Source organism: Sphingopyxis sp., assembly GCF_035686825.1.
GTDB lineage: Bacteria > Pseudomonadota > Alphaproteobacteria > Sphingomonadales > Sphingomonadaceae > Sphingopyxis.
On record NZ_DASRYZ010000004.1, the window covers coordinates 56538 to 168558 of the forward strand.

113 protein-coding genes (2 of these 113 only partly in view) are annotated in these 112021 nt (G+C 66.4%); 67 read left to right on the forward strand and 46 right to left on the reverse strand.

What is annotated here, in order from left to right:
• The 7 genes from ald to VFG17_RS09105 form a co-directional block, all read left to right on the forward strand.
• Positions 1 to 254, forward strand: the 3' end of a protein-coding gene (gene ald / locus VFG17_RS09075) for an alanine dehydrogenase (RefSeq protein ID WP_325029151.1). The gene continues 862 nt to the left of window position 1, outside the view; 254 of the gene's 1116 nt are visible here — the last part of the coding sequence; the start codon falls outside the window, past its left edge; its stop codon occupies positions 252 to 254.
• A 27-nt stretch (positions 255 to 281) separates the two neighbouring features.
• Complete coding sequence (locus tag VFG17_RS09080) at positions 282 to 524, forward strand: hypothetical protein (RefSeq protein ID WP_325029152.1); 243 nt, start codon at positions 282 to 284, stop codon at positions 522 to 524.
• Positions 525 to 799: 275 nt separating this feature from the next.
• Positions 800 to 1258, forward strand: a complete 459-nt coding sequence (locus tag VFG17_RS09085) for a hypothetical protein (protein ID WP_325029153.1) — start codon at positions 800 to 802, stop codon at positions 1256 to 1258.
• The gene (locus tag VFG17_RS09090) at positions 1258 to 2073 is read left to right on the forward strand and encodes a ferredoxin--NADP reductase (RefSeq protein ID WP_325029154.1); all 816 of its coding nucleotides are present in this window, start codon (positions 1258 to 1260) and stop codon (positions 2071 to 2073) included. Before VFG17_RS09085 ends, VFG17_RS09090 begins: the two co-directional genes overlap by 1 nt.
• Before the next feature lie 73 nt (positions 2074 to 2146).
• The gene (locus tag VFG17_RS09095; protein WP_325029155.1) at positions 2147 to 2779 is read left to right on the forward strand and encodes a lysophospholipid acyltransferase family protein; all 633 of its coding nucleotides are present in this window, start codon (positions 2147 to 2149) and stop codon (positions 2777 to 2779) included.
• Complete coding sequence (locus VFG17_RS09100; RefSeq protein WP_325029156.1) at positions 2776 to 3600, forward strand: DUF1295 domain-containing protein; 825 nt, start codon at positions 2776 to 2778, stop codon at positions 3598 to 3600. The genes VFG17_RS09095 and VFG17_RS09100 overlap by 4 nt, the downstream gene beginning before the upstream one ends.
• Positions 3576 to 3980: a ribose-phosphate pyrophosphokinase gene (locus VFG17_RS09105; protein ID WP_325029157.1), complete on the forward strand. Its 405-nt coding sequence runs from the start codon at positions 3576 to 3578 to the stop codon at positions 3978 to 3980. Before VFG17_RS09100 ends, VFG17_RS09105 begins: the two co-directional genes overlap by 25 nt.
• A 261-nt stretch (positions 3981 to 4241) precedes the next feature.
• Here the strand turns inward: VFG17_RS09105 and rplQ are convergent, their stop codons facing one another.
• The 17 genes from rplQ to VFG17_RS09190 all read right to left on the reverse strand — a co-directional run bounded on the left by rplQ (position 4242) and on the right by VFG17_RS09190 (position 17935).
• Complete coding sequence (gene rplQ / locus VFG17_RS09110; RefSeq protein ID WP_325029158.1) at positions 4242 to 4664, reverse strand: 50S ribosomal protein L17; 423 nt, start codon at positions 4662 to 4664, stop codon at positions 4242 to 4244.
• Between the two features lie 163 nt (positions 4665 to 4827).
• Positions 4828 to 5886: a DNA-directed RNA polymerase subunit alpha gene (locus tag VFG17_RS09115; RefSeq protein WP_058803170.1), complete on the reverse strand. Its 1059-nt coding sequence runs from the start codon at positions 5884 to 5886 to the stop codon at positions 4828 to 4830.
• A gap of 104 nt (positions 5887 to 5990) precedes the next feature.
• Complete coding sequence (gene rpsK, locus VFG17_RS09120) at positions 5991 to 6380, reverse strand: 30S ribosomal protein S11 (protein WP_003040416.1); 390 nt, start codon at positions 6378 to 6380, stop codon at positions 5991 to 5993.
• Positions 6381 to 6483: 103 nt separating this feature from the next.
• Positions 6484 to 6852, reverse strand: coding sequence for a 30S ribosomal protein S13 (gene rpsM, locus VFG17_RS09125; protein ID WP_037553668.1), 369 nt, complete (start codon positions 6850 to 6852; stop codon positions 6484 to 6486).
• 201 nt (positions 6853 to 7053) lie between these two features.
• Positions 7054 to 7845, reverse strand: a complete 792-nt coding sequence (locus VFG17_RS09130; RefSeq protein WP_325029159.1) for an inositol monophosphatase family protein — start codon at positions 7843 to 7845, stop codon at positions 7054 to 7056.
• A gap of 12 nt (positions 7846 to 7857) precedes the next feature.
• The gene (locus VFG17_RS09135) at positions 7858 to 9201 is read right to left on the reverse strand and encodes a TldD/PmbA family protein (RefSeq protein WP_325029160.1); all 1344 of its coding nucleotides are present in this window, start codon (positions 9199 to 9201) and stop codon (positions 7858 to 7860) included.
• A 134-nt stretch (positions 9202 to 9335) separates the two neighbouring features.
• Positions 9336 to 9656 (reverse strand): hypothetical protein, encoded by a 321-nt coding sequence (locus VFG17_RS09140; RefSeq protein WP_325029161.1) that lies wholly within the window; start codon positions 9654 to 9656, stop codon positions 9336 to 9338.
• A 290-nt stretch (positions 9657 to 9946) separates the two neighbouring features.
• Positions 9947 to 10555, reverse strand: a complete 609-nt coding sequence (locus VFG17_RS09145; RefSeq protein WP_325029162.1) for a hypothetical protein — start codon at positions 10553 to 10555, stop codon at positions 9947 to 9949.
• 94 nt (positions 10556 to 10649) lie between these two features.
• Complete coding sequence (locus VFG17_RS09150; RefSeq protein WP_325029163.1) at positions 10650 to 11183, reverse strand: demethoxyubiquinone hydroxylase family protein; 534 nt, start codon at positions 11181 to 11183, stop codon at positions 10650 to 10652.
• Positions 11180 to 11662 carry a disulfide bond formation protein B gene (locus VFG17_RS09155; protein ID WP_325029164.1) on the reverse strand — a complete coding sequence of 161 codons (483 nt, stop codon included), beginning with the start codon at positions 11660 to 11662 and terminating at the stop codon, positions 11180 to 11182. The genes VFG17_RS09150 and VFG17_RS09155 overlap by 4 nt, the downstream gene beginning before the upstream one ends.
• A 13-nt stretch (positions 11663 to 11675) precedes the next feature.
• Positions 11676 to 13064 (reverse strand): S41 family peptidase, encoded by a 1389-nt coding sequence (locus VFG17_RS09160; protein WP_325029165.1) that lies wholly within the window; start codon positions 13062 to 13064, stop codon positions 11676 to 11678.
• Positions 13065 to 13185: 121 nt separating this feature from the next.
• The gene (locus VFG17_RS09165) at positions 13186 to 14403 is read right to left on the reverse strand and encodes a murein hydrolase activator EnvC family protein (protein WP_325029166.1); all 1218 of its coding nucleotides are present in this window, start codon (positions 14401 to 14403) and stop codon (positions 13186 to 13188) included.
• Entirely contained in the window at positions 14400 to 14828 is a 429-nt protein-coding gene (locus tag VFG17_RS09170; RefSeq protein WP_325029167.1) for a 23S rRNA (pseudouridine(1915)-N(3))-methyltransferase RlmH, read from the reverse strand. The genes VFG17_RS09165 and VFG17_RS09170 overlap by 4 nt, the downstream gene beginning before the upstream one ends.
• A 1-nt stretch (position 14829) precedes the next feature.
• Positions 14830 to 15549 (reverse strand): DMP19 family protein, encoded by a 720-nt coding sequence (locus tag VFG17_RS09175; protein ID WP_325029168.1) that lies wholly within the window; start codon positions 15547 to 15549, stop codon positions 14830 to 14832.
• 33 nt (positions 15550 to 15582) lie between these two features.
• Positions 15583 to 16026, reverse strand: coding sequence for a ribosome silencing factor (gene rsfS / locus VFG17_RS09180; RefSeq protein ID WP_414712942.1), 444 nt, complete (start codon positions 16024 to 16026; stop codon positions 15583 to 15585).
• Positions 15990 to 16685 (reverse strand): nicotinate-nucleotide adenylyltransferase, encoded by a 696-nt coding sequence (locus VFG17_RS09185; RefSeq protein WP_325029170.1) that lies wholly within the window; start codon positions 16683 to 16685, stop codon positions 15990 to 15992. Before VFG17_RS09185 ends, rsfS begins: the two co-directional genes overlap by 37 nt.
• The gene (locus tag VFG17_RS09190; protein ID WP_325029171.1) at positions 16649 to 17935 is read right to left on the reverse strand and encodes a glutamate-5-semialdehyde dehydrogenase; all 1287 of its coding nucleotides are present in this window, start codon (positions 17933 to 17935) and stop codon (positions 16649 to 16651) included. The genes VFG17_RS09185 and VFG17_RS09190 overlap by 37 nt, the downstream gene beginning before the upstream one ends.
• 79 nt (positions 17936 to 18014) lie before the next feature.
• On the opposite strand from VFG17_RS09190, the gene VFG17_RS09195 reads away from it, so the two are divergent.
• From VFG17_RS09195 to VFG17_RS09215, 5 genes are read left to right on the forward strand one after another with little or no spacing between them, the layout of a single operon-like run.
• Complete coding sequence (locus VFG17_RS09195; protein WP_325029172.1) at positions 18015 to 19139, forward strand: DUF3667 domain-containing protein; 1125 nt, start codon at positions 18015 to 18017, stop codon at positions 19137 to 19139.
• Positions 19140 to 19194: 55 nt separating this feature from the next.
• Positions 19195 to 20823 (forward strand): alkaline phosphatase D family protein, encoded by a 1629-nt coding sequence (locus VFG17_RS09200; RefSeq protein ID WP_325029173.1) that lies wholly within the window; start codon positions 19195 to 19197, stop codon positions 20821 to 20823.
• 55 nt (positions 20824 to 20878) lie between these two features.
• On the forward strand, positions 20879 to 21202 hold the full coding sequence (locus VFG17_RS09205) for a metalloregulator ArsR/SmtB family transcription factor (protein ID WP_325029174.1): 324 nt from the start codon (positions 20879 to 20881) through the stop codon (positions 21200 to 21202).
• Positions 21199 to 21621: an SRPBCC domain-containing protein gene (locus tag VFG17_RS09210; protein ID WP_325029175.1), complete on the forward strand. Its 423-nt coding sequence runs from the start codon at positions 21199 to 21201 to the stop codon at positions 21619 to 21621. Before VFG17_RS09205 ends, VFG17_RS09210 begins: the two co-directional genes overlap by 4 nt.
• Positions 21622 to 21642: 21 nt before the next feature.
• The gene (locus VFG17_RS09215; RefSeq protein ID WP_325029176.1) at positions 21643 to 21861 is read left to right on the forward strand and encodes a hypothetical protein; all 219 of its coding nucleotides are present in this window, start codon (positions 21643 to 21645) and stop codon (positions 21859 to 21861) included.
• A 104-nt stretch (positions 21862 to 21965) separates the two neighbouring features.
• Here VFG17_RS09215 and VFG17_RS09220 read toward each other — a convergent pair whose 3' ends face one another.
• Positions 21966 to 22889, reverse strand: coding sequence for a crotonase/enoyl-CoA hydratase family protein (locus VFG17_RS09220; RefSeq protein ID WP_325029177.1), 924 nt, complete (start codon positions 22887 to 22889; stop codon positions 21966 to 21968).
• Positions 22890 to 23175: 286 nt separating this feature from the next.
• Between VFG17_RS09220 and purC the strand changes: the two genes are divergently transcribed.
• On the forward strand, positions 23176 to 23955 hold the full coding sequence (purC, locus tag VFG17_RS09225) for a phosphoribosylaminoimidazolesuccinocarboxamide synthase (RefSeq protein WP_037553641.1): 780 nt from the start codon (positions 23176 to 23178) through the stop codon (positions 23953 to 23955).
• A 148-nt stretch (positions 23956 to 24103) separates the two neighbouring features.
• Here purC and VFG17_RS09230 read toward each other — a convergent pair whose 3' ends face one another.
• On the reverse strand, positions 24104 to 26092 hold the full coding sequence (locus VFG17_RS09230) for a lipoxygenase family protein (protein ID WP_325029178.1): 1989 nt from the start codon (positions 26090 to 26092) through the stop codon (positions 24104 to 24106).
• A gap of 159 nt (positions 26093 to 26251) precedes the next feature.
• On the opposite strand from VFG17_RS09230, the gene VFG17_RS09235 reads away from it, so the two are divergent.
• The 3 genes from VFG17_RS09235 to VFG17_RS09245 all read left to right on the forward strand — a co-directional run bounded on the left by VFG17_RS09235 (position 26252) and on the right by VFG17_RS09245 (position 30854).
• Complete coding sequence (locus VFG17_RS09235; protein WP_325029179.1) at positions 26252 to 27397, forward strand: GGDEF domain-containing protein; 1146 nt, start codon at positions 26252 to 26254, stop codon at positions 27395 to 27397.
• A gap of 42 nt (positions 27398 to 27439) precedes the next feature.
• Complete coding sequence (locus tag VFG17_RS09240; RefSeq protein WP_325029180.1) at positions 27440 to 30334, forward strand: M16 family metallopeptidase; 2895 nt, start codon at positions 27440 to 27442, stop codon at positions 30332 to 30334.
• A gap of 259 nt (positions 30335 to 30593) precedes the next feature.
• On the forward strand, positions 30594 to 30854 hold the full coding sequence (locus VFG17_RS09245; RefSeq protein WP_325029181.1) for a hypothetical protein: 261 nt from the start codon (positions 30594 to 30596) through the stop codon (positions 30852 to 30854).
• Positions 30855 to 30928: 74 nt separating this feature from the next.
• On the opposite strand, the gene VFG17_RS09250 is transcribed toward VFG17_RS09245, so the two are convergent.
• Positions 30929 to 31249: a 1-deoxy-D-xylulose-5-phosphate synthase gene (locus tag VFG17_RS09250; RefSeq protein WP_325029182.1), complete on the reverse strand. Its 321-nt coding sequence runs from the start codon at positions 31247 to 31249 to the stop codon at positions 30929 to 30931.
• A 210-nt stretch (positions 31250 to 31459) separates the two neighbouring features.
• On the opposite strand from VFG17_RS09250, the gene VFG17_RS09255 reads away from it, so the two are divergent.
• Complete coding sequence (locus VFG17_RS09255; RefSeq protein WP_325029183.1) at positions 31460 to 32032, forward strand: superoxide dismutase family protein; 573 nt, start codon at positions 31460 to 31462, stop codon at positions 32030 to 32032.
• A gap of 36 nt (positions 32033 to 32068) precedes the next feature.
• Here VFG17_RS09255 and VFG17_RS09260 read toward each other — a convergent pair whose 3' ends face one another.
• Positions 32069 to 33679: an MFS transporter gene (locus tag VFG17_RS09260; protein ID WP_325029184.1), complete on the reverse strand. Its 1611-nt coding sequence runs from the start codon at positions 33677 to 33679 to the stop codon at positions 32069 to 32071.
• 110 nt (positions 33680 to 33789) lie between these two features.
• Here VFG17_RS09260 and VFG17_RS09265 point away from each other — a divergent pair, with 110 nt between their 5' ends.
• On the forward strand, positions 33790 to 34278 hold the full coding sequence (locus VFG17_RS09265; RefSeq protein WP_325029185.1) for a low molecular weight protein-tyrosine-phosphatase: 489 nt from the start codon (positions 33790 to 33792) through the stop codon (positions 34276 to 34278).
• Here the strand turns inward: VFG17_RS09265 and thpR are convergent.
• Entirely contained in the window at positions 34188 to 34802 is a 615-nt protein-coding gene (gene thpR, locus VFG17_RS09270) for an RNA 2',3'-cyclic phosphodiesterase (protein WP_325029186.1), read from the reverse strand. The genes VFG17_RS09265 and thpR overlap by 91 nt on opposite strands.
• Positions 34803 to 34967: 165 nt before the next feature.
• Here thpR and VFG17_RS09275 point away from each other — a divergent pair, with 165 nt between their 5' ends.
• The 8 genes from VFG17_RS09275 (at position 34968) to VFG17_RS09310 (ending at position 43101) form a co-directional block, all read left to right on the forward strand.
• On the forward strand, positions 34968 to 35696 hold the full coding sequence (locus tag VFG17_RS09275; RefSeq protein WP_325029187.1) for a Bax inhibitor-1/YccA family protein: 729 nt from the start codon (positions 34968 to 34970) through the stop codon (positions 35694 to 35696).
• A gap of 178 nt (positions 35697 to 35874) precedes the next feature.
• Entirely contained in the window at positions 35875 to 36249 is a 375-nt protein-coding gene (locus tag VFG17_RS09280; RefSeq protein WP_295322957.1) for a BlaI/MecI/CopY family transcriptional regulator, read from the forward strand.
• Positions 36249 to 37967 (forward strand): M56 family metallopeptidase, encoded by a 1719-nt coding sequence (locus tag VFG17_RS09285; RefSeq protein ID WP_325029188.1) that lies wholly within the window; start codon positions 36249 to 36251, stop codon positions 37965 to 37967. Before VFG17_RS09280 ends, VFG17_RS09285 begins: the two co-directional genes overlap by 1 nt.
• 114 nt (positions 37968 to 38081) lie before the next feature.
• Complete coding sequence (locus VFG17_RS09290; RefSeq protein WP_325029189.1) at positions 38082 to 38828, forward strand: hypothetical protein; 747 nt, start codon at positions 38082 to 38084, stop codon at positions 38826 to 38828.
• Positions 38825 to 40921, forward strand: coding sequence for a TonB-dependent receptor plug domain-containing protein (locus VFG17_RS09295; RefSeq protein WP_325029190.1), 2097 nt, complete (start codon positions 38825 to 38827; stop codon positions 40919 to 40921). Before VFG17_RS09290 ends, VFG17_RS09295 begins: the two co-directional genes overlap by 4 nt.
• A 17-nt stretch (positions 40922 to 40938) precedes the next feature.
• The gene (locus VFG17_RS09300; RefSeq protein ID WP_325029191.1) at positions 40939 to 41316 is read left to right on the forward strand and encodes a reverse transcriptase-like protein; all 378 of its coding nucleotides are present in this window, start codon (positions 40939 to 40941) and stop codon (positions 41314 to 41316) included.
• A gap of 84 nt (positions 41317 to 41400) precedes the next feature.
• Positions 41401 to 41889, forward strand: coding sequence for a hypothetical protein (locus VFG17_RS09305; protein ID WP_325029192.1), 489 nt, complete (start codon positions 41401 to 41403; stop codon positions 41887 to 41889).
• A gap of 171 nt (positions 41890 to 42060) precedes the next feature.
• Positions 42061 to 43101: a rod shape-determining protein gene (locus VFG17_RS09310; protein WP_325029193.1), complete on the forward strand. Its 1041-nt coding sequence runs from the start codon at positions 42061 to 42063 to the stop codon at positions 43099 to 43101.
• Positions 43102 to 43107: 6 nt separating this feature from the next.
• Here the strand turns inward: VFG17_RS09310 and VFG17_RS09315 are convergent, their stop codons facing one another.
• The 4 genes from VFG17_RS09315 to VFG17_RS09330 form a co-directional block, all read right to left on the reverse strand.
• A complete protein-coding gene (locus VFG17_RS09315) occupies positions 43108 to 44133 on the reverse strand; it encodes an adenosine deaminase (RefSeq protein ID WP_325029194.1) in 1026 nt (341 codons plus the stop codon).
• A 7-nt stretch (positions 44134 to 44140) separates the two neighbouring features.
• Positions 44141 to 44701, reverse strand: coding sequence for a phosphoribosyltransferase (locus VFG17_RS09320; protein WP_325029195.1), 561 nt, complete (start codon positions 44699 to 44701; stop codon positions 44141 to 44143).
• A 333-nt stretch (positions 44702 to 45034) separates the two neighbouring features.
• Positions 45035 to 46690 (reverse strand): M20/M25/M40 family metallo-hydrolase, encoded by a 1656-nt coding sequence (locus tag VFG17_RS09325; RefSeq protein WP_325029196.1) that lies wholly within the window; start codon positions 46688 to 46690, stop codon positions 45035 to 45037.
• A 16-nt stretch (positions 46691 to 46706) separates the two neighbouring features.
• The gene (locus VFG17_RS09330; protein WP_325029197.1) at positions 46707 to 47189 is read right to left on the reverse strand and encodes a hypothetical protein; all 483 of its coding nucleotides are present in this window, start codon (positions 47187 to 47189) and stop codon (positions 46707 to 46709) included.
• A 123-nt stretch (positions 47190 to 47312) separates the two neighbouring features.
• Here VFG17_RS09330 and VFG17_RS09335 point away from each other — a divergent pair, with 123 nt between their 5' ends.
• A complete protein-coding gene (locus tag VFG17_RS09335) occupies positions 47313 to 48026 on the forward strand; it encodes a 2OG-Fe(II) oxygenase (RefSeq protein ID WP_325029198.1) in 714 nt (237 codons plus the stop codon).
• A 246-nt stretch (positions 48027 to 48272) separates the two neighbouring features.
• On the opposite strand, the gene VFG17_RS09340 is transcribed toward VFG17_RS09335, so the two are convergent.
• From VFG17_RS09340 to VFG17_RS09350, 3 genes are all read right to left on the reverse strand, one after another.
• Positions 48273 to 50441, reverse strand: coding sequence for a S9 family peptidase (locus VFG17_RS09340; protein ID WP_325029199.1), 2169 nt, complete (start codon positions 50439 to 50441; stop codon positions 48273 to 48275).
• Between the two features lie 76 nt (positions 50442 to 50517).
• Complete coding sequence (locus VFG17_RS09345) at positions 50518 to 51834, reverse strand: L,D-transpeptidase family protein (RefSeq protein ID WP_325029200.1); 1317 nt, start codon at positions 51832 to 51834, stop codon at positions 50518 to 50520.
• Positions 51834 to 52085 carry a hypothetical protein gene (locus VFG17_RS09350; RefSeq protein ID WP_325029201.1) on the reverse strand — a complete coding sequence of 84 codons (252 nt, stop codon included), beginning with the start codon at positions 52083 to 52085 and terminating at the stop codon, positions 51834 to 51836. Before VFG17_RS09350 ends, VFG17_RS09345 begins: the two co-directional genes overlap by 1 nt.
• Before the next feature lie 229 nt (positions 52086 to 52314).
• Between VFG17_RS09350 and pip the strand changes: the two genes are divergently transcribed.
• The 7 genes from pip (at position 52315) to VFG17_RS09385 (ending at position 62589) form a co-directional block, all read left to right on the forward strand.
• A complete protein-coding gene (gene pip, locus VFG17_RS09355) occupies positions 52315 to 53406 on the forward strand; it encodes a prolyl aminopeptidase (protein WP_325029202.1) in 1092 nt (363 codons plus the stop codon).
• A 184-nt stretch (positions 53407 to 53590) separates the two neighbouring features.
• A complete protein-coding gene (locus VFG17_RS09360) occupies positions 53591 to 55867 on the forward strand; it encodes a TonB-dependent receptor (RefSeq protein WP_325029203.1) in 2277 nt (758 codons plus the stop codon).
• Positions 55868 to 55880: 13 nt separating this feature from the next.
• Positions 55881 to 57527: a carboxylesterase/lipase family protein gene (locus VFG17_RS09365; protein WP_325029204.1), complete on the forward strand. Its 1647-nt coding sequence runs from the start codon at positions 55881 to 55883 to the stop codon at positions 57525 to 57527.
• The gene (locus VFG17_RS09370) at positions 57464 to 59113 is read left to right on the forward strand and encodes an AMP-binding protein (protein ID WP_325029205.1); all 1650 of its coding nucleotides are present in this window, start codon (positions 57464 to 57466) and stop codon (positions 59111 to 59113) included. The genes VFG17_RS09365 and VFG17_RS09370 overlap by 64 nt, the downstream gene beginning before the upstream one ends.
• Before the next feature lie 57 nt (positions 59114 to 59170).
• Complete coding sequence (locus tag VFG17_RS09375) at positions 59171 to 59863, forward strand: TetR/AcrR family transcriptional regulator (protein WP_325029206.1); 693 nt, start codon at positions 59171 to 59173, stop codon at positions 59861 to 59863.
• Between the two features lie 88 nt (positions 59864 to 59951).
• Positions 59952 to 60854 carry an SDR family NAD(P)-dependent oxidoreductase gene (locus VFG17_RS09380; RefSeq protein WP_325029207.1) on the forward strand — a complete coding sequence of 301 codons (903 nt, stop codon included), beginning with the start codon at positions 59952 to 59954 and terminating at the stop codon, positions 60852 to 60854.
• 67 nt (positions 60855 to 60921) lie between these two features.
• Positions 60922 to 62589 carry an MFS transporter gene (locus tag VFG17_RS09385; RefSeq protein WP_325029208.1) on the forward strand — a complete coding sequence of 556 codons (1668 nt, stop codon included), beginning with the start codon at positions 60922 to 60924 and terminating at the stop codon, positions 62587 to 62589.
• A gap of 6 nt (positions 62590 to 62595) precedes the next feature.
• Here the strand turns inward: VFG17_RS09385 and VFG17_RS09390 are convergent, their stop codons facing one another.
• Positions 62596 to 63888, reverse strand: a complete 1293-nt coding sequence (locus VFG17_RS09390) for a hypothetical protein (RefSeq protein WP_325029209.1) — start codon at positions 63886 to 63888, stop codon at positions 62596 to 62598.
• A 110-nt stretch (positions 63889 to 63998) separates the two neighbouring features.
• Between VFG17_RS09390 and VFG17_RS09395 the strand changes: the two genes are divergently transcribed.
• Together VFG17_RS09395 and VFG17_RS09400 are read left to right on the forward strand one after the other, a co-directional pair.
• A complete protein-coding gene (locus VFG17_RS09395; protein ID WP_325029210.1) occupies positions 63999 to 65645 on the forward strand; it encodes a carboxylesterase/lipase family protein in 1647 nt (548 codons plus the stop codon).
• Between the two features lie 30 nt (positions 65646 to 65675).
• Entirely contained in the window at positions 65676 to 67946 is a 2271-nt protein-coding gene (locus VFG17_RS09400) for an FdhF/YdeP family oxidoreductase (RefSeq protein WP_325029211.1), read from the forward strand.
• Here the strand turns inward: VFG17_RS09400 and mobA are convergent.
• From mobA to VFG17_RS09420, 4 genes are all read right to left on the reverse strand, one after another.
• Entirely contained in the window at positions 67943 to 68461 is a 519-nt protein-coding gene (gene mobA, locus VFG17_RS09405) for a molybdenum cofactor guanylyltransferase (RefSeq protein ID WP_325029212.1), read from the reverse strand. The two genes, VFG17_RS09400 and mobA, sit on opposite strands and share 4 nt — an antisense overlap.
• The gene (gene fdhD / locus VFG17_RS09410) at positions 68458 to 69261 is read right to left on the reverse strand and encodes a formate dehydrogenase accessory sulfurtransferase FdhD (RefSeq protein ID WP_325029213.1); all 804 of its coding nucleotides are present in this window, start codon (positions 69259 to 69261) and stop codon (positions 68458 to 68460) included. Before fdhD ends, mobA begins: the two co-directional genes overlap by 4 nt.
• Before the next feature lie 98 nt (positions 69262 to 69359).
• The gene (locus VFG17_RS09415; protein ID WP_325029214.1) at positions 69360 to 69758 is read right to left on the reverse strand and encodes a hypothetical protein; all 399 of its coding nucleotides are present in this window, start codon (positions 69756 to 69758) and stop codon (positions 69360 to 69362) included.
• A 182-nt stretch (positions 69759 to 69940) separates the two neighbouring features.
• On the reverse strand, positions 69941 to 70855 hold the full coding sequence (locus VFG17_RS09420; RefSeq protein ID WP_325029215.1) for a LysR family transcriptional regulator: 915 nt from the start codon (positions 70853 to 70855) through the stop codon (positions 69941 to 69943).
• A gap of 86 nt (positions 70856 to 70941) precedes the next feature.
• Between VFG17_RS09420 and VFG17_RS09425 the strand changes: the two genes are divergently transcribed.
• The 3 genes from VFG17_RS09425 to VFG17_RS09435 are packed head-to-tail and all read left to right on the forward strand — an operon-like array spanning position 70942 to position 73854.
• Positions 70942 to 71976 (forward strand): aldo/keto reductase, encoded by a 1035-nt coding sequence (locus tag VFG17_RS09425; protein ID WP_325029216.1) that lies wholly within the window; start codon positions 70942 to 70944, stop codon positions 71974 to 71976.
• A gap of 14 nt (positions 71977 to 71990) precedes the next feature.
• Complete coding sequence (locus tag VFG17_RS09430; protein WP_325029217.1) at positions 71991 to 73154, forward strand: MFS transporter; 1164 nt, start codon at positions 71991 to 71993, stop codon at positions 73152 to 73154.
• Positions 73155 to 73194: 40 nt separating this feature from the next.
• A complete protein-coding gene (locus tag VFG17_RS09435) occupies positions 73195 to 73854 on the forward strand; it encodes an MOSC domain-containing protein (RefSeq protein ID WP_325029218.1) in 660 nt (219 codons plus the stop codon).
• On the opposite strand, the gene glpD is transcribed toward VFG17_RS09435, so the two are convergent.
• Complete coding sequence (gene glpD, locus VFG17_RS09440; protein WP_325029219.1) at positions 73851 to 75401, reverse strand: glycerol-3-phosphate dehydrogenase; 1551 nt, start codon at positions 75399 to 75401, stop codon at positions 73851 to 73853. The two genes, VFG17_RS09435 and glpD, sit on opposite strands and share 4 nt — an antisense overlap.
• A 184-nt stretch (positions 75402 to 75585) precedes the next feature.
• Between glpD and zwf the strand changes: the two genes are divergently transcribed.
• From zwf to VFG17_RS09495, 11 genes are all read left to right on the forward strand, one after another.
• Entirely contained in the window at positions 75586 to 76989 is a 1404-nt protein-coding gene (gene zwf, locus VFG17_RS09445) for a glucose-6-phosphate dehydrogenase (RefSeq protein WP_325029532.1), read from the forward strand.
• Between the two features lie 98 nt (positions 76990 to 77087).
• Positions 77088 to 78929 carry a phosphogluconate dehydratase gene (gene edd, locus VFG17_RS09450; RefSeq protein WP_325029220.1) on the forward strand — a complete coding sequence of 614 codons (1842 nt, stop codon included), beginning with the start codon at positions 77088 to 77090 and terminating at the stop codon, positions 78927 to 78929.
• A 100-nt stretch (positions 78930 to 79029) separates the two neighbouring features.
• Positions 79030 to 79653, forward strand: coding sequence for a bifunctional 4-hydroxy-2-oxoglutarate aldolase/2-dehydro-3-deoxy-phosphogluconate aldolase (eda, locus tag VFG17_RS09455; RefSeq protein ID WP_325029221.1), 624 nt, complete (start codon positions 79030 to 79032; stop codon positions 79651 to 79653).
• A gap of 67 nt (positions 79654 to 79720) precedes the next feature.
• Positions 79721 to 81301: an HAD-IB family hydrolase gene (locus VFG17_RS09460; protein WP_325029222.1), complete on the forward strand. Its 1581-nt coding sequence runs from the start codon at positions 79721 to 79723 to the stop codon at positions 81299 to 81301.
• A gap of 3 nt (positions 81302 to 81304) precedes the next feature.
• Complete coding sequence (locus VFG17_RS09465) at positions 81305 to 83644, forward strand: glycerol-3-phosphate 1-O-acyltransferase (protein WP_325029223.1); 2340 nt, start codon at positions 81305 to 81307, stop codon at positions 83642 to 83644.
• Position 83645: 1 nt separating this feature from the next.
• A complete protein-coding gene (locus VFG17_RS09470; RefSeq protein WP_325029224.1) occupies positions 83646 to 85202 on the forward strand; it encodes a wax ester/triacylglycerol synthase family O-acyltransferase in 1557 nt (518 codons plus the stop codon).
• Between the two features lie 23 nt (positions 85203 to 85225).
• Entirely contained in the window at positions 85226 to 86674 is a 1449-nt protein-coding gene (locus VFG17_RS09475) for a DUF3336 domain-containing protein (protein WP_325029225.1), read from the forward strand.
• Positions 86675 to 86676: 2 nt separating this feature from the next.
• Positions 86677 to 87537 (forward strand): lysophospholipase, encoded by an 861-nt coding sequence (locus tag VFG17_RS09480; RefSeq protein ID WP_325029226.1) that lies wholly within the window; start codon positions 86677 to 86679, stop codon positions 87535 to 87537.
• Positions 87534 to 88466, forward strand: a complete 933-nt coding sequence (locus VFG17_RS09485) for an alpha/beta fold hydrolase (protein WP_325029227.1) — start codon at positions 87534 to 87536, stop codon at positions 88464 to 88466. Before VFG17_RS09480 ends, VFG17_RS09485 begins: the two co-directional genes overlap by 4 nt.
• 40 nt (positions 88467 to 88506) lie before the next feature.
• Entirely contained in the window at positions 88507 to 89508 is a 1002-nt protein-coding gene (locus VFG17_RS09490; RefSeq protein WP_325029228.1) for an NAD(P)H-dependent glycerol-3-phosphate dehydrogenase, read from the forward strand.
• Between the two features lie 119 nt (positions 89509 to 89627).
• Positions 89628 to 89966, forward strand: coding sequence for a hypothetical protein (locus tag VFG17_RS09495; RefSeq protein WP_325029229.1), 339 nt, complete (start codon positions 89628 to 89630; stop codon positions 89964 to 89966).
• 121 nt (positions 89967 to 90087) lie between these two features.
• On the opposite strand, the gene VFG17_RS09500 is transcribed toward VFG17_RS09495, so the two are convergent.
• On the reverse strand, positions 90088 to 90636 hold the full coding sequence (locus VFG17_RS09500; RefSeq protein WP_325029230.1) for a TlpA disulfide reductase family protein: 549 nt from the start codon (positions 90634 to 90636) through the stop codon (positions 90088 to 90090).
• A gap of 40 nt (positions 90637 to 90676) precedes the next feature.
• On the opposite strand from VFG17_RS09500, the gene argH reads away from it, so the two are divergent.
• From argH to VFG17_RS09520, 4 genes are all read left to right on the forward strand, one after another.
• Positions 90677 to 92086 carry an argininosuccinate lyase gene (argH, locus tag VFG17_RS09505; RefSeq protein WP_325029231.1) on the forward strand — a complete coding sequence of 470 codons (1410 nt, stop codon included), beginning with the start codon at positions 90677 to 90679 and terminating at the stop codon, positions 92084 to 92086.
• Positions 92083 to 92331, forward strand: coding sequence for a hypothetical protein (locus VFG17_RS09510; protein WP_414712944.1), 249 nt, complete (start codon positions 92083 to 92085; stop codon positions 92329 to 92331). Before argH ends, VFG17_RS09510 begins: the two co-directional genes overlap by 4 nt.
• Positions 92332 to 92461: 130 nt before the next feature.
• Positions 92462 to 93727: a diaminopimelate decarboxylase gene (gene lysA, locus VFG17_RS09515; protein ID WP_325029232.1), complete on the forward strand. Its 1266-nt coding sequence runs from the start codon at positions 92462 to 92464 to the stop codon at positions 93725 to 93727.
• A 2-nt stretch (positions 93728 to 93729) separates the two neighbouring features.
• On the forward strand, positions 93730 to 94497 hold the full coding sequence (locus VFG17_RS09520) for a siroheme synthase (RefSeq protein WP_325029233.1): 768 nt from the start codon (positions 93730 to 93732) through the stop codon (positions 94495 to 94497).
• Positions 94498 to 94512: 15 nt separating this feature from the next.
• Here the strand turns inward: VFG17_RS09520 and VFG17_RS09525 are convergent, their stop codons facing one another.
• Together VFG17_RS09525 and VFG17_RS09530 are read right to left on the reverse strand one after the other, a co-directional pair.
• Entirely contained in the window at positions 94513 to 94884 is a 372-nt protein-coding gene (locus VFG17_RS09525; RefSeq protein WP_325029234.1) for an STAS/SEC14 domain-containing protein, read from the reverse strand.
• Positions 94885 to 94953: 69 nt separating this feature from the next.
• The gene (locus VFG17_RS09530) at positions 94954 to 95904 is read right to left on the reverse strand and encodes a beta-propeller fold lactonase family protein (protein ID WP_325029235.1); all 951 of its coding nucleotides are present in this window, start codon (positions 95902 to 95904) and stop codon (positions 94954 to 94956) included.
• Between the two features lie 173 nt (positions 95905 to 96077).
• Between VFG17_RS09530 and VFG17_RS09535 the strand changes: the two genes are divergently transcribed.
• From VFG17_RS09535 to VFG17_RS09570, 8 genes are all read left to right on the forward strand, one after another.
• Positions 96078 to 96224 (forward strand): hypothetical protein, encoded by a 147-nt coding sequence (locus VFG17_RS09535; RefSeq protein WP_325029236.1) that lies wholly within the window; start codon positions 96078 to 96080, stop codon positions 96222 to 96224.
• A gap of 51 nt (positions 96225 to 96275) precedes the next feature.
• Positions 96276 to 97358, forward strand: a complete 1083-nt coding sequence (locus VFG17_RS09540; RefSeq protein WP_325029237.1) for a hypothetical protein — start codon at positions 96276 to 96278, stop codon at positions 97356 to 97358.
• The gene (locus VFG17_RS09545) at positions 97346 to 98236 is read left to right on the forward strand and encodes a transposase (protein ID WP_325029238.1); all 891 of its coding nucleotides are present in this window, start codon (positions 97346 to 97348) and stop codon (positions 98234 to 98236) included. Before VFG17_RS09540 ends, VFG17_RS09545 begins: the two co-directional genes overlap by 13 nt.
• Before the next feature lie 31 nt (positions 98237 to 98267).
• A complete protein-coding gene (gene lepA / locus VFG17_RS09550; protein ID WP_325029239.1) occupies positions 98268 to 100091 on the forward strand; it encodes a translation elongation factor 4 in 1824 nt (607 codons plus the stop codon).
• 90 nt (positions 100092 to 100181) lie between these two features.
• Entirely contained in the window at positions 100182 to 100655 is a 474-nt protein-coding gene (locus VFG17_RS09555) for a hypothetical protein (RefSeq protein WP_325029240.1), read from the forward strand.
• A 26-nt stretch (positions 100656 to 100681) separates the two neighbouring features.
• Positions 100682 to 101227 (forward strand): ImmA/IrrE family metallo-endopeptidase, encoded by a 546-nt coding sequence (locus VFG17_RS09560; protein WP_325029241.1) that lies wholly within the window; start codon positions 100682 to 100684, stop codon positions 101225 to 101227.
• Positions 101228 to 101241: 14 nt separating this feature from the next.
• Positions 101242 to 102324: a beta family protein gene (locus tag VFG17_RS09565; RefSeq protein WP_325029242.1), complete on the forward strand. Its 1083-nt coding sequence runs from the start codon at positions 101242 to 101244 to the stop codon at positions 102322 to 102324.
• Positions 102325 to 102336: 12 nt separating this feature from the next.
• Entirely contained in the window at positions 102337 to 103200 is an 864-nt protein-coding gene (locus VFG17_RS09570) for an HNH endonuclease (protein WP_325029243.1), read from the forward strand.
• A gap of 27 nt (positions 103201 to 103227) precedes the next feature.
• Here VFG17_RS09570 and VFG17_RS09575 read toward each other — a convergent pair whose 3' ends face one another.
• On the reverse strand, positions 103228 to 103545 hold the full coding sequence (locus VFG17_RS09575) for a hypothetical protein (RefSeq protein ID WP_325029244.1): 318 nt from the start codon (positions 103543 to 103545) through the stop codon (positions 103228 to 103230).
• Positions 103542 to 104693 carry a hypothetical protein gene (locus VFG17_RS09580; protein WP_325029245.1) on the reverse strand — a complete coding sequence of 384 codons (1152 nt, stop codon included), beginning with the start codon at positions 104691 to 104693 and terminating at the stop codon, positions 103542 to 103544. Before VFG17_RS09580 ends, VFG17_RS09575 begins: the two co-directional genes overlap by 4 nt.
• A 201-nt stretch (positions 104694 to 104894) precedes the next feature.
• On the opposite strand from VFG17_RS09580, the gene VFG17_RS09585 reads away from it, so the two are divergent.
• Positions 104895 to 106664 (forward strand): hypothetical protein, encoded by a 1770-nt coding sequence (locus tag VFG17_RS09585; protein ID WP_325029246.1) that lies wholly within the window; start codon positions 104895 to 104897, stop codon positions 106662 to 106664.
• Positions 106665 to 106678: 14 nt separating this feature from the next.
• Here the strand turns inward: VFG17_RS09585 and VFG17_RS09590 are convergent, their stop codons facing one another.
• Complete coding sequence (locus VFG17_RS09590) at positions 106679 to 107032, reverse strand: helix-turn-helix transcriptional regulator (protein WP_325029247.1); 354 nt, start codon at positions 107030 to 107032, stop codon at positions 106679 to 106681.
• Between the two features lie 165 nt (positions 107033 to 107197).
• Here VFG17_RS09590 and VFG17_RS09595 point away from each other — a divergent pair, with 165 nt between their 5' ends.
• On the forward strand, positions 107198 to 107842 hold the full coding sequence (locus tag VFG17_RS09595) for a GNAT family N-acetyltransferase (protein WP_325029248.1): 645 nt from the start codon (positions 107198 to 107200) through the stop codon (positions 107840 to 107842).
• A 213-nt stretch (positions 107843 to 108055) separates the two neighbouring features.
• On the opposite strand, the gene VFG17_RS09600 is transcribed toward VFG17_RS09595, so the two are convergent.
• From VFG17_RS09600 to VFG17_RS09615, 4 genes are all read right to left on the reverse strand, one after another.
• Positions 108056 to 108331 carry a hypothetical protein gene (locus VFG17_RS09600; protein ID WP_167922531.1) on the reverse strand — a complete coding sequence of 92 codons (276 nt, stop codon included), beginning with the start codon at positions 108329 to 108331 and terminating at the stop codon, positions 108056 to 108058.
• A 118-nt stretch (positions 108332 to 108449) separates the two neighbouring features.
• On the reverse strand, positions 108450 to 108656 hold the full coding sequence (locus tag VFG17_RS09605) for a hypothetical protein (protein WP_325029249.1): 207 nt from the start codon (positions 108654 to 108656) through the stop codon (positions 108450 to 108452).
• A 102-nt stretch (positions 108657 to 108758) separates the two neighbouring features.
• Complete coding sequence (locus tag VFG17_RS09610) at positions 108759 to 109058, reverse strand: DUF1153 domain-containing protein (RefSeq protein ID WP_037554894.1); 300 nt, start codon at positions 109056 to 109058, stop codon at positions 108759 to 108761.
• Positions 109059 to 109060: 2 nt separating this feature from the next.
• Positions 109061 to 109441, reverse strand: coding sequence for a hypothetical protein (locus VFG17_RS09615; RefSeq protein ID WP_325029250.1), 381 nt, complete (start codon positions 109439 to 109441; stop codon positions 109061 to 109063).
• A gap of 144 nt (positions 109442 to 109585) precedes the next feature.
• On the opposite strand from VFG17_RS09615, the gene mnmA reads away from it, so the two are divergent.
• From mnmA to VFG17_RS09630, 3 genes are all read left to right on the forward strand, one after another.
• The gene (gene mnmA / locus VFG17_RS09620) at positions 109586 to 110743 is read left to right on the forward strand and encodes a tRNA 2-thiouridine(34) synthase MnmA (protein WP_325029251.1); all 1158 of its coding nucleotides are present in this window, start codon (positions 109586 to 109588) and stop codon (positions 110741 to 110743) included.
• Between the two features lie 47 nt (positions 110744 to 110790).
• Positions 110791 to 111213, forward strand: coding sequence for a hypothetical protein (locus VFG17_RS09625; RefSeq protein WP_325029252.1), 423 nt, complete (start codon positions 110791 to 110793; stop codon positions 111211 to 111213).
• A 238-nt stretch (positions 111214 to 111451) separates the two neighbouring features.
• On the forward strand, positions 111452 to 111958 hold the full coding sequence (locus VFG17_RS09630) for a hypothetical protein (RefSeq protein WP_325029253.1): 507 nt from the start codon (positions 111452 to 111454) through the stop codon (positions 111956 to 111958).
• A gap of 35 nt (positions 111959 to 111993) precedes the next feature.
• On the opposite strand, the gene VFG17_RS09635 is transcribed toward VFG17_RS09630, so the two are convergent.
• Positions 111994 to 112021 carry the end of a hypothetical protein gene (locus VFG17_RS09635; protein WP_325029254.1) on the reverse strand. Its footprint extends 692 nt past the window's final position, so the window shows 28 of its 720 coding nt (coding positions 693-720); its start codon lies off the right edge, out of view — the gene reads right to left on this strand; the stop codon is at positions 111994 to 111996.

Sequence of the window (112021 nt, forward strand, 5' to 3'; positions counted from 1 at the left end):
ATGTGGTCGACGGCATCGTCCATTATGCGGTCGCGAACATGCCCGGCGCGGTCGCGCGCACCAGCACCTATGCGCTCAACAACGTCACGCTGCCGCACGCGCTGCGCATCGCCGATCTCGGCTGGAAGGACGCTTTGAAACGCGACGTGCATCTTGCGCAGGGTTTGAACGTTTGGAACGGTAAGGTGACGTTCGAGGCCGTAGCCGAAGCGATCGGAACCGATTATGTGCCTGTCGAACAGGCGCTCGCCTGACAGGACCGTGAAGGACATAGCAAGACGATGACCGACCAAGTGCCGCCTCCCCCGCCACTGCACGACGACGAGCAGGAAGAAAATGAAGTGCTGCGCGCCGCGCGCGAGCGGCAGCAGCAAAAGGAAGCGGCCGACGCCGCCGAGGCGGCCGACCAGGAAGCGGCCAAGGGCAAGCGCGGCTGGAAGACCGCCGCCGCGGCGGGTCTCGGCATCGGCTCGGCGGCGGTGATCGCCGCGCTGCTCTATGTGAACCGCGACAAGATCAAATAGGGCCGATCTGAAGGGGCCGGTCGAGAGGGCGGTCGTGGAGCTATAACTGTCGCCCCCGCGAAGGCGGGGGCCATCCTCGGTTTGCGCAACGCCACTGAATTAGGCCGCTACCGGCCCCCGCCTTCGCGGGGGCGACGGCGGGTATCGCCCGAAACCAGCCCGACGGATCCCTGGAACCGCACAAGACACACTAACCACAAATTATAAATTGCAAATGACTCGCAATAACATATAAGCCCGCCGACGCCGCACCCTGCGCGTTGGAAAGGGAATCGATGTACGCCTTCGTCGACCGGCCGGTGGAAAGCCTCTGCAACAGTGGGCGTTTCCTGCTCTGGGCGATGCGGGGGTGGGTCTCCGCGGCCGAGCGCGGGCGATGCCCGCCGCAGATGCTGCACCGCGGATTTGCGGCCGTGAATGCGGCGGACGCGCTGCCCGATTTCCATGTCGCGATGGCGTTGCTCGGCGGCGACGCGGTCGAAACGCTCGTCCTCGCGCCGTTGCCGTGCCTCCAGATTTCAGAGGATGAAGCAATTCTGCTTGGACTCTGGCGCGATATTTCGCTTGAGAGCATCGCAAATGCCCGTGCGACGCTGGCCTTGCTGGCCGAGGGAGACAGCGTCGGCCCGATCGCAAAGGCGATGGGCGCAGCGATCGGCCGGTTGCTCGCGGCGGGTTTCGATATGCCGGCCCTCGCGGCCGGCACCATGACACATCAGGAAAGTCCAAAGTGATGAGTGACCGTATTGCCGAAGCCGCCAAGCTGGCCCCCTCCGCCTCGCTGACCGTCGAGGAAGTGCGCTCGGTGCGCCACTGGAACGAGCATCTGTTCAGCTTCACCATCACCCGTCCGCCGAGCTTCCGCTTTCGCTCGGGCGAGTTCGTGATGATCGGCCTGCCGGGCGAAGGGCGCCCGTTGCTGCGCGCCTATTCGATCGCCAGCCCCGCCTATGCCGACGAACTCGAATTCCTCTCGATCAAGGTGCCCGACGGTCCGCTGACCTCGCGGCTGCAAAAGATCCAGCCGGGCGACCCCGTCTACCTCGGCCGCAAGCCGACCGGAACGCTCGTCGCCGACGCGCTGACCCCCGGGCGGCGGCTGTTCATGCTCTCGACCGGCACCGGGCTCGCACCCTTCCTCAGCCTCGCTCGCGACCCCGACATCTACGACCGCTTCAACCAGATCGTCATCGTCCATTGCGTGCGCCAGGTCAGCGACCTCGCTTTCCGCGAGGAGCTCGAAAGCCAGCTCGCGGGCGATCCGCTGGTGCAGGATCAGGCGCTGCTCCAGTTCCATTACCTGCCGACGGTGACGCGCCAGCCCTTCCGCACCACGGGCCGCATCGACGCGCTGATCGAGGACGGGTCGCTCTTCGGTCACCCGCTGACCGGCCCGACCGCCTTCGACCCCGCGACCGACCGCGTCATGATGTGCGGCAGCATGGCGATGATCCGCGACCTTCAGGCGCGCTTCGAGGAACTGGGTTTCCAGGAAGGCTCGAACGCCGCACCCGGCGATTTCGTGATCGAGCGCGCCTTCGTCGGCTGATCCGGCGCCACCTTCCTCGCGCTTGCGCGGCGCGTGGCTTTCGCGCAATCGGTGTCGAGGAAGGGGAGCAGGCGTGACACCGATAGATGACGATCCACCGGGGCCGGTGGCGCGCACGGTGCGCCGTCTGCTGCTTTTGCTGTACCGGATGCGTGGATGGAAAGCTGCGGGCGCGGTGCCCGAGCCGCGGCGCTTCATCCTGATCGCGGCGCCCCACACCAGCAATTGGGATTTCGTCAATTTCCTCGGCCTGACCGCAGACCTCGACATTCGCCCGCATTTCATGGCGAAGCTGTCGCTGTTCCGCTGGCCGCTCGGCGGCTTCATCCGGCAGATGGGCGGCGTCCCCGTCGACCGCCGCGGCGGCAGCAATGTCGTCGAACAGATGGTCGCGGAATTTGCGCGGCGGAGCGAGTTCATGCTGACCGTCGCGCCCGAGGGCACGCGCGGCCGGGCGAAGAAATGGCGTACCGGCTTCTATCAGATCGCGCTCGCGGCCAAGGTGCCGATGGTCGTCGGGCTGATGGATTATGGCACCCGAACCGGGGGGCTCGGCCCGCTGATCTGGCCGAGCGGCGATTTTCGCGCCGATATGATGAAGGTGCTGGAAAGCTATAAAAACTGCGTTCCCAGATTCCCCGAACGTGCGGTCCGGTCGATCGATGATATAGTCGGCGTCGATGAGAAACCGGACACGCGCGCATGAGTGACGTCCTTTTGCTGCTGGGCGTCAATTTCGCGGGATTGCTTGGCGTGATCCTGCTGTTGTGGGGCGTCGCGACGCTGATCCGCGACGTCTCCTTCATCGATGCCTTCTGGGCTTTCGGCATGGTGCTGCTCGCGTGGGGGACGGCGTGGCAGACCGGTATCGCGGCGCCGCATGCGACGCATGCGAAGCTGCTCGTCGGCCTCGTGACACTGTGGGGGCTCAGGCTGGCGATCCACCTCCTGATCCGCTGGGCGCGCGACGGCGAGGATCCGCGTTACCGGAAAATGCTCACTAACCGGATCGAGAAGCGGAAGTGGAGCTGGGCGAAGACCGCGCTGCTCGCCGTCTTTCTGACGCAGGCACCCTTGCTGTTCGTCACTTGCCTGCCCGCCCAGATCGGCATCTGGGCGGGCGCGGGCGCCGCGCAGGACATCGGCCTTATCGGATGGCTTGGCGCCGCCGCGGCGCTCGCCGGCATCGCGTTCGAAAGCATCGGCGACGCCCAGCTCGACGCCTTCCGCAAGAATCCGGCGAACAAGGGCAGGGTGCTCGACACCGGCCTGTGGCGCTATACGCGTCATCCCAATTATTTCGGCGATGCGCTGACCTGGTGGGGCATCTGGCTCGTCGTGCTCGACCTCGGTTGGGGAGCCGCGCTCGCGAGCGTCATCGGGCCGGTCTTCCTGACCTTCACCCTCACCAGATGGTCGGGCAAGGCCTTGCTCGAAAAGGGGCTGCACAAGACGCGGCCCGCTTACGCCGACTATGTAAAGCGCACCTCGGGTTTCGTTCCATGGCCGCCAAAGACCAAGGGTTAGGCAGCGATGAAAGCCCCGCCGACGTCTCGGCGCTCGGCGACGCGCCGCGCATCCGCGCGATCCTGATCGAGGCGGCGCGCGCGGGGCGCAGCGTCAGCTACTCCGAACTGCTCGGTGACCTCGGCTTCCGTTTCACCCGGCCCAAGATGCGCGCGGTCTGCCGAACGCTCGAAGAGGTCGACCGGCTGAGCGCGGCGGACGGTGAACCCGACCTCGCGGTGCTGGTCGTGCGCGAATCGGACCGCTTGCCGGGACAGGGCTGGTGGGTCGGCGGCACGGCGCTGCTGCTCGGCTATGACGGGCCGTGGGAAGGCGCCGCCGCGGCGCGCTTCATCCGCGAGCAGCAGCGGGCGGTGTTCGACTATTGGGCGGAGCGATAGGCGGTTTTCGGCCGGGAAGCGGCCATTTAATCCTCCCTGTGCCGAAGGGCATGGGGAGGGGGACCGCGCCCGCAGGGCGTGGTGGTGGGGCAGCGACGGTGCGCCATTAGCCCCTCCGTCAGTGCTTCGCGCTGCCACCTCCCCATCGCTGCGCGACAGGGAGGAGCTTAGGTCCGCTCACCACCGCGAAGCCGCAGCCAGAGAAAAAGGGCGGCCGTCCTTTCGGACGCCGCCCTTGATCGTTCAACGAAGCGGTGAAGCTCAGGCTTCGGCCATATCCTCGTCATATTGTTCGACCGGACCCGAATCCTGGCCCTTCGCGTCGACGTCGCGGTCGACGAATTCGATGACCGCGATCGGCGCCGCGTCGGAGGCGCGGATGCCGGCCTTGATGACGCGGGTGTAGCCGCCGTTGCGGTCCTTGTAACGCTCGGCGAGGACGTCGAACAGCTTGGTGAGCTGCGTGTCGTCCATCAGGCGGCTCATCGCGAGGCGACGGTTGGCGAGGCCACCGCGCTTCGCCAGCGTGACGAGCTTTTCGATATAGGGACGCAGTTCCTTCGCCTTGGCGACGGTCGTCGTGATCTGCTCATGCTTGATGAGCGAGGCCGACATGTTGCGGAACAGGGCCGTGCGGTGCGCGCTGGTGCGCTGCAGCTTCCGGCCACCCGATTTATGACGCATGATTTCTTCCTTCGTTTGTCAGAGGGGCCGTGCGAGGTACCCCAAGCCAGGTCGGTTAAAGGGCCGACCCATTCCCCGCCCCGTCGCCCCCGCGAAGGCGGGGGCCGCTGGAGGCATCGCGTAAGGTTGCAAGCGGCCCCCGCCTTCGCGGGGGCGACGTGCTTTAACCCAGCAGCTCCTGTTCGAGCTTCTTGGCCATTTCCTCGATATTCTCGGGCGGCCAGCCGGGGATGTCCATGCCGAGGCGCAGGCCCATCGACGACAGCACTTCCTTGATTTCGTTCAAGGACTTGCGGCCGAAGTTCGGCGTGCGGAGCATTTCGGCTTCGGTCTTCTGAACGAGGTCACCGATATAGATGATATTGTCGTTCTTGAGGCAGTTCGCCGAACGGACCGACAGTTCGAGCTCGTCGACCTTCTTCAAAAGGAAGCGGTTGAGCTGGTTGACGTCCGACTCGTCGGCGGTGGTCGGCGAAGCCGCCATGCCGATGAGGCCGCTGTCGTTCATCGCTTCTTCGAAGTGGACGAAGACCTGGAGCTGGTCCTGAAGGATGCGCGCGGCGTAAGCGACGGCGTCCTCGGGGGTGACCGTGCCGTCGGTTTCGACGGTGAGGTTCAGCTTGTCATAGTCCAGTTCCTGGCCGATGCGGGCATTGTCGACCTTGTAGGCGACCTGGCGCACGGGCGAGTAGAGCGAGTCGACCGGGATCAGGCCGATCGGCGCGTCGACCGGACGATTGGCGGTCGCGGGGACGTAACCCTTGCCGGTGTCGGCGACGAGTTCCATGTTCAGCGTCGCGCCGTCGTCGAGGTGGCAGATGACATGGTTCGGGTTCATCACCTTGATGTCGCCCGACACCATGATGTCGCCGGCCTTGACGGTCGCGGGACCGGTCGCCGAAAGCTGGAGCCGCTTCGGGCCCTCGCCTTCCATCTTCAGCGCGATCTGCTTCACGTTGAGCACGATGTCGGTGACGTCTTCACGCACGCCGGCGAGGCTCGAGAATTCGTGGAGAACATTCTCGATCTTGATCGACGTGATCGCCGCACCCTGGAGCGACGAGAGCAGCACGCGGCGCAATGCGTTGCCGAGCGTCAGGCCAAAGCCGCGCTCGAGCGGCTCGGCAACGAAGGTCGCCTTGCGCTTGCCGTCGCTGCCAGCCTTGATTTCCAGGTTGCTGGGCTTCTTCAATTCCTGCCAGTTCCGGATATTGACAGTCATGGACTTCCCTTTGCTTTGGGCGGGACGGGCAGGGGTCGGCTTGCCTGTCCAGCGAGGATTTGGTGCGGGCGGCGCCCCGGCGGTGGGGCGCGCCCGAAAAGACGTCAGACGCGGCGGCGCTTGGCCGGGCGGACGCCATTGTGCGGGATCGGCGTCACGTCGCGGATCGACGTGATGTGGAAACCGACCGCCTGCAGGGCGCGGAGCGCCGATTCACGGCCGGCGCCGGGGCCCTTGACTTCGACTTCGAGCGTGCGGACGCCATGTTCGGCGGCCTTTTTGCCCGCGTCTTCGGCGCAGACCTGCGCCGCGTAAGGGGTCGACTTGCGGCTGCCCTTGAAGCCCATCATGCCGGCGCTCGACCAGGCAATCGCATTGCCCTGCGCGTCGGTGATGGTGATCATCGTGTTGTTGAAGGTCGCGTTGACGTGGGCCACACCCGACGAGATATTCTTGCGTTCGCGCCGGCGAAGGCGCTGCGGTTCACGAGCCATGATGAAATCCTAACCTGTATCCTGAATGGCCGGTGGCGGACGGATCGCCGCTCTCCGGCAGGGAAAGAAACAAGGAAGCGCGCCCTTCAGAGCGCGCTCGACCTTACTTCTTCTTGCCGGCGATCGGCTTCGCCTTGCCCTTGCGGGTGCGCGCATTGGTGTGCGTGCGCTGGCCGCGGACGGGAAGGCCCTTGCGATGACGCAGGCCGCGATAGCAGGCGAGGTCCATCAGGCGCTTGATGTTCATCGCCGTGTTGCGGCGCAGGTCGCCCTCGACCGTGTGGTCGGCGTCCAGCGTTTCGCGGATCTGGAGGACTTCGGCGTCCGACAGGTCCTGAACGCGGCGGCTGTGGTCGATGCCCAGCTTGTCGGCGATGTCGACGGCGGTCTTGCGACCGATGCCGTGGATGTAGGTGAGCGCGATGATCACGCGCTTGTTGGTGGGCAGATTGACGCCCGCGATACGTGCCATTGGGTACTTTCTCCTGCTCCACAGGGCGCGCTGGCAATCGGCCCCATCTCAAAGCGTCTGAATTTCCAACGCAAAAAACGGACCACGATGCGCACGAAAACGCTTCGCCGTCCGGTCAGGCTGTCGGAATGTCCGCGCAGTTAGGGTGAGTCGCCCCGAAAGTCAAGCAGACTGCGGTGAATGGCTTGTTCGAACGCGTGATCACGGATGAGATGTAAGAGCGACGGCGCGATCGTGCAAGCGACCGACGACGGCCCGGTGGATTCCCGGCGCACAGGCGATGACGCCAAACGCTTGCGCGCGCGGCGTATTGAAGCGCAAAGGCTCGCCGAACGCATCGGTGACGGTCGCGCCCGCCTCGGCCGCGATCAGCGCCGCGGCGGCGACGTCCCACTCGAAACCCCAGCGCAGCGTCGCGACGAGGTCGGCGCGGTCGTCGGCGACGAGCGCCATGCGCAGCGCTATGCTGTTCGGCTTGGTCACCATGATCAGGTCGCGGTCGACCTTGGGCAGGCTGTCGGCGGGAACGCGCGCGCCGTCGAAGATCATGCGGCGGCTGGCGCGCAGCGCCTCGCCGTTGAGCGTCGCGCCCTTGCCCTTTTGCGCGACCCACAGCTCGTCGAGCGCGGGGGCATAGAGCACGCCGAGCTCGGGGGCGCCGTCGATGACCAGCGCGACCGACACGCACCAGCCCGGACGGCCGCGGATGAAATCGCGCGTGCCGTCGATCGGATCGACGCACCACATCGCGCGGCACGACAGACGATTTTCATTGTCGGCGGTTTCCTCGGACAGCCACCCCGCCTCGGGCACCATCGCGCCGAGCACGGCCTTCAGCCGCGCATCGACCGCGAGGTCGACGTCGCTCACCGGATTGTCGTGTGACTTGTGCCACACGTCGACCGCCTTGCCCTCGCCCCGCCAGCGCGCCATCGCCATGTCGCCGACCTCGCGGGTCGCGGCGATCATCGCTTCGAGGTTGCGCGCGGGCATCGGCGGACGGTCCTAGCTGCCGGCGACGGTCATGCCGTCGATGCGCAGCGTCGGTGCGTTGGTGCCGTGGCGGAATTCGAGGTCGTTCGCGGGGATCAGCGCGGCGAACATGTCGATCAGATTGCCCGCGATCGTGAATTCGGCGATCGGCCCCGCGACCTGGCCATCGCGGATCAGGAAACCCGAAGCGCCGCGGCTGTAGTCGCCGGTCACGGGGTTGACGCCCTGGCCGATCAGTTCGGTGATATAGACGCCCTCGGCTATACCTTCCATCAGCGCCGCCGGCGTCGCGTCGCCCGCGGCGAGGTGCAGGTTGCTCGCGCCGACCCCCGACGCGCCGCCGCCGCGGCTAGCATGGCCGGTCGGCGTCAGGCCGAGCTGCTTCGCCGAGGCGGTGTCGAGCAGCCAGCCGGTGATCCGGCCCTCCGCGACGATGTCGCGCGCCGCGGTCGGCAAGCCCTCGCCGTCGAAAGCGCGGCTGCGAAGGCCGCGCGGGCGGTGCGGTTCGTCGCGGATGACGATGCCGCTGTCGAACAGCATGCGCTCTTCCTTGCCGAGCAGGAAGCTCGTGCCGCGCGCGATCGCGGGGCCGGCGATCGCGCCGAGCAGATGGCCGACGATGCTGCTGCTGATCCGCGGGTCGAGCAGCACCGGAAGCTTGCCCGTCGGCGCCTTGCCCGGATTCAGCCGCGCAACGGCGCGCGTGCCGGCGCGGGCACCGATGTCGGCGGTGCTTTCGAGGTCGGCGAGATAATGCGCGCTGTGCCAGCCGTAATCGCGCTGCATCGCCGCGCCTTCGCCGGCGATGACGCTCGCCGACAGGCTGTGGCCGCTCGATCCATAGCCGCCGGCGAAGCCGTGGCTGGTCGCGAGCGCGAAGCGCGTGCGGCTGTGGCTCGCGCTGCCGCCTTCGCTGTTGGTGACCCCGGCGACGGCGCGCGCCGCCTCCTCGACCGCCAGCGCCGCTTCGCGCAGCGCCTGCGGGTCGGCTTCGCTGCCGTCGTCGAGGTCGAGGTCGGGAACGGGGTCCTTGAACAGCATTTCTTCGGGCGCGAGGCCGGCATAGGGGTCCTCGGGCGCCTCGCGCGCCATCGCAACGCAGCGGGTGACCAGTTTCGCGAGTTCGCCCGCATCCATGTCGGCGGTCGACACGCTCGCGCTGCGCCGGCCGACGAAGACGCGCAGCGAAATATCCTGCCCCTCCGACCGCTCGACATCCTCGAGCGCGCCGAGCCGCATCGAGACCGAGGTCGCGGCATTGCAATAATAGAGGGCGTCGGCGGCGTCGGCGCCGGCTTTGGCCGCAGCGTCGCAGAGCATGCGCGCGCGATCGAGGGCTTCGGAAACGGTCAGCATTGCCGCGCCCTATACGGCGCGCGGGCGGGGGTCAAAATAAAGTCTTCAATCGTCGTCACCCCGGGCTTGATCCGGGGTCCATGACGTCGCTGTTGGAATGGATTCCGGATCAAGTCCGGGATGACGAAGTTGTATCAGCCGGTGATCGCCGCGATCGCGTCGGTCGCGGCGATCGCGCCGCTGATCCACAGGAAGGGCAGCGTCAGCGCGGCGAACCACAGGCGGCGCACGTCGCGGCGGAAGCGCGCGTGCAGGCCCCAGCTCGCGAGCGCCTGGCGGCTCAGCCGATACCAGTGGCGTTCGGTCGAGCGCGCGACCGGAAGCGCGAGCGCGAGCAGCATGACCAGCGCGACGACGATGAAGGCGGACGGCGCTCCGGCGGCGACGGCGCTCATCACGAGCCAGATCTGCAGCGCGGCGAAAGCGAGGAGGGCGGCGGCGGCATGCCACGTCATTCGGCGACCGAGGCTTCGTGCCGGCGGCACGCTGACTGCCGTGCGCCTCCACAGGCGCGGTCCGAATGCTGATGCCATGTTACAGCCCCCTAGGCTGGCGATTCCCAGAACCGCACGTTTTGCCCCAAAAATTCCCAAGTCAAGACAGCTTGCCAGCGATTCGTTAATTTTTGCACTCGATTCGGCGCGGATTCGCAACCAAACCGCGCCGGATCGAAAAAACGCTACAATATTGGCGACATGCGCCGTCGTTCGGGCGAGCAAGCTTGGGGTTTAGGAGAGGCTGCCGATCAGGGCTGCGGCGGCATCGGCAGCGGCTCGGCGTCGGCTTCGTCGGGCGCGGTCGGTGCGGCGGGGGGCTCGCCATTGGCCTGGCGCTCGAGATCCTCGGCCGCCTTCTGCCGTTCGGCGAGCGCGCGCTCTTCGGCGACGACCGCGGCTTCGACCTCCTCGGCCGCGGCGTCGATGCCCGCGAGGCGTTTGGCGCGCTCGTCGGCGATCATCGCCTGCCAGTCGGTCTTGTCGGCGGCGCGCCGTTCGGCACGCGCGCCCGCGAGCAGCGCCTGCGTACAGCCGGTAAAGCCGCCGAGGCCGGTCGGCGAGCAGCTGTCGGTGCCGAAGCGGCCGACGCGTTCGAGCGCGACGACCTTGTTCGCCCAGGCTTCGTTGCGCGGATCGAGCGGGTCGCCGCGCAGCATCTCGGGCACGCGATAACGTTCGGTTTCGGGCAGGCGGTTACACACGACGATCTCGTCGGGGCTCGACTGTTCGCACTTGTCGTCGCCGTAGACGATGACCTGATTGATCTTTTCGGCCTCGACCGTGGCTTCCTGTGCGGCGGCGGGCAGGGCGGCGGCGCTGCCAGCGAGGATCAGCGCGAACAGGGGGAGGCGGGTCATCGGATCTTCCTTTGTCAATTTGACGCGGCGTGGCACCGCGACCCTGCATCGGTCATGAACGACGCGGGACTTTATGGGTTCACGCCCTAGTCTATCAGATACGTTTCGACAGCGCGATGGCTGCACGGCAACCCGCGCGAATCGCCAGGCTGAGGATCGGGTAGCCCGGCGCGCTTTCGGCGCCCGCCTTCAGCGCGGCTTCCTTATGCTCGAGCTCCTCGGCGCGGAAATCCTCGACCGCGGCGCTGAGTTCGGGGTCGCGGTCGCCGAGTTCGTTGAGCTGATGCTGATAATGGCGGTCGATCTCGGTCTCGACCGCGGCGGTGCACGCCATCGCGGCACGCGGGCCCATCGCGGCGGTCACCGCGCCGAGCGCGAAGCCCGCGACGTTCCAGATCGGCTGGAGCGCGGTCGGGCGCACGCCGCGTTTTGCGATCATCGCGTCGAAGAACTTGCGGTGCCGCTCTTCCTGTTCGGCCATATGCGCGATCTCGCGCGCCATCGGGTGGCGGTCGCCCATCACCGCGAGCTGGCCCGCGTAGATGCGCGTCGCGCCATATTCGCCCGCCTGGTCGACGCGGATCATCGATGCGGTGCGCCGATTGCTCTTTTCCGGGGCGTCGGTCATGCCGCCGATGTGCGCCCCCTGCGCAGCAAGGTCAAGACGAGCGCGGCGGCGGCGAAGGAGAAGATCGCGTTGAACCCCGCGAGCGAGATGCCGAACAGCGACCATTGCACCGCGTCGCAGCGGATCAGCGGCGCGTTCATGATCGAATCGAGCGTGACCGGGCCCGCGGCGCCGGTCGCGCAGGTCGTGACGCCTTCCCAAAAGCCATATTCGACCCCGGCATGAAAGACGCCGATCGCGCCGCTAACCGCAATGGCGACGGCGGCGAGCAGCGTGAGCGCGCGCATCGCCTTGTCGTTCCGGCGCAGCAGCAGCGCCAGCAGCGCCAGCAGGATCGCCGCCTGATGCGGCCAGCGCTGCCAATAGCACATCTCGCATGGATGAAGGCCAAAGCCATATTGCGACACGAGGGCGCCGCCATAGAGCAGGAGCGGCGCCGCGAATGCGACGAGCGGCGCGGCAAGGCGCGATGTCAGCATGTCCGAAGCGCCCTCAGTTACGGCGCGCGGGTTTGGCGCCGGCTTTTCCGGCCTGCGCCATGCGCGCCGTTCCCGGGCCGATCCGCCCGATCGTCTGCAGCGCATAGTGGAGCTGGAAATCCTCGATGCCCTTTTCCTTGAGCTCGGCCGCGGTCGCGGTGAAGCGTGGGTCGGCCTTCTCGTCCTTTTCGAGCAGGCCGTCGTCGACCTTCTTCTCGTTGATCAGGTGACGGCGCAGGTCGCTTTCGCGGAATTTGGGCCGCGAGGCGTAATCGGGATCGCTGAGCTGCGGTACCTGGATGTCGGGGTCGATCCCGCCTTCCTGCACGCTGCGGCCCGAGGGCGTGTAATAACGCGCGGTGGTCAGGCGGAGCGCGGTGGTGTCGGTCAGCGGCAGCACCGTCTGCACCGATCCCTTGCCGAAGCTGCGTTCGCCCATCACGACCGCGCGGTGCTGGTCCTGCAGCGCGCCCGCGACGATCTCGGAAGCCGAGGCCGATCCCGAATCGATCAACACGATCACCGGCGCGCCACCCGCCGCGTCGCCCGGTTCGGCGAAATAGCGTTCGATGTCGCCCTTCTTGCGCCCGCGCTGCGAGACGATTTCGCCGCGTTCGAGGAACAGGTCGCTGATCCCGACGGCTTCGTCGAGCAGCCCGCCGGGGTTCGAGCGCAGGTCGAGGATCCAGCCGCGCGGTGCCTTGCCCAGCGATTTTTCGACCGCCGTCATCGCGGCCTTGAGGTCGGCGGTCGCGTCGGCCGAGAAGCTGGCGACGGTGAGCACGCCGACGTCGCCGCTGACTTCCCATTTCACGGGTTTCAGGTCGATGATCTCGCGCGTCAGCGTCATCTCGATCGGCTTGTCCTGGCCTTCGCGGACGATCGTGATCCCGATCGGCGTGCCGGGGCGGCCGCGCATCTGCTCGACCGCTTCGTCGAGCGTCATGCCGAAGATCAGTTCCTTGTTGATGTGGGTGATATAATCGCCCGCCTTGATCCCCGCCTTGTCGGCCGGGGTGTCGGCGGTCGGCGCGATCACCTTGACGACGCCGTCTTCCATCGTCACCGACAGGCCCAGCCCGCCATATTCGCCGTCGGTCTGGGTGCGCAGGTTCGAAAAGCCGCGCGCGTCGAGATAGCCCGAATGCGGGTCGAGGCTGGCGAGCATGCCGTTGATCGCGCCTTCGATCAGCTTCGAATCCTCGACCGGTTCGACATAATTCGACTTCACTTCGAGATAGACATCCATGAAGCGCGCGATTTCTTCCTGCGTCTTCGAATCGACGCTAGCCATCGCGCCGGTCGCGAGCGGGACGAGCGCCAGCGTCGAAAGCGCGGCGGCGCCCTGCCACAAGGCGAAGCGGCGTTTCGGAGAAGCGGCGGTCTTGGTCGAGTCGGTCATGTCAGTCTTTCACGCGGGCGAGAGCCATCCCGTCTTATAAACCCCGGCACGCCATCATCCTATGCAAATCTGCACGGGTCAAGCGGGGCATCCCCATGCGGGACGATAGTCGAACGCGCGATTAACCGATCATCGCGACGACGTCGACCGGGCGCCCGGCGCGGCGAAGTTCGACCGTGATGCGGCTGTCGTCCGATCCCGCGCGACCGACCGGCGCGCCGGCATCGATCGTGTCGCCGACCCCGACCGACAGCGCGATCATGCCGGTGAGCAGCGAGACCCAGCCGCCGCCATGGTCGATGATGACGATCTTGCCATAGCCGCGATAATCGCCGGCGAAGCCGACGCGGCCGGGCGCGGGGGCGACGACCTGTCCGCCGGGACGCGCCGCGATCGTGATGCCGCGCGATCGCACGCCGCTTTCATTGACCTCGCCCAGCCCGGCGACGATGCGCCCGACGACGGGCAGGCGATAGGCGCCGCGGGTCAGCTCGGCCTCTGCGGCGGCGGGCGGTGCGGCGCTTCGGGTCACGCTCGCTTCGGGATTGCGCGGGCGCGGGATCGGCCCCGCGAGCTCGGCGAGCTGCGCGCGCACCGCGCCGTCGGCCTCGAGCGAATCCATCAGTTCGACGATGTCGCGCGCCTTCTCGCCGAGCCCGAGCGCCCGGTCGGCCTCGAGCTGCGCGCTGCTCATCAGCTCGCGCGAGCGCAGCCGGCCCTCGTTTTCGAGCCGGGTGAGCGCATCGCGGCGATGCGCGAGCTGCGCCTTGCTCGTCGACAGCGCCTTCAGCGCGATCGCCTGTTGCCGCCGCGTCGTGTCGAGCGCGGTCAGTTCGCGGCGTACGCCGACGGTGCGGCGTTCGATCACCGGCATCGCGGCGTCGATCACCGCGCGCGCATGGACCATGTCGGAGAGCGAGCCCGGCTGCGCGAGCACGCTGACCGGCGGCTGACGGCTCAATTGCTGGAGCGACGCGGCGAGTTCGAGCAAGGGTTGCTGCTGTTCGGCGAGCCGCGCACGCTGGCCCGCGAGACGGCGGTTGACGAGCGCGACGCGCGCTTCGCCCGCGCTGATGTCGGCCTCGGCCGACTGGATGCGCGCGGCGAGCGCGGCGCTGCGCTTCTTGAGGCGGTCGGCCTCGTTGCTCGCGGCTTCCGCCTGTTTTTCGAGCAGCGCGCTCCGCGCCATCGCCGCCGCCGACTGTTGCTTCGCGTCGATCAGCTGTTCGCGCTCGTGCGCGGCGATCGCCGTGGGGTCGAAAATATCGCCCTGCGCCAGCGCGAGCGCGCCGCCCGCGAAGACGGCGGTCGTCGCAAGGGCGGCGAAGGCGCGCCTCATTGCCGGCCTTCGCGGTGATAGGGGTGACCCGCGACAATGCTCGTCGCCCGCCACAATTGCTCGGCGAGCATCGCGCGCGCCATCAAATGCGGCCAGGTCGCGCGGCCGAAGGCGATGACCTTGTCGGCGCCCTCGCGCTCTTCGGGGGTGAAGCCGTCAGCGGCACCGAGGCAGAAGCGCGCCTCGCGCACCCCGCCGTCGCGCCATTTTTCGAGGAGCCGCGCGAATTCGAGCGACGACATCTGCTCGCCCCCCTCGTCGAGCAGGATCGTGCGGCTGTTGTCGGTCGCGGCGGGCATCCGCCCGCCGGTGTCGGGAAGTTCCGAAATCTTCTGCGCCCAGGTCACGCGCTTCATATAGCGCTCGACCAGCTCGGCCTCGGGCCCGCGCCCGATGCGCCCGCGCGCGATGATGTGCAGGAGCATGTCAGCCCTCTATTCGGCACAATTGATCGCGGTGCGTGCGAATATAGGAGCCGACATAATGCTGCGATTCCTGACGCGTGCTGTCGAGGTAGAACCATGTGTCGAAAGCGTCCGCTGCCACACAGGGCGGTGGCTCATATTCTACCTGATGCTTTTCGACAGGCTGTATTTCGCCGTTCGACACCGCCATATTGTACAGGGTCTGCAAAATTGTGTCCGACAGTTGATCGAACCGGGCCCTCTCGCCCCGCCGCGCCCACGGCCGCCACCGCGTTTTGCTGCGCGCGAGGCTGTCCAGCATATGGGTTCGATTGGCTCCCGCATCGTCGTCGTCCCACTCCCATAGCTTCGCAGCAACGGACTGGGGGTTCGCCGGATCGCCAGCCTGCTCGCGGAAAGCAGGATCGAAGCGTTCGAACAGCTCCGGCCAGTCCAGTTTTGCGATGAGCCGATACGCCAGTGCCAGCGTTTTCTCATAATTGGATATGAACTGCTCGAAACCACCGTTTGCGACCTGGCCGACCATATCCGACCACATCATCAGCACACGCTGAGCCTCGGTCAGCTGTTCATTGCCGGGATGGCCGTAGAGATTCCAGCCAGGGACATTCATCACCGATGGCGTATGGATCAGGCCTTCGCCGGTCAGCCACCAGCCGGAATCGACATAGCTGGCCCGCTCCTCGAATTCTTCGGGCGTCAAGGCTGAACGCGTGTCCATGGGCGTCGCTTCACCGGCGCTCACGGATTCAGGTCAATTTGCGGCGGCGACCGGCGGTGCGTCGCCGAATGACCACATGCGTTCGAGGTTGTAGAAGCTGCGCACCTCGGGACGGAACAGGTGGACGATCACGTCGCCCGCGTCGATCAGCACCCAATCGGCATTGGGCAAGCCTTCGACGCGAACGCTGCGGCCCGCTTCCTGCTTGATCCGCTGCGCCAGCTTCTCGGCGATCGCCGAGACATGGCGCGTCGAGCGGCCGCTCGCGATCACCATATGGTCGGCGATGCTGCTCTTGCCGGCAAGCGGGATGGAGATGGTTTCCTGGGCCTGATCCTCGTCCAGCTGGTGGAGGATCAGCGCGTGGAGCGAATCCACGCTGTCGTCCGAAGACGTCGGGGCGGGTGCGGCGCCGGGCGCGGTACCCTTGTCAGCGGAGATCAAATGCGTCCTTTCTCGGTCGGTTCCACCAGCCATGAACGCGTCAGCGGGTCGCGCATTGCGCGGCCTTCATAGCGTTCGAACCAGCGGGGGTTGGCCTGCCGTATCGCAGTCGCGGATCGCACATCGGGCGAAAATCGCAAGAACACGAGGGCGGGCGGTCTCCAGTCTGTCCAACGGCTTTTCTGGTCTGCGGGCCGGACAAAGCGCCGCAGCCATCCCATCGCACGTCTTGCATGGGCCCGGTCGTTATAGCCCGGACGCGCGACGACCGCAATCGGCATCAATCGCGCGATCTCCCGCCAGTCGCGCCATTGGGGCAACTGGACCAGATTGTCGGCGCCCATGATCCAGATGAACCGCCGGTCCGGGTAAAGGCGGACGAGCTTTTTGAGCGTGTCGATCGTATAGCGCGTGCCGAGTTCGGCCTCGATCGCGGTCGCGCGGATCGGCGCGCGCCGCGCCATGCGCTGCGCCGAACCGAGCCGCGCGGGAAGCGGCGCCATACCCGCTTTGGGCTTCAAGGGATTGCCCGGCGACACCAGCCACCACAATTCATCGAGTCCCAGCGCGTCGATCGCATTGAGGCTGATCGCACGATGCCCGCCATGCGCGGGATTGAAGCTGCCGCCGAGGAGGCCGGTGGGGATTTTCCGGTTCAGGGCCGGACCTGCCCCGTGCCGCGCACCAGCCATTTATAGGTGGTGAGCCCTTCGAGCGCGACCGGGCCGCGCGCGTGCAGCCGCCCCGTCGCGATGCCGATTTCGGCGCCGAGGCCGAATTCGCCGCCATCGGCGAACTGCGTCGAGGCGTTGTGCATCACGATTGCGCTGTCGACGCCGGCCAGGAAGCGGTCGGCCGCCGCGGCGTCCTCGGTGACGATCGCGTCGGTGTGGCGGCTCGAATGCGCGTCGATATGCGCGAGCGCGCCCGCGAGGCCGTCGACCATGGCGACCGACACGATCGCGTCGAGATATTCGCAGTCCCAATCGCCTGCGCTTGCGGGTTCGACATGTGGACTCAGCGCCGCGACGCCCTTGTCGCCGCGCACCTCGCAGCCCGATGCGATCAGCGCGTCGACGATGGCGAGCGGCGCGCCATAGGCCCGGTCGATCAGGATCGTCTCGGTCGCGCCGCAGACGCCGGTGCGGCGCATCTTGGCGTTGACCGCCAGATCCACCGCTTTCGCCGGGTCGGCGGCGGCGTCGATATAGAGGTGGTTGATGCCGTCGAGATGCGCGAGCACGGGCACCCGCGCCTCATCCTGCACGCGCGCGACCAGCCCCTTGCCGCCGCGCGGGATGATGATGTCGATCAGCCCCTGCGCGCGCAGCATCGCGCCGACCGCGGCGCGGTCCTGCGTCGGGACGAGCTGCACTGCGTCGGCGGAGAAGCCCGCCTCGACCAGCCCCGCCGCAAACGCGGCATGCAGCGCGCGGTTCGAATGCACCGCCTCGCTGCCGCCGCGCAGGATCACGGCATTGCCCGACATCAGCCCGAGCGCGGCCGCGTCGGCGGTGACATTGGGCCGGCTTTCATAGATGATGCCGACGACGCCGAGCGGCACGCGCACGCGGCTCAGCACCAGCCCGTTGGGGCGCGTCACCCGGTCGATTTCGGCTCCCGCCGGGTCGGGCAGCGCCGCGACCGCGTCGATCGCGTCGGCGATGCCGCCGAGCCGCGCCTCATCGAGCCGCAACCGGTCGAGCATCGCGCCCGACAGGCCGCTTTTCCGTCCGGCCGCCATATCCTCTGCATTGGCGGCGAGGATGTCGGCCGCGCGTGCGCGGATCTCCGCCGCCGCCGCGCGCAGCGCCGCCGCCTTGTCGGCGGTCGGCGTCAGCGCCAGCCGTTTCGCCGCGACGCGCGCGCGCGCGCCCATCTCGGCGATCAGGGCGGCGGCATCGCCGGGCAGCGGCGGGGCGGTCAGGGCTTCGGCGTTCATGGCGCGGCCCCTATCATGTTTCGCCCGACTCTCGAAAGCCCCGTTGCGCGCCGCGCCCGGCATCATTAGGCAGGGCGCCATGACAGGGGATATCGAGGGTATCGGCAGCGCGGTGACCGCGGGCCTCGCGGCGCGCGCGGTCGAGCCGCGCCATGGAGGCGCGGCGCACGGCCATGCACCGCTGCGCTGCCTCAACTGCGGCACCAGCCTGACGGGCTCGCATTGCCACCATTGCGGACAGCGCGCCGACGTCCACCGCAGCTTCGGCGCGATCGGGCACGACCTCGTCCACGCGATCTTCCACTTCGAAGGCAAGATCTGGAACACGCTCCCCTTGCTGGCATGGCGTCCGGGCGACCTGACGCGCCGCTATATCCACGGCGAGCGCGCCCGCTTCATTTCACCGCTCGCGCTGTTCCTGTTCGCCGTCTTCCTGACCTATGCGGTGCTTGCGATGGTCGGCAGCGGCGGCGGCGTCGGCGAGGTGATAGCGAAGGAAGCCGCCGCGCAAACACAATCCAATGCGCTCAAGGTCAGTTTCGAGCAGGAAGTCGATCGGGTCGATGCGCGGTTGGCGCTGAAAGACTTGCCCTCGGCGGAACGAGAGCAACTGAAGCGGGAACGCGAAACGCTCCTGAAAAGCGCCGACTATCTCGGCGTCGAACGGCGCATGACGCGGGAGGAACGCGAGAAGGGGCCGCCCGTGCTGGAAGATCCCGCGGAGCAGGTGATGACCAGCGTCGATTTCGTGACGCGGACAAAGGTCGATACGGGCATTCCCGTCATAGACGAAGCCGCCGCGAAGGCGATCGCGAACCCCGGGCTGCTGCTCTACAAGATCCAGGCGAACGCCTATAAATTCGCCTGGGCGCTGATCCCGCTATCGCTGCCGTTCATGTGGCTGCTGTTTCCGTTCAGCCGGCGCTTCCACACCTATGACCATTTCGTCTTCGTCACCTACTCGATTTCGTTCATGCTGCTGCTGTTCGTCGTCGTGCGGCTTTTGAACCTGACGATCTTCGGCGATCTCGCGATCTTTTTCGCGATGCTCTATGTGCCCTTTCACATGTATCGCCAGCTGCGCGGCGCCTATCGTTCGTCGCGGTTCGGCGCGTTCGTGCGCGCGAATCTGCTGCTCTTTTTCAGCCTGTTCGCGGTGATCTGGTTCATGCTGCTGCTGCTGGCGCTCGGGATCAGCGGATAGAGGTGAAGCTGTAACAAAGACCGGCCACAAACCCGGCGATGCGGGAGGATATGCAGTGCATCCATTGTGGCACGAGATCGATCGCCGTCTGCTCATCAAGCTCGGCACCGCGGGGCTCGCGGCGCTGTCGCTGCCCGGCGCGGCGAAGGCGGCGATGGCGCAGGGCTTCACCCACGGCGTCGCGAGCGGCGAGCCGGGCGCCCATTCGGTGCTGCTGTGGACGCGCTATGCCGCGGCGAACGACACGGCGCTGACGGTCGAACTGTCCGACACCACCGATTTCGCGCGCATCGCGGCGGGCGGCAGCGTCACCGCGAAGGGCGAGAACGACCATAGCGCGAAAATCGCCATCGACGGGCTCGATCCCGGCCGCTGGTATTTCTACCGCTTCGTCGCGCCCGACGGGACGAAGTCGGTCACCGGCCGTACGCGCACGCTACCCGCCGGACCGACGCGCGCCTTCACCATCGCGCTCTTTTCCTGCGCGAACCTCCCCTTTGGCTGGTTCAACGCCTATGCCCACGCCGCGGCGCGCAGCGACGTCGACCTCGTCGCGCATGTCGGCGACTATCTCTACGAATATCGGGTCGGCGAATATCCGTCGCTGAAGGATGCGCTGCCCGGCCGCGAGATTCAGCCGACGCACGAGATGGTGAGCCTTGCCGATTATCGGCTGCGCTATGCCGCCTATCGCGCCGACCCCGATCTCCAGCGCCTCCATGCGCTGTTCCCGATGATCGCGCAGTGGGATGATCATGAATTCGCCAACGACGTGTGGAAGGGCGGCGCCGAAAATCATAATGAAGGCGAGGGCGACTGGCGCGTTCGCGAAGCGGCCGCCGAGCGCGCGTATCGCGAATGGATGCCCGTCGGCGACACGCGCTGGCGCCATTATCAGGCCGGCGATCTCGCGACGATCTTCCTGCCCGAAACGCGCATCACCGCCCGCGACCGCCCCTTTCAGCTGGGCGAGATACTGGAAGGCAAGGCCGACCCCGCGGCGGCGCTGAAGCAATTTGCCGAAAGCGATTATCGCGACCCGGCGCGGCAATTGATGGGCGCCGATCAGGAACGATGGCTGTTCGACGGATTGGCGCAATCGGTGAAGAGCGGCACGCGCTGGCAGGTCTGCGCGCAGCAGATCGTGATGGGCAGCCTGTTCACCCCTCCCGAATCGCGGGGCTGGTTCGGGGCCGACCAGCCCGACTATGTCCGGCGCCGCGTCGAGACGGCGCAGGTCGCGGCGCGCGCCGGCCTGCCGCTCAACATGGACAGCTGGGACGGCTATCCCGCGGCGCGCGCCCGCCTGCTCGCGGCATCGCAGCGCGCCGGCGCCGATCTGGTCACGCTGTCGGGCGACAGCCACAACGCCTGGGCGTTCGACCTGACGCACGACCACCGCCCCGCCGGGATCGAGATCGCGGGCCACAGCGTCACCTCGCCGGGGTTCGAGGCCTATACGCCTGGCATTTCGGACGCCACGCGCGTGGCGGCGCTGCGCGCCGCGTCGCCGCAGCTCCAATGGGCGAATACCGCGGATCGCGGCTATGTGACGGTGCAACTGACCCGCGAGCGGGTGACCGCGAACTGGCACAGCGTCGAAACGATCCGCAGTCATAGGCCGGGGCTCAAAGGCACGCACAGCATGACCGCGACGCGCGGGCACAGGAAATACGACGCTTGACACATTCATAACTCGATGGTTATGAGAAATCCATAACCAAGGAGTTATGGATTAAATGACGTCGTCACCCGACCTCTTGTTCCGGGCGCTCGCCGACCCGACGCGCCGCGCGCTGTTCGAGCGGCTTTGTCTCGAAGGCGAGCAGACGGTCGGCGCGCTCACCGCCGAAGCCGGAATTTCGCAGCCCGCGGTGTCCAAACATCTCGGCGTGCTCAAACAGGCGGGGCTCGTGCACGATCGGCACGAAGGCCGCCAGACGCATTACAGCGCGCAGCAACGCGCGCTCGCGCCGCTGGTCGACTGGACCGGGCGCATGAACCGCTTCTGGGAAGCGCGGTTCGACGATCTCGAAGATTTACTCAAAAGGATGGATCAATGACCGATACCGACGTGCGTAGCGTGACCGTGGAGCGCGAGATTCCGCATCCGCCCGAAAAAATCTGGCGCGCGCTGACGACGCAGCATCTGATCGAGGAATGGCTGATGAAGAACGACTTCGGCCTCGACCTCGGCCACCGTTTCCAGCTGCGCGGCGACTGGGGCCATGTCGACTGCGAGATTCTCGACGTCGAGCCCGAACGGAGCCTCTCCTATACGTGGAATTACGCGCACGACGATCCGGCTTACCGGCTCGACAGCAAAGTCACCTTCACGCTCGAACCGACGGCGATGGGAACGCTGCTGCGCATGGAACAGGTCGGCTTCCGCCCCGACCAGAAGCAGGCGTTCGGTGGCGCCAAAAGCGGCTGGCGCATCCATCTCGAAAATCTCGAGAAGGTTGTCGCGGGTCTCGACTGAATTTCAAGCAGGGAGAGAGTTATGAACTGGAGCCTCTGGATCCGGCAGTTTCACCGCTGGGTATCGATTATCTTCACCGCGATCGTGCTCGCCATTTTCGTGATGCTCGGCGCGGGGCACGAGCCGGCCCAATGGATCTATTATCTGCCGCTGCCGCCGCTCTTCCTGCTGATGTTTTCGGGCCTCTACATGTTCTTCCGGCCCTATTTCCGGAAGCGCGGCGGCGCGAACATCGCGTGAATCGTCATCCCGGCGAAGGCCGGGATCTCACCCTATCGGAATGACGCACCGGAGAGATCCCGGCCTGCGCCGGGATGACGTCAGCAAAAAGGAAGGATGTGCCCTCAGCCATAGGGCGGCGTATCCTCGAACTCGGCGAACCAGGGATAGTCGTTCGCGACGCTGACGGTGAAGTTCGCGTCGCGTTTTTCGAGGAAGCTCGACACCCCTTCGGCGGCGTCGGCGCTGCGCCCGCGCGCGAAGATCGCGCGGCTGTCCCAGCGGTGCGCGCTCATCGGATGCGGCGCGCCGAGCATCCGCCACAGCATATGCCGCGTCAGCGCGACCGACACCGGCGCGCTATGCTCGGTCAGCTCGCGCGCCTTGGCGATCGCGGCGTCGACCAGCTCGCCGGGGGCGTGAACCGACTGGACGAGGCCTTTTTCATGCGCTTCCTGCGCGGCGATCAGCCGCCCCGAATAGCACCAGTCGACGGCATTCTGGATGCCGACGAGGCGCGGCAGGAACCAGCTCGACGCGGCTTCGGGGACGATCCCGCGCCGCGCGAAGACGAAGCCGTAGCGCGCGGTATCGCTCGCGAGCCGCGCGTCCATCGACAGCGTCATCGTCGCGCCGATGCCGACCGCGGCGCCGTTGATCGCGCCGAGGACGGGCTTCTTGCAGTCGAAGATGCGCATCGACACGCGCCCGCCCGAATCGCGGATCAGCGGGTGCGACCAGTCGATCGTGCCGTCCTCGGCGACGGGGCTCGCCGACATGCCGTCGGGCAGGATCGCCTGCTTGTCGGTGCGCTTGTCGTAATCGAAGGTCGCGGCGCCCTGTCCCAGATCGGCGCCGGCGCAATAGGCGCGGTCGCCCGCACCGGTGAAGATCACCGCGCGCACGGCGTCGTCGGCGTCGCACTCGTCGAGCGCGGCGACGATTTCGAGCATCATTTCGGTGGTGAAGGCGTTCATCCGGTCGGGGCGATGCAATGTCAGCAGCGCGATGCCTTCGTGGCGGTCGAGGCGAATCTGGTCGAAGCTCATCCATCTCTCTCCTTGGTTTGCGATTATGGTTGCAAGCGGGGCGGGCGAGTGCAAGCACTTTACGTAAACGTAAATCTAATCGTCGCCCCCGCGAAGGCGGAGGCCGCTGGAGAGATGGAGTAAGGCCGACAACGGCCCCGCCTTCGCGGGGGCGACGGTTTTGGGATCGGGGATGACGCCCGGTTCCTTTGCCGCTATAGGCGCCCCCGTCGCCCCGGTGCCGCGCCTCGTCCATGAGTCGTTTCCGCCGGGGTCATTCATTTGGTTCCGACAGAAAGTCCTGCCCATGGCCCGCCGCCGCCAGATCTACGAAGGCAAAGCCAAGATCCTTTACGAAGGCCCCGAACCGGGCACGCTGATCCAGTATTTCAAGGACGACGCGACCGCGTTCAACGCGCAGAAACGCGGAACGATCAACGGCAAGGGCGTGCTCAACAACCGGATTTCGGAGCATGTCTTCACTCTGCTCGGCAATATCGGCGTGCCGACGCACTTTATCCGCCGCCTCAACATGCGCGAGCAGCTGATCCGTCAGGTCGAGATCGTGCCGATCGAGGTGATCGTGCGCAACGTCGCCGCGGGCACGCTGTCGAAGCGTCTCGGGATCGAGGAGGGGACGCAGCTGCCCCGCACGCTGATCGAATATTGCTACAAGGACGACGCGCTCGGCGATCCGCTCGTCGCCGAGGAACATATCGCCTGCTTCAACTGGTGCAGCCAGGACGAGCTTCACGACATCCAGGACATGGCGATCCGCATCAACGACTTCATGTCGGGCATGTTCGCCGCGGTCGGCATTCGCCTCGTCGACTTCAAGCTCGAATTCGGGCGCCTTTACGAAGGCGATTTCAGCCGCATCATCCTCGCCGACGAGATCAGCCCCGACGGCTGCCGTCTGTGGGACATGACGACGAACGAAAAGCTCGACAAGGACCGCTTCCGCCGCGACCTCGGCGGCGAAGTCGAAGCCTATCAGGAAGTCGCGCGCCGATTGGGCCTGATGCCCGAGGGCGGCGAAAATGCCGTGCTCGACCTCGAAAGCCACCGGAAGAAAAAGGGCAGCTGAGGCATCTAAGCCCCTCCTCTTCAGAGGAGGGGTTTGGGGTGGTGAAAGCGGCCTCGCACGGCGCTGGCGCCACCACCCCGCTGCGACTAGCGGGCACGCCCGCAAATCTCGCTGCCCCTCCTCTGAAGAGGAGGGGTTTTCGTTTCCCTCAAATATTGATGCTCGTCGGAATCAAGCTCGGCTGCAGATACGGATAGGGTTGCATCCGCTCGGCATTGCGTTGCGCGATCTCCGCCTCGACACCCTTGAGCGCCGCCTGAAACCACGCCAGCGGGCCCTCGACCGCGGTCACGCGCGGGTCCTGGAACCATGCCGGATAGGGGAAGGCGTTGCTGCGGTAATCGCCGAGCGGGCGGTAATGCACCGAGCCCAACAGTTCGAGCACGTTCAATTGTTCGAGCGCGAGCGCCATCGGCGGCATCATCGCGAGCCAGCCGGCCTTGTCGTGCCCACGCTGGCCGTTCGGCGCCGCCTGCCAGCCCGCGCCGGTGACCGCGGGGGCAAAGGCCATGATGTCCTTTTGCGGGAAATTGACCGCGGCGTGCTGCGCGCTCGCGGTGAACATCACCATCGCGCACACGTCGGCGAGCTGCCCCCGCGTCGTCACGGGGGCGAAGCCCCTGATCTTCGCTTCGCCGGCAAGGCACGTCGACCATGCGCTGAGCTCGGTGTCGGCGACGACATCGGCGTCGTGCGCATAATAAAGATCGACATATTGCCGCGCCCATTCGTGGAGTGCGTCCCACACGAGCAGCGCGTCGTCGCGGTAGGGATAGTCGGCGAGCGCCGAATCGACGCCCACCCCGCGCGCGGCGAAATCGGCGCGCGGCATCTTGCCTTGGAAGTCGAACGCCAGCCGCGCGTCGACCGCCGCAAGCTGGCTCGATGCGATCGTGCCCGCGAAAATATGGTCGATCGGGCCGTTCGCGGCTATCAGCGAGGTCGCCGCCGCTTCGTTGATGAACAGCGTGCCCTCGAAATGGGGCAGGAGCAGCGCCCAGATCGGATGCGCCTCGGCGAGATGGCGGTGCGTCGCGACCGCGAACGCCTCGATCACCAGATGCGTGCGCGCCAGATGTGTGAACAGCTCGTGATAATTGCCGTCGGCGACCTCGACGACGAGTTTCGCCATTTCCCAGCCCCATAGCTTGTCGGCGGCGGGGGAGGGGGTGAAGATCGGCCCGTCGGCGGGATCCTGCCCGCACTGGATCGCCACCGGCACGAGCGACGATCCGCCCGGCGGCACCGCGAACAGCGCCATCGGCTGCCAGGCATATTTGGCGAGGCTGCCATAAGTACCGGGATCGAGGACTTCGAGCGGCTTGTAATCGAGCAGGAACAGCCGCCCGTCGGCGAGCGCCGCCGCCAGCGTGTCGCCGTTCACCACCGCGGCATATTGGGCGGCGCTGAGCGGGAAATTGGCGGGCAGGGCATTCTCGACCGCGGCGATCAGCATGCAGTTCGGCCCCTGCACGCGCAGCCGCGCGAACGCGCTGTCGTCCTGGAACATATAGCTGATGCCCGGAACCGGCAGCGTAGCAAACAGCGCGCGATAGGCCTCGAGGCTGCGCACCGTCTTGCTGCCCAGGCCGACGGCTTCCTCGACCTTCATCAGATCCTCGAGCCGGTCCTTATAGCCCTTGAGCAGCGCGACATGCGCGTCGCGCTCAGCGGCGGCGACCGCGTTTTCGACGTCGCCGACGATGCGCTCAAAGATATTGCCGCCGCTGTGGACGCCGTGCTCGGCCGCGATCTTCGCGGCCGACGCCTCGATCGCGTCGCATTCGGCGAGCGCGGCCTCGTATTCGGCGCGCGGGCTGTTGAGTTCGCCCTTATCGACGCCGCCGAGCTTCACCGTCAGCGCGTTGCGCACGATGTCCAGCCCGACACCGATCAGGATCACGAACCACGCGATCGTCGGCTCGTCATTCTTGGGCACGTTTGTCGCCAGCGGCACGCCGGGCAGCGTCGGGACGTCGGTCGTCCATGTATAAATGGCCCGCGTCGCGGTCAGCTGCGCCGCGCGCGCCGCCTGTCCGGCCGGCGTGTCGTCCTGCGGCAGCGTCGGGTGGGCGGACGGCATCGGCGTCGCCGGCGCGGGGCTGGACGGGGCAAGCTGCGGTATCGGATAGGACATGGCGTGGCTCCTGTCGGGCGCGAAACACAAGGCCGCGCGTATCGGCGAACATGGTTAATATTTCGCAAGCCATCGCGTGCGCGAAAGCGTCTAGTCCGGTGATAAGACGGACTTTCATTCCTTAACCCCTGCTTTACCCGGCCTTGCTATCCCGCCCCCATGACGGGGGTCTATCACACGCTGCAGGCGCGCTTCTTTCCGCCGATTCCGGATGCGATTCGGGACGACGTCGCCTTGCTGCGCGCCAATCGCGTCGAGACGCTGACCCCGATGCTGTTCCTGATGCTCGCGGCGACGACGCCCACCGCCATCTATGGTGGGGTCGAAACGGTGCATCCGTTCATCCGCATCGGCTTTCCGGTCATCCTCGCGATCGTCGGCGTGCTCGGCTTTCTGTTCCTGCGCCACAATCGCGGCCGCCGGATGAGCCCGCGCCGCGCGCGCCGCATCATCCGCGAAGCGAGCTGGGTATCGGGGATCACCGGCGCGATGTGCAGCCTGTGGACGGTGACCAACTGGCTCGCGGCGCCGCCCGAAACGCACAGCTATTATGCGATGATCATGGCGATGGGGTCGCTCGCGACCGCCTATTGCCTGTCGTCGATCCGTTTCGCGACCTTCCTCAACCTCGGCGTCGGACTCGCGCCCGTGTCGGCGCTGATGCTGACCTCGGGCAATCCGCCCGAAATCGCCGCGGGCACCAGCCTCGTCATCGCGACCCTGTTCCTGCTGCGGATGGTCGTCCAGCAGCACGGCCAGGTGATCGACCTGCTCGAACTGCAGCGCCAGATGCGCGAGCTGGCGCATACCGACCCGCTCACCGGCCTCGCCAACCGCCGCGAATTCGACCTCAGGCTCGACGAGGAGATCGCCAGGGCCGACGGCGCCGGCCGCTTCGCGATCGCGCTGCTCGACCTCAACGGGTTCAAGCCGATCAACGACCAGCACGGCCACGCGATCGGCGACGGCGTGCTGTGCGAGCTCGCCGACCGCCTGCGCCGCGCCTGCGGCAACCACGCGATCGTCGCGCGCCAGGGCGGCGACGAATTCGCCATCCTCGTGCCCGCCGGCTCGCCGTTGCTGGGCACCGCGCTCGCCGATCATATCCTCGCCGCGCTCGCGGCGCCGTTTCGCATCGACGGCCGGCCGATCGGTGTCGGCGCGGGCATCGGCACCGCCTATTGGCCCGAACATGGCGACAGCGCCCGTCAATTGCTCGAGGTTGCCGACCGCGCGCTCTACGCCGCAAAAGCCGCCAATCGCCCCCTGACGTCGTCTGTCGAAAGCGTCGGCCGGGTCGCATGACGACGGCTTGACCGCCCGCGGGGTGGTCGCCACATCGGGCCCATGACCAAAACCCTCGTCCGGCGCGCCGCAACCGCGCTGTCGCCCCTTGTTCTCCTCATCGCCAGCACCGCGCCGGTCCATGCCAGGGAAATACCCGCGAAGGCGGCGGCGCCCGCGACGGTCAATCCGCAGGGCGCGGTGGCAAAGGCATGGAATTTCGCCGCCAGCGACATTCCGGTCGACCCCAACATCGTCTTCGGCGTGCTCCCCAACGGGATGAAATATGCGCTGCTCAAAAACAGCACGCCCAAGGACAGCGTGGTGCTCCGCATGCGCTTCGACGTCGGCAGCTTCGCCGAAGCCGACGACCAGCGCGGCCTCGCCCATTTCCTCGAACATATGGCGTTCAACGGATCGACCAATGTGCCCGAGGGCGAGATGATCAAGCTGCTCGAACGCAAGGGGCTGGCGTTCGGTGCCGACACCAACGCCTCGACCGGCTTCGACGAGACGGTCTACAAGCTCGACCTGCCGAACGCCTCGGACGACCTGATCGATACCGGATTGATGCTGATGCGCGAGACCGCGAGCGAGCTGATGATCGATCCCGCCGCGGTCGACCGCGAGCGCGGCATCATCCTCTCCGAACGCCGCGCGCGCGACACCTATCAGCTGCGCAGCCTGATCGACCAGCTCGACTTCCAGATGCAGGGGATGATGGTGGCAAGCCGCATCCCCGTGGGCACCGAAGAGGTGATCAAAACCGCGCCAGCGTCGCGCATCCGCGACCTCTACGAACGCTATTACCGTCCCGAACGCGCGACGCTGGTGATGGTCGGCGATTTCGATCCCGCGGCGGTCGAGGCGAAGATCAAGGCGCGCTTTGCGGACTGGCGGGGGCGCGGCCCAGCAGGTGCCGATCCCGACATCGGCGATGTCGACTATGAACGCGCCGCCGCCGCCGACGATTTCGTCGACCCCGCGATCCAGGATTCGGTGACGATCGCGCGCTTCAAGCCCTGGGTGGACGAGCCCGACACCAAGGCGAAACGCGCGCGCAAACTCGCCGAGGATGTCGGCGAGGCGATCGTCAGCCGCCGGCTCGCGAAGATCGCGCTCACCGAGGAGTCGCCGATCCTCACCGGCTATTTCAGCGACGCGTCGGGCTGGAAGAAATTCGACCAGGTCACCGTCGGCGCGGTCGCCAAGGAAGGCGCGTGGAAAGAGGCGCTGGCGCTCGTCGAGCAGGAACAGCGCCGCGCGGTGGAGCATGGCTTCACCCAGGCCGAGGTCGACGAGCAGCTCGCGATCCGCCGCACCGCCTTTCGCAATGCCGTCGCGGGGGCGACGACGCGGCGCAGCGAGACGCTCGCCGACGCGCTGGTCACGGCGGCCGAGGGCGATTTCGTCTTCACGCGCCCCGAAACCTCGCAGGCGCTGTTCGAGGCGGCGGCGCCGTCGCTCGATGCCGCCGCGGCCACCGCCGCCTTTCGGGCGCGCATGGAGGGGATGAGCCCGCCGCTCGCGCGCGTGACGACGAAAAAGCCGATCGAGGGCGGGACGGCCGCGATCCTCGCCGATCTGCAGGCCTCGGCCAAGGTTGCGGTCGCGCCGCCGACCGAGGCCGCGAACGCGGCCTTCGCCTATGATGATTTCGGTACGCCCGGCAAAATCGCCAGCGACGAACGCGTCGACGATCTCGGCATCCGCCGCATCCGCTTCGCCAACAATGTGATGCTCAATATCAAGACGACCGATTTCCAGAAGGACAAGGTCATGCTGTCGCTGCGCGTCGATGGCGGCAACCTGCTCGCGACGAAGGACGATCCGACCCGGGTGGCGCTCGCGGGTTCGCTGATGCTCGGCGGGCTCGAGGCGCACAGCTATGACGAGCTACGCTCGATCCTCGCGGGCAAGACGATCAGTCCGGTCTTCGGCAACGCCACCGACAGCTTCGGTGGCAGCGCGGTCACCTCGCCCGAGGATTTCGCGCTGCAGGCGAAGCTGATGGCGGCTTACCTCACGCATCCCGGCTACCGCGCCGACGGCCTCGCGCTCATCCGCCGCGTGCTGCCGCAACAATATGCCGCGAACGACGCGACCCCGGCGGCGGTGCTCGGCCGCGATGCGGGGGGCATTCTCGCGAACGACGATCCGCGCTCGCAAACCCCGCCGCTGGAAAGCGTGATGGCGCTCGACTGGACGCAGCTCGAATCGGCCGTCGCCGACAGCTTCGCGCACGGCGCGATCGAGATCGGCGTCGTCGGCGACATCGGCGAGCAGTCGGCGATCGATGCGATCGCGGCGACCTTCGGCGCCTTGCCCGAACGCCGCGCCGCCTTCGACCCGCGCGCCGACGCGCGCGCGCGCCAATATCAGGCCGACCGCAGCGACCGCACGCTGATCCACAAGGGCCCGGCCGAGCAGGCGGAACTCCGCGTCTATTGGCCGGCGCGCGACGACAGCGATCTCGCCGAGTCGATGCAGCTCAACCTGCTGACGCGCGTGATGCAGCTAATGCTGACCGAGGAACTGCGCGAGCGGCTCGGCGAAAGCTACAGCCCGCGCGCCGCGGCGAGCCTGTCCGACGAGTTTCCGGGCTATGGCCATCTCTTCGCCGCGAGCAATGTCGATTACAAGGATCTCGCGACGACGCGCGCGGCGATCTTTGCGATCGCGAAGGAGCTGCGCGACAAGCCCGTCGACGCCGACCTGCTCGACCGCGCGCGGCGGCCGCTGGTCGAGGCGATGGTGAAGGCGCGGCGCGAGAACAGCTATTGGCTGAACTATGTCGCCGAAGCCGCGACCCATGCCGACCGCCTCGACCGCAGCCGCAACGGGATCGCCGAGGTCGAGGCGGCGACGCCCGCCGAGCTGCAGACGCTCGCGCGCCGCTACCTCGTCGACGACAAGGCGCTGGTGATCAGGGCGGTGAGCGACAAGGCGGGACGCTGACCAGCCGGGTGTGGGCGAAAGCCGACCTATCTTTCGTCACCCCGGACTTGATCCGGGGTCCATTTACGCAGCGTGGAAGGAATGAATTCCGGATCAAGTGCGGGATGACGAAGGTAGGAGACGTCAGCTTCCCACCCCATTCTAGCCAATCGGTCCCGATCCGGATGAAATGACAGGAAACGACCGATTGCGGACGTATCAAACCTGATTAAGGTGTCCGTCATGATGCCCGCTTCGCGACGCGCAAAGGAATAGTCGCATGCAATTTTCCCTTGTGGTCGCAACGCTAATCTTGGGGGTTCTCTTCACGTACGTTTTGACCAGCAAACTTTTGTGGGGACGTGCGCTGCCGAAATCATTGTCGGGAGCCATAGGTCTGACAGTTGGCGCTATAATTTTGATCGCCTTTTTCGATGCGTCTTGGTGGAACGTATCGCCATCTCTTCTTGCCGCTCTGTTTTTGCTGTGCGGACATCTGATCCGCAGGCGCGATCAAAACGACGCAAGCCAGAAGAGCTAGTAGATCCGCTTCCCACCCCGTTTTCGCCGTCCGGCGAAGTTCGGGCCGCGATGGCAGAAAACGACCGGTTGCGATCATTGCGTCGCGGGGCAGCCTCGAATGTCGTTCCAATATTCGTCGTGGACGTCGGCGTCGATTTCCACCGGCATAGAACTTGATGGATACAGCCGGTCTTGGCCATCTTTTCGGGGACCGGAGATCCAAAACTGGTCGCCTGTCTCGGCGTCAAAATAGTTGGCCTTGAAACCTTGGCCACCCAGTCGCTGAAACGTGCGCGCTCCGTAGTAGATTGACTGGCCAGTTTTTGAATAAGTTACGCGACCGATTCTTGCCGGCCCATTGAGGCCTGCCGATTTGTCTTCGATATACATTATCCGCGTCTTCTTGGCGCTCATTGTGCCGGGCCTCCCTGGACAATAGCCATATCAGCGCGATGGCGGCTTTCCACCCCATTCCGCCAATTCGCAACCAGCTGCCACCTCTCCTCCCCAAAAATCCGACTATGCCCTTGGAACCGGCGGCAAATACGGGCATCGTCGGCGGGACGGATCGAAACGCGCCGACCTGGCGTTCCGATTCCGAAGGTCAAGACAGGGAGCAGCAAGATGACGACGCGTTCGCACCATAAGCATTTCATCGCCGGGGGCCTTGTCCTCGCCGGGGCGCTGGCGCTCGCGGGCTGCGCCGGGATGGGCGGGAAAACGACGAGCACGCTGCCGCCCGCCGACGCCTATGCCCAGCTTACCGATTCGAAAGGCGCCGACCGCGGCCGCGCCGACATTTACCGCGATGGCAGCGGCCTGCGCGTCGAACTCGTCGCGCGCGGCTTCGGCCCCGGCACCTATGGCATGCACGTCCATGCGGTCGGCCAGTGCACGCCGCCCGACTTCGCGAGCGCGGGTCCGCACTGGAACCCGACCGGCGCGCAGCACGGCCGCGAAAATCCGATGGGCGCGCACCATGGCGACCTGCCCAATCTCGTCGTTGAAACCGACCAGATCGGCCGCGCGACGCTGCACCTCGTCGGATCGCGCTTCGAGGGCGACGGCGGGCTGCTCGATGCCGATGGCGCGGCCTTCGTCATCCACGCCGGGCCCGACGATTACAAGACCGACCCCAGCGGCAACAGCGGCGGCCGCGTCGCGTGCGGCGTGATCGTCCGCGGCGACGGCGAGTAACGCCGCCGCCCGCGCGCCGGCCCTAGGGTCAGGACCCTAGGCTGGCGCGCCCGCCGCGGCGGCGCGCTCGGCGATCGTCGCTTCGGCCTGCGGCACCGCGCGATAGGCATAGAGCAAGAGCGCGACCGCGACCGGCGCGACGCCGATCAGTGACAAGATGCCCGTGCGCAGGTCGCCGACGGGCTTGCCGTCCACCATCGTGCCGGCAAGGTCCGAAATCTGCCCGACCATATAGGGGCCGAACGACAGGCCGACGAGCGTGGTGCCGAGGAAGAAGGCGGCGGTCGCGGTGCCGCGCATTCGCGGCAGCACCAGATCTTGCGTCGTCGCCGCGGCCGCGCCGAGCGCTGCCGCGCCGAGCATGCCGGCGAGGAAGTTCATGACATAGAAGAGCGTCGAATTTGCGGTCGTATAGCCGATCCAGATCGGGATGATCGGCGCGACGACGCCGAACAGGACCATCAGGATGCGTCCCGCCGGGTTTTTCGCGCGCAGATGATCGGCGACGCGGCCGCCGATGATCACCCCGACGAAGCCCGCGACCGCGCCGTTCGCGCCGAGGATGAAAGCGAGTTCCTGCTTGGGCAGCCCGAGCACGATCTCGGCATAGGGCGCCGACCAGAAGGCGAGCGCATAGGCCGCGAGCGCGACGAGGCCATAGCCCAAAGTCGTGCAGAGGAAGGCCGGGGTGCCCCAGATCAGCCGGAAGGTCGCGGGGTCGTGCGCGCGCAGCGTGCAGGCCCAGGAAAACACCGCATAATAGCCGACCCCGACCGCCGACCATTGCGGGAAATTGCCGGTCAGTTCGATCATCCACCAGGCGAAGGCGCCGATTGCGGCGGCGAAGCCGAGGTTGATCGCCAGCGCCGCGGGGCCGCGCTTCGCGGCGCCGACCAGCGTCAGCGGCGGCACGATCATCGACAGGTCCTTGCCGAATTCGCGGAACGGGGCCGGCGAACTCGGGCTCGGGGTCCCGTCCATCGCCCCGCGCACCGGTTCGCGCAGGCTCGCGACCCACAGCGCAAGCAGCAGGCCGGGGATGCCGACCGCGAGGAAGGCCGCCTGCCAGCCGACAAGGCCGATCGGCCCGCCGGCGGGATAGGCATTGTTCCACGCCTCGACGATCAGCGCGCCGATGAACAGCGACACGCCGCCGCCGAGATAAAGCCCCGACGAATAGATGGCGAGCGCGGTCGCCTTTTGCCGTTTGGGGAAATAGTCGGAGATCAGCGAATAGGCGGTCGGGCTCGCGGTCGCCTCGCCGACGCCGACCCCCATGCGCGCGAGCGTCAGGGTGAACTGGTTATAGGCGAGGCCCGAAAAGGCGGTCATCGCCGACCACAAGGTCAGCCCGATCGACAGCAGCTTGACGCGGTTCCAATTGTCGGCGAGCCGGCCGAGCGGAATGCCGAACAGCGCATAGAATACCGCGAAGGCGGCGCCGCCGAGGAAGCCCATGTCGCCATCGGAGAGGCCGAGGTCGGCCTTGATATCGACCGCGAGGATACTGATGATCTGCCGGTCGATGAAATTGAGGATATAGACGACGACGAGCACCGACAGGACGTACCAGCTGTAACCGGTGGCTTTCGGCTCGGCGGCGGCGGGCGCGCCCGGCATGTCGTTTTCGCTGGCGGTATCGGCCATCTGGCAACCCTCTCCCTCACCCATTATCTCTTTTGTCGCCCATGGCTAGCAGAGCCGGACGCGGGCGCAAGTTGAAAGTCGGTTCAACTTTATACGGAGGCAAATCGAATATGCGTGAAGATGGTGAAATTGCGAAACCCGCGATCCTCTTCCTCTGCCTCGGCAACATCTGCCGCTCGCCGCTCGCCGAAGGTGCTGCGCGCGCCGCTTTCGCCCGCGCCGGCATCGACGCCACGCTCGATTCGGCGGGCACCGGCGACTGGCATGTCGGCCACGCCCCCGACCGCCGCGCGCAGGCCGAAGCACGCCGCCGCGGCATCGACATTTCGAAGCTGCGCGCGCGCCAATTGGCGCCCGATGACTTCTATAATTTCGACCTGATCCTCGCCGCCGACGAGACGAACCTGCGCGATGCGCGGGCGATCCGCCCGGCCGATGCGACCGCCGACCTCCGGCTGATGCTCGACCTCATCCCCGATCGCAAAGGGCAGGGCGTGACCGATCCCTATTACGGGAAGGATGACGGCTTCGCATCGACGTGGGAGGATGTCGATGCGATCGCGTCGGCGCTCGTCGCCGAATTTTCGCCCAAGGGGTAACGCGCCACCGGATGATAGCGCGAGCCGCCATGGCCCATCTCGCTTTCGTACAGCGTGACATGGCCGAATTCGAACGGCGGGCTCGCCAGATCGCTGTTCAGCGCAAGAAAGGGTGCGACCGGCCCCGATCCGCGGTTCAGCCGTGCCAGCGTGACATGCGGCATGAAGGCGCGTGTTTCGGGTGCAACCCCGACGCGCGCGAGCAACTGGTCGACCTTGCGGTGCAGTGCGCCAAGCGGCTCGTGCGGCTCCACTCCCGCCCACAGCATATGCGGCCGCCCCTGCCGTTCGAACAGGTCGACGCCGGCGAGCCGCGCCGTGACCGCGGGCGCGTAAATTGCGCCCAGCGCCGCCGCGATATCTTCGGCGCGGTGGCGATCGACCTCGCCGATGAAGCGCAGCGTCAGGTGAAGCTGCTCGTCACTTTGCCAGCGCGCGCCCGAAACGCCGTGCATCGCGGCGATCAGCGTTTCGCGGATGGCGCGCGGCGGGCGCAGCGCGACGAACAGGCGGTGCGTGGACATGCTCGCAACATAAGCGGCGATGTTCCGGGCCGCGACCCCTGTTCGCACGCGGGACAATAATATTGCTGGAATATTGCTGATGTCCGGTTTCGCTTGAAACGCGCGGGCAAACCCCCGATATTGTCGATACGGCCGGTATGGGCTGGCCAGTTATGGAGATGCAAAATGGCGAATTGGAACGACCCCAATATGGCGGCTTCCGGTTTCGGGGCCGGCGCGAACGCAATGGACCAGGCCGTCGATGCCGGTCTGCGGTCGTACATGCTGTCGGTTTACAACTATATGGGTTCGGGCGTGCTGCTGACCGGCATCGTCGCGATGCTGGCCTTCAACAGCGGCTTTACCGCTTCGCTGATCGGCAGCCCGCTGATGTGGGTGGTGATGCTCGCGCCGCTGGCCTTCGTGCTGGTGCTCAGCTTCGGCATCAACAAGCTCTCGACCGGCGCCGCACAGGCGCTGTTCTGGGTCTATGCCGCGGTGATGGGTCTGTCGATGTCGACGATCTTCCTTGCCTTCACCACGACCTCGATCGCGACGACCTTCTTCGCGACCGCTGCGGCCTTCCTCGGTCTCAGCCTCTATGGCTATACGACCAAGAAGGACCTGTCGGGCTTCGGCACCTTCCTGATCATGGGCGTCGTCGGCATCCTCGTCGCGATGGTGATCAACATGTTCGTGCAGTCGAGCGCGCTCAGCCTCGCGATCAGCGTCATCGGCGTGCTGCTCTTCGCGGGCCTCACCGCCTATGACACGCAGAAGATCAAGAGCATGTATTTCTATGTCCGCGGGACCGACTTTGTCGGCAAGTCGGTGATCATGGGCGCGCTGACGCTCTATCTCGACTTCGTCAACATGTTCACCTTCCTGCTCAACCTCCTGGGCAGCCGCGAATAAGCGGACCGGACACGGACGACATCAACGAGCCCGGCGGAGCGATCCGCCGGGCTCTTCCTTTTTTGGGCGCTCCGAACCGCCGTTCGACCGACGTGCGTGCATTATTCGAATAAAACCCCTTGCCAAGCATGCGCTACAAATGTAGCACGCTACAAATGTAGCGCATGAGGTGATTCGAATGCTGTCCAGTCTGCCCCCCCGCGAACGCGAAATCGTCGATATATTGTACGAGCGCGGCGCGTCGACGGTCACCGAGATCGGCGACGCGCTGGCCGATCCGCTGTCGGGCTCGGCGATCCGCGCGATGCTGAAGCGGCTCGAGACCAAGGGCTTCGTCGTGCGTGAGGGATCCGAACGCGGCTTCGTCTATGCGCCGAGCGTGTCGGACAAGACCGCGCGCAAGTCCGCGCTGAGCCAAGTCGTGCGCGTCTTCTTCAACGGATCGGCGACGAGCGCCGCGGCGGCGCTGCTCGGGATGCAGGACGAGATGACGGGTGACGAGCTCGACGAGCTAGAAAAAATGATCGCCAAGGCACGCGAGGGGAGAGGGTGATGCTGACTGCCGCCATGCTGCTGGGCCTTGCCTGGAAATCACTCGTCGTCGCGGCGCTGACGCTCGCGCTGCTCCGCCTCGCGCGGGCGCGCTCGGCGGGCGAGCGGTCGATGATCGCGCACGCGGGGCTCGCCGCGCTGCTCGCGCTGCCCGCCGCGATCCTGCTGCTGCCGCAATGGGCGCCGCTCCCCGCGAGCTGGTTCGCGGCGCCCGCTCTCGAAACAGGGGCAACCGGGGGATCGGCGATCGATCCGGCCGCCGCCGCGACTTCAGTCCCTGTCGTGGTGGAAGGCGCCGGATCGACGTCGATCATTCTCGACTGGAGCGCGCTTGCGCCCTTTCTCTATCTTGTCCCGCTCGTCTTGCTGTGTGGAGTGATGGCGCTGGCGGTGGTGCGGCTGTTCGCGATGCGCGGGCGCGCCGAAATCCTGATCGAGGGATCGTGGCTCTCGGCGCTTGCCGAAGCGCAGCGGCGCATGGGGTTCAAGCATGGCACCGCGCTCTTGGTCAGCAAGGAACTGCGTTCGCCGATCAGCTGGGGGGTGCTGCGCCCGACGATCGTCCTGAGCCCGAAGGCCGTCGCGGCGGCGGGCGAGGCGGAGGCGATCATCGCGCACGAACTGGCACATGTGGCGCGGCTCGACTGGGCGAAGCTGCTTGGTGCACGGGTCGCCTGCGCGGTCTTCTGGTTCAATCCCCTGGTGTGGGTGCTGGCGCGCGAAAGCCATCAATTGCGCGAGGAAGCCGCCGACGACGCGGTGCTGATGGCCGACATCGACGGCCCCGACTATGCGACGCTCCTCGTGGGCGCGGCGCGCCACGACAATCAGGGCACGCTGCTTGCGGCGCATGGCGTCGCGCCGGGCAAGGACAGCCTGAAGCGCCGGATCACCCGCGTGCTCGACGGCAGCCTGCGGCGCGGCCCGGCGAGCGCGAGCTGGATGCTGATGAGCCTTGTCGTGCTCGCCGGCGTCACCGCCCCGCTCGCCGCCTTTTCGGCGACGGCCAAGCCCGAGGCGGCGGCGGGCGTCCACCCTGTCGCCGCCTCGACCTCCAAGACGGCGACGACTGTGACGTCGCGGTCGGCAGCCGCGACCAAGGATGCTGTGGTCGAGGGGGCAGCGACGGCCAACGCGAAGCCGCTCACCGCCGAGCAGCTCGTGGGCATGCGCGCGGTCGGCGTGACTCCCGAATATGTCGAGAAATTGCGCGAGAACGGCGGATCGATGGATGCCGACGACATCATCTCGGCCAAGGCGAGCGGGATCGATCCCGCCTATATCCGGCAGATGCGCGGCGTCATTCCGGGCGCCGATTTCGATGATCTGGTTGGCGCGCGCCACGTCGGGGTCGATGCGGCCTTTGCCCGCGAAATGCGCTCGCACTTCCCCTCCGTGGGAATCGACGATCTGATCGCGCTGAAGGCGGTGGGGGTCGACCGCGATTTCGTCACCGAGATGAAAAGGTCGGGCGTCAGGATGCGCGACGCCGACGATGCGATCGAACTGCGCGCGGTCGGCGCGTTCCGGCCCGCGGCGAAGCCTCGCCCGGCAGCGCCGCCACGGCCTGCCGCGAAGGCGGTGCGCGGCGGCGATGTCGCCGTCATCGACATGGAACGCGGCGTGATCGAAGCGCGCCGCGCCGATGGCCGCACCGCCCGCATCGAAATACCCGCAACGCCCGAGCCCCCCGCACCGCCGACGGGCCCCGACGACTGACGCCCGGACGTTCGTCCGAACGCACCGACGATTGATCGAAACCTTGTTTGAAAAACGCCGCTGCGGCGGCGAGCGATGACGCTCGCCTGGCGCACGGAGGGAGGAGTGCACCACATGAAGGCCCTGAATTTTGCTGGCGTTACCGCGCTGTTGTCGATCCTCGCCTGTTCGGCGCCGACCGCCGCCGCCAACCCGCTGGTGCTGACCGACGTGCGCTGGATCGCCGAGCCCGCGGGCGGCAAGAAAAGCGCGCCGCGCATCCGCATCCAGCACCGCAAGTCGAGCAGCGACCAGAGCTTCGACGGATCGCGACCCTATTTCGCCAATGCCGAGGCGGCGCTGCGCCGCAAGACACCCGGACCCGTCAGCTTTCAGATCGCGCACGACGCGGGCACGCTGTCGTGCACCGGCACACTGACAGGGTCCTTCGAAGGGCAAGGCGCGTGCCGCTTTACCTCCGATCCCGCGTTCGAGAGGGCCCTCGGCGAGCGCGGCCTCGCACCCGGCCAGCGTTCGTCGCTGCTCGCGATGCTCCTCGTCGATGCCTCGATCGAGCTGGCCGACGGGCTGACGCGCGAGGGCGTGCGGCCGAAGGACGCCGACGACCTGATCGCGGCCGCCGCGCTCGAGGTGCGGCCCGAATATGTGCGCGACCTCAAGTCCGAGGCGCTTGTGCTGACCGATGTCGAGGATGCCATCGCGTGCAAGGCGCTTGGCGTCGACGGCGCTTATGTGCGCGGGCTCGCCGCGGCGGGGTACCGGAAATTGAGCGCCGACGAGGTCGTCGGCATGAAGGCGATGGGCGTGACGGGCGAATATGCGCAAGCGATGAACCGCGCGGCGGGGGGAAAAGCGAAGTGAAACGATGGACCAGTCTCGCGGCGATCGCCGCCGCGCTTTCGACGCCGGCGCTGGCGCAGGAAACGCCCGTGCCGAGCGGCGACACGCCGCCGCCCGCCGCGACCGAGGTCGCGCCCACTGCGACGACCGCGGCACGGCAGCTCTATACCCCCGCCGATTTCGCGCGCTACGCGCCGGTCAACGCCTATGACATGCTGGTTCAGGTGCCGGGCTTCCAGATCCGCGACAGCGAGGAACTGCGCGGGCTGGGACAGGCGACCGGCAATGTGCTGTTCAACGGCAAACGGCCGTCGAACAAGGCCGACGATATGTATACCCAGCTGTCGCGCATCCCTGCGGGCAATGTCGAGCGGATCGAGATCGTCGATGGCGCGACGCTCGACATACCCGGACTGTCGGGGCAGGTCGCCAATATCGTCTATCGCGCCGACGGCATTTCGGGGCAATTCTCGTGGAAGCCGCAGTTTCGCCCGCATTATACCGACCCGCTGTTCACCCGCGGCGATGTGTCGGTGCGCGGGCGGTCGGGCGAGATCGAATATGAGGCGTCGCTCAACAACGACGATTCGGCGCGGAGCGGCGCTGGCGGCCCGACTTTGATCTATGACGGCGCGGGCAATGTCATCGAGCGGCGCAAGGACATCTGGCACACCCATTATGACACGCCGAAGCTGTCGGGGCGCATTACATGGGACCCCGCCGGCGACACCGTCGCCAATCTCGGCGGCCATTATCAGCGCAAGTACGACCGCTATTATGAGGATGGCGTCCGCAGCGGTCCGGGGCTGCCCGACAGCATCCGCACCGTGCGCGAAAATTCCGACAGCTGGAATTACGAGATCGGCGGCGATTACCAGTTCGGGCTGGGGCCGGGGAAGCTGAAGCTGATCGGGCTCCGTCGCTTCAGTCACGAACCCTATAGCCAGGAAATCGTGACGACGCCCGACGGTGGCGTCGCGACGGGCGACCGTTTCATGCAGACCGGCGACCTCGGCGAGACGATCGGGCGCGGCGAATATCAGTGGAAGATGTTCGGCGGCGACTGGCAGCTGTCGGGCGAGGCGGCGTTCAACACGCTCGACAATGTGGCGTCGCTCGCGGTGCTCGATCCCTCGGGCGACTTCGTCGATATTCCGTTCGAGGGCGGCACCGGCGGGGTGAGCGAGGATCGTTATGAAGGCTTGCTGAGCTTCGGCCGCAAGCTGACCGACAAGCTCAATTTTCAGATCATCGCGGGCGCCGAGCATTCGACGATCACCCAGACCGGCGTCAATGGCCTGACGCGTAGCTTCTTCCGGCCCAAGGGGTCGATTTCGCTCGCCTGGGCGCCCTCGGCCGATTTCGACATCTCGGTCAAGCTCCGGCGCCGGGTGCTGCAGCTTTCCTTCTACGACTTTCTCGCGCGCGCCTTCCTCAACGACGGCAACCAGAATGCGAGCAACAACGATCTGCGCCCCCAGCAGGACTGGACCTATGAGGGCGAGATCAACAAGAAGTTCGGCGCATGGGGGTCGACGAAGCTGATCTTCATCTACCGCGACGTCGAGGACCGGGTCGACGTGATTCCGATCGGCGAAACCGGCGAGGCGGTCGGCAATATCGCAAAGGCCAAGGCCGGCGCGATCGACTGGACCTCGACGATCAATCTCGACCCGGCGGGGCTGAAGGGGGTGCGGCTCAACACGCGCGTGCTGCTCCAGAAAAGCTCGCTGCGCGATCCCTTCACCGGCGAGAAGCGGCAATGGAGCGGCTTTACCGACACCGTCGTCGAACTGGGCCTGCGCCACGATATTCCCGCGAGCGACTGGGCGTGGGGCGGCGACCTCGAATATTCGCATTACCAGCCCAATTACCGCCGCAACCAGACCGACAAGGTCTGGGAAGGGCCGGTGTGGGCGTCGCTGTTCGTCGAGAACAAAGATGTGTTCGGCCTCACCGTCCGTGCCGAGATTGCGAACATGGTCAATGCGCGGTCGAAGCGCGACCGCACCGTCTATACCGGGGTGCGCGGCGACAGCCCGATTTCCTTCATCGAACAGCGCGACCGGCTGATCGGACCGATCTTCGCCTTTTCGGTGCGCGGGACGTTCTGAGGCGTTAGGAGGTCTCGGTGACGACGCGCCGCATCAAAATCTATTTCGACGGCGGATGCCGGCCCAATCCGGGAAAGATGGAAACCGCCGTCGTCACCGGCGGCGCGGCCGTCGTCGTGCGCGACGCGGGGATCGGCAGCAGCCAGGACGCCGAATGGCTGGCGCTGATCGCGGCGCTGCGGATGGCGCAGGACATGGAGCTCGCCCATTATATCCTGCTCGGCGATGCCGCGGCGGTGATCGAGCAGGCGAACGGTGTCGTTCGCGCGCGCGGCGAAGCGGCCGAGCATCTCGCCGCTTTTCGGGCGCTGGCCGGCGACGGGCCGATGCCCACGGTGCGCCATATCAAACGGACGCAGAATCTCGCGGGGATCGCGCTGGCGAGCGGACGGTAGCGCCCAGAAAGGCTGTCCAACGCCCAAACCAGTTGTTAAGCGACGCGCGCCTATCCTTGGCGGACTTAAAGGAAGCCGATCGCGTTGAAGCCGACCCATCCCTTGCCCGTTCACCACAGCTGGCCGCTGTACGAACGCGCGCGCTTTTTCGAATTGGGACAGCTGCACCGGTGCGAAACGCTCGACCCGATTCCCGACGTCGTCGATGTCGCGGCGCGGCTGGCGCCCGGGCGCGTCCGCGTCGGGCAATGGGAATGCGACCTCACCGACAACGACCGGCTGAGCTGGTCGGACGAGGTCTATGACATTTTCGGCATCCCGCGCGGAACGGCTGTCGCGCGCGCCGAAGCGGTGGCGCTTTATGCCGAGGGGTCGCGCGCGGTGATGGAGAAGCTCCGCGCCTATGCGATCAAGCATCGGCGCGGCTTCACGCTCGACGTCGAAATCTGCCCCGCGCGGGAGCCGCGCCGCTGGATGCGGCTGATCGCGGCCCCGGTGTGCGAGGGCGATCGGATCGTCAGGCTGCAGGGCCTCAAATTGCTCGTTCCGGGCTCGGCTGGCCCCGAATTTTGAACCGTTCGATCAACCGAGCCTGAGAAACAACCGTTCTGGCAGTATTGGGGGCGGCTTTCGTTGACGCGTCGGCGGCTTCGACGCAGTCGATCATCGGACCAGACGTTGAGGGCGCCGAAGGGCCAGCACGCCTGATTCTTCCATTCATTCCCGAAGGCATTTGCCCCGCATATGAAGTTTTTTAATCGGTTTGCGTCGGCCGCGCACAATATGGCCATCGACCTGGGTACCGTGAATACCGTCGTCTATGTGCGCGACAAGGGCATCGTCCTCAACGAACCGTCGGTCGTTGCGCTGGAAACGCGCGACGGCGTCCGCCGGGTCAAGGTCGTCGGCAACGAGGCCAAGCCGATGATGGGCAAGACCCCCGACAATATCCAGGCGATCCGCCCCTTGCGCGACGGAGTGATCGCCGACATCGACGTCGCCGAACAGATGCTCAAACATTTCATGGACAAGGCGCAGGGCGGCGCGAGCCGCTTCGTCCAGCGCAGCCATGTCGTGATCTGCGTGCCGTCGGGATCGACGATGGTCGAACGCCGCGCGATCCGCGACGCGGCGAGCAATGCGGGCGCGGCATCGGTGCAACTGATCGAGGAATCGCTCGCCGCCGCGATCGGCGCCGGCCTGCAGGTCGCCGAGCCGCGGGGCGCGATGGTCGTCGACATCGGCGGCGGCACGACCGAGGTCGCGGTGCTGTCGCTGAGCGGCATCGCCTACAGCAATTCGGTGCGCGTCGGCGGCGACAAGATGGACGACATGATTTCGTCGTTCATCCGCCGCAAGCATAATCTGATGGTGGGCGAAATGACCGCCGAGCGCGTCAAGCTGACGATCGGCTGCGCGACCCCGCCCACGGGCGACGGCCTGGTGATGGGGGTCAAGGGTCGCGACCTGGTGACCGGGCGCCCGGCCGAGGTGCGGGTGACCGAAGCCGAAATCGCCGAAGCGCTCGCCGAGCCGGTAGGGCAGATCGTCGGCGCGGTGCGCGCGGCGCTCGAACAGACGCCGCCCGAACTGTCGGCCGACATCATCGACGAAGGCATCACGCTGACCGGCGGCGGTGCGTTGCTGCGCCGCATGGACGAAGCTATCGCGCGCGCGACCGGCCTGCCCGTCGTGGTCGCCGACGACGCGCTGATCTGCGTTGCGATGGGCGCGGGGCGCGCGTTCGAGGACCGCACCTATCACGGCGTGCTGATCGCGGCTTAGTTCCGGTCAGGCGCAGGCGTCGATCGCGGCGAGGTGCTTCGCCTTTTCGGCGTCATCGAGGAACGAGCCGGTAAAGCTGTTGCGCGCGAGCGTGACGAGTTCGGCCTTCGACAGATCGAGCGCGTCGGCGACCGCGTGGTAATTGGCGTTCACATAGCCGCAGAAATAGCTGGGATCGTCGCTGTTCACCGTGGCTTTGAGGCCCGCGTCGAGCATGGCCCTCAGCGGATGGTCGGCGATGTCATCGACGACGCAGAGCTTGAGGTTCGAGAGCGGGCAGACGGTGAGCGTGACACCTTCGGCCGCGAGGCGCGCGACGAGCGCGGGGTCCTCAAGGCTGCGGTTGCCATGGTCGATGCGGTCGACCTTCAGGAGGTCGAGCGCCTCACGGACATAGTCGGGCGGACCCTCCTCGCCGGCGTGCGCGACGATCTTGAGCCCCAGTCCCTTCGCACGAACGAAGACGCGTTCGAATTTGGACGGCGGATGGCCGACTTCGGACGAATCGAGCCCGACGCCGTCGATGCGGTCGAGATACGGCAGCGCCGCGTCGAGGGTTGCTTCGGCTTCGGCTTCGCTCAAATGACGGAGGAAGCACATGATGAGTTTCGACGTCATGCCGTAACTGGCGGCCGCGTCGTCGAGCGCACGCACGATGCCCGCGATAACGGTCCCGAAGGCGACGCCCCGCTCCGTGTGTCCCTGCGGATCGAAGAAAATCTCGACGTGCCGGACATTGTCGGCGTTGGCGCGCGCGAGATAGGCGGCGGTCAGGTCATAAAAATCCTGCTCGCGGTGGAGCACGCCCATGCCCTGATAATAGATATCGAGAAAATCCTGAAGGTTCGAAAAAGCATAGGCCGCGCGCACTTCCTCGACGCTGGCGAAGGGGATGGCGACCTGGTTGCGCTGCGCGAGTTCGAACATGAGCTCGGGTTCGAGCGAGCCTTCGATATGGAGGTGAAGCTCGGCCTTGGGCAGCCGGGCGATGAAGGCGGCGCGTTCCGCGCGTGAGGCGAAGCCGTCAGCCACCCGGCACCTACGCTTGCCCGAGGATGATCGCCGCCTCGGGCTTGTGGCGGCGGATTTCCTCGACCGTCAGCCCATCGATCTCGTGCGGGAAGATCAGCCACCGGTCGGTTTCGTGGACGAAGAAATCGGGACGGAGGTCGGTGACGTTGCGCCCCGGCTTGAACCACACGGTCGCGATGCGGATGTCGCGCGGCATATTGTGGCGGCAGCGCGCCTTGAGCTCGGCGATGAAGGCGCGAATGCTGCGGCCGCTGTCGAACACATCGTCGATGATGAGCAGCCGGTCGTCGGGGTTCAGCGTGTCGATCAGATAGCCGAGGGCGAAGACCTTTACCTGCGGATCCTGCTGGTCGATGCCTTTGTAGGAGGAGGTGCGGATCGCGATATGGTCGCAGTGATGGCCGTGATAGTCGAGCAATTCCTGCACCGCGATCCCGACCGGCGCCCCGCCGCGCCAGATGCCCACGAGGTGCGTCGGCTTGAAGCCGCTGTCCACCACCTGCATGCCGAGGCGCAGCGAGTCGGCGAGCAGATCGTTCGCGCTGATGAAGATTTTCTCGGCGGTCATGAGCTGCGGATTAATCCTCCGGGCGGGAGGCCGCAAGACGCGGCGGCTTTGGCGTGGTTTTCAGACGTTCGTCACCCCGGACTTGATCCGGGATCCACCGCAACATTGAAGTCATGGACCCCGGATCAAGTCCGGAGTGACGATGAAAGAAACATCCTCCCTGTGCCGAAGGCATGGGGAGGTGGCAGCGCGAAGTGCTGACGGAGGGGCCTATGGCGCACCCGTCGCGGCCCCTCCACCACCGCCTGCGGCGGCGGTCCCCCTCCCCATGGCCTGCGGCCACAGGGAGGATTGGCAACTTCCGGCCGTCAGCCGCCCTCAACTCTTTCCGTCCTATTTCCGCGCCGCCGCACTCTTGTCGCGGATCGCCTTGAATTCGCTGCCCGCCTTCCAGCCGGGCCAGCGCGCCGAGCGCGCGAGTTCGTCACCGATCTGGTAGAAAATATCGATGTCCTGCACCGCGCCGTGGAGGTTCCAGTCGGGCCCCCAGGCGTCGCATGCCTGATGATAGCATTTGCCCGTATAGGCATCGACCCACTTCTGGCCCGCTTGCTTGCCGCCCTCGACCAGATCGGACGCGCCCGCGATGCCCATCATCAACAGGACGGGAACGCCGCGCTTGGCAAGGCTGAAATGATCGGCGCGATAGAAGAGGCCGCGTTCGGGAAGGCTCTCGGGTGTCACGCTGCGCCCCTGCGCCGCCGCAAAGCGTGCGAGATCGTCTTCGAGCGTGCCCTGTCCCTTGCCGACGAGGACGACGTCCTTGGCGCGGCCGGCGGTCTGGAGAATGTCGAGGCCAAGGTTGGCGACGGTCTTCTCGAGCGGGAAGATGGGTTTTTCGGCATAGGCTTCGGACCCGAGCAGGCCGCGTTCCTCGGCGGTCCAGAAAGCGAAGGCGATCGTGCGATCGGGCGGCGGCGCCGCCTTGAACAGCCGCGCGATCTCGAACAGCCCCGCGACGCCGAGCGCGTCGTCATTGGCCCCCGCGCGATAGATGCGGCCCTGCGCGTCGGGCGGACCCTCGCCATAGGCGTCCCAGTGCGCGCCATAGATGACGACCTCGTCGGGCCGCTTGGCGCCTGAAATCTTCGCCAACACATTCTGGCTCTGCACCACCTCCTGCGTCACGGGGATCGCGGCGTCGAAGCCGGTGCCGAGGTCGATCGGCTTGAAATCCTTGCGGCGTGCCGCGACGCGCAGTTTCTCCAGATCCTGCCCGGCATCGGCGAACAATTTCGCCGCCGTCTCGCCCGAGATCCAGCCCTGCAGCGCGAGGCTCGTCACCTTTTCGGGCGGGACGACGAGGCCGTAATTTTCGCCGCCGGCGCTTTTGACGACATTCCATCCATAGCCGACGCCCTCGGTATCGTGGACGATCAGCGCCGCGATCGCGCCGCGGCGGGCGGCTTCCTCGAACTTGTAGGTCCAGCGGCCGTAATAGGTCATCGTCCGCCCTCCGAACTTGCCGAACGCAACCTCGCCCTTCGCCGCGACGAAATCGGGGTCGTTGATCAGGAAGACCGCGACCTTGTCCTTGAGATCCTGCCCCTTGAAGTCGTCCCAGCCGCGTTCGGGGGCGCTGACGCCGTAACCGACGAAGACCATCGGCGCGTTCGCGACGACCGCACGGTCCTTGGGCTGGAGCGTCGAGACGTAGATGTCCGTGCCGAAGGTCAACGGCGTCGCGACGCCCTTGCGGTCGAAGGCGAGCGTTTCGGGCGTGCCGAGGCGCGTGTGGAGCAGCGGCACCGGCTGAGTCCAGCCGCCGTCGACGCCCGCGGGTTCGAGCCCCATCGCCTCCAGCCGCCCGATCAGATAGCCGATCGTGCGTTCTTCGCCAACCGTGCCTGGGGCGCGGCCCTGAAACTGGTTGGACGCGAGCGTGCGCACGGTTTCGGTTAGGTTGGCGGCGTCGATCCCCGTTTGCGCCGAGGCCGGCGCGGCGAAGGCGGTCGAGAGAAGGAGGGCGGCGGCAAGGTGCGTTTTCATGAGGCTTTCCGGTTTGTCAGCGATCGAGGCAGCGTTTGAGATAGGCGCGTGCGCCGTCGAAGTCGCGCATTTCCATCTTCATCGGTGCGGCTTTTTCCACGGTCAGCGCGAGGGTGAACTGGGCGGGGAATTTGTCCAGATTTTCGACATGGCCCAGCGCGACATCGTGCCACATGCGGTCTTCGCCGATCGGGTAGCTCGTCACTTCGACCTCGCCATCGCCGATGCCGGTGACCGCAAGCCTTGCCTTGCGCGGTTTGAGCTCGCGGCTTTCGTCCTTTTCGAGCGGCTTGGGGTCGCCGGCCCGGGCGCGGTCCGAAATGGCGAGTTTCATGTTGGACGTGTCGCTCGCGACCGCGAACATCCAGCTACGCTCGGCGTCGGCGGGATCGGTCCATGTCACAGCGCATTGCATCTGGCCGCTCCACGGCGGGTCGGCAGCCTCGGCCGGTTGCGTTGCGACGAGCAGGAATAGGACGGGCAGGGTGGAGAGGCTCATGGGGCGCTTTCATCTGATATCGCGGGCAGCCTAGGGGCTTTCCGATGGCGATAGAAGCACATAGGCGCGTTTGAGCGCAAGAAACGGAGCGCGGCGATCGCGCCGCGGCGCCATGATCGCGGTATGACGACAGACCGAAACATCAAGTGCGCGCCGGCGGCGACCGACGGGCTTGGCGAAACGCTCGACCGCGAGGGATGGGCGGTGCTGCCGGGGCTGATCGATACAGCGGCGTGCGACGGCCTCGCCGCGCTCTATGACGCGCCTGCGGGATTTCGCAGCCATGTTCACATGGCGCGGCACGGCTTCGGGCGCGGCGAATATCGCTATTTCGCCTATCCGCTGCCGCCGCTGGTCGAGGCCCTGCGCGGGATGCTCTATGCGCGGCTCGCGCCGATCGCGAACCGCTGGCACGAACGGATGGGAATGGCGGTGCGCTTTCCGGCCGATCATGCCGAATTCCTCGCGCGGTGCCGCGATGCGGGACAGCGCCGGCCGACGCCCCTGCTGCTGCAATATGGCGCGGGCGATTATAATTGCCTGCACCAGGATCTCTATGGCGAACATGTCTTTCCGTTGCAGGTCGCGGTGCTGCTGTCGGCGCCCGGCGAGGATTTCACCGGCGGTGAGTTCGTGCTGACCGAACAGCGCCCGCGGATGCAATCGAGGGTCGCGGTCGTGCCGCTGGCGAAGGGCGACGCGGTGGTCTTCGCGGTGAACGCGCGGCCGGTCCGCGGGAGCCGCGGCGACTATCGCGTGGCGATGCGCCACGGGGTGAGCGCCATCGGGTCGGGGCGGCGGCACACGCTCGGCGTGATCTTCCACGACGCGGCGTGAGGGGCGCGGGACGGGTCGAAAGGGCGAGGGTAACGGCGGCTAATGGCCGAGTAGCCGCCATTTAATCCTCCCTGTGCCGAAGGCATGGGGAGGGGGACCGCGCCAGTAGGGCGTGGTGGAGGGGCAGCGACGGTGCGCCATTAGCCCCTCCGTCAGCGCTTCGCGCTGCCACCTCCCCATCGCCGCGCGACAGGGAGGAACTTAGGGCAGCAATCCACCCCTAAGCAGCCCTGATCGATTGCCCGGCTATTGCCCCGCGGTGTCCGCCGCCGGGCGCGTCCAGCCCTTCCGATACTTCTCGAACCAGGCGAGGATCGCCGAGGCCTTGGCGGCCGATTGCGACGGGCGCGCGGCGATGCCGCCGTGGCTGGCGCCGGGCACCTTGACGAGCGCGGTGGGCACGCCGCGGAGGCGGAGCGCGGTGTAATATTGTTCGGATTCGCTGACCGGGGTACGGTAATCCTCGGCGCCGACGACCACCATCGTCGGGGTTTCGACATTGCCGACGAGCGACAGCGGCGAGCGCGCCCAGAAGAGTTCGGGCTTTTCCCACGGCTCGGCGCCGAGCCAATAGGGGCCGAAGAAGCCGGGACCGTCGGCGGTGAGCGCCTGTGTCGTCCAGTTGATCACCGGCTTTTGCGTGACCGCGGCCTTGAAGCGGTTGGTCTTGCCGACGATCCAGCTGGTCAGCACGCCGCCGCCCGAGCCGCCGGTGACGAACAGCGCGTTCGGGTCGGCGACGCCAAGCTCGATCGCGCGGTCGACGATGCTGATCAGGTCGAAATAGTCGTTGCCGGGATAGGCCTTGTCGATCTCGTTCGCGAAGGCCGCGCCATAGCTGGTCGAGCCACGCGGATTGGCCGAGAGCACGGCATAGCCCGCGGCGGCATAAAGCTGGTTGTCGGTTGCGAAATGCGGGCCATAGGCCGCGAACGGCCCGCCATGGATTTCGAGGATCAGCGGCACGCGCTGGCCTTCGACATGGCCGGGCGGCAGCGTCAGCCAGCCCTCGATCGTCTTGCCGTCATGGCTGGAGGCGACCGTGATCTTGCGGACTTCGCCGAGCGACTTCACTTCGCGAAGCGAGCGGTTGAGGTCGGTGAGGATGCGCGCGTTGCCGCCGCGCATCAGCTGCACCTCGGCGGGGCGCGTCGCGGTGCCGCCGGTGAAGGCGATCGCGCCGCCGTCGGAAACGCTGAAGCTGCCGCCGGTATAGGGGCGGTCGAGCCCGCCACCCGACAGGCCGGTCGCGGCGGTGCGCACGCCTCCGTCGAGGCCGATGCGTGCGACCTTCGTTTCGCCATGGTCGTCATACTGCGCATAGACCGACTTGCCGTCACCGGCCCACTCGATCGCGTCGATGCCATAGTCCCAATCGGCGGTCAGGCTGCGTTTACCCGAGCCATCGCGGTTCATGACGTAGAGCTGGCTGTTCTCATAGGCGCGCAAATTGTCGTCGAAGCCGAGCCATGCGATCTTGCCGCCGTCGGACGAGACGAGCGGGTTGGCGTCGGGACCGTTGCGGTCGGTGAGTGCGGTGACTCCCCCGCTTGCCACGTCGAGCGCATAGACCTCGCTTTCGACCGGATCGCGCTCCCAGTCGGGGCGGCGGTTGGCGGCGAAATAGAGCGTGCGGCCGTCGCGCGACCAGCTCAGGGGGCCGCCATCGTGATAGGGGCCGAAGGTCAGCTGGCGCGGCGCGCCGCCGGTGGCGGGGACGAGGAAGATTTTTTCGAAGCCGGGTTCGAGATAGCCCTCGCCATCGGCGCGATAGGTGAGGAGGTCGCGGATCTCGAGCGGTTCGGCCCATTTCGCGCCTTCGGGCTTGTTCGCGGGGGCGCTGCCGAATTTCGGCCCCTCGTCCTTGACGAGCATCGTGTAGGCGATCGAGCGGCCGTCGGGTGACCAGGCGATGCTCGACGGGCTCGTCGGAAGGCCGGTGAGGCGAACCGCCTCGCCGCTCGCCATCCAGCGCACCCAGAGCTGCGCGCTGCCGCCCTCGGTCGAGGCGAAGGCGAGGCGTTTGCCGTCGGGTGACCAGCGCGGCGAAAAGGCACCGCCCTGCCGGCCGGCGACCGGCGTTTCCGCGCCGGTCTGGGTGTCGATCAGCCAGATCGAGCTGACCGCGCGGTCGCTCATGATGTCGTTCGCGCGGCGGACATAGGCGATGTGGCGGCCGTCGGGGCTGATCTGCGGATCGGCGGCGATCGCGAGGTCGAAAAGATCGGCGCCGGTGAAGCGGCGGTTGGGAGCCAGCCTGGCGCTGCCGACCGCGGAGCCCGACATGGCGGCGGGCGTTTCGGACGGCGCGGCGGTTTCGGCGGGCGGGGTGGCGGGTGGCTGTTCCTCCTGCGCAAGCGTGATCTGCGAGGTGAGGGCGAGAAGGCTCGCCCCGAACAAGGCCAGTTTGCGCATGAAATACTTCCCCTTTTTTAATTGGGGGTGGTCTGTATCTTTTGGGGATGCGGGTCAACCGCCTGACGACAGGACGCTATCCGTCCCTGCCGTAGACGTCGTTGCGGAAGGCGATGCCGCGCTCGGTCGCCATCGCGGTGATATAGGTGAGGTAGACGGGAACCTCGACCGGCAGCGGCACCGCCTGTTCGGGAGTCTTCGACTTGGTGTTGATCGAGCGGTGGAGCAGCCACTGGCCGAGCTTGGCCGCATTTTCGAGGCGGATGCAGCCGTTCGAGAAATGGCGGTCGGGCTTGCCGAGCAGCGCCCGGTCGGGGGTGTCGTGCAGATAGATGCCTTCGTCGTTGGGGAAGAGGAATTTGACCTTGCCCATCGAATTGCTGCGCCCGGGCAGTTCGCGGAGGCGGAGCAGCCGATCGCCCGAGGCGACCGCGGGCCAGTCGATCTCGGACGATTTGAGCGTGCGCGGGTTGGGCCCCCAGTCGGAGAGCGCCTCCATGCGCAGCGACGCGAGGCTGCGGCCCGCGAGCACCTTGGGCGCGATGCTTTTCTGCGCGAGATAATCGGGGACGTTCCAATAGGGATTGAGGATCGCCCATTGCAGCTTGCCCGCGAGCATCGGCGTCTGCGTTTCGGGGGCGCCGACGACGACCTTCATCATTCCCACGCGCTTGCCCGCGCCATAATACCAGAGCTGACCCGACGAGGCGTCGACGACGACATGATGCGTGTAGGGGCCCGGCAGGATTCGCGCGCGGTCGAGGTTGAGGCGAAGGCGGTCCATCGCCTCCTCGGACACGCCGCCGCCCTGCGCGCGGCGCATGAGGGCGCGGAGGCGGACATAATGTTCGCTCATCCAGCCCATATTTTTCATATAGGCGCCGAAATCCTTCGGAAAGGCCGCGGCGCGGAGGATGGTTTCGGTGTCTGCCTTCTTCGGCCTCAGCGACTTGTCGGCATATTCCATCTCCGCATCGCCCGGCCGCCGCATGTCGCGGACATAGCGCGCGAAGGCGGCCGACAACTCGACCTCGGCGCGCGCAAGGGCGCGGGCATCGCCGCCGCGAGAACGGGCGATCACCTCTTCGAGATCGCGCACGTCGCGCGACGCGGGCTTGAGGCCGTCGAAGCGCGCGGTCGAAAGATAGCCGAGCAGCATCGCGGCTTCGGGACCGACCTTGCCTCCGTCAACCCACAACGGCTGGTAGCCGCGGTCGGCGTAAAAGCGTTTGATGTCGCCGCCGGCCTCTTCGCGGATCGCGTTCGCGAGCGGGGCGGCGAAACCTTGATCAGCGGGGGCGGCAAGCGCGGGCGGCGCAAGCGTGCCGCCGAGCGCCAGAAAGGTCAGGAAAAAGGGAGCGCAGCGATGCCGCGCTCCCCGAACGGACGTCATCAGCCGCGTTCTCCCACCTGCGTCGGGGCGGGCGGCGGCGGGGGCGGCGGCGGGGTGTAGTTCGGATGGTAGATACCGTCGGCGGTGTAATAGCCGTCGATGATGCCATCGCCGTCACGATCGGCGGCGATACTGCCCGGAACCGCGCCCGGGGGCGGGGGCGGCGGCGCGGCGGCGATTTCTTCCTGCTGCGAACAGGCGGAGAGTGCGAGCGCGCCGAGCGCGCTTATCAAGATGGGTTGGAAACGCATGAGACCACTCCTTTTGATGCCGCCGGAAATCGCTTTCCGGCGCGAGCGCCCAACCCCGGGATTTGAGCCATGCGGACGACCAAATATGCGCCGACTATCCCGCGATCAGGGGTGGTTTTTGAACGATGATCTGCGCCATAAGTTCCCGGCGTCCCGGCGGAGGCGGTGGACATGGCGATGCACATCGCTAAGCCGGCCGTGCGGTCCGATCACAAGCGAAGGAAAAGACATGGATTTTTCGCGATTGCAGGAATCGAGCAAGATCGGCGACGACTGGGTCTATCCGCAGCCGCCCTGTCTGAATTTCGGCTGGCTCGAGGTCGATCGCGATCCCGCGCACCGCATCTATTGGGAAGAATATGGCAATCCGGCGGGCGAGCCGGTGATGTTCCTCCATGGCGGCCCCGGCGGCGCCTGCGCCCCCGCGATGGCGCGTTTTTTCGATCCGAAACGCTATCGCGTCATCCTGTTCGACCAGCGCGGCTGCGGCAAGAGCGAGCCCAATGTCGCCTCGGCGGGACCGGCGGTGGCGCTGACGAAGAACAGCACCGCCGACCTGATCGGCGATATCGAGAAATTGCGCGAGAAGCTGGAGATCGCGGGACCGATGCACGTCTTCGGCGGCAGCTGGGGCAGCACGCTCGCGATGGCCTATGCCATCGCACACCCCGGCCATTGCGCGAGCCTGATCCTGCGTGGCATCTTCCTCGGCGCGCCCGAGGATCTGCTCTATCTCTATCAGGGCAATGCCGCGACATGGGAAGCCGATCCCTACGGCCTCACCGAACCCGGCGCCTATATCAAATATCCGGGCGAATGGGCCGACCTGCTGTCGGTGCTGACCCCCGAAGAGCGCGGCGACGTGATGAAATCCTACAAGGCGATCTTCGACATGGTTCCCGCGAACGCGGCCGAGAAGGATCGCCAGCTCAACGCGGCGCTGACCTGGTCCTTGTGGGAGGGCGTCATCTCGAACATGATTCCCGAGACGGCGGACACGGGCAAGTTTGGCGAGGCCGATTTCGCGCTCTGTTTCGCGCAAATCGAGGCGCATTATTTCGCCAATGCGCTGTTCCTTCCCGCCGGGCATTTCTTCGACAATATCGCCACGCTCGCCGGTATCCCCATCCATATCGTCCACGGTCGCTTCGACGAGGTTTGCCCGCTGACGCAGGCTTCGCGGCTGGTCGCGGCGCTGCGCGGCGCGGGCGCGGAGCCCGCCACTTACGTCATGACCAACGCGGGGCATAGCGCGATGGAGCGCGAGAATGCGCTCGCGCTGACCGCGGTAATGGACGGGCTGGCGCGGATCGCGACATAATGGAGCCGCCCAGCCCGTAATCGCGAGAGGATTCGCCTCAAATCACACTCCAGAACAAGGTCCTTTCGCGCTTCCTTCTTTTTATTCACACACTCGATAGTGAATATTGACTCGTGCGAGAATCTTGCCGATAAGCTGGGCCCAGATCGGCGGCAACGACCGCTGACGGGAGGGAGAGTTTGATATGAAGGCTCAGCTTTTTGCGTCCGCATCGGCGGCCGCGCTGTTCGCGTCGCCCGTTGCCGTCATGGCTCAGGAGGTCGAGGCGCCGCCCGCCGACGCGGCGGCATCGGCTCAACAGCGCGACGACAACGACATCATCGTCACCGCGACCCGTCGCACCGCTCGCTTGCAGGACGTGCCGCTCAGCGTCACGGCATTCGGGCAGGAGGAACTCGACGACCTTGGCATCGTGGGGTTCGAGGGGATCGCCCAGAATACGCCGGGCATCGTGGTCAACCGGCCGACGCAGAATTTCAACAATTTCACGGCACGCGGGATCAACACCAACGGCTATTCGGCCGGCCTGCAGAGCGCGGTCGCCATATATGTCGACGAACTGCCGATTTCGGCGAACGGCAATTCGACGATCCTCGATCCCAATCTCTACGACGTCGAGCGCGTCGAATTCCTGCGCGGGCCGCAAGGCACCCTCTTCGGGTCGAATTCGCTCGCGGGCGCGATGCGGATCATCACCAAGAGCCCCGACCTCGACGATTTCGAGGCCTCGGCGAGCGTCGACCTCGGCCTCACCGGGTCGAGCTCGGTACGCCAGCGCTATAATGCGATGGTCAATCTGCCGATCATGAAGGACGAAATCGGGCTGCGCGTCACCGGCTATTATCGCAACGAGGATGGCTGGGTCGACAATATCGGCACCGGCGTCGAGGATGCGAACAGCCTCGAAGCGTTCGGCGGCCGCGCGATCCTGCTCCTGCAACCGAGCGACCGGATGAAGGTCAAGCTGCTCGCGTCGTACGAGAACAGCAAACCCGCCGATTCGGGGCTGACCAACCCGCTGCTCGGCAAGTTCGTGCGCAATTCGGACCGCCCCGACCTGTTTCAGGGCAAGCTCACCAACTATAATCTGACGATCAATTACGAGTTCGATTTCGCCGAGCTGATCAGCTCGACGACGCTGTCGGACTATGACGCCTCCTTCTATGTCGACCTCGCGGGCACCTTTGCGCAGGCCTTTCCCTTCGCGCTCGACGCTTATGGCTTTGACGATCTGTTCGTTCAGGAAACGCGGCTCGTGTCGCGCCACGACGGGCCGATCGAATGGGTCGCGGGCTTCTTTTATTATGACAAGCGCCGCACCGTCGATTTCGCCTATCGGTCGAGCCTCGAATATCTGACCGAGAATAATCTGACCGGGCTGCCCAACGAATATTATCAGCGCTTCAACAGCTATACCGACCAAAAGGAGATCGCGGGCTTCGGCGAAGTGACCGGGCGCTTCAGCGACAGTTTCTGGGTCACCGGCGGCCTGCGCTACGGCAGCACCGAAGTGCAGAGCTTCACGCGCGGCGGCGGATATAACAGCAATTATCTGACCGCCGCTTTCCTCGGTCTGGAGAATATCCCGCTCACCGTCACCCCGATCGCCTATGCCGAAGGGCTGAAGGTCAAGGACGATCGCCTGTCGTGGAAGGCGAGCGTGTCGTGGAAGCCGGTCGACAGCCTGACCACCTATGCCACCGTGTCGACGGGGTTCCGCACGCCGGTGGTCAACGCGCGCGCCGGGCTGGTCAGCGCGATCGATCCCGATGACCTGATCATTCCCGACGGCGCGAAATCGGACAGCGTCACCAATTACGAGGTCGGGCTGAAGGGCCGCTGGCTCGGCGGCGACCTCGTCGCCAATATCGCCGCCTATTATATCGACTGGAAGGATATTCAGGTTCAGGCGAACCGCGTGTCGGACTCGATCCAGTTCGCGACCAACATCGGCGGCGCCGAAAGCTACGGCCTCGAATTCGAGTTCATCGCGCGGCCGGTTCAGGGATTGAGCCTCGCGCTCAACGGTTCGTTCAACCGCGCGAAGGTGACCGATCTGACCCCGGGCGAAGCGGCGATTTCGGGCGCCGAGCTCGGCACGCGTCTGGCCTCGCCGCGCTTCCAGGGGTCGGGAACGCTGCGCTACGACTTCCCGATCGGCGGCGCCGACACCGCCTATGCCGCGGTCAATGTGTCGCACGCGGGGGCGTTCCCGAACCAGTTCCCCAATGTGCCGGGCAATCCCAATGCGGTCAGCCCGACCTATGACTTCACCGAGGCGTGGACCAATGTGAACCTTTACGTCGGGGCGAAGCTGGGGGCGATCGACCTTGGCGCCTATGTCGAAAATCTCCTCGACGACAGCAAGATCACCTATGTCCATCCCGAGGCGTTCCTCGACGGCCGCTACGCCCGCATGCGTCCGCGGACGATCGGCGTCCGCGCCAATTACCGCTTCTGATCGGGACCGGGAAATGAACGGTCCGATGATCCGCCGCCTGTCGCACGTCGCGCTCGCCGTCGCCGCGCTCTCCGCGGCGCCGGCAGCGGCGGCGGGGCCGGTGGTCGACGCGCCCGCGGGCCAGGTCGAGGGCAGCGAGGCGAAGGGCATTCGCGCCTTCAAGGGCATTCCTTATGCCGCGCCGCCGGTCGGCAAGCTGCGCTGGGCGCCGCCGCAGCCTGCGGAGAGCTGGGACGGCGCGCGCGACGCGACGCGCTTCGGTCCGGCGTGCCTGCAGCCGGGGCCGCGCGGCCCGAGCATCTATGCCTGGGACCTGCCGGCGATGAGCGAGGATTGCCTGTCGCTCAACATCTGGACGCCGCAGGATGCGAAGAATGCGCCGGTCTTCGTCTGGATCCACGGCGGCGCGCTGACCGGCGGCTCGGGCGGCGATCCGATCTACGACGGCAGCGCACTTGCCGAACGCGGCATCGTCGTCGTGTCGATCAACTACCGGCTCGGCGCGCTCGGCTGGCTCGCGCATCCGCAGCTCAGCGCCGAATCGGCCGACGGTGTGTCGGGCAATTACGGGCTGCTCGACCAGATCGCGGCGCTCGAATGGGTTCAGCGCAACATCGGCGCTTTCGGCGGCAGCGCCGCCAATGTGACGATTGCGGGCGAGTCGGCGGGCGCGCTCAGCGTCATGTATCTGATGACCGCGCCGGCGGCGCGCGGCCTGTTCCACAAGGCGATCGCGCAGAGCGCCTATATGGTCTCGGCGCCGGGGCTGCGCGACAAATTGAACGGCATGGTCCCGGCCGAGGCGCAGGGCTCCGACCTCGCCGCCAAGCTCGGCGCCGCCGACCTCGCGGCGCTGCGCGCGATGCCCGCGAAGGACATCGCCGAAAAGGCGCCGGCGACGGGCTATTTCCCGTTCCCCGCCGTCGACGGCAAGATCGTGCCGCGCCAGCTCGTTGACAGCTTCGACCGGAACGAGCAGGCACCGGTGCCGATCCTCGCTGGCTTCAACGCGGGCGAAATCCGCTCGCTGCGCTTTCTGCTGCCCAAGCCGCCCGCCGATGCCGCCGCCTATGAAGCCGCGATCCGCGCCAATTACGGCGAGTTCGCCGACGCCTTCCTGGCGCGCTATCCGGCGAAGGTGATCGAGGAAAGCATGCTCGCGGCGACGCGCGACGCGATGTATGGCTGGACTTCCGAACGGCTGGTCTCGAACCAGGCGGCGCTGGGGCAGGGCGCCTATCTCTATTATTTCGACCATGGCTATCCGGCGACGGCCCAGTGGAATCTCCACGCCTTTCACGCGGCCGAACTGCCCTATATCTTCGGCACCGCGGGCAAGACGCCGCCGCTGTGGCCGAAAATCCCCGACGATCTGACCGAGCGCAAGCTGGCCGGCGCGATGGGCGACTATTGGGCGAGCTTCGCGCGCAGCGGCCGGCCGCAGGCGAAGGGCCAGCCCGACTGGCCCGACTATTCGGACAACGCCGGTTTTCTCCATATCGCCGAGGCGCCGAAGGCCGGGCACAATCTGCTCCCCGGTACCGCGGCGCTGCACGAGGCGGTGATGTGCCGCCGCCGCGCGGCGGGCGATACGCCGTGGAACTGGAACATCGGCGTCATTTCGCCGCCGCTGCCGCCGAAAGCTGCGGGGTGCCAATGATCGACGGTTCGATGCAATCCCATGGCCTGACGCTCGACAAATTCCTTTCCCACGCCGCCAAATGGCATCCCGATGCCGAAACCGTGTCGGCCGGGGCGGACGGAAGCGTCGCGCGGATCGGCTATGCCGCGCTTTACGAGCGCGCGCGCGCGGTATCCGGCGCGCTCCATGCGATGGGTGTGCGCGCGGGGCACCGCGTCGCGACGCTCGCGTGGAATACGCGGGGGCATCTGGAAAGCTGGTACGGGATCATCGGCATGGGCGCGGTGTGCCACACGCTGAACCCGCGGCTGACCGCGGCGCAGATCGGCGCGATGCTCGTGCAGTCGGAAGCGGGCATATTGCTTGTCAGCCCCGACCTGCTGCCGCTCGCCGAAGCCGCGACGCGCAATGTCGGGACAGTGCGGCGGATACTGCTGCTCGACGCGACCGAAAGTGATGCGGGCGAGGCGGATGGCCGCGTCGCGGTCGGCGCGCTCGAACCCGCGCTTGCGGCCGCCTCGACCGACGTCGCATGGGGGCAATTCGACGAAAACAGCCCCTCGGGGCTCTGCTTCACCTCGGGCACCACGGGCGCGCCGAAGGGCGTCACTTACACCCATCGCGGCTGTTATCTTCACACGATGCGCCAGTTGCAGGCCGATGTGATGGGCGTGCGCGCACGCGACGCGGTGCTCGCGGTGGTGCCGATGTTCCACGCCAACGCCTGGGGGCTGCCCTTTTCGGTGCCCGCCGCTGGCGGCAAGCTCGTGCTGCCGGGTCGTCACAGCGACGGCGCGCATCTTGCGGCGCTGATCCGCGGCGAGGGCGTGACCGCCGGGGTCGGCGTGCCGACCGTGTGGCTCGGGCTGGTCGAGCATCTCGAACGCGAGGGGGGCGAAGTGCCGACGCTCGAGCGCATCCTCGTCGGCGGCGCGCCGATGCCGCCGGCGCTGATGGAGCGGATCGAGCGGCGGCTGGGCGCGGAGGTGCAGACGAGCTGGGGAATGACCGAGCTGTCGCCGCTCGGCACCGCCGCGGTTCCGGGCGATCCCGGGCGCACCGCCGGCGTGTCGGGAAAACCCGCGATCGGCGTCGACCTGCTGCTGACCGACGCCGAAGGGCGCGCGCTCGCCGAACAGCGCGGTGCCGAGGGGCATTTGCGCGTCCGCGGGCCGAGCGTCGTCGAACGCTATTTCGGGCAGGATGCGCCGGCGACCGACGCCGACGGCTGGTTCGATACCGGCGACCTCGCGCGGCTCGACAGCGCCGGCAATCTGACGATCACCGGGCGGTCGAAGGATCTGATCAAATCGGGCGGCGAATGGATCAACCCGGCAGAGATCGAGGCGCTGGTCGGCGCGCTGCCGCAGGTGTCGCTCGCAGCGGTCATCGGGCGCAGCGATCCCAAATGGGGCGAGCGGCCGATCCTCTTGGTCGAGACCAACGGTGCGCCGGTCAGCGACGACGACCTGCTCGCGCCGCTGCGCGAACGTGTCGCCTCCTGGTGGATTCCCGATGCGATCGTGCGGCTCGACGCGATGCCGCTCGCGCCGACGGGCAAGATCGACAAAATGCAATTGCGGGCCGATTACGGACAGGTGTAGGCCCACCGGGTCGCGGCGGCATGACGAAATATGGCTGAAGTGCGGAAGGACAGGAATTTGGCGTCGAAGGCAAAGAGTGCGGTGAAACGCCCGTCGAAGGCGGAACAGCGCGCCGAAATGATGGAGCAGATCCTCGACACCGCCGAACTCCTGTTTTCGAAGCACGGCTTCCACGGCGTGACGCTGAAGGACGTCGCGAAGCAGGTCGGGGTCCACCATACTTTGCTCAACTATTATTTCGACGACAAAAGGACGCTGTTCGATGCGGTGTTCGCGCGGCGCGCCGTCGTCACCATCGACAAACGGATGCAGGCGCTCGACGATTATGAGCGCGCCGCCGCGGGGAAGCCGACGCTCGAAGGCGCGCTGCACGCCTTCCTCGACACCGACCTCGACCTCTATATCCAGGGCGGCGAAGGCTGGAAGAATTACGGCGCATTCGGCGCGCAGGCGTCGAACAGCCCCGAGGGCGCGGAGTTCATGGATAAATATTTCGACCCCGTCGTGCTCCGCCTGATCGAGATATTGAAAAAGGCGCTGCCCGAAGCAGCCGAGGAAGATATTTTCTGGGGCTATCATTTCGTCACCGGCGCACTGATGCTGACGCTCGCGCGCACCGGGCGCATCGACAAATTATCGCACGGCCTTTGCCACTCGGACGATTATGAAGCGGTCAAGGCGCGCATGGCGCGCTTCATGGCGGCGGGCTTCCGGGAAATCTGCGACCAGCGCAAACAGGACAGGGTTTAGGCGACCGGGCGGGGAACGATACGCATCGGCCTTTTTGCGCTGATAATATTCACTCACAAGTGAGTTATGATATGACAAGGGAAATGGCATGACGAACGAGCTGAAGGACAGGGTGGCGATCGTGACCGGGGCGGGCGGCGGGCTCGGCCGCTCGCATGCGCTGATGCTCGCGCGGCACGGCGCGCGCGTTGTGGTTAACGATCGCGACGGCGACGCCGCCGCGCGCGTCGCGGCCGAGATCGCCGAAACCGGCGGCCGCGCGATGGCGGTCGCCGCCTCGGTGACCGACGAGGCCGAGGTCGCGGCGATGGTCGATGCGGCGACGCGCGCCTGGGGCGGCATCGATATCCTGATCAACAACGCCGGCATCCTGCGCGACAAAAGCTTCGCCAAGATGGACCTCGCCGACTTCCGCCTCGTCGTCGACGTCCATCTGATGGGCGCGGCGATCGCTTCGAAGGCGGTATGGGACCAGATGCGCGAACGCCGTTTCGGCCGCATCGTGATGACGACCTCCTCGTCGGGCCTCTACGGCAATTTCGGGCAGGCCAATTACGGCGCGGCAAAGATGGCGCTCGTCGGACTGATGCAGACGCTCGGTATAGAGGGCGATAAATATAATGTCCGCGTCAACTGTCTCGCGCCGACCGCCGCGACGGCGATGACCGATGGTGTGCTCGCGCCCGACGCGCTGGCGCAGCTTGCGCCCGAGGCGGTGAGCCCGGGGCTGCTGGCGCTGGTAGGCGAGGATGCGCCGACGCGCGCGATTCTGTGCGCCGGCGCGGGGCATTTCGCGGCGGCGCATGTGACGCTGACCGAAGGCCTTTATGTCGGGCAGGGCGACGGCGCGGCGCAGCGCGTCGCCGCCGAATGGGACCGCGTGTCGGATCGCGGCGGCGCGATCGTCCCCGCTTATGGCTTCACGCAGGCCGAACGCGAACTGGCGAGCGCCGGTTTCGACGCGCCGGCGATCGCTGCCGCACACGGATAATCCCCGGGCGCACACGCGGACGGGACAAAAACCCGCCACGATCGCCCGGACAAATGGGAGAAGGAAGATGGCTACCGACGCGGAAGCCTTGCCGGCCGGCGGGGACAAGAAGCAGAATGAGGCGCTGGTCATCACCGCCTCGTCGCTGGGGACGGTGTTCGAATGGTATGATTTCTACCTCTACGGGCTGCTCGCCACGGCGCTGTCGCACCATTTCTTTGCCGGGGTCAATGAAACCACGGGCTTCATCCTCGCGCTGATGGCCTTTGCCGCGGGCTTCGCGGTGCGTCCCTTCGGCGCGCTCGTCTTCGGGCGCGTCGGCGACATCGTCGGGCGCAAGAACACCTTCCTCGTCACCATGGCGATCATGGGGCTGTCGACCTTTGCGGTCGGTTTTCTGCCCGGTTACGACACGATCGGCATCGCGGCGCCGATCATTCTGATGATACTGCGTCTGCTTCAGGGGCTGGCGATCGGCGGCGAATATGGCGGCGCGGCGGTCTATATCGCCGAACATGCGCCGCCCGGAAAGCGCGGCTTCTATACCAGCTTCATCCAGACGACCGCGATGCTCGGGCTCATCCTCGCCTCGTCCTTCGTCGTCGGTTTGCGCACCTTCATGGATGCCGACACCTTCAATGCCTGGGGCTGGCGGCTTCCGTTCATCTTCTCGATCCTGCTGCTCGGCGTGACGCTCTGGATCCGGCTCCAGCTTGAAGAGAGCCCGGTCTTTCAGCGCATGAAGGCAGCGGGAGCGACGTCGAAGGCGCCGCTCAAGGAAGCGTTCGGCGAATGGCGCAATTTGAAGATCGTGCTGATCGCGCTGTTCGGCGCGGTCGCGGGACAGGCGGTGATCGGCTTCGCTGCGCATCTCTATCCGCTCTTCTACCTCGAACGGGTCGCGAAGGTCGATGGTGCGACCGCCAATTTCCTCGTCGCCACCGCGCTTTTGCTGATCATTCCGAGCTTCGTCTTCTTCGGCTGGCTCAGCGACAGGATCGGCCGCAAGCCGATCATGATGACCGCGTGCGTCATCGCGGTCTTCGTCTATTTCCCGGCCTACAAGGCGCTGGTCACGGCGGCGAACCCCGCGATGGCGGCGGCGGTCGAACGCGCGCCGGTGCGCGTGATCGCGCACGGCGGCGAATGTTCGTTCCAGTTCGATCCGGTCGGCAAAAACACGTTCGACCGGACGAGCTGCGACATCGCCAAATCCTATCTCGCGAAGAATGGCGTCAACTACGCCAATGTCGAGGCGTCCGAGGGGACGACCGCGTCGGTGCGCATCGGCGAGCGGACGATCGCGGTGCCCGATCCGGCGGGGCTGGACGATGCGGCGCGCGGCGCGGCGGTCGCCGCGTTCGGCGCCGCGGCGAAAGCGGGGCTCGATGCCGCCGGCTATCCCGACAAGGCCGACCCGGCGGCCGTGAACAAGCTCAAGGTCATCGGCATCCTCTGCGTCTTCGGTATCCTCGCAACGATGGTCTATGGCCCGCTCGCCGCCTTGCTCGTCGAACTGTTCCCGGCGCGCATCCGCTACAGCTCGCTGTCCTTGCCCTATCATATCGGCAACGGCTGGATCGGCGGCTTCATGCCGACGATCGGTTTCGCGATGGTCGCGGCGACGGGCAATATCTATCAGGGGCTGTGGTATGCGGTGGTGATCGCGGCGGTGACCGCGGTGGTCGGCATCCTGTTCCTGCCCGAAACCTACAAGCGCGACATTGAAGCTTAAGGAGAATTACGCGGCGGCGGTGACGAGCAATTGCCTCAGCGCCGCCGTCGCCGCCGCCACTGCTACGGGATCGACGCAGCGCGCATCGTCGTCCGCGACATGGTGATAGCGGTGGACCCCGAAGACGCCGGCAACCGATGGATAGCCCGCGGCAATGATCGCCGTGAGTTCGCCTGCCGACAGTCGATCGCTCGGATAGGGCGATTCGAGCCCCGCAAGCCCGGCGAACAATCGCCGCGCGGCGGGCAGCAGCGGCGGGCTCACCACCAGATATCGCTGCGAATCGCTGCCGGCTAGCGGGGCGAGCCCGAACAATCCCTCGTGCCAGTCGCGCGCCGCGACATTCGCGCCGAGGTGGAGCCAGAAATGCGTTTCGGCGGGTTTGGGCGCGGCCGCCTTCAAAGCCTCCTCGGCGCCCAGATTTTCATATTCATGGCCGCTGTTGCACAGGAAGCAGAGGTCGTGATCGGGCAGCAGTTCGGCCACCGCGCGCGCGAGATCGAGCCAGGCCGCGATACCGCCGCCGCGCTCGCCCGCGCAGCCGAACCAGCCCGACCGCGGCGTCGACACGGTGATCCACCGGCCCTTGCTGCGGTCGAGCCGGCCGATCAGGTTGAACGCCGCACGTCGCCCGCCGCGACCCGCCAGCGTCACGCGCGCCGCCTCGCGCCGCATTGCGGCAGCGAAGAAGGGCGCCGCTTCGGCTGGCGCGAGCAATCCGACCGGCCCCGCGAATATCGGCGCGCGGCCGTCGGCGTTGAGCGCGATCACTTGTCCGGTCGGCCCGTTGGTGACGATCACGACCGCTTGGGCACCGCCCGCGAAGGCGGCATCGACCGGCGCGCGGACCGGCTTGGCGAGCGCCGACGACCAGCGGCCATAGGGCAGGTCGACGAGCGCGATCGCACCCGCGAGTGGCGCGTCGGCCTTGCCATGCGCATCGACGCGGACGAGCGGCCCGGTCACGCCGCCGTCCGGCGTCGGGGTGACGATCGGCTGCGGATGCAGCGGCGCGCGCGTTTCGCCCGCCACGATTTCGCAGCCTTCTCCTTCGAACCAAGGGACGGAGATCGGCAGTTTCTCGACCGCGAAGCCCGCACGGTCGAGCTCGGCCGCGAGCCAATCGCCGCAGGCACTGTCGCCCGCGCCGCCCGACTGCTTGCTGCCGAAGCCGATATAGGTCGCGAGATCGGCGGCGATGGCGTCCGGCGTGGCGGCCGCAACCTGCGCGTTCATTGCAGCCGCGAGTGGCAGCGCTGTCGTCCCGGCCAGAAAGCCGCGCCGCGTGGGTTCCGTCATCTCGCCTCTCCCGCATTGCTTCGGTCGCGCGCTGCCGGCGCTTGATATTCACTCGCGTGTGAGCGTAAGTCGGGTGCGGGACGATGGCAAGCATCGCCGAAGGGAGAGCCATGTTGATGAAGGACATCGCGGCGCAGCGCCGTCTATTTGCTCTGGCCCTTTTGCTGGTCGCGACTGCGGCGAGTGGCCCCGTCTTCGCCGCCGAAGCGCCGACCGCGACGATCGCCGAAGGCCGCGTCGCGGGCGCTTGGGAAAAGGGGCTGCGCGTCTTCCGCGGCATCCCCTATGCCGCGCCGCCGGTCGGCGAACGCCGCTGGCGCCCGCCCGCGCCCGCCGTGAAATGGGAGGGCGTCCACGAGGCGCGCACCTTCGGCCCCGATTGCGTCCAACCTTCCTATCCCGCCGCCAGCGTCTATTTCGAGCCGCCGCGCCCGATGAGCGAGGATTGCCTGACGCTCAACGTCTGGGCGCCCGAACGCGCCGATGGCGCGCCGGTGATTGTCTGGATCCACGGCGGCGCGCTGCAATTCGGCTCCAGCGCCAGCCCGATGTACGACGGCGCCCAATTTGCGAAGCGTGGTGTTGTCTTCGTGTCGATCAACTACCGGCTCGGCGTCCTCGGCTGGTTCGCGCATCCCGCGCTCAGCGTCGAATCGGCCGACGGCGTGTCGGGCAATTACGGCTTGCTCGACCAGATCGCGGCGCTGCGATGGGTGCGGCGCAATATCGGCGTGTTCGGCGGCGATCCAGCGAATGTCACGGTCATGGGCGAATCGGCGGGCGCGCTCAGCATCACCTATCTGCTCGCCAGCCCGCGCGCGAAGGGGGTGTTCGCGAAGGCGATCGTCCAGAGCCCCAACATGCGCGCCGTGCCGCATCTCCGCGGCGCGGCCTTCGGCATGCCGTCCGCCGAGGCGACCGGCGCCGCGTTTGCCAGCAGTATGGGCGCCGCCGACCTCGCGGCGCTCCGGCGCGCCGATCCGAAGGCGCTGGTCGCCGCTGGACAGCGCGCGCGCTTCATCGCGCAGCCGGTGGTCGACGGGGCGGTCGTGCCTGGTCAGCTGGTCGATATTTTTGATCGCGGCGATCAGGCGAAAATTCCGGTGCTTGCGGGCTTCAACAGCGGCGAGGTCCGCAGCCAGCGCGCGCTGGTTCCGCCGACACCCGCCGACGCGGCGACCTATGAGGCCGAAATCGCGCGGCGCTTCGGCGATCTCGCGCCCGCTTTCCTGCGGCTCTATCCCTCGTCCGACATGGATGAAAGCCCGGTCGCGGCGACGCGCGACGCGGTTTATGGCTGGGCGACCGAGCGGCTTGTGCGGCAACAGGCGCGCGCCGGACAGTCCGCCTATCTCTATCTTTTCGACCATTGCTACGCTGCGGCGCGGGCGCGGGGCCTCTGCGCCTTTCACGCCAGCGAGCTGCCCTTCGCCTTCGGGGTTGCGGGGCGCCCGCTTGGCCTGCCAAACTGGCCGATGCCGGCCGGCGAAGAGGATCGCGCGCTGGCGCGGCAGATGATCGGCTATTGGGCGGCCTTCGCCGCGCACGGCATCCCCTCGGCCGACGGTGCGCCAGCGTGGCCGGCCTACGGCGAGGCGGAGAATTTCATGCGGTTCGGCGCCCGTCCCGCGGCCGAGCGCGATATGCTGCCGGGCATGTTCGAATTGCAGGAGGAAATCATGCAGCGCCGCCGCCGCGCGGGCGAGCAATGGTTCCTCAACAGAAGCCCGCTCGAGCGCCAAAGACTCGTGGATTAGCCTCCGCCGATATGCTTTATTCGGGACGCGATGGCTGAGCGCAAACCCCGGTACAAGACCTATGACAGCCCCGCCGGCGGTTGGGGCGCCGCGGCGGCGACCGCGAAGGTGCTGATGGAGCAGAGCGTCGTGACCAAGGGATCGCGCGCGCTGCTGGCGATGAACCAGCCCGGCGGCTTCAAATGCCCGAGCTGCGCTTTCCCCGACGCGACCTGCACCAAAAAGCTCGAATTCTGCGAAAATGGCGCGAAGGCACTCGCGCACGAAGCGACGAAGTTTCGCGTCACGCGCGAATTTTTTGCGCAGCACAGCGTCTCCGAGCTGATGGAGCGGTCGGATTACTGGCTCGAAATGCAGGGGCGGCTCACCGAACCGATGCGTTACGACGCGGCGAGCGACCATTATGTGCCGGTCAGCTGGGACGATGCTTTCGCGCTGATCGGCCGCCATCTCCGCGCGCTCGAAGACCCCAACCAGGCCGAATTCTACACCTCGGGCCGCACCGCGAACGAGACGGCCTTTCTCTATTCGATCTTCGTGCGCGAATATGGGACCAACAATTTTCCCGACTGTTCGAACATGTGCCACGAACCGACGAGCCGCGGGCTGCCGCATTCGATCGGCATCGGCAAGGGCACGGTGATCCTCGACGATTTCGAACATGCGCAAGCGATCTTCCTGATCGGCCACAATGCCGGGACCAACGCACCGCGAATGATGACGCCGCTCGTCGAGGCGCGCAAACGCGGGATTCCCATCGTCGCGGTCAATCCGATGCCCGAACGCGCGCTGATCAAATTCACCGAACCGCAGGACATCGTCCAGATGGCGACCTTCGGCTCGAGCGAGATCAGCAGCGAGTTCGTCCATATCAAGGTCGGCGGCGACCTCGCGCTCTTGAAGGGCATGATGAAGGTCTTGTTCGAGCGCGAGGCGGCGGGCGAGCCGGTGCTCGATCATGATTTCATCGCCGAGCACACGTCGGGCTTCGCGGCGCTGAAGGCAGATATCGAGGCGCAGGCGTGGCCCGATCTCGTCGCGGCGTCGGGGATCGACGAGGCGCAGATCCGCCGCTGCGCCGAAATCTATATCCGCTCGAACGCGACGCTCATCTGCTATGGCATGGGGATCACCCAGCATCAGCGGGGGTCTGAGCTCGTCCAGCAGATCGCGAACCTGCTCCTCCTCAAGGGCAATTTCGGCAAGCCCGGCGCGGGCATCTCGCCGATCCGCGGCCATTCGAACGTGCAGGGCGATCGCACCGTCGGGATCGATGAGAAACCGGGTCAGGCCTATCTCGACCGGGTGCGCGATGTGTTCGGGTTCGACCCGCCGCGCGCGCACGGCCATCACACCGTCGAGTCGGTCGAGGCGATGCTCGCGGGCACCGCAAAGGTCTTCATCGGCCTCGGCGGCAATTTCGTCCGCGCGGTGCCCGACACCGACCGCTCCTATGCCGCGATGCGGGGGCTCGACCTCACCGTCGGGATCGCGACCAAGCTCAATCGCGGGCACCTTGTCCATGGTAAGGACGCGCTGATCCTGCCCGTCGTCGCGCGTTCCGAACGCATCGAGACCGCGGCGGGCGAACAGTTCGTCACGATCGAGGATTCGATGTCGAACGTCACCGCCTCGCGCGGCGTGCTCGATCCCGCGAGCGAGTATCTGTTGCCCGAGACCGAGATCGTCTGCCGCATGGCGATGGCGGCGCTGCCCGGAAGCAAGACCGATTGGGCAGGCTATATCGACGATTATAGCCTGATCCGCGACAAGATCGCAGAAGTCTATCCCGCGCTCTACGAGGGTTTCTCGGAGCGCATCAAGGCGCCGCTGGGCTTCCACCTCGACATCCCTCCGCGCCGCCGCGCGTGGGCGACCCCGAACGGCAAGGCGAATTTCCTCGTCCTGCCGGGGCTCGCGGCCAACGCGCCCGTCGACGATCCCGGCATGTTGCGGCTCGCCACCGTACGTTCGCACGACCAGTTCAACACCACGATCTACAGCTATAATGACCGCTATCGCGGCGTGTATAACGACCGCATGATCCTGTTCATGAACGCCGACGACATCGCCGATCGGGGATTCGAGGCGGGGGCGAAGGTCGTGCTCGAAACGATCGGCGCCGACGGTATCGCGCGGCGCGTCGAGGGGCTCACGATCATCGACTTTCCGATGTCGCGCGGCTCGGTTGCGGGCTATTATCCCGAACTCAACCCGCTCCTGCCGCTCGCCTTTTACGACAAGACCAGCGGTTGCCCGGCGGCGAAGTCGATTCCGGTGCGCGTCGCCGCGATGCGCTAGGAAAGGCCGCTCGCCAGCCGGTCGAGATCGGCGACGCTGTTGACATTGGGCGGCACGAAGTCGCTTTCGACCGCGCGCGCACCGATCCGCCGCGCAAAGGCGCGGACCGCAAGGTCGTCGTCCGCGTCGAGCATCGCCCGCAGTGCGCCGAGCGCCGCGACGGGCCACAGGCCGATCACCGGCTGGCTGGTCAGGAAGGCGGGCGCGGGCTGTAGCAGGGCGTGAAGATGGTCGGGCAGGCGGACGCAATCGACCGGCGCGGTTAGTAATTGGCCGAAGCCGTGGGCGGCCGCATGATCGAGTGCCCCGGCGATCGCGCCGAGCGGCCCCACGCCGGGACGCGGCCAGTCGGCGATCCCGCCGTCGCGGCCGACGATGACGAGCGCGTCGCAATGCGGCGCGAGCGCCGCCTGCGCATGGTCGAGCAACGTCCGCCCATTGAGCATCGCGAGCGCCTTGTCCGACCCGAAGCGGCTCGACCGCCCGCCGGCGAGCACCGCGCCCAGCGTCTTCATGCGATCATCCCGTGCGGATCGCCGACGATCAGCGCCGCATCGGGACGCGCCAGCGCGACGAGCGTGAGCCCCGCAGCCGCCGCGCGCTCGGCGGCAAGGCTGGTGGGCGCCGATATGGTGACGAGCATCGGACAGCCCGCGCGCACCGTCTTTTCGACCAGTTCGTAACTGCACCGCGCCGAGAGCAGGATGAAGCCGGTGGCGGGGTCGATGTCCGCACGCGCCATCGCGCCGACCAGCTTGTCGAGCGCATTGTGCCGCCCGACATCCTCGCGCACGAGCCGGATGTCGCCCGCGGGCGAGCAGAAGGCGGCGGCATGCACTGCCCCCGTTGCACGGCCGAGCGGCTGGTGATCGGGCAGCGCCGCCAGCGCCGCGGCGATCGCCTCGCGGTCGGTCGCGATCCGCGCGGTGACGGCGGGAAGCGGACGCAGCACCTCTTCGATATTCTCGATCCCGCAGAGGCCGCAACTGCTCTCGCTCACCCGCTTGCGCGCGCGGTCTATCGCGATCCGATTGCGTTCGGGCGGCAGCCAGATGCGCAGCGCCCATCCGCCCTCGATGGCGTGCGCGTCGACGCGGCCGATCTGCCCGGCGGTTTCGACCAGCCCTTCGTTCAGCGCGAAGCCCACCGCATAATCCTCGAGGTCCGCAGGCGTCGCCATCATCACCGCATAGCCGATACCGCCAACCTCGACCGATACCGGCGCTTCGATGGCGATGCTGCGTATCAGCGCCGCGTCGCCCTCTTCGGCAAGGCCAAGGCGTCGGACGGGAAGGTCGATCGTTTCGCTATTCATCCTTGCACGATAGCCCATCGGCACGGACTTGTCTCAACCGGGCGCATGATGGCGCTTCACAGACCTTCGTCTGCGAACGGTCGCTTCTGCGTTGCGGCTCAGGGGTGAACGGTGTCTTGAGTCCGTGATGTCGCCACGGTGTTAAAGCGTGCCTCGCCGATCTCCGAAGCATGGTTCGACGCGAACCGATAGACGAATGTCGCAACAACGGCGGTGCCAAGCAGAATCAGTCCCGGAACGATAAGACCTTCAGGCCAATCCGCATCCCACGAAAGGAACATCGCTGCTGTGATGCCGCAAGCCACGACTACGGCGGTACCGCTGCGGGCGGGGCTTAAATCTTTGTAGGTGTCCTTGTTACTCGGAGCCGTAGCGCACCATGCGATAAATAGGATCCACCATCCAACTTGGAGGGTGCTGTGCAGATTTCGCAGTAGATCCGTCGATGGCACGCGCGCTGCGATATATAAGATGAGTAACCAAGCACCCGTGGCCATAAGGAAGAGGCCTTGAATGATAGGCCTCCAGAACTGTCTGGTGCCCAACTTCCGAATTGATACATTCATTGGCGCTCTCACGTGTCTGTTATCAAAACAATACATGCACCACGTCGCAGACATCTGCAATCGGTCGAAAGTGGTCATGGCAGTTGCCCGGCTCTCGGCAGCAGACCTATGTCTCAGCCCACGCGGCCGATCCGCTCGGCGAGGAAATCGACGAAGACGCGCACCCGCGCCGGGGTGTTCGCGCCGCCCGCGAACACCGCGTGGATCGCCTCGATATCGCCGGGATTATACTCTTCGAGGATCGGGACGAGCGCGCCACTTTCGATCTGGTCGGCGATGCTGAACGCACCGACGCGCGCGATGCCGACCCCGGCGGCGGCGAGCTGCCCCAGCGTCTCGCCATTGTTCGCCTCGATATTGCCCTGCACCGAAAGGGCGTACTCTCGCTCGCCGTCGCGGAACGGCCACACCGGCTCGGCGCGGCGGAAGTTGAAGTTCAGGCAATTATGATCGTGCAGATCCTCGGGCAGGCGCGGCGTGCCATGCGTCGCGAGATAGGCGGGCGAAGCGACGATGACGCGGCGGCTTTCGCCTAGCTTGCGCGCGGTGAGCGGGCTGTCGGCGAGCGGGCCGAAGCGGATCGCGACATCGGCCTGCCCGGCGGCGATGTCGACGAGCCGGTCGGCGAGGCTGATGTCGACGAGGATATGCGGATAGAGCGTCACGAACTCGCCGAGCAGCGGCACGATGGTCAGCCGGCCGTGCGCCTGCGCCGCGCTGACACGGAGCCGCCCGCGCGGCGCGCCCTGATCGGCGATCGCCTGCTCGGCGTCGCCGAGGTCGGCGAGGATGCGCCGCGCCGCGCGCAGATAGGCCTCGCCTTCGGCGGTGAGCGCCAGCGCGCGGGTCGAGCGGAGCAGCAGCCGCACGCCCAGTCGCGCCTCGATCCGGTCGATCGTGCGGCTCACCGCCGAGGGGGTGAGCCCGAGGCAGCGGCCAGCGGCCGAAAAACTGCCCTCCGCGACGGTCGCCGCAAAGACCTCCATCGATCGCGCACGGTCGCCGCCGCTATCCATCTTTGCGTTCATTTCAAAAATCCTTCGCCTGTCCCGGCACTACTCCGGCAAGGGCTCCGAGTCCATCTATGCGTTCAACGCAATCGAAAGGGTCGACCATGGAATATCGTCAATTGGGATCGTCGGGGCTTCGCGTTCCCGCCTTGAGCTTCGGAACCGGCACCTTTGGCGGGCAGGGGCCTTTGTTCAGCGCGTGGGGTACGAGCGACGCCGCCGAGGCGCGGCGGCTGATCGACATCAGCCTCGACGCGGGGGTGACTTTGTTCGACACTGCCGACGTCTATTCGAACGGCGCGTCCGAGGAGATTTTGGGCGAAGCGATCAAGGGGCGCCGCGATGCGGTGCTGATCTCGACCAAAACCGGCCTGCCGATGGGCGACGGCCCGCAGGACTGGGGTGCCTCGCGCAGCCGCCTGATCCGCGCGGTCGAGGATGCGCTGCGCCGGCTCGGCACCGACCATATCGACCTGCTCCAGCTCCACGCCTTCGACGCTTCGACCCCGGTAGACGAGCTGATGGGCACGCTCGCTATCCTGATCGCCGCCGGCAAGCTGCGTTACGCCGGCGTCTCCAACTATCCCGGCTGGCAATTGATGAAGGCGCAGGCGGCCGCCGACCGGCTCGGCGCGCCGCGCTTCGTCGCGCACCAGGTCTATTATTCGCTGATCGGGCGCGCCTATGAGGCCGATTTGATGCCGCTTGCCGCCGATCAGGGGATCGGCGCGCTCGTGTGGAGCCCGCTCGGCTGGGGGCGCCTCACCGGCAAGATCGGGCGCGGGCGCCCGCTCCCTGCGGGCAGCCGCCTCCACGAGACCGAACAGTTTGCGCCGCCGGTGACTGAGGAGCTGCTCTACCGCGTGGTCGACGCGCTCGAAGCCGTTGCCGCCGAAACCGGCAAGACGGTGCCGCAGGTCGCGATCAACTGGCTGCTCCGGCGTCCGACCGTGTCGTCGGTGATCATCGGCGCGCGAAACGAGGAGCAGCTCCGTCAGAATCTCGGCGCGGTCGGCTGGGCGTTGACCGCAGAGCAAGTGGCGGCGCTCGACGCGGCGAGCGATGTCCTGCCGGCCTATCCGCATACCCCCTATCGGCAGCAGGAGGGCTTCGCCCGCCTGAACCCGCCGCTGGTCTGACAGGAACCAAGCCCATGAAAATCAACCTTCCGCTGCTCGCGCTCGCGACGGGCGCCTTCGGCATCGGCATCACCGAATTCGCCCCGATGGGCTTGCTTCCCGACATGGCCGAAGGGCTGGGCGTGTCGATCCCCGCTGCCGGGCTGCTCGTCTCGGCCTATGCGCTCGGCGTCATGCTCGGCGCGCCGCTGATGACGCTCGCCACCGCGCGGATGAACCGGCGCACCCTGCTCATCGGCCTGATGGCGATCTTCACGCTCGGCAATTTCCTGTCGGCGGTCGCGGGCGACTATGCGACGCTGATGGTCGCGCGCGTGATTACCTCGCTCAATCACGGCGCCTTCTTCGGCGTCGGGTCGGTCGTCGCGGCGAGCCTCGTGCCGCCCGAAAAGCGCGCGAGTGCGGTCGCGGCGATGTTCATGGGGCTGACGCTCGCTAATGTCATCGGCGTGCCGCTCGCGCCATGGATCGGCGAAACGTTCGGCTGGCGCACCGCCTTCGGCGCGATCGCCGTCTGGGGGTTGATCACGATGGCGGCGCTGCGCTTTGCGCTCCCCGACATTACGCGTGCCGAGGGCGGCAATATGCTCGCCGAACTTGGCGTGCTCAAGCGCCGCGAGGTGCTGATCGCGCTCGCGCTGACCGCGATCGGCTCATCCGCGATGTTCACGGTCTTCACCTATATCGCACCGATCCTGCGCGACGCGGCGGGGGCGGGGACTTTGTTCGTGACCACGATGCTGGTGATCTACGGCCTCGGCCTCACCGCCGGAAACTGGCTCGGCGGCGTCTTCGCCGACAAGTCGATCGACCGCACGTTGATCGTCTCGCTCGTCGGGCTCGCCGCGACGCTTATCGTCTTCGCGGGCGCTATGTTCCAGCCGCTCGCGGCGGCCGTCACCATCTTCGCATGGGGCGTCGCGACCTTCGCGATCGTCCCGCCGCTCCAGATGCGCGTGATGGAGGCCGCGTCCGATGCCCCCAATCTGGCCTCGGCGGTCAACATCGGCGCCTTCAACCTCGGCAACGCCGTCGGCGCCGCGGTCGGGGGCGGGGTGATCGGGCTCGGGCTCGGCTATCCCGCGGTGTCGTTCGCGGGGGCGGCGATGGCGCTCGGCGGTTTGGCGATCGTGCTCGCGACGCGGACGCGCCCTGCCGCGTCGCTTGCGCAAGCCTGACGATTGCCATTTGCGCCGCTCGGTCTATGCAATCGCGGGCATGAAGACCGAGATTCTCGCCGTCCTGACGGGCAAGGCGCGCCCCTTTCGCGGCGACGAACCGAGCGCGATCGGCAAGCTGCCGGTCGCGGAGGCCGTTGCAGTCGACGCGATGGGGCTCGCCGGCGACGAACAGGCCGACCGCAGCGTCCATGGCGGCATCGACAAGGCGATCCATCACTATCCCGCCGACCATTATGACTGGTGGCGCGGCCAGCTCGGCGCCGTGCCGCTGCTCGATGCGGCGGGCGCGTTCGGCGAGAATATCTCGACGACCGGCCTCGACGAAAACAGCGTCTTCCTCGGCGACCGCTTCCGCCTCGGCAGTGCGCTCGTCGAGGTGACGCAGGCGCGCCAGCCGTGCTGGAAGCTCGACCATCGCTTCGAAACGAAGGGTGTGATGGCCGGGGTCGTCAAGTCGCGGCGGTCGGGCTGGTATTACCGCGTGCTCGAACCCGGGGTTGTGCGCGCGGGCGACGATCTCGAGCTTGTCGAACGGCCGTATCCCGACTGGCCGCTCGCGTCGCTTTTCGGCCTGCTGATCGGGGGCGAGGCGAAGTCGCGGCTCGCCGACCTCACCGCGCTGCGCGACGTGCCCGCGCTCGCCGACACCTGGAAAGTCCGGCGCGCCAAGCTCGCCGAGCAATTCGGCGCCGATTAGCGCGTTCGCTCGTCCTCGAAAAATTCGGCGTCGATCTGCCGCGCTTCGGCGGCGATGCGCTCCATCTGGCCGGCGAGGCGCTCGGTTTCGGCCGCGGTGAAAAGCAGCCCCAGCTTGCTCCGCCGCCAGAGAATATCGTCGGCCGTGCGTGCCCATTCGCGCATCGCCATCCAGCGCAGCTCGGCGACGCTGAGGCCATGCGCAATCTCGCCGCCGAGCGCGTCCCAGTCGCCCGCGTCCGCCAGCCAGCGGCGCGCATCGATGCCATAGGCCCTGACGATGCGATCGACCGTCGCGGCGGGCAGGAAGGGATGCGCGAGCTTATATTCGGCGCGGAGCGCCGCGGCGCCGTCGACCGGAAAATCGCCGCCCGGCAGCGGCGCCCGCGCGGTCCAATGTTTGCGCGTCAGCGCGGGAACATGCTCCGCGAGGGTGTCGACCGCATGTTCGGCAACATGGCGATAGCTGGTGATCTTGCCGCCATAGATGGTGAGCAGCGGCGCGCCCTCGTCCATGTCGAGGTCGATCCGGTATCCGCGCGTCGCGGCTTCGGGGCGCCCCGATCCGTCCTCGATCAGCGGCCGCACACCCGAATAGGTCCACACGACGTCGGCGGGCGTCACTGCGCTGCGGAAATAGAGGCTCGCGCCTTCGCAGAGATAGGCGATCTCTTCGTCGCTCGCTTCCGCCTCGCTCGCCGGGCCATCATGGTCCTGGTCGGTCGTCCCGATCAGCGTGAAATCGCGTTCATAGGGAATGGCGAAAAAGATGCGCCCGTCGGGCAGCTGGAAGAAATAGGCATAATCATGCTCGAACAGCTTGCGCACGACGATGTGCGAGCCGCGGACGAGGCGCATCCGGTGATCGGGTTCGGCATCGGCGCGCCGTAGCAGATCGAGCACCGCGGGCCCGGCGGCGTTGACGACGCTGCGCCCCGTAAAGCGATAGTGCTGCCCCTGATCGCCCACCGCGTCGACGATCCACAGCCCATCCTCGCAGCGCAGCATTTCGGCGCGCGTGCGCGTTCGCACCCGTGCGCCGCGGTCGGCGGCATCGCGTGCGTTGAGCGCGACGAGCCGGGCATCGTCGACCCAGCCGTCCGAATATTCGAACCCGCGAATATATTGCGGCTGGAGCGGTCCGCCCGCGACATGGCGGCGGAGATCGACCGACCGCGTCGCGGGCAGTTTCTTGCGCCCGCCGATATGATCGTAGAGAAACAGCCCGAGCCGCAGCAGCCAGCGCGGGCGCAGCCCGTCGCGATAGGGCAGGACGAAGCGCATCGGGTGGATGATATGCGGCGCGATGCCCCACAGCCGCTCGCGTTCCTTGAGCGCCTCGCGCACCAGGCCGAATTCATAATGTTCGAGATAGCGCAGCCCGCCGTGGATCAGCTTGGTCGACTTCGACGAGGTGCCCTCCGCCAGGTCGCCCGCTTCGAGCAGCAGCACTCGTGCGCCGCGCCCGGCGGCGTCGCGCGCAACGCCGGCGCCATTGACACCGCCGCCGACCACGATGACATCATAGGGACTGGCTGCGTCGGGCATGGCCGTTCCCTATGGCAAGTGCGACGAATTTGCCAAGGGGAAGACATCGTATGCGGCTTACGTATGCGCGTTGCATTCGCGGGGTGCATCCTCCAATTCTGAAAGACCATCCAAGGGGACTATAGTGAGCGTGAAAGTCGAAACCCTGATCCTGTTCGGCGCAACGGGCGACCTTGCCCAGCGCATGCTCTTCCCCTCGCTCTACAATCTTCATGTCGACGGGCTGCTCGAAGATGCGCTGACGATCGTCGCGTCGGGGCGGTCGAAAATGGACCGCGACGGCTGCCATGCGATGGTGCGCGAGGCGCTCGCCGACCATCTGGCCGACGACCGGCTCGATGATGGGCAGATCGCCGGCTTCCTGGGCCGCATCGATTATTGTGCGGTCGATGCGGGCGCGGGCACCGGCTATGACGAACTCGCGGCGCAGCTCGGCGATCGCCTCGGCCGCCCGATCGGCGCCTATCTTTCGACCCCGCCGTCAATGTTCGGCCCGATCGCGCAGGGGCTGAAGGCCGCGAACATCGCGTGCGCCGAATGCCGCATCGCGATGGAAAAGCCGATCGGCCACGATCTCGCCTCGTCGCGCGACGTCAATGCACAGGTCGGCGACGCCTTTGCCGAGGACCGCGTCTTTCGCATCGACCATTATCTCGGCAAGGAAACCGTCCAGAACCTCCTCGCGCTGCGCTTCGCGAACATGCTCTTCGAGCCTTTGTGGAACGCGCAGGCGATCGACCATGTCCAGATCACCGTCGCCGAAACCGTCGGGCTCGAAGGCCGTGTGTCCTATTATGACGGCGTCGGCGCGCTCAAGGACATGGTGCAGAACCATATGCTCCAGCTGCTCGCGATCATCGCGATGGAGCCGCCGTCGAGCGTCTCTTCGACCGCGGTGCGCGACGAGAAGGTCAAGCTGCTCCGCTCGCTTCGCAAAATGACCGCCGAGGATGTGAAGGCGCACAGCGTCAAGGGGCAATATACCAGCGGGGCGGTGAACGGCGGCGCGGTCGCGGGTTATGCCGACGAGCTCGGCGATCCGTCGAACACCGAAACCTTCGTCGCCTTGAAGGCCTATATCGACAATTGGCGGTGGAAGGGCGTGCCCTTTTACCTGCGCACCGGCAAGCGGATGCCGCAGCGGAAGTCCGAAGTGCTGATCCAGTTCAAGCCGGTGCCGCACAATATCTTCGCGCGCGTCGGCGCGGGCAAGCTCAACGCCAACAGCATGATCATCAACCTGCAGCCCGAAGAGAATATCCGGGTCAAGGTGATGGCGAAGCAGCCCGGGCTCGACCGCGAGGGCGTGAAGCTCAAGGAAGTGACGATGGACGTCTCGCTCTCGCACAGCTTTGCCGGCGAGCGCCGCCGCATCGCCTACGAGCGGCTGCTGCTCGATTTCATCGAGGGCGACCAGACTTTGTTCGTGCGGCGCGACGAGGTCGAGGCACAGTGGCAGTGGATCGATTCGATCCGCGACGCCTGGGCGGCGGTCGATATGGCGCCGCAAAATTACACCGCGGGAAGCTGGGGCCCGTCGAGCGCAATCGCGCTGATCGAGCGCGACGGAGCGAGCTGGCATGATTGAGGAAGAAAGACGTCGCCCCCGCGAAGGCGGGGGCCGCTGGCAACATAGCGCGAGGCCGATAGCGGCCCCCGCCTTCGCGGGGGCGACGAGGAAGTAATATGACTGATCTGAATCCAGTAATCGCCGCGGTCACCGACCGCATCACCCAGCGCAGCGCCCCGCGCCGCGCCGCTTATCTCGACCTCATGGACCGCCAGCGCGATGCCGGCACCAACCGCGGCAACCTGTCGTGCGGCAACCTCGCGCACGGCTTCGCGGCGTCGGGCGAAGACAAGCCGGTCATCCGCACCGGCGCAGCGATGAACATCGGCATCGTCACCAGCTACAACGACATGCTTTCGGCGCATCAGCCCTACGGCCGCTATCCCGAGCAGATCAAACTCTTCGCGCGCGAAGCCGGCGCAACCGCGCAGGTCGCGGGCGGCGTCCCCGCGATGTGCGACGGCGTGACGCAGGGGCAGGCGGGGATGGACCTGTCGCTGTTCAGCCGCGACAATATCGCGCAGGGTACCGTGATCGCGCTGAGCCATGCGATGTTCGAGGGCGCGCTCTTGCTCGGCATCTGCGACAAGATCGTTCCCGGCCTGCTCATCGGCGCGCTGCGCTTCGGACATCTGCCGCAGATATTGATCCCCGCCGGGCCGATGCCCTCGGGGCTCGCGAACAAGGAAAAGCAGCGCGTCCGCCAGCTTTATGCCGAGGGCAAGGCGAGCCGCGACGAACTGCTCGAGGCCGAGGCCGCCTCCTATCATGGCGCGGGCACCTGCACCTTCTACGGCACCGCGAACTCGAACCAGATGATGATGGAGCTGATGGGGCTGCACATCCCCGGCAGCGCCTTCACCAACCCCGGCACCAAGCTGCGACAGGAACTGACACGCGCCGCAACGCACCGGATCGCCGAGATCGGCTGGGACGGCGACGATTATCGCCCGCTTGGCCGCTGCATCGACGAGAAGGCGATCGTCAATGCCGCGATCGGTCTGCTCGCGACCGGCGGTTCGACCAACCATGCGATCCACCTGCCCGCGATCGCGCGTGCGGCGGGGATCATCATCGACTGGCAGGATTTCGACGAGCTGAGCCACGTCGTGCCGCTGCTCGCGCGCGTCTACCCGAACGGCGCGGGCGACGTGAACAATTTCCACGCGGCGGGCGGGATCGGCTATGTCGTCAAGGAATTGCTCGGCGCCGGGCTGCTCCACGGCGACGTGCTGACCGTCGGCGGCACGATGGCCGACTATGCCGCCGAGCCCGTGCTGGTGAACGACGAACTCCACTGGCAGGCCGCGCCCGCCGAGAGCCGCGACGACACGATGCTGCGCCCCGTCGCGGCGCCTTTCTCGCCCGACGGCGGGATGCGCCTGCTCGCGGGCAATCTCGGCCGCGCGATCATCAAGACGAGCGCGGTCGCCGAGGATCGCTGGACGATCGAGGCGCCGTGCCGGATCTTCGACGATCAGAATCAGGTGCTGACCGCGTTCAAGGCGGGCGAGCTCGAGCGCGACGTCGTCGTCGTCGTCCGCTTTCAGGGACCGCGCGCCAACGGCATGCCCGAACTGCACAAGCTGACCCCGGCGCTCGGCGTGCTGCAGGACAAGGGCTTTCGCGTCGCCTTGCTTACCGACGGCCGCATGTCGGGCGCGAGCGGCAAGGTGCCCGCGGTGATCCACCTGTCGCCCGAAGCCTTACCCGGCCCCGACGGGGTCAGCGGCCCGCTCGCTTACCTTCAGGACGGCGACATCGTGCGCGTCTGCGCGGTGAAGGGCGAAGCGACCGCGCTGGTCGACGAAGCCGAATGGGCGGCGCGCCAGCCCGCCGCCGCACCGCCCCCCGCCGTCGGCGTCGGCCGCGAACTCTTCGCGCTGTTCCGCCATCATGCCGACGAGGCGGAGAAGGGCGGCTCAGCAGTGCTCGCGGCGATGGAGCAAGTAATCTAGCCGTCGCCCCCGCGAAGGCGGGGGCCGCTGGCAACCTTGTGCAACACCGATAACGGCCCCCGCCTTCGCGGGGGCGACGAATTTTGGGAATGGAGTGAATATGTCCAATAGCGGTATCGAACAGATCATGCGCCTCGCGCCGGTCATCCCGGTGATCGTCATCGACCGCGTCGAGGATGCGGTGCCGATGGCCGAGGCGCTCGTCGCGGGCGGACTCAGGGTGCTCGAGGTGACGATGCGCACCCCCGCCGCGCTCGAAGCGATTGCCGTGATGAAGAAGGTCCCGGGCGCCGTCGTCGGTGCGGGGACGGTGCTCAATCCGCGGATGCTGAACGCCGCGCTCGACGCGGGCTCCGAATTCATCGTCTCGCCGGGCCTTACCGACACTCTGGGCGAAGCGGCGGTGGCGAGTAGCATTCCCTTCCTGCCTGGCGTCGCCAATGCGTCGAACATCATGGCGGGGCTCGACCTCGGCCTCGACAGCTTCAAATTCTTCCCCGCGGCGACGAGCGGCGGCATCCCGGCGCTGAAGGCGCTCGCGGGTCCGTTCGGCGGGGTCAATTTCTGCCCGACCGGCGGGATCAGCGCCGCGACCGCGCCCGAGTGGCTCGCGCTGGGTCCGGTGCTCTGCGTCGGCGGCAGCTGGGTCGTCCCGTCGGGGCCGCTCGACACGGTGAAGATCGAGGCCCTGGCGCGCGAGGCATCCGCACTTTCGGGCCATTGATTAACCCCATTTTACCTGTCATCGTGCAGGGATAAGGCGGCAATAAGCCGTTGGTGGGGAGAATTGCGTGCCGAGGCCGCAGCCGCATTTGGAAGAAGTCCTGGCGTCCGAACCCGGATCGCATATCGCCGCGCTCTTCGATTTCGACGGGACGATCATCTCGGGCTATTCCGCGACCGCGATGCTGCGCGAGAAATTCCAGCGCCGCGAAATGTCGGTCGAGGAAATCGCCGAAACCGCGAACGTCCTCGCGCAGCACAGCCTCGGCAGCATCGGCTTTTCGGGGCTGATGACCGCCGCCGCCAAATTCATGAAGGGCGTCGACGAGCAAAGCTTCGTCGAATTCGGCGAGGAGCTCTACAGGAAGCATATCGCGCGCAAAATCTATCCCGAGACGCGCGCGATCATCGAGGCGCATCAGGCAAAGGGCCACCGCGTCGCGATCATCTCGTCGGCAACGATCTACCAGATCGAACCGACCGCGCGCGACCTCGGCATAACCGATATCAAATGCTCGTCCTACGAGATCGAGGACGGCGTCTTCACCGGCGAGATCATCCGGCCGCTCTGCTTCGGCGAGGGCAAGGTGCTCGCGGCCGAGGAACTCGCCGCCGAATATGGCCTCGATCTCGATCAGAGCTTTTTCTACTCGGACAGCGACGACGATCTCGAACTGCTCGAACGCGTCGGCAAGCCGCGCCCGCTCAACCCGAACCTCAAGCTCAAGGGCATCGCCGACGAACGCAATTGGCCGGTGCAGCGCTTCGCGAGCCGCGGCACCCCGTCGTGGATCGACTATACGCGCACCATCTACGCCACCGGCTCGCTCGTCGGCGCCTTCGCCGCGGGGCTGCCGATCTGGGCGCTGACCCGTTCGCAGCGCGAGGCGGTCAATTTCTCGATGGGGCTGTTCGGCGACTTCGCGACCGCGATCACCGGCGTCGAGCTCGAGGTCGAGGACGAGCGCCACCTCTGGTCGTCGCGCCCCTGCATCTTCATCTTCAACCACCAGAGCAAGGCGGACGTGATGATCCTCGCCAAGCTCATCCGCCGCGACATGGGCGGGGTGGGGAAGAAGGAGATCAAGGACATCCCCATCCTCGGCAAGCTGATGGAATGGGGCGGCACCGTCTTCGTCGACCGCGCCGACGGCAAGAGCGCGATCAAGGCGATGGAGCCGCTCGTCGACGCGATTCAAAAGGAAGGCAAGTCGATCTGCATCGCGCCCGAAGGAACGCGCAGCCTGACGCCGAAGCTCGAACCCTTCAAGAAGGGCGCGTTCCATCTGGCGATGCAGGCGGGGGTTCCGATCGTCCCGATCGTGATCCATAACGCGACCGACGTCGCGCCCAAGAACGAGTTTGTGATGCGCCCCGCGACGGTGCGCGTCACGGTGCTGCCGCCGGTCGATACGTCGGGGTGGAGCGTCAGGACGATCAATTCGCACGTCCGCGACGTCCGGAACATGTTCCTGCGCACGCTGGGGCAGGCGGAGGAGAGCGTCGCGGAGTCGGTGGCGGCGGAGGCCGCGCCGCCGAAGGAAAAGGTCGAGAAGGCGAAGCCGAAAAAGGCGGCTGAAAAGAAGCCCGTGGCCAAGAAGAAGGCGCCCGCCAAAAAGCCCGCCGCGCGTAAGGGAAAGACCGGCTAAGCGGTGGCCGACGGAACGCCCCGCAACCCGATCGTGGCGGAGCAGGCGGCCGACCGGCTTTATATCATCGACGCGCGGCATGGCGTCGAGCGGCGCATCTTGCTCGACTGGATCCATTCGACGAGCGGCGATGACGAGCCCGCCTGGGCGAGCCTCGACATTGAGGATGGCGATCATGCGCTGCCCGTCGACGTGCTGCAGGCGCGGCTCGGCGGCGCGGCATCGCGGCAGGTCGTGCCGCTGCGCGTCGCATGGCGCATCCCGGGTTTCGACAAGGGCCGCGCGCTCAAATTCCGTCACCTGATCTTTGGCGACCCGCGCCATCCGGGGCCGCTGCGTTCGCGGCTGATCCTGCTTCGCGACCGGCGGCGCGCGCAGATATTGGTCGGCGAGGCGGCGACGCTCGACGCGCTTCGCGACCGCTTTTGCGCGCAGACCGGCGGGGGCGACGGCGAGGGGGCGGACAGCCCCGAATTCGCGGGCTTCGTCGCGCGGCAGGCGGCGCTCGCGCTCGACGTCGCCGAACGCGGCATCCGGGGAACGCGATACAAGGTGCCGCGCTTCGTTGCCGATGGCCTGCGCACCAGCCCCAAATTCCGCGCCGCGCTTGCCGAACTGGCGGAGAAGACGGGGCGTCCGGTCGCCGACCTGTTCCGCGAGGCGCGGCCGCTGATGAAGGAGGTTATCGCGCGGCCGTCGGCGCTTTTTCTCGATCTTCGCGCACGTCTCGATCGCATGATGTTCGGCGGCTATGCGCCCGAGATGGAGGTCGATGCCGCCGAGCTATTGAAATTGCGTGGAATTTTGCGCGAGCACCCCACCGCGATCCTGTTCACCCACAAAACCTATATCGACGGCGCGACACCGAGCCGGCTCGCTTACGAGAACGACCTGCCGATGCTGCACAGCTTCGGCGGTGCGAACCTCGATTTCGCGGTGATGGGCGAATTCTTCCGGCGATCGGGGATGATTTTCCTCCGGCGGAGCTTTCAGGACCAGCCGGTCTACAAGCTGGTGCTGCGCCATTATATCGCCTGGCTGCTGGCGAAACGCTTTCCCTTGAGCTGGGCGTTCGAGGGGACGCGTTCGCGGCTCGGCAAGCTGATGCCGCCGAAATACGGCCTGATGAAATATGTGCTCGACGCGGCGCACGCGACCGGAACGCGCGGCGTCCATTTCGTGCCCTTCGTCACCAGTTTCGATCTCATTCGCGATGTCGAGGAATATGCCGCCGAACAGACGGGGCGGAACAAGAAGCCCGAGAGCCTGTCGTGGTTCATCGGCTATATGAAGAGCCTGAAGGAACCCTCCGGCCGCATCCGCCTCGACATCGGCGAGCCGGTCGTGATCGAAACCGCGCCGGAACCCGACGACCGGCGCGCGCTCGAAAAAATCGCCTTCGCGGTCGCGGTCGAGGCGAATCGCGTGACGCCGCTCACCGTCACCTCGGTGATGTGCCTGATCCTGCTCGGCATGGCGCCGCGCGGCGCGACCTCAGCCGAACTGCTCGGCGCGATCGGCGCGGTGACCGGCTGGGCGCGGGCGCGCGGCATCCGGCTCAGCAGCGAACTCGAAAGCGGCGACGATGCCGCGCTTTCGGCGACCGTCGACACACTGGTCGAAAGCGGCCTCTTGACGCGCTACGAGGCGGGCAGCGAAAATGTCTATTCGATCGACCCCGCCAGGCATCCGATGGCGAGCTATTATCGCAACATCATCGCGCATCATTTCCTCGATCGCGCGATGATCGAACTCGCGCTGTTCGAGTTGCGCGACGCCGACAAGGGCGATGCGACCGCCGCTTTCTGGGCCAGGATCGACCGCCTCCGCGACCTGTTCAAATTCGAATTCTTCTATCCGCCGCGCGAGGAGCATCGCGCGGCGATCGAGGCCGAGCTGACGCGCATCGATCCCGTGTGGGACCGCCGCTTCGCGAGCGGCGACCGCGGTATCGCCCAGCTACTCCGCCGCTGTCAGCCCGTCGTCGGTCATGCGATATTGCTGCCCTTCGCCGAGGCTTATTCGGTCGTCGCCGAACTGCTCGCGCGCGCGCGGCCCGCCGATGCGGTCGATGAAAAGGCGTTGCTCGACGCGGCGCTCGTCGAGGGGCGACAGGCCTATCTGCTGCGCCGGATCAGCAGCGAGGCGGCAATCGGCAAATTGCTTTTCGCCAACGGCCTGTCGCTGATGCGCCATATGGGGCTCGCCGAGGAAGCGACGCCGGTCAATCTAGCCGCGCGCCGCGCGCTGCTGATGGAACTGCGCGGCCTCGCCAACGTCATGGAAACGATGCGGCTTTCGACCGTCGCGCTCGCCGACCGCTTGCCGGGTTCAGGAGGATAGGATGCTCAAACAGCTCAGCGCGCAGGACGCCCAGTTCCTCTACACGCAGACCGCGAACAATCTGACGCACATCATGGGGGTCTATATCTACGATCCCGCAACCGCGCCGGGCGGTTTCGTGCGCTTCAAGGACATCATCCGCCACGTCGAAAGCCGCGTCGACACCTCGCCCTTGTTCAAGCGCCGCCTCCACCGCCTGCCGTTCGACATGGACCATCCCTATTGGGTCGAGGACGAGCATTTCGATATCGAGGCGCATATGAGCCACGCGCGGCTGCCCGAGCCCGGCGACTGGCGACAATTCTGCATCGCGGTCGCGCGCTGGTTCTCGAAACCGATGGATATGAACCGCCCGCTCTGGGACATCTATATCATCGAGGGACTCGACCGGATTCCGGGCATCCCCAAGGGCAGTTTCGCGATGCTCCACCGCGTTCACCACGCCGCGGTCGATGGCGCGTCGGGCGCGCATGCCTTTATCGCGATGAGCGACATCGATGCGAACGGCACGCCCGCAATCGCCGAGCCGCCGCCGGTCGAGGAGTTGGGCAAGGCGCCGTCGAGCGCCGAAACGCTCTCGCGCGCCTGGTCGGCGTCGATGCAGTCGCCGGTCAAGTTCATGAACGCGCTGATGAAGATGTCGCCCGCGATCGTCGCGTCGGCGCGCAAATCGATCGCCGATGGCGGCATGACCGCGGGCGTTCCCGAAACGCGCTTCAACGTGCCCGTCGGCCCGCACAAGATGTTCGACGCGACCACCGTCGCGCTCGCCGACGTCGCCGAAATCCGGGGGAAGGTCCCCGGCGCGACGGTCAACGATGTCGTGCTCACCACCGTCGGCGGCGCGCTGCGCAAATATCTCGCGAAGCACAAGGAACTGCCGAAGGAGAGCCTCGTCGCGGTCGCGCCGATCAATCTGCGCGGCAAGGGCGGCAAGGCCAGCACGCCGGGCAATCAGGTGTCGGCGATGAGCGTGCCGGTCCGCACCGACATCGCGGGTCCGCTCGAACGCCTCGCGGCGATCCGCGATTATACGGTCGAGGCGAAGGAGGCGAAGGCGGGGGTCAGCGCGCGGATCATGACCGACCTGTCGCAGCATATTCCGGGCGCGACGATGGCAGCGGTCGCACGGCTCGTCACCAGCGAGCGGTTTGCGGTGCGCGGCACCAACCTCTTCATCTCGAACGTGCCGGGGGCGCAGGTGCCGCTCTATCTCGCGGGCGCGCAGTTGGTGCAGCAGCACGGCATGGCGCCGCTCGCGAACAATATGGGGCTGTTCGTCGCGACGCCGAGCTATAACGGGCGCATCGCCTTTTCGATCGTCTGCGAACGCTCGATCATGCCCGACATCGCCTTCTTTCGCGAGTGCATCGACGAAAGTTTCGCCGACCTAATGGCGGCGACGCCGAAGGCGGAGAAAGCGAAAGCCGCTACGGCAACACCGAAAGCGGCGCCGAAGCCTAAGGCCAAGGCAAAAGCCGCTCCGAAACCTGCCGCGAAGAACAGGGCGAAACCGGTTGCTAAAAAGAACGCAACCGGCAAGAATCCGAAAAAATAACGATGCTCTCGCAGGATTACCGAATGCTTTTCACCCCGACGCTCAGCGCCGACCGCGATCTTGTGACCGCACCCGATTACGCCGCATGGTCCAAAGCGGCGCGCGAACATGACCGGAAGTCGGGGTTGCAGACATGGCGCGACGCCGACGAAAGCAGGCATTTCGATTACCGGTCGATCCGCGCGCGCCTCGAAAAATTGCGCAAGCTTTCGGCGGCGGGCGACGTCAAAGGGCTGCTCTTCGTTCTCAACGAAGGCATCCACGGCAATATCGACGGCATGGGGCACGAGCGGCTCTATCAGAAGGCGCGCTTCGGCACGAAAAAGCTGGTCGAGGATTATGTCGCCGAGGTCGTCGCTTCATTGGACAAGATCGCCGCCGCGCGCAGCATCGGCCGCGACGAGAAGCGCGACTTCTTCCGCCGCGCGCAGCATTGCTACGGCCGCTCGGCGCTGCTGCTTTCGGGCTCGGGAAGCTTCCTCTTCTTCCATATCGGCGTGGTGAAGGCTTTGTGGGAAGAAGGCGTGCTGCCCGCGATCATGTCGGGCGCGAGCGGCGGGTCGATCGTCGCCGCGATTGTCTGCACGCGCAAAAATGCCGACATCGGCGCCTTTCTCGAAAGCGAGCGACTCGCGAACCCCGACCGCGATCCCGAGGGGCGCCGCCTCGCGCCCGACGAGGTCCGCGAACGCCTCGCCGAACTCATCCCCGACCTCACCTTTCAGGAAGCCTATGAGGTCAGCGGGCGCCACCTCAACGTCTCGGTCGCCCCCGCCGAAAAGCATCAGAACGGCCGGCTGCTCAACGCGATCACCGCGCCCAATGTGCTGATCCGCGAGGCGGTGCTTGCATCGTGCGCGGTGCCGGGGGTCTTCCCGCCGGTGATGCTGATGGCCCGCGACGACGACGGCGCGCGCATTCCCTATCAACCCGACCGGCGCTGGGTCGACGGATCGGTGACGCACGACATCCCGACCAAAAGGCTCGAACGCCTCTACGGGGTCAACCATCATATCGTCAGCCAGGCGAACCCGATCGCGCTGCCTTTCGCCACCGACACGCGCAAGCAGATGGCGCCGATCGAGGCCATTCAACATGCGTCGATGACGACCTTCAAGGCGTGGCTCAACGCCAATATGGTGATCTTCCAGAAGCCGCTCGAGTTGATCCCGCCCTTGAACAGCATCGCCAACATGGCACGATCGGTGATCAATCAGGAATATACCGGCGACATCAACATCATCCGTCCGCCCAAATTCTGGTCACCAACCAAAATCCTCTCCGATCTCGGACAGGAAGATATCGACGAGTTGATCGACACCGGCGAGCGGACCGCGTGGCCGAAGGTCGAGATGGTGCGGACGCAGACGGCGATCAGCCGCGCGCTCGAAGCGATATTGGCGAAGATAGATAAGGCGGGGGACGACGGCCCCGGCCATCGCAGCGCGGCGCTCAAGAAAGCGGTGCGCTGACCATGGCGAGCGGCGCGGTGATCCTGCCCGCCGAATCGGCCGGGGCGGGGGCGAAGCTCCACGTCACGCACTGGCTTCCCGAAGGGCGCCCGCGCGCCGTCGTCCTGCTCGCGCACGGCTACGCCGAACATGCCGGACGCTACGCCCATGTCGCCAAACGGCTGACCGACGCCGGCTATGCGATCTATGCCGTCGATCATTGGGGGCATGGCGCTTCGGATGGCGAGGGCGGCTATGTCCCGCGCTTCTCGGCCTTCCTCGACGGCATGGCCGAGCTGCTGACGTTGGTCGAGATCAACCATGGCGATACGCCGCGCCTGCTACTCGGCCACAGCATGGGCGGGCTGATCGCGACCTTGTTCCTGGTCGAGCGGCAGCAGGCGTTCGTCGCGGCGGCGCTGTCGGGCGCAGCGATCCTGCCCGCCGAGCCGCCGTCGCGCGTCACAATCTGGATCAGCCGCTTCCTGTCGCGCTTCTTCCCGCGTCTCGGCGTGCTGTCATTGGATGCCAATGGCGTGAGCCGCGATCCGGCGGTTGTCGAGGCCTATCGCGCCGACCCGCTCGTCTATGAAGGCAAGATCGGCGCGCGATTGGGCAAGGAGTTCATGGACGCGATGGCGGTGGCGCAGGCCGACGCGCCGAAGATCCGCCTGCCGATCCTGATCCAGCACGGCGAGGCCGACCGGCTGACGGCGCCGGCGGGATCGCGCTATCTGTTCGCTAACGTCGCGTCGCAGGACAAACGGCTCGAAATCTACCCCGGGCTATTCCACGAAATCTACAACGAGCCCGAGCAGGGTGCCGTGCTCGACGATCTTGTCGGCTGGTTCGACGCGCATGTGGCGGAGGCAAAGCGCGCATGAAAATCCTCCTCGTCCTGATCTTCGCGCCGCTCATCACGCTCGCGCTCTTCTATTTCCTTTTCCCCGAACAGCTTGTGCAGCTGATGCGCTGGGCGATGCGTCGCCGCGCGCGAGTGGTGCGCAAAACGGTCACCGTCGACGGCCGCCGCTGGCCCTATCTGGAGGGCGGCGATCCGGCGAAGCCGGTGCTGGTGATGGTTCACGGTTTCGGCGCCGACAAGGATCACTGGACCTTCTACGCGCCATGGCTGACGAAGGATTACCGGCTGATCGCGCCCGACCTGCCGGGGTTCGGCGAGAATGACCGCGACGGCGAGCTGCCGTTCGACGTCGCGAGCCAGGCGGCGCGGCTCAAGGGTTTTCTCGACGCGCTCGAGATCGAACGCCCGCATCTCGGCGGCAACAGCATGGGCGGCTGGATCGCGCTGCGCTTTGCGATCGATTATCCGGGCGCGCTGCGCACGCTGACGCTGATGAACAATGCCGGCGTCGTCGGCACGAACGAAAGCGAACTCCAGAGGCTCGCGGCCGACCGCGACTATAATCCGCTCGTGCTCGCCAATCTCGAGGATGCCGATCGCCTGATCGCCTTCGTCGTGCGCAAGCCGGCGCGCGTTCCCGCGCGGCTGAAGCCCGTGATCTACGCCGACGCGCTCCGGCACCGCGACCTGCTCGACAAGATTTTCTGGATCATCGCCGACGAGATGGAGCAAAAGCCGCTCAACGACGAGCTCGGCAAGGTGAAGGTGCCGACGCTGATCCTCTGGGGCCGCCACGACAAGCTGATCGATGTCAGCTGCGTCGCGGTGCTCGAAGCAGGGATCGCGGGCAGCCGCAGCCACATCTTCGACCATGTCGCGCACGTCCCGATGATCGAGGATCCGAAAGCGACGGCGGAGATCCAGCGCGCCTTCCTTGCCAATCACTGAAACTGCCGTCACTCTCGCTCCAAAATAGCGGGAGAGCGCGATGCGGTTGAAGGTGGGGCTGCTCGGCGGGGGCAGTTGGGGAACGACGGTCGCGGCGGTGGTATCGCGCAACGCGCCGATCACGCTCTGGGCGCGCGATGCCGAGACGGTCGAGAGCATCAACGGCTCGGGCGAGAACCGCAAATATCTGCCCGGCATCAAGCTGCCTTCGGCGCTTCGCGCGACGAACGACATGGCCGAGGTGGTCGCGGGCGCCGATGTGCTCGTCATGGGGGTGCCCTCGCACAGCTTCCGAAGCGTTCTCGAGGAAGCGCGGAACCATCTCCGCCCGTGGGTGCCGGTGATCAGCCTGACCAAGGGGCTCGAACTCGCGTCGGGCAAACGCATGACCGAGCTGATCGAGGAGGTGCTCCCCGGCCATCCCATCGGCGTGCTCACCGGGCCGAATCTGGCGCGCGAGATAATGACCGGGCAGGCGGCGGCGAGCGTGCTGTCGATGGAGGACGAAATCGTCGTCCGCGCGCTCCAGCCGATATTCCACTCGGGGCTGTTCCGCGTCTACACCAACACCGACCTCTTGGGCTGCGAACTCGGCGGGGTGCTCAAGAATATCATCGCGATCGCGGTCGGCATGGGCGACGGGCTCGGCGCGGGCGACAATACGCGCGCCGGGCTGATGACGCGCGGGCTCGCCGAGATCACGCGGCTCGGCGTCGCGATGGGCGGACGCCCCGAAACCTTCGCGGGGCTCACCGGCATGGGCGACCTGATCGCGACCTGCACCAGCCCCTTGTCGCGCAACCGCCACGTCGGGGTCGAACTCGGCAAGGGGCGCCCGATCGACGAGATCATCGCGGGGATGAACATGGTGGCGGAGGGTGTGAAGAGCGCGCCGACGGTGATGGCGCTCGCCGACCAGCATGGTCTCGAGATGCCGATCGCGCGCGACGTGTTCGACGTGACGCAGGGCCGGCGCAGCGCGATGGAGGTGTTCCGCGGGCTCCTCAAATCGAGCGTCGGCGACGAAGCGCATCCCGGCTGAAAACCGTGCATTTCGGCGATTCTACCGCGAGCCGTGCCGAATCATCGTCGAGTTGGGAATAAATCGCGCCGCTGCTTCGTTTCTTCTCCTGTCCAACAGGATCCAGAAGGAGACGAAAAATGAAAAAATGGACCACTCTGGCGATGCTTGCAGCTCTCCCCGCCACGGCCGCGGTCGCCGCCGTTCCCTATCATGCGATGCCCCCGGGCTTCGAAGCGCCGCAGATTCGCGCCGAACCGATCGCCGGCATCGTGAACCAATATTGGTACAATTATCAGGCCGACATTCTCGAGGCGGAGAAGGAGCTCAGCAGCGACCTTCGCCACGCGACCGACCGCGAAGACCGATGGGACGCGTGGGACGAATGGACGACCGAGGTCGTCGATGCCGACAAGGATTATGTGAAGGAAATGCGCAAGAAGGGCTATCGCAGCGGCCGCGTGACGGTCGGCGGCTAACGTCCTGGATTTCCCCGAGCCCTGCTCGGGTCGCAGGGAAGGGCGGGTGTCATGGGGCACCCGCCCTTTCTTTGCGTCATAGTTCGGCATCATCCTCCCCATCGCTACGCGACAGGGAGGATCAGCCTTCTTTGAGCAACGCCGCCGCTTCCTTGCCCTGCCAGTCGATCGCGCCGATCACGCGCCAGATCTCGCGGCCCTCGGCGTCGTAATAGATGCTCGTCGGCAGCGCGCTGTTGGCGGCGTCGAGCAGGCCGTTCTCGGGATCGATATAGGGCTGGAGAGCTTTCAGCCCCGCTTTCTGGAACCAGGGGTCGACGACCTCGGCGCCCTTCAGATCCTGCGCGACCGCGATCACATGCATCCGTTCGCCATTCTTCGCCGCGAGCGCGTCGAGCGTCGGCATTTCGGCGACGCACGGCGCGCACCAGGTCGCCCACAGGTTGACGAGCAAGGGGCGCCCGCGGAACGACGCGATCGTCACCGGCTCGTCGTCGGGGCCGCGAAACGTCGCGGTGGGCGCCGCCGTTCCCTTGTGGCTGCGGTCGACGATATATTCGAACGCGTCGACGCCCTTCGCTTGGCCCGCCGAAACATTTGCTTGGCCTTGCCCCGCTTGCTCCCCGCCGGGCTTTTCCCTATCGCAGCCCGCGATTGATCCGGCCAGCAACAGGCCAAGGATCGCAAGGGACGGATTCGGAACGCGGCGGATGGCGAATACTCCTGACAGCAACAGCATGTGGGGCGGCCGCTTCGGTGGCGGACCCGCGGCGATCATGCAAGAGATTAACGCATCGATCCCCGTCGACAAGCGCCTGTGGGAAGAAGATATTACCGCCAGCCGCGCGCATGCCGCGATGCTCGGCGCGACCGGAATCATCGCCGCCGAGGACGCCGTCGTGATCGACCGCGGCCTTGCACAGATCGCCGGTGAGTTCGCCGCCAACGGCGTGCCGGTCGACCTTGCGCTCGAAGACATCCATATGACCGTGGAATCGCGGCTGAAGGAGCTGGTCGGCGAAGCCGCCGGGCGGCTCCACACCGCGCGCTCGCGCAACGATCAGGTCGCGACCGATTTCCGCCTGTGGACGCGCACCGCGTGCGAACGCATCGATGCGGGGCTGCAGGCGATTCAGGCGGCGTTGCTCGCGCGCGCCGACGAGCACGCGGGCAGCATCATGCCGGGCTTCACGCACCTGCAGGTCGCGCAGCCGGTGACGCTCGGCCATCACCTGCTCGCCTATGTCGAAATGTTCGGCCGCGACCGCTCGCGCTTCGCCGACGCGCGGGCGCGCCTCAACGAATCGCCGCTCGGCGCCGCGGCGCTCGCGGGCACCAGCTTCCCGCTCGATCGCGATGCGACCGCATCGGCGCTCGGCTTCGACCGTCCGATGGCGAACAGCATCGACGCGGTCTCGGACCGCGACTTCGCGCTCGAATTCTGCGCCTCGGCGTCGATCGCCGCGATCCACCTGTCGCGGCTTGCCGAGGAAGTGGTGATCTGGGCCAGCCAGCCTTTCGGTTTCGTCGCTTTGCCCGACGCCTGGTCGACGGGTAGTTCGATCATGCCGCAAAAGCGCAACCCCGACGCCGCCGAACTCGTGCGCGGGCGGGCGGGGCTGCTGCTCGGCGCATTCCAGCGCCTGTCGGTGATCGTGAAGGGGCTGCCGCTCACTTATTCGAAGGATCTGCAGGACGATAAGGAGACGGTGTTCGGCGCCTTCGACGCGCTCGCGCTGTCGCTCGCGGCGATGACCGGCATGGTCGAAACGCTGAGCTTCCGCACCGACCGGATGCGCGCGCTCGCCGCGTCGGGCTATTCGACCGCGACCGACCTCGCCGACTGGCTGGTGCGTGAGAACGGCCTGCCGTTCCGCGAGGCGCACCATGTCGTCGGCGCCTGTGTGAAGCGCGCCGAGGAACTCGGCGTCGAACTCTCGGCGCTGCCTGCGGCCGACGCCGCCGCGATCCATGCGGCGGTCACGCCCGACGTGCTCGCCGCGCTGACCGTAGAAGCGTCGGTCGCCAGTCGCATGAGCTATGGCGGCACGGCGCCCGAACGGGTAAGGCAGGCCGTCGCCGCGGCCCGCGCGGCGCTCGAAGGGACGAATATACGGTGAAGAACCACCTCGTCATGGCGATATTGGCTGCAACCGCGCTGCTCGGCGCGTGTGGCAGCAAGCAAGATCTGAAGCCGGTGGCGGGCCAGCCTGCCCCGGTCGTTCCCGTCGGCGCGACCCGCGCCCCGACTACGGAGGAGCTTACGACGCCTGACGCGCAGGCCCGGCCCGCGCGCAGCGACGAACTTCTCAAACGGTCCGAACAACGCGAACCCGACGATTTCGACTTGCCGCCTCCGGGCTGAGTCACAGGGCCTTCTCTTTTCCGTTCGTGCTGAGCTTGTCGAAGCACCGCATTTTCTGAACGCGGGAAAAGAAGGGCGGCCCTTCGACGAGCTCAGGGCGAACGGTTTTTGACGATTAGGACTTCCTTCGATGGACCATTTTGAACTTCGTGACGGCGTGATGCACGCCGAAGATATTCCGCTGCCGCGTATCGCCGCGGAAATCGGCACCCCCGTCTATGTCTATTCGCGCGCGACGCTCGAACGCCATGCGCAGGCGTTCCGCGACGGGTTGAAGGATGTGCCCAGGAAGCACCTCGCTTTCGCGATCAAGAGCAATCCCAACCTCGGCGTGCTGCGCGTGCTCGCGCGGCAGGGTTATGGCGCCGACGTCGTCTCGGGCGGCGAGCTCGAACGCGCGCTCGCGGCGGGCATGGCGGCCGAAGACATCGTCTTTTCGGGCGTCGGCAAGACGCGCGCCGAACTGGCGCTCGGGCTCGACCGCGGGATCGGTCAGTTCAACATCGAGCATGAGCCCGAGGGCATCGCGCTCGCCGAAATCGCGCTCGCCAAGGAGACGACCGCGCCCGCGGTGCTGCGCGTCAATCCCGACGTCGATGCGGGCACGCATGCGAAGATTTCGACCGGCAAGGCCGAAAACAAGTTCGGCGTCGGCATCGACGCCGCACCCGAGATCTTCGGCCGCCTGTCGGGGCTGCCGGGGCTCAATCTGCGCGGCATCGCGGTCCATATCGGTTCTCAGCTCACCAGCCTCGCCCCGTTCGAGGCGGCGTTCAAGCGCGTCGGCCAGCTCGTCGCCGATCTTCGCGCCGCGGGACACAGCATCACCCATGTCGATCTGGGCGGCGGGCTCGGTGTGCCCTATCGCGCGGGCGACAATATCCTTCCGCCGTCGCCCGCCGACTATGGCGCCATGGTTGCACGGGTCACCCGCGATTGGGACGTCACGCTGATGTTCGAACCCGGCCGCGTTATCGCGGGCAATTCGGGGGTTTTGCTGACGGAAGTTTTGTGGGTCAAGCCCGGTGCAACCCACCCCTTTGTGATCGTCGATGCGGCGATGAACGATCTGGCACGGCCCGCACTCTATGATGCCTGGCATGATTTCGCCGCGGTGAAGCCCTCGGGCGAGACGATGACCGCCTCGATCGTCGGCCCGGTCTGCGAAACCGGCGACACCTTCGCGCGCGACCGGCTGATCGACAAGGTCGAGTCGGGCGACCTCGCGATCTTCCGCAGCGCGGGCGCCTATGGCGCGACGATGGCGTCGACCTATAACAGCCGCAGCCTCGTTCCCGAGGTGCTCGTCGACGGCGATCGCTATGTCGTCGTCGCCGACCGCATCGCCGCCGGCACGATCATGGCCGCCGAGCGTGTGCCCGACTGGATCGACTGACTATGGAGCAGCTTCCCGTCTTCCTGAACCTCGCCGGCCGCACGGTCGTGCTGGTCGGGGAGGGGGAAGCCGCCGACGCCAAGGCGCGGTTGATCACCCGCGCCGGCGGACGGATCGTCGCGGCATGGGAAGAGTGCGCGACGGTCGCTTTCGTCGCGCTCGATGACGAAGCCGAGGCGCGCGCCGCCGCCGAAGGACTTCGCGCGCGCGGGCTTCTCGTCAACGTCGTCGACCGCCCCGACCTTTGCGACTTCACCACCCCCGCGATCGTCGACCGCGCGCCGGTGACGATCGCGATCGGCACCGGCGGCGCGTCGGCGGGGCTCGCGAAAGCGATCCGGCAGCGCATCGAAGCTTTGCTGCCCGCGCGGCTGGGCGCGCTCGCATCCGCGCTCCATGCCGCGCGGAATGCGATGAAGGCGCGCTGGCCCGACGCCGCCGGTCGCCGCCGCGCGATCGACGCCGCGCTCGCACAAGGCGGCGCGCTCGATCCGCTCGACGGCGATGCGGTCGACAAGGTCGATGGCTGGCTCGCGGGCCACGCTCCCGTTTCGCCATCGCGCCTCGAAACGATCCGTCTAACAAGCGCCGATCCCGACGACCTGACGCTGCGCGCCGCGCGCCTGCTGGGCGAGGCCGATCATATCTTCCATCCCGCGACCGTCGCGCCGGCGATCCTCGACCGTGCGCGCGCCGACGCGGTGCGCCACGTCGCGGACTCTGCGCCCGCCGAACCGCCGCCGGGCCTGTCGCTCTGGCTGGAGCCCTGATCGCGCCCGCTGGCGTCAGGCGTCCGCGCCGGTGACCCAGGCGAGGGCGCGGTCGCGATCCTGCGGTTCGAACACTTCGTAGCTGATGAAGGGCAGTATCGCGCTTTCGACGCGCGTCGCGGCGCGAATCCACGCCTGATCGGCGACCACCGCGACGCGGCCGAAGCGGTTCAGTTTGCCCAGCAGCGGCATCGCGCGCGCCATATAGGCACCAAGGCCCTGAAGCTCGATCCCGTCGATCGCCTGCGTCTCGACAAAGACATGGACCTTCTCGTGCCGCGCCATCGCTTCGTCGAGCCGGTCCATGACCCGGTCGAGATCGTCTCCCGTGATCCGGTGCGATATTCTGACGGCCAGCACATCGTCGGCGGTGTCGAGCATTTCCATGAGGTCTCCTTTCGTGGGTTGCCCGAAAAACGCCCGGCGATGCCCTCCGTTCCGGAGTCCTCGATGGGTTCAGGGCGCGATCGCCAGCCCGTCGCCCTGTTTCCCCGTCGCGATCCGGCGCAGGACTTCGCCGCTCGCGACGTCGATCTCGGCGACCTCGTCGTGCCCGGTCTCGGCGGCATAGAGCCGCTTCGAATCGGCGCTGAACAGCAAGGTCACCTGTCCCTTCGCCGCGTCGCCCGACACCGTGATCGTCTTCAGCGGCGCGCGGGTTTCGGCGTCGAACAGGTTGATCGTCCCCGACGCGATATTGCTCGTCGCGACGCGCTTGCCGTCGGAGCTCGCGAGCACGCGGATCGCGACCGGATCGACCGGCAGTTCGGCGATCTTCTCGCCCGATTTGGTATCCCAGATCGACACGCGCGGCGCGTCGAGGTCACCGACCCACAGCTCGCGTCCGCCCTTCGTCAGCGCCAGCCCCTCGGGCTTGCCGCCGATCGTCAGATCGCGCAGCTTCTTTGCGTCCTTCAGGTCGAGCACGCTCACCGTCCCCGACCCGATATTGGCGGTGTAGGCGGTGCGACCGTCGGGCGCGACGGTGATCATATGCGTGCCCTTCTGCCCGGTCGCGATCGACGTCAGCGTGCCGTCCGGCGCGACCACCGCGACCGACTCGCTGCCCTCGGCGGTCGCGACGAGCCGGCCGTCGGATAGCCAGAGCAGCCCGTGCGGCCGCTGGTTGGGACTAATGTCGATCGTCCTGAGCTTGGTGCGCTTCGCGACGTCGAACACATCGATCGTCGTCCCGCCATAGGCGACGACCGCCGCCTGCTTGCCATCGGGCGAGATCGCGATCTCGTGCGGCATCTTGCCCGTCGGCAGCCGCGCGAGTTCGGCGCCGCTGTCGAGCGCGATGACGCTGAGCGTGTCCTCGCCCTTGTTGCCGACGAGCAGCGTTTCGGCGGCGGCCGGGGCGGCGAGAAGGACAGCTGAAAGGGCGGCGAGGACGGCGCGGCGCATGAGCGATCTCCCGGTTGTGATGGCGCATCCTATCCCGCTGGCGCGCTGCGGCAACCGCGCTTCGACCGGTGACATGCGTAAATTACGTAAAGTTAACTCGGCGATCGGCGCCGACGCACCTAGCCCTGTCCTCGGCGGCAGGTCGCGCCGCCGGTCAGGACAGGAGGGGGAATATGGAGCTGCCATCGATCGATATCGCCGCGCTGCCGTTGCTCGACACCGCGGTCGGGCTGTTCGGGTCGCTGATGGGCGAAAGCGTCACGTCGGGGCCGTCGGTCTTCGAGATCGCGGTCACGATCGCGCTGATCGTCCACGACTGATCGCGGGCGGGGACGGGCGGCGGCGTCCGCCGCTCGCCCCGCGCTTTTCGCATGACCGCTGCCCGCTCGCGCCACGACCATTTTCCTCGCGAAGACAGCGCGCGTTGCCGGCGTATTCGGGAGGCGGTCGCCGCCGCCGGTGCAGCATGGCGCGCCGCCGATAGCGCGCCCGGCGGTTTGCTTGCCGCGATCGACGCGGCCCAGGGCACCGCGCCCGACGTCGCAGTGTCGCGCCTCCTCCCCTGGCTCGACGACACGTCGTGGCTGCAGGCCCGGCTCGACGCCGCGCTCGCGCTCCTCGCCGCCGACCCCTTCGCGCGCCCGCCGCTGCGGCTCGTCGGCGGCGGCGATAGCGGGGCGGGGGGCGGCCCCGGCGGGCTCGTCCTCGCCGATCGCGGCATCGTCCGCCTCACGCTCCTCGTCCGCCCCGCGGGCAGTTGCATCGCGCCGCCCGCGACCGCCGTCTTCGTCCCCGGCCGCGCCGCGATCCGCGTCCTCGCGGGCGGCGGCGGCTCGCTCGTCGCGCACGAAGTCGCGGTCGGCGCCGCCGAGGAAGCGGGTGGCTTCACCGCCTCCGCCGCCTCCCCATGCCGCAGCCAGCCGCCGCGCGCGCTCCGTGCCGGCGAGCTGCTCCGCCTCGATACCGCGCGCCAAAGCTGGTCGCTCGCCGATGCGCGCCGCGACGTGCTGCTGCTCGAACTCGCGGTGCAGCCGCCGTCGCCGCTCCCGATCCGCGCCTATGACGTCGCGAGCGGCCGGCTGATCCACGTCAGCGCCTCGCGCCGCGACAGCAGCTTCCGCGCGATGGCGCTGACCCTGCTTCGCCACCTCGGCCGCACCGACGCCGCGCCGCTTTTCGCTGCCGAGGCCAAAGTCGCGGATTTCGCCGCACGCTGGCACGCGATGCGCGAACTGGTGGCGCTCGACCCGGCCGCCGCGCACCCGCATCTCGCGGCGATGGCGGTCACCGACCCGCACCCCGAAGTGCGCTGCGCCGCCGCGGCGACGTCGGCGCTCATCTTCCCGCCTTCCGGTGAGACGGGGCGGGAAGGGGGTGGAGGGACGGGGCCTTGCACATGCCCGGCGCCCTCCACCCCATATCGCGGCACGGATGCGCGGCGATGCCCCGCCTGATCGACCCGCCCGCCGGCCCCGCGCTCGACCTCGCCGAAGTCGCCGCGCGCCTCGACGAAAGCGGCGTCGACCTCGCCGACGAAGCGAGCATCGCGCATTGCGCCGCCCTCCTCGCCGGTCTCCAGCGCAACCGCGACTTTCTCGCCGACCGCGTCATCGCCGCGCTCAAGGCAAGCTACGCCGACCAGCTCGAAATCAACCGTTATTCGGCGCAGGTCTTCCTCCTCCACCGCGGCGCGCGCGGCTTTTATCTCCGCGCCAACCTCTGGCCCGCCGCGACCGACGCCGTCACCGCCGCGAGCGGTGCGGCGGCCTTCTCCTACGGCGTCCCGCACGACCATAATTTCAGCTTTCTGACCGCGGGCTATTTCGGCCCCGGCTATGTCAGCGACTATTATGATTACGACCCGGAAGCCGTCGACGGCCGTCTCGGCGAACCGCTGAACCTCAGCTTCGCCGGGCGCAGCCAGCTCGCCGAAGGCAAGCTGATGCTCTACCGCGCCCACCGCGACATCCACAGCCAGCTCCCGCCCGAGCGGCTCTCGATCAGCCTCAACATCATGGACGAAGGCGACCACGTCCCCTGGCGCGACCAATATATCGTCGACCTCGAAGCGGGCACGATCGCCAAGCGCCCGACACTAACCAGCGGCGAAATGCTGCTGCGCTGCGCGGTGCATCTGACCGAGAACGGCAAGGACATCGCCGAGCAATTTGCGAAGGCGCATCCGGTGCCGCGAGTGCGCGCCAACGCGATCGCGGCGATGGCAGCGGTGGCCGTCGATCCGGGGGCTGTTCTCGAACGCGGGATGGCCGATGCCGATGCCCGCGTCCGCGACGATTGCGCGCGTTGGCTGGCGCTTAGTCAATCCTGCTGACAGCGCGGCTTTCCGCTGCTAACGGCGCCCGATGACCACTCCCCTTTCGCATATCCGCAATTTTTCGATCATCGCGCACATCGACCATGGCAAGTCGACGCTCGCCGACCGGCTGATCCAGTTCACCGGCGGGCTCACGGCGCGCGAGATGTCGGCGCAAGTCCTTGATAATATGGAGATCGAGAAGGAGCGCGGGATCACGATCAAGGCGCAGACGGTGCGCCTGAAATATACCGCCAAGGACGGCGAGACCTATGAGCTGAACCTCATGGACACGCCCGGCCACGTCGACTTCGCCTATGAGGTGTCGCGGTCGCTCGCGGCGTGCGAGGGCGCGCTGCTCGTCGTCGATGCGGCGCAGGGGGTCGAGGCGCAGACGCTCGCCAACGTCTATCAGTCGATCGAACATGATCACGAGATCGTGCCGGTGATCAACAAGATCGACCTGCCCGCCGCCGACGTCGACAAGGTGAAGGCCGAGATCGAGGACATCATCGGCCTGCCCGCCGACGACGCGGTGCTCGCCAGCGCCAAGGCCGGGATCGGCATCGAGGAGGCGCTCGAAGCGATCGTCACCAAGATCCCGCCCCCGAAGGGCGACGCGAGCGCGCCCTTGCTCGCGATGCTCGTCGACAGCTGGTACGACCCCTATCTGGGCGTCGTCATCCTCGTCCGCGTCGTCGACGGGACCTTGAAAAAAGGCCAGCAGATCAAGTTCATGCAGGCGGGCACCACCCACCTGATCGACCGCGTCGGCTGCTTCACGCCCAAGCGCGAGGAACTGACCGAGATCGGCGCCGGCGAGATCGGTTTCATCACCGCGCAGATCAAGGACGTCGCGCAGGCGCGCGTCGGCGACACCGTCACCGACGCGAAGAAGCCCGCCGCGGCGCCGCTTCCGGGGTTCAAGGAAGTCCAGCCGGTCGTCTTCTGCGGGCTGTTCCCGACCGACGCGAACGATTTCGAGAAATTGCGCGAGAGCATCCAGAAGCTGCGGCTCAACGATGCAAGCTTCTCGTTCGAGATGGAAAGCTCGGCGGCGCTCGGCTTCGGCTTCCGCTGCGGCTTTTTGGGGCTCCTGCACCTCGAGATCATTCAGGAGCGGCTGACGCGCGAGTATGACCTCGACCTGATCACCACCGCGCCGTCGGTGGTCTACAAGCTCAAGCTCAGCCACACCAAGAATGAGGCGGCGAAGGAGATCGAGCTCCACAATCCCGCCGACATGCCCGACCCCAACCGCATCGACGAGATCGAGGAGCCGTGGATCGAGGCCGTCATTTACGTCCCCGACGAATATCTCGGCCCGATCCTGAAGCTATGCCAGGACCGCCGCGGCGTGCAGAAGAACCTGACTTATGTGGGCGGCCGCGCGCAGATCACCTATGAACTGCCGCTCAACGAAGTGGTGTTCGATTTCTACGACCGGCTGAAGAGCATCAGCCGCGGTTATGCGTCGTTCGACTATCACCAGATCGGCCACCGCGCCGGCGACCTCGTCAAGATGAGCATCCTTGTCAACAACGAGCCGGTCGACGCGCTCAGCATGATCGTCCACCGCGGCTCGGCCGAAAGCCGCGGCCGCGGCATGTGCGAGCGGCTGAAAGACCTGATCCCGCGCCACATGTTCAAGATCCCGATCCAGGCCGCGATCGGCGGCAAGGTGATCGCCCGCGAAACCATCGCCGCGCTGCGCAAGGACGTTACCGCCAAATGCTACGGCGGCGACGCGACCCGCAAGAAGAAGCTGCTGGAGAAACAAAAAGAAGGCAAGAAGCGGATGCGCGAATATGGCAATGTGAACATTCCGCAGGAGGCGTTCATCGCCGCGCTGCGGATGGGGGATGATGCTTAGCGATCGCTTTCACAATGCTACGTAGAATCTTGATTTGTTCCTTACATGTTCCTATATGCGGATTAGGCTAGGAGGGCGTCGGTCTCTTTTATGGGGAAGATTAGCGCAACAATCCTTGGGGCGATTGTCGGCGGGTTTGCCGCTGCGATCGCTTTGGTGTGGTTCTTTGGCTGGGGATCGTCGGTCGGGAATGCCCCCTTTGCCGATGTCGGTCGCGCCGACTACGTCGATTTTTTGCTGATGCTCGTCACGGTTCTTCTGGCAGCGATTGGCTTAGCAGTGACTATTGGAGCATTAGTCATCGGCCTCGTCGCTCTGAAAACTCTCAGGGAAATAAAGGACGAGGCAGCATCTGAGGCAAAGGCTGCTGCTGCTGCGAAGCTTGGGGCGACATTACCGTCGGCGCTTCAAGCAGCTCTGGTCGACGATGATCTGGGTCATAAAATTCTTCGAGAAATGGCTCAGCGAGGGGAACTCGATGAGGTGCTAGAGCGCGTAGCAAATCGGATGCAAGGTGGAGAGCCAGAGTCGGAAGAAGAAGGAGCGGAAGATCCGGAAGGCTAGTAAGCTAAACAGGGTTAGGGGGCGACATGATCGGAAGTATGGAGATGAAACACGCAGCCAGCTGGGAGGTAAGGTCTCCCTCGAATGAATTTCTAAATCTGAACGTAGAAGTCCGCGGGAAGATAGATGAGTATTTGTCGGATTACCCGGTTAAACTGGGGGCCATCGCTAGCGCTCTTGGGGTTAAGGTTCTTCTATCGACACTTCCCCGTGGAACTTCGGGACAGATAGGTCAGGAAGACGGTGAATTCGTTATTCGCGTGAACCGTCATGAAGCAAAGCATCGTCAGCGCTTTACTTTGGCTCATGAAATTGCTCATTTTTTGCTTCATAGAGAGAAAGTCGTTGCCGATGGTGGGTGGTCTGAGAATGTGCTTTTGCGTTCCGGCCAGCCAGCACAGATCGAATATGAAGCAAACCGCTTAGCTTCTGATCTTGTCATTCCATCCGCGCTGCTGGCGGAGGCGGTAAAGGATTATTCTGGCCCAGTGACGGACGAAATTATTGAAGATCTTGCGCGTCGGTTTGGGGTCTCTACAACTGCAATGGAAATCAAGCTGCAAATGACTTGAACGCGGGAAGTGGCATGGATGTACAGGATTATCTTGTTACTATCGGGATTCGCCCTGCTGAGCTCAGGGGACTCAAGGAATTGCCGGGGTCGACAAAAGATCGGCTAACGCCATTAGTGCTTCTAGCTCCTTGGCTTGCGACAACGCCGCTGTCACGTGCCCTCGAAAAGCTCGAAGAGGCTTACCCCTCCAGGCCTTACTTCGTAGACGTCGATACATACTATCAGGTCAACGAAAATGGGAATGAAGCTAAAGCGCTCTGGGCCCAATTGGCTCAGAAGCCTGCAAACTTGGACGCATGGTGGGAGCTTATTTCTGAATATCCGGAAGCCAATCCGTGTTTGCTGATGGCTGAACAATCAATTGATAGCGTTCGACAGCAGATTACTTGGGCACGAGAACATCATCGAAATTTCTGTATACGGATGAATCTGGCTGAAGGCGGGTCAGGAATTCCGATATGGATGCCAGAACTTGTCGCTGATTTGGCGCAGGAAGGCGCAAATGATTACGCCGTCGTGTTTGAATTCGGATGGGTGAATGACGCCTTAGTCGTTGCCGCACTGGCTAGCGGGTATGCGAACACTTTTTTCTCAGTCGTCCCTCCCGAAGTTCCAATCGCAGTGTCGTGTACGTCTTTCCCCAATGATTTTACAATTTTTGATGGAACGGTAGAGCAGCCGTTTACGAATCGGCAGCTTATTTCTCAAGTCCGGCAAGTGACGAACCATCCTCGAATAATTTACGGTGATTGGGGGTCAACGAGGCCGCGCAGCTACGGGCATGCCAGTCAACCGAAGAACCGGATCGATTTTCCGGCGGATGGGTCGTGGTTTTTTGCGAGAAACAATGGCGAGCAGATTAGCTTTTTTGAGGCAGCGCAAAGAATAGTAGGATGCGCGGGGTGGACCGGCAATCTTGGCATCTGGGGTGAACAGCTGATCGAAGGCACGGCGCAGGGGCAAAATTTTGCCATCGACACAATGCCAAAGATGTATGCAGCAAGGGTCAACATCCATCTTCATAGACAGGCGTTCTATGGCCACCTTCCGCCCCCTGATGCGCTTGACGAAGAGTGGAGTGACGAAGATTTCTAGCGGTAGGAAACGGTGACCTTCGGCGTTTTCATGCACAAGGATGGGTCGATCTACGACGACATTCCGGAAGTGCATTACCAGTTTCCTAAGGCCTATCTCTCGCGCGCAGAGGCTTCTTTGGGAGATTGGATCGTCTATCTCGAACCGACAAAGGAGCCGAACTCTAAAGGGTATTTCGCGGTGGCCAAAGTTGCGGAGATCATTCCCGATCCGGAAGTTGGAGGTCGATTTCGTGCGTTAATTGAACCGGGTAGCTATCTACCGTTTTCGCCTACCGTGCCACGGCGAGTGGATGGCGAACTTGTCGAACGGAATTGCCCTAATCCGCAATGGGCCGTGCGTCCGCTTTCCCGTTCCGATTTCGCACGCATTGTTGCGCTGGGGCTGCCCGACGAGGAATATTTGCCCCGCGACGGTGATCCCGAACCAATAGATCGCTTTCGTGAAGAGCAGATTCCGTTCCAAATCGAACGCCCTTTGGTCCAATCCCTTGTTTCAAAGCCATTTCGAGAGCGCGCTTTTCGCCGCGCTGTGATGCAAGCCTATGACGGGCGCTGCGCTGTAACCGGATGGAGGCTCGTCAATGGTGGCGGACGATTGGAAGCTCAAGCGGCCCATATTCGGCCGGTCGAACATGGCGGACCCGACAGTGTCAGAAACGGACTCGCGCTTTCCGGCACGGCGCATTGGATGTTTGATCGGGGATTAATTGGTTTTAGCGATGACTTGGACATAATTATTCACCGCAAGGTCAATGACCGAGAAGGTGTGGCGTCGATAGTTAACGCCACCGGCAAGCTTGTCTCGCCACAACTTGCCGCTCATCGACCCCATCCAGCATTCATTACGTGGCATCGAGAGTTTCACGGTTTTTAACAAGTCGGGGTCGGGTGAGCGCGATGGTTAGTCCGAGACCTCCTCCAACCGCACAATCCGCACCACGCAGCGCGCCGGAATCTCGATAATCCCGCTCAGCATCACGCGTTCGTCGTCGCCGACGATCATCGCCGAGCCGGCCAGCACCTTCACATTATCGTCGTCGTGGATCAGGTGGCCGGTCGAGAGGCAGGTCTGGACTTCCTCGGGTTCGAAAAACGCATAATGGCTCCAGCCGCCATAGGGTTCGCGCGGCTGGATCCATTCGATGAGGACGGTGCGGCCGAAGCGGGCGGGGCGGGCTTGGCGCGGGCGGCTTGCGTGCAGGTCGTCGGGCCGGCTCATCGGGCGGCTCCCGACCCTTCGGCGCCGTGCGGTGACGCGTGGCCGCCCGCCTTCCATGCCGCCCAGGTTTCTTCGCTGTAGGCGGCGTTCCATTGGCGTTCGAGCTCGTCGATCGCGCGTTCGGCGCGGTGGCGGGCGGCGAGGCGGTCCATGGCGGTGGGGCCGCCGCTGATCGTGTTGCGGGCGAGGAAGCCGTGGGGGCGCTGGAAGACGGGGCGGGGGCCGTCGAGCGCGGCTTCGAAGGCGGCGCGGCGCTCGGGCTCGGTTTCGGCGAGCGCGGCGGCGATGGGCGCCCCGTCTTCGTCGCCATCTTCGTCATACGGATCGGGGGCGGCGAGGGAGACGATCATCGCGGGGTCGTGCATCGAGCGTTGCGGTTCGTCCCATGGTGCCTCGCCCGCGGCGGCGGCGGCGATCGCGGGCCAGTCGGCGGGGCCGACGAGCAACTCCCACGCGGCGCGCTTGACCGGGTCGGGCACGATGCCCTCGAGAAAGGCGCGGCGGATCGCCGCGATCCGCGCGACGATGCCGAGCACGGCGTCGCGCGGGCCGGGGTCGCGGGCTTCGGCTTCGGCGGCGGCCTCGCCCTGCTCCTCCTCCCACTCCCGCCGCCAGCGGTCGCGGAGCTTTCTGAGGCCGTCGGGCAGGCTGTGCGGCGCCGAACCATAGCTTTCGAGGCTGCCGCCATATTGTTCGGGAAAGCGTTGCTGGACGATCCACATCATCGCGCGCGTGTTGAACTTGCGGCGTTCGAGAATGACCTGGCCGTCCTTGCTGAGCGTTTCGGGCACGCCATGGATCGCATGTTCGAGCAGCATGTCGAGCACGCGGCGCGCACCCATCTCGACCGCCTTGTCCCACGCGGCGGCGAAGCTTTCGGCGCCGGCGCGCTTGCGCAGCTGATAGAGCGCCGAGCCGCTGTGCCCGATCGCCTTTGCCGCCATCGTCACCGCGCCGGTCGCGGCGAGATGCGCAATGAACGCGCGCTGCTTGGCCGCGGTGATGCCGGTCCAGCGCTTACTGCGTTGCGGGGCGGGGGTGAAGGCGAGTTCGGGCGGAAGGTCTTCGGGGTCGATAGCGGGGTCGGGCGCGAAATTGGCGCCGGGCTCGACGACGGCGGGGAGGGGCGGGAGGATTTCCTGCGGCATGGGTTCGGCTCCTTGGTTTAGGGATTTTCAAAAGCGAACCATATAGGAACAATGTAGGAAAGCGGTTTTTTGAGGGAGGCGGAGAGACGGGCGCTCATGGGGACTCGCGCCGAAATGGGGAAAAGCCCGGGCTTTGGGCGCCCCGCCTTTCATGGTAGGGAAAGGCGCTGCTTCGGTTCGCCTTGGGGAAGGGGAATTGTCATGCGTCATCATTTCCGGATTGTGGCGGCTCTCGGTATCGGGCTGTCGGCCGCGAGCTTCGCGCCGCCCGCGGGCTTTTCGTCGGCGGCGCTCGATGCGCTCGACCCGAGCCGGCTCGCCAGCCTGTCGTGCGGCGCGCGGCGCGCGGGGGCGATGCTGGCGAACGAGCTGCTGATCGCGGCGGCGGTCGCGGCGCCGGCGAGCGCGGGGCGGACGATCCCGCTCTATCCCGATCTCGCCAAATCGCCCTTTCCGGTGTCGACGCGCGACGAGCGGGCGCGGCGCTATTTCAGCCAGGGCCTGCTGCTGAGCTATGGCTTCAACCATGCGGGGGCGGTGCGGTCGTTCCGCGAGGCGCAGCGCGCCGATCCGAATTGCGCGATGTGCTGGTGGGGCGAGGCGGCGGCGCTCGGGCCGAACATCAACGCGCCGATGGACGATCGCGACCGGGAGGCGGCGCTGGCTGCGATGGACCGCGCGATGGCATTGCGCGAAGGGGCGACGCCGATGGAGCGCGCGCTGATCGAGGCGGTGGCGCGGCGCTATTCGCGCGATGCGGGTCAGGACCGCGCGGCGCTCGACGCCGCCTATGCCGACGCGATGCTCGATGTCGCGCGGCGCTTTCCGGGCGACGACGATGTCGCCGTGCTCGCGGCCGAGGCGGCGATGAACACGACGCCGTGGAATTATTGGGAGGCGGATAAGCGGACGCCGGTCGGGCGGAGCGGCGCGGCGGTGCGGCTGGTCGAGGGGGTGCTCGCGCGCAATCCCGACCATGTGCAGGCGAACCACCTCTATATCCACCTCGTCGAATCGACCGACCCGGCGCGCGCCGAGGCCGCCGCCGATCGGCTGGCGAACCCGCTGGCGCCGAGCGCGGCGCATCTCGTGCACATGCCGGGGCATATCTATCAGCTGCGCGGGCGGCACGCCGATGCGATCCGCGTCAATGTCGCCGCGGCGCGCGCCGACGAGGCCTATATCCGCGATGCGGGCGATCGGGGGCTCGTGCGCTATGGCTATTATCCGCACAATGTCCATTTCATCGTGACCTCGGCGCAGATGGCGGGCGATCTGGACACCGCGATCGAGGAGGCGCGGCGGTTGCGGGCGCTGCTCGACCCCGACACCTCGGCGTCGATCGCGTGGATCCAGTCGATCGACGTGGCGCCTTACTTTGCGATGGCGCAGTTCGCCGAGCCGAAGGCGATCCTCGCGATGCCCGCGCCCGACGCGCGGCTGCCCTATCCCCGCGCGATGCGCCATTATGCGCGGAGCATCGCCTTTGCGCGGCTGCGGGATCGCAAGGGGTTCGAGGGCGAGCTGGCGGCGATGGCGAAGCTTCGGACGTCGGACGCGTTCAAGGCGATGGTCGATCAGGGGGTGCCGGGTCCCGACCTCGTGCTGCTCGCCGAAACGGTCGCGCGCGGGCGTTTTGCCGCGGCCGAGCGGCGCTATGACGCGGCGACCGATCTTTATCGGCAGGCGATCGGACTTGAGGGCAGGTTGCCCTATCAGGAGCCGTCCTATTGGTATTTCCCGGTCAAGCAGTCGCTCGGCGCCGCGCTGTTCGAGCAGCGCCGCTATGCCGAGGCGAGCGAGGCGTTCCGCGGCGCGCTGGCGCAGACGCCGAACAATGGCTGGGCGCTCTATGGCCTCCAGCGTAGCGAGGCGATGCAGGGAAAAAAGCTCGAGGCGGCGGCGGCGGGGAAGGCCTTGTCGAAGGCGTGGCTCGGCGACCGGCGCTGGCTGCGCATGGACCGGCTGTAGGCGCTAGACGCGGCCTACATCTCGATCATGATTCGCACCTTCGACGGAGTGGTGCCCGCGGCATGGGCGATTTCGGCGCGCATTCGCCCGACCAGATCGGCGAGATGGTCGCCGCCGGGCGCGCTGTCGCGGCTCAAAAGCTCGGTCGGCGAGGTGCCGAGGAGGTCGGCGAGTGCCTGAAGCCGCGCGAGCCGCGGGCGCGAGCGGCCCTGTTCCCAATAGCAGATCGAGGTGACGGTGACGCCGAGGCGGCCGGCGAGATCGGTCTTGCTCAGCCCCCGGCCCCGGCGCAGCCGCGCGAGGCGGTCGCCGAGCACTTCATGGCGCGTGTCGTAGCGCGTGTTACTGTCCGGATGAGCAGGGATCACTGACGTGCAACCTTTCGGACTCGAAGGTGCAACATTTACCAAAGTTAAGCGTGGTTCGCTTCCGACATTTCACCGATCGCGACCGGAGAAATTGCTTAGGGTTTGATCGTGCGATGATTGCGACAACGTCGGGCATTGCCTATCGTCGGGCATCGGGAGACGGCGATGACCGGTGCGGACAGGCGGCAGGCGGCGAAAAAGGGCGCGCGGATCGAGGATATCGCGGTCCACAGCGCGCTGAACGACGGCACCGCGGTATCCTTGCGCACGATCACTCCCGACGACGCCCCGCTGATCCGCGACGGAATCGCCAAATTGTCGGCGGAATCGCGCTATCTGCGCTTTTTCTCGCCCGCGCCGGCGCTGCCCGATGCGGTGGTGCAAAAACTCGCCGATGTCGACGGGCACGATCATATCGCGTGGGGCGCCATCTGCACCGAATGCCCGGGGCGTCCGCCGATCGGCGCGGTGCATGCGGTGCGGTACCGGCACGACGGCCCGGTGGGCGAATTTTCGATCGCGGTGCTCGACGAATTTCAGGGGCGCGGGCTCGCGCGGATGATGACCGCGGCGCTGCTCGTCCATTGCCATGCCGAGGGGCTCGGCGTGCTCGACGTCCATATGCTGTCGGAAAATGCCGCGGCGCGGCGGCTGGTCAAATCGCTCGGCGCGGCATGGGCGGGCGAGACGGCGGGGGTCGCCGACTACAAGCTCGACGTCGCGGCGGCGATCGAGGCGCTGCGCGCCGACACCGACGCGCCGGGGGTGCAGGATGTGCTGCGCACGCTCGAAGGGGAAAGGGAGGAATAGTCCCTCCCGCCGCCCTGGGTCGCTGGGGGCGGCGGAAGGGTGGTCCGTTAGCGGTCGCTGAAAGCGTGTGCCCGTCCCGAACGCGGTGTTAACCGTGATCGCGGAGCGCGGCGGTGATGCCGATCACAGCGGGCGCCGAAAATGCGGCGAGCAAAACAAAGGGCGCCGGAATCGACCGGCACCCTTCGCCCTGCCCTTTAGGGAAGGCAGCCCTTATTTCTTCTGCGTGTCGCCGACGCCGGTTTCGGACGGGGCGATTTCGCCATTGTCGTCCATCGCGTTGGCCTTTTCTTCGCCCATTTCCTCGACGACGTCAGCCTTGTTTTCCATGGCGTCCTGTGCGGGGCCTTCCGGCATTGCATCGGCCTGATCGTCGATCGCTTCGGCCTGGGCTTCGGCCTGGTCCTCGACCTTGTCGGCCTGCGGGCTCTGGCAGGCGCCGAGTGCGAGGGCCGAGGTGGCAGCGAGGGTGATGAACATCTTGCGCATATTGAGTGACTCCCAAAGTTGACTCGGGGGCTTAACGCGGGATGAACAATAGGGTTGCAACAAAATCGTCATATTATTGAAATCACGCCGATTTTCTTTGATAGCGTGAGGCGCGGCGTCAGCCGTCCGATTTGACTTTCACCCACACCTGCACCGTCGCGGCGAACTTGCCCGGCGCGGGCGGCGTGACGTCGATGCGCTCGGCGGTGACGAGTTCGCCCGTCGCGAGATTGAAGCTGGCCCAAGGTTTGGGCATGCGGCCAAAGCTCATCTTCTGGATCGGCTGGCCGGTGGCGGTGTTCATGATCGTAGCGGTGATACCCATGGCGCGCCGCTAGCGGGATGCCCCTGTCGCTGTCCAGTCGGAGGCACAAAAAAAGAGGGCGCCCGAAGCGCCCTCTTCATGCCTGGTCCGGTCCCGCGGCCCTTAGAAACGCTGTTGGCGCTCGTACAGGTCGCGGTAGTGCTGAATGCGCGTGACGCGCAATCCGGGCATGCCGCTGCGGTCGATCGACCGTTGCCAGCCGGCAAATTCCTCGAGGGTCAGCCCATAGCGTTCGCACGCTTCGTCGACGGACAGGAGCCCGCCGTTGACGGCCGCAACGACTTCCGCCTTGCGGCGAACGACCCAGCGGGTCGTCGTCGACGGGGGCAGCGAGTCCAGCGTCAGCGGTTCGCCCAAGGGGCCGATGACCTGTGCGGGACGGATTTTCTGATTCTCGATCATGCTCATTCCATATTTGCAACGTCGGAGGGGGGTGTGTCCGACGCTTCATGCTCTACATCAGAGGGATTCAACATCGGCTGAAACCCTCTGGTAAACAGGTTATTCATAGTTTCGGGCAGGGCGTTCCCATCCTCGGACAGATCGAGGAAGCGGACGATGCGCGGAGCTTGTTGTTCCGTCGAACCGTGCGTGCCGCAGAGGATGCCGCGCAGCGCGTTAAGCTTTGCCGCATGGCGATCGCGCTGCGCCCGCGCCCGCAATTGCCGCACCGTCGGCAGCGCCGCCTGGCGCGCGCTGGACACGGCCAGGATGATGTCGAAGCCGGGCTTCGACAGTCTGGCCGCACCGGCGATGCGCGGAAGATCGGACGGATCGAGGTTCATGCGACTCGTCTACGCGAGAGGAGCTAAGGTCCCGTAAATGCCTGTTTCAGCCCCTGTTAGCGAAGCTTAACCCCCGTCAATATCTTGACAGGCACGGCGGAAAAGCTGGTATTTTGCCGCCTCCATCCCTAGATGGCGCCGACCATGATCGAGACGATTTCCTCCCCCGCCGGGCTCGCCCAGGCCGATTTTCAGCTGCCGATGCCGCTGAAAGACAGGCGAATCGTCGTCGCCATGTCGGGCGGAGTCGACTCGAGCGTCGTCGCCGCGCTCGCCGCGCGGTCGGGCGCCGAGGTGATCGGCGTGACGCTGCAGCTCTATGATCATGGCGCCAAGGCGAAGCGCGTCGGCGCCTGCTGCGCGGGGCAGGACATTCGCGACGCGCGCGCGGTCGCCGACCGGCTGGGCTTCGCGCATCATGTCTACGACCATGAAAGCCGCTTTCGCGACACGGTGATCGACCAGTTCGCCGACGAATATCTTAGCGGAAGGACGCCGATCCCGTGCGTGCGCTGCAACATGGGGGTGAAGTTCACCGACCTGTTCGCGCTCGCCAGGGAATTGGGCGCCGACTGCCTCGCGACCGGCCATTATGTCCGCCGCGTGATGGGGCCCACGGGCGCCGAGCTGCACCGCGCGGTCGATCCGGCGCGCGACCAGAGTTATTTCCTCTTCGCGACGACGCAGGACCAGCTCGATTTCCTGCGTTTCCCCTTGGGCGGGCTCGAGAAGAGCGTCGTGCGCGAGATCGCGCGCGAACTGGGGCTCGGCGTCGCGGGCAAGCCCGACAGCCAGGACATCTGCTTCGTCCCCGACGGCGATTATGCGACGCTGGTCCGCAAGCTGCGCCCCGAGGCGGACGATCGGGGCGCGATCGTCCATGTCGACGGCAGCGTGCTCGGCGCGCACAAGGGGCTGATTCATTATACCGTCGGCCAGCGGCGCGGGATCGAGATCGGCGGTCAGGCCGAGCCGCTCTATGTGGTGCGCCTCGACGCGGAGAAGAAAGAGGTCGTGGTCGGGCCGCGGCGCGCGCTTGCCGTTTCGGGCGCACGGCTGGGCGAGGCGAACTGGCTCGGCGCGGTCGAGGGGCGCGATGTCCTCGCGAAGGTGCGCAGCATGGCGAAGCCGGTGCCGGCGCGGGTCGCGGGCGACCGGCTGATCTTCGCCGCGCCCGAATATGGCGTCGCGCCGGGGCAGGCGGCGGTGCTCTACGACGCCGCCGACACTTCGCGCGTGCTCGGCGGCGGGTGGATCGAAGAGACGTTCGCGGCCCACGATCCTTCACCCGGAATAGATTGAACTTTTCTCCCCGATGGCGCAGTTTCGCCGGAAACAGGGAGAAGGTCATGGTCAATTGGGTCTTGCGCGGCGCCGTCCTCTTGTGGGCGCTGTTCTTTTTCATCGTCGGCGCGCGCGGGCTGTTCGACCCCGCGAGCTATGGCGAGACCTTCGGCATTTTGGTCGAGGGCGCGGCGACGAACACGATCCGCGCCGACCTCTCGGCTTTCTTCCTTGTCGCGGCGGGTGCCGCCGCGATCGGCGCGCTGGTTCCGGGCTGGGTGCGGGCTTTGCTCGTCCCCGCCGCGCTTTACGGCACCGCGCTCGCGGGCCGGCTGTTCGGCGCGGCGAGCGGCGATCCGGTCAATTCGGGAATCGTGCAGGCGATGATCATCGAGGCGCTGACCGTGCTGCTGATGGTCGGTAGCTGGTGGGTGCTGTCGCGGCCGGCTGAAGTGCCGGCGGACGGATCGGCCGACATGGTGCATTGAGTTTCGCGGGGGGCGTGACGGCTTTCGGCTGGTTGAGGACCCATATTCCGTCGTCATCCCGGCGAAGGCCGGGATCTCACCCTAGCAGTTTTACGCACCGGTGAGATCCCGGCCTTCGCCGGGATGACGGAATCGGGTATGTCCGCTCCCCACCCCAAAGTCTGCATAACGAGCAAACGCAGGAGCTGCGCAAGCACGGACTGGCGCGGCGTCGCCGTGCTTCCTATGTAAACGCACGATGACAGGCGGGTTCTCCAGACAGATTGTGATCGGCCGGCTGAAGGCGAAGCCGCTGCTGGCGGGGCAATTGCTGTGCGGGCTTGCCGCGGCGGCGCTGATCGTGCGGCAGGCGAGCGGGGCGTGGGGCGACGGCGCCGACGCGGTGCTGCGCATGCTGCTGTTCGGCAATCTGCTGGTCACGGCGGCGATCGCCGCGGCGCTGCTCGGCTTTGTCGCCTTTTTTCGCGCGTGGCGGCGGCGCGATGCTTTCATCTGGCACGACGGCGCGCGGCTCCATCGCGGCACCTCGGAAAGCTGGCCGCTGCCGCTGATCCGCGATGTGGTGATCTCGAAGGGCGAGCTCGGCATCGCGTCGCTGCGGCTGGTCGTCGACGACGACAGCGAGGTCACGCGCGAATTGGTGAAGCTCTACCTGCTCGAGGATTCGCCCGAGGCGGTGCGCGGCGGGGTGATGTTCGCGGTCGCGGGCGTGCGCGGGTTTCCGGCGGGGTCGGCGATGAACTGAGGGGACGGCGACCCTACGCACCCCGCCGCCAAAGGTCACGAAAGGTCAGCCTCGTCGCGCGCC

Coding starts and splice junctions, on each gene's coding strand:
- VFG17_RS09390 (WP_325029209.1), bottom strand. CDS start 63,888: ATGACGGAACCCACGCGGCGCGGCTTTCTGGCCGGGACGACAGCGCTG.
- VFG17_RS09365 (WP_325029204.1), top strand. CDS start 55,881: ATGAACGGTCCGATGATCCGCCGCCTGTCGCACGTCGCGCTCGCCGTC.
- VFG17_RS09580 (WP_325029245.1), bottom strand. CDS start 104,693: ATGCCGCAGGAAATCCTCCCGCCCCTCCCCGCCGTCGTCGAGCCCGGC.
- VFG17_RS09185 (WP_325029170.1), bottom strand. CDS start 16,685: ATGGCTGGTGCGCGGCACGGGGCAGGTCCGGCCCTGAACCGGAAAATC.
- VFG17_RS09155 (WP_325029164.1), bottom strand. CDS start 11,662: ATGCTGACATCGCGCCTTGCCGCGCCGCTCGTCGCATTCGCGGCGCCG.
- VFG17_RS09215 (WP_325029176.1), top strand. CDS start 21,643: ATGAACTGGAGCCTCTGGATCCGGCAGTTTCACCGCTGGGTATCGATT.
- VFG17_RS09575 (WP_325029244.1), bottom strand. CDS start 103,545: ATGAGCCGGCCCGACGACCTGCACGCAAGCCGCCCGCGCCAAGCCCGC.
- pip (WP_325029202.1), top strand. CDS start 52,315: ATGGATTTTTCGCGATTGCAGGAATCGAGCAAGATCGGCGACGACTGG.
- VFG17_RS09595 (WP_325029248.1), top strand. CDS start 107,198: ATGACCGGTGCGGACAGGCGGCAGGCGGCGAAAAAGGGCGCGCGGATC.
- VFG17_RS09320 (WP_325029195.1), bottom strand. CDS start 44,701: ATGACCGCCGAGAAAATCTTCATCAGCGCGAACGATCTGCTCGCCGAC.
- VFG17_RS09470 (WP_325029224.1), top strand. CDS start 83,646: ATGCTCAAACAGCTCAGCGCGCAGGACGCCCAGTTCCTCTACACGCAG.
- VFG17_RS09100 (WP_325029156.1), top strand. CDS start 2,776: ATGAGTGACGTCCTTTTGCTGCTGGGCGTCAATTTCGCGGGATTGCTT.
- glpD (WP_325029219.1), bottom strand. CDS start 75,401: ATGCCCGACGCAGCCAGTCCCTATGATGTCATCGTGGTCGGCGGCGGT.
- VFG17_RS09085 (WP_325029153.1), top strand. CDS start 800: ATGTACGCCTTCGTCGACCGGCCGGTGGAAAGCCTCTGCAACAGTGGG.
- VFG17_RS09130 (WP_325029159.1), bottom strand. CDS start 7,845: ATGCCCGCGCGCAACCTCGAAGCGATGATCGCCGCGACCCGCGAGGTC.
- VFG17_RS09260 (WP_325029184.1), bottom strand. CDS start 33,679: ATGGCCGATACCGCCAGCGAAAACGACATGCCGGGCGCGCCCGCCGCC.
- VFG17_RS09610 (WP_037554894.1), bottom strand. CDS start 109,058: ATGATCGAGAATCAGAAAATCCGTCCCGCACAGGTCATCGGCCCCTTG.
- VFG17_RS09430 (WP_325029217.1), top strand. CDS start 71,991: ATGAAAATCAACCTTCCGCTGCTCGCGCTCGCGACGGGCGCCTTCGGC.
- VFG17_RS09350 (WP_325029201.1), bottom strand. CDS start 52,085: ATGCGTTTCCAACCCATCTTGATAAGCGCGCTCGGCGCGCTCGCACTC.
- VFG17_RS09520 (WP_325029233.1), top strand. CDS start 93,730: ATGGAGCAGCTTCCCGTCTTCCTGAACCTCGCCGGCCGCACGGTCGTG.
- VFG17_RS09175 (WP_325029168.1), bottom strand. CDS start 15,549: ATGGACACGCGTTCAGCCTTGACGCCCGAAGAATTCGAGGAGCGGGCC.
- VFG17_RS09605 (WP_325029249.1), bottom strand. CDS start 108,656: ATGGGTATCACCGCTACGATCATGAACACCGCCACCGGCCAGCCGATC.
- VFG17_RS09330 (WP_325029197.1), bottom strand. CDS start 47,189: ATGAGCCTCTCCACCCTGCCCGTCCTATTCCTGCTCGTCGCAACGCAA.
- VFG17_RS09210 (WP_325029175.1), top strand. CDS start 21,199: ATGACCGATACCGACGTGCGTAGCGTGACCGTGGAGCGCGAGATTCCG.
- VFG17_RS09160 (WP_325029165.1), bottom strand. CDS start 13,064: ATGACCGACTCGACCAAGACCGCCGCTTCTCCGAAACGCCGCTTCGCC.
- VFG17_RS09255 (WP_325029183.1), top strand. CDS start 31,460: ATGACGACGCGTTCGCACCATAAGCATTTCATCGCCGGGGGCCTTGTC.
- VFG17_RS09615 (WP_325029250.1), bottom strand. CDS start 109,441: ATGAACCTCGATCCGTCCGATCTTCCGCGCATCGCCGGTGCGGCCAGA.
- VFG17_RS09310 (WP_325029193.1), top strand. CDS start 42,061: ATGAAGTTTTTTAATCGGTTTGCGTCGGCCGCGCACAATATGGCCATC.
- VFG17_RS09195 (WP_325029172.1), top strand. CDS start 18,015: ATGACAGGGGATATCGAGGGTATCGGCAGCGCGGTGACCGCGGGCCTC.
- VFG17_RS09090 (WP_325029154.1), top strand. CDS start 1,258: ATGAGTGACCGTATTGCCGAAGCCGCCAAGCTGGCCCCCTCCGCCTCG.
- VFG17_RS09290 (WP_325029189.1), top strand. CDS start 38,082: ATGAAGGCCCTGAATTTTGCTGGCGTTACCGCGCTGTTGTCGATCCTC.
- VFG17_RS09535 (WP_325029236.1), top strand. CDS start 96,078: ATGGAGCTGCCATCGATCGATATCGCCGCGCTGCCGTTGCTCGACACC.
- fdhD (WP_325029213.1), bottom strand. CDS start 69,261: ATGAATAGCGAAACGATCGACCTTCCCGTCCGACGCCTTGGCCTTGCC.
- VFG17_RS09625 (WP_325029252.1), top strand. CDS start 110,791: ATGGTCAATTGGGTCTTGCGCGGCGCCGTCCTCTTGTGGGCGCTGTTC.
- lepA (WP_325029239.1), top strand. CDS start 98,268: ATGACCACTCCCCTTTCGCATATCCGCAATTTTTCGATCATCGCGCAC.
- mnmA (WP_325029251.1), top strand. CDS start 109,586: ATGATCGAGACGATTTCCTCCCCCGCCGGGCTCGCCCAGGCCGATTTT.
- VFG17_RS09340 (WP_325029199.1), bottom strand. CDS start 50,441: ATGCGCAAACTGGCCTTGTTCGGGGCGAGCCTTCTCGCCCTCACCTCG.
- VFG17_RS09325 (WP_325029196.1), bottom strand. CDS start 46,690: ATGAAAACGCACCTTGCCGCCGCCCTCCTTCTCTCGACCGCCTTCGCC.
- VFG17_RS09335 (WP_325029198.1), top strand. CDS start 47,313: ATGACGACAGACCGAAACATCAAGTGCGCGCCGGCGGCGACCGACGGG.
- lysA (WP_325029232.1), top strand. CDS start 92,462: ATGGACCATTTTGAACTTCGTGACGGCGTGATGCACGCCGAAGATATT.
- rpsK (WP_003040416.1), bottom strand. CDS start 6,380: ATGGCTCGTGAACCGCAGCGCCTTCGCCGGCGCGAACGCAAGAATATC.
- VFG17_RS09565 (WP_325029242.1), top strand. CDS start 101,242: ATGGATGTACAGGATTATCTTGTTACTATCGGGATTCGCCCTGCTGAG.
- VFG17_RS09475 (WP_325029225.1), top strand. CDS start 85,226: ATGCTTTTCACCCCGACGCTCAGCGCCGACCGCGATCTTGTGACCGCA.
- VFG17_RS09490 (WP_325029228.1), top strand. CDS start 88,507: ATGCGGTTGAAGGTGGGGCTGCTCGGCGGGGGCAGTTGGGGAACGACG.
- VFG17_RS09080 (WP_325029152.1), top strand. CDS start 282: ATGACCGACCAAGTGCCGCCTCCCCCGCCACTGCACGACGACGAGCAG.
- VFG17_RS09530 (WP_325029235.1), bottom strand. CDS start 95,904: ATGCGCCGCGCCGTCCTCGCCGCCCTTTCAGCTGTCCTTCTCGCCGCC.
- VFG17_RS09585 (WP_325029246.1), top strand. CDS start 104,895: ATGCGTCATCATTTCCGGATTGTGGCGGCTCTCGGTATCGGGCTGTCG.
- VFG17_RS09540 (WP_325029237.1), top strand. CDS start 96,276: ATGACCGCTGCCCGCTCGCGCCACGACCATTTTCCTCGCGAAGACAGC.
- VFG17_RS09105 (WP_325029157.1), top strand. CDS start 3,576: ATGGCCGCCAAAGACCAAGGGTTAGGCAGCGATGAAAGCCCCGCCGAC.
- VFG17_RS09275 (WP_325029187.1), top strand. CDS start 34,968: ATGGCGAATTGGAACGACCCCAATATGGCGGCTTCCGGTTTCGGGGCC.
- VFG17_RS09190 (WP_325029171.1), bottom strand. CDS start 17,935: ATGAACGCCGAAGCCCTGACCGCCCCGCCGCTGCCCGGCGATGCCGCC.
- VFG17_RS09400 (WP_325029211.1), top strand. CDS start 65,676: ATGGCTGAGCGCAAACCCCGGTACAAGACCTATGACAGCCCCGCCGGC.
- VFG17_RS09385 (WP_325029208.1), top strand. CDS start 60,922: ATGGCTACCGACGCGGAAGCCTTGCCGGCCGGCGGGGACAAGAAGCAG.
- VFG17_RS09140 (WP_325029161.1), bottom strand. CDS start 9,656: ATGACGTGGCATGCCGCCGCCGCCCTCCTCGCTTTCGCCGCGCTGCAG.
- VFG17_RS09170 (WP_325029167.1), bottom strand. CDS start 14,828: ATGCTCCTGCACATCATCGCGCGCGGGCGCATCGGGCGCGGGCCCGAG.
- VFG17_RS09630 (WP_325029253.1), top strand. CDS start 111,452: ATGACAGGCGGGTTCTCCAGACAGATTGTGATCGGCCGGCTGAAGGCG.
- VFG17_RS09135 (WP_325029160.1), bottom strand. CDS start 9,201: ATGCTGACCGTTTCCGAAGCCCTCGATCGCGCGCGCATGCTCTGCGAC.
- VFG17_RS09220 (WP_325029177.1), bottom strand. CDS start 22,889: ATGAGCTTCGACCAGATTCGCCTCGACCGCCACGAAGGCATCGCGCTG.
- purC (WP_037553641.1), top strand. CDS start 23,176: ATGGCCCGCCGCCGCCAGATCTACGAAGGCAAAGCCAAGATCCTTTAC.
- VFG17_RS09380 (WP_325029207.1), top strand. CDS start 59,952: ATGACGAACGAGCTGAAGGACAGGGTGGCGATCGTGACCGGGGCGGGC.
- VFG17_RS09230 (WP_325029178.1), bottom strand. CDS start 26,092: ATGTCCTATCCGATACCGCAGCTTGCCCCGTCCAGCCCCGCGCCGGCG.
- VFG17_RS09545 (WP_325029238.1), top strand. CDS start 97,346: ATGCCCCGCCTGATCGACCCGCCCGCCGGCCCCGCGCTCGACCTCGCC.
- argH (WP_325029231.1), top strand. CDS start 90,677: ATGGCGAATACTCCTGACAGCAACAGCATGTGGGGCGGCCGCTTCGGT.
- VFG17_RS09265 (WP_325029185.1), top strand. CDS start 33,790: ATGCGTGAAGATGGTGAAATTGCGAAACCCGCGATCCTCTTCCTCTGC.
- VFG17_RS09525 (WP_325029234.1), bottom strand. CDS start 94,884: ATGGAAATGCTCGACACCGCCGACGATGTGCTGGCCGTCAGAATATCG.
- VFG17_RS09280 (WP_295322957.1), top strand. CDS start 35,875: ATGCTGTCCAGTCTGCCCCCCCGCGAACGCGAAATCGTCGATATATTG.
- VFG17_RS09115 (WP_058803170.1), bottom strand. CDS start 5,886: ATGACTGTCAATATCCGGAACTGGCAGGAATTGAAGAAGCCCAGCAAC.
- rplQ (WP_325029158.1), bottom strand. CDS start 4,664: ATGCGTCATAAATCGGGTGGCCGGAAGCTGCAGCGCACCAGCGCGCAC.
- thpR (WP_325029186.1), bottom strand. CDS start 34,802: ATGTCCACGCACCGCCTGTTCGTCGCGCTGCGCCCGCCGCGCGCCATC.
- VFG17_RS09425 (WP_325029216.1), top strand. CDS start 70,942: ATGGAATATCGTCAATTGGGATCGTCGGGGCTTCGCGTTCCCGCCTTG.
- VFG17_RS09345 (WP_325029200.1), bottom strand. CDS start 51,834: ATGACGTCCGTTCGGGGAGCGCGGCATCGCTGCGCTCCCTTTTTCCTG.
- VFG17_RS09395 (WP_325029210.1), top strand. CDS start 63,999: ATGTTGATGAAGGACATCGCGGCGCAGCGCCGTCTATTTGCTCTGGCC.
- VFG17_RS09420 (WP_325029215.1), bottom strand. CDS start 70,855: ATGAACGCAAAGATGGATAGCGGCGGCGACCGTGCGCGATCGATGGAG.
- VFG17_RS09145 (WP_325029162.1), bottom strand. CDS start 10,555: ATGACCCGCCTCCCCCTGTTCGCGCTGATCCTCGCTGGCAGCGCCGCC.
- rsfS (WP_414712942.1), bottom strand. CDS start 16,026: ATGGCTGGTGGAACCGACCGAGAAAGGACGCATTTGATCTCCGCTGAC.
- VFG17_RS09240 (WP_325029180.1), top strand. CDS start 27,440: ATGACCAAAACCCTCGTCCGGCGCGCCGCAACCGCGCTGTCGCCCCTT.
- VFG17_RS09560 (WP_325029241.1), top strand. CDS start 100,682: ATGATCGGAAGTATGGAGATGAAACACGCAGCCAGCTGGGAGGTAAGG.
- VFG17_RS09480 (WP_325029226.1), top strand. CDS start 86,677: ATGGCGAGCGGCGCGGTGATCCTGCCCGCCGAATCGGCCGGGGCGGGG.
- VFG17_RS09235 (WP_325029179.1), top strand. CDS start 26,252: ATGACGGGGGTCTATCACACGCTGCAGGCGCGCTTCTTTCCGCCGATT.
- VFG17_RS09205 (WP_325029174.1), top strand. CDS start 20,879: ATGACGTCGTCACCCGACCTCTTGTTCCGGGCGCTCGCCGACCCGACG.
- VFG17_RS09165 (WP_325029166.1), bottom strand. CDS start 14,403: ATGAGGCGCGCCTTCGCCGCCCTTGCGACGACCGCCGTCTTCGCGGGC.
- VFG17_RS09250 (WP_325029182.1), bottom strand. CDS start 31,249: ATGAGCGCCAAGAAGACGCGGATAATGTATATCGAAGACAAATCGGCA.
- VFG17_RS09495 (WP_325029229.1), top strand. CDS start 89,628: ATGAAAAAATGGACCACTCTGGCGATGCTTGCAGCTCTCCCCGCCACG.
- VFG17_RS09435 (WP_325029218.1), top strand. CDS start 73,195: ATGAAGACCGAGATTCTCGCCGTCCTGACGGGCAAGGCGCGCCCCTTT.
- VFG17_RS09600 (WP_167922531.1), bottom strand. CDS start 108,331: ATGCGCAAGATGTTCATCACCCTCGCTGCCACCTCGGCCCTCGCACTC.
- VFG17_RS09360 (WP_325029203.1), top strand. CDS start 53,591: ATGAAGGCTCAGCTTTTTGCGTCCGCATCGGCGGCCGCGCTGTTCGCG.
- VFG17_RS09555 (WP_325029240.1), top strand. CDS start 100,182: ATGGGGAAGATTAGCGCAACAATCCTTGGGGCGATTGTCGGCGGGTTT.
- edd (WP_325029220.1), top strand. CDS start 77,088: ATGACTGATCTGAATCCAGTAATCGCCGCGGTCACCGACCGCATCACC.
- VFG17_RS09150 (WP_325029163.1), bottom strand. CDS start 11,183: ATGACCGACGCCCCGGAAAAGAGCAATCGGCGCACCGCATCGATGATC.
- rpsM (WP_037553668.1), bottom strand. CDS start 6,852: ATGGCACGTATCGCGGGCGTCAATCTGCCCACCAACAAGCGCGTGATC.
- VFG17_RS09485 (WP_325029227.1), top strand. CDS start 87,534: ATGAAAATCCTCCTCGTCCTGATCTTCGCGCCGCTCATCACGCTCGCG.
- VFG17_RS09245 (WP_325029181.1), top strand. CDS start 30,594: ATGCAATTTTCCCTTGTGGTCGCAACGCTAATCTTGGGGGTTCTCTTC.
- zwf (WP_325029532.1), top strand. CDS start 75,586: ATGCTCTTCCCCTCGCTCTACAATCTTCATGTCGACGGGCTGCTCGAA.
- mobA (WP_325029212.1), bottom strand. CDS start 68,461: ATGAAGACGCTGGGCGCGGTGCTCGCCGGCGGGCGGTCGAGCCGCTTC.
- eda (WP_325029221.1), top strand. CDS start 79,030: ATGTCCAATAGCGGTATCGAACAGATCATGCGCCTCGCGCCGGTCATC.
- VFG17_RS09415 (WP_325029214.1), bottom strand. CDS start 69,758: ATGGCCACGGGTGCTTGGTTACTCATCTTATATATCGCAGCGCGCGTG.
- VFG17_RS09285 (WP_325029188.1), top strand. CDS start 36,249: ATGCTGACTGCCGCCATGCTGCTGGGCCTTGCCTGGAAATCACTCGTC.